Raw genomic sequence first — 113796 nt, 5'->3', positions numbered from 1 at the left:
GAGATCGGCACAAAAATTCGCTGGCAGCCCTACCGCCGCGACACACCGATCGTCGATGCGGTCGCGGATTTCGATATGCGCACAGCAGCCGAATAGGAGGACGCATGGAACGTACTGTTGCACGTCGCAGACCCGGCCGCCCGCAACGCGAGATCGGCGGCATCGAACAGCGGCCGTGGAAGCAGCTGACACGTCCCTACGCACCGATCGAGATCCTGTCGGCGGATCAGGTCCAGACGATCCACGAAATGGGCCTGACCATTCTCGAGGAGATTGGCATGCGCGTGCTGCAGCCGCAGGCGCGGCAGTTTTATCGCGCTGCCGGCTGTGATGTCGACGAAGGCGAGATGCGGGTGCGCTTCGACCGCGCGATGGTGATGGAGCGCGTCGCCATGGCGCCGTCATCCTTCGAACTGCGCGCCCGCAATCCGCAGAAAAACGTCAAGGTTGGCGGACGGCACTGCATCCTGTCATCGGTCGGCGGGCCTGCCTATGTCATGGACAATGATCGCGGCCGCCGTCCCGGCACCTATGCCGAGATGTGCGATTATTTGAAGCTGATCCAGTCGTTCAACGTGCTGCATCAGGAAGGCGGCGGGCCGTTCGAGCCGCTCGACCTGCACCAGAACACGCGCCATCTCGACCTCTACTATGCTGAGATCACCTTGCTAGACAAGAACTGGCAGCCACAGACGCTCGGCCGCGGTCGCGCCACCGACGCGCTGGAAATGGTGGCGATTTCGCTCGGCACGACGCGCGAAAATCTTGCCCAGGAGATGCCTGTCTTCACCGGCATCATCAACACCAACTCACCGCTGCAGCTCGACGAGCCGATGGCCGAGGGGCTGATCACATTGGCCGATCATGGACAGGTCAATGTCATCACGCCATTCACGCTGGCCGGCGCGATGAGCCCGGTGACGCTTGCCGGCGCGCTGTCGCAGCAGCATGCCGAGGCGCTGGCCGGTATCGTGCTGACCCAGATCGTGCGCCCCGGCGTGCCGGTGATGTATGGCGGCTTCACCTCCAATGTCGACATGAAGACCGGCGCACCCGCCTTCGGCACGCCCGAATACACGCAGGCCGCGCAGATCACCGGGCAGCTCTGCCGGCTGATCGGCGTGCCGTTCCGCTCCAGCAATGTCACCGCCGCCAATTCCGTCGATGCACAGGCCGCCTATGAGAGCGCCATGTCGCTGTGGGGCTGCCTGATGGGCGGCGCCAATCTCGTGCTGCATGCCGCCGGCTGGCTCGGCGGCGGGCTGACGGCATCGTTCGAGAAGCTGGTCATCGACGCCGAGATGCTGCAGATGATGTCGGCCTATTTCGACCCACCCGTGGTCGACATCGACACGCTGGCGCTGGAAGCGGTTCGCGAGGTCGGCCCGGCCGGGCATTTCTTCGGTGCGGCACACACGATGCAGCGCTACGAACGCGCCTTCTATTCGCCGATGGTGTCCAACTGGGACAATTACGACACCTGGATGGAGCGCGGCCAGATCACCGCGCGCGAGCGCGCCAACGTCGTGTGGAAGCGCATGGTCGCCGAATACGAACAGCCGCCGATCGACCCCGGCATCGACGAGGCGCTGCGCGACTACATGGAGCGGCGGAAACGTGAGGGCGGTTCGCCGCTGAATTGAGTGGGCGAAGGTTGATGCGAGGCGCCGACCCGCAATCGTTATCCGCCCCGCAGCGGCCCCACCTGCCCCTCAAGCATCTCGAACCCCGCAGCCTCCGCCCCCTGCGGCGTCACCACGCTTTCATCGAGACACCATTCGAGCCACAACCCGTCGACCAAAGCGATGAAATTGCGCGCCAGCGCGGGCGCGTCGACTTGCCTGCCGCGCGGTACGGCAACCGCGGCAATGTCCTCGGCGAGTTCCGCCCGGTAGGCATCATAGAGTTCGCGATGCGCCGCCTTGAGGCGTGGGTTGACGGCGATCTCGCCCCACAGCGACAGCCAGATCAGCAGGTTCTCGCGGCTGAAATACTCCGGCGAAAAATTGGAGTGCACCAGGGCGGCAAGTGCCGCTTGCGGTGACCAGTCGGAAGTCTCCGCGCGGCGGCGCTTGGCTTCGGCGATCTGGTTGTTGACGCTGGCATAGAGCGAGGATTTGTAGACCTCGACCAGCAAGCCGTCGAGGCTTTCGAAATGGTGGTTGATGAGGCCGCGCGAGACGCCGGCCTCCTTGCAGATGCGATCGATGGTGAAGGCGCCGATGCCGCCGACGGACAGGCAGCGCGTCGCCGCCTCGATCAGCATGGAGCGGCGCACATCGGCCTGTTCGCGGCTGAAGCGCGGTGGCGATTTCTTCGCGCCGCGCTTCTTTTTTGCACCGTCAGGCTGGGCTTCCGTCATGCAACCCAGCTAGCCGATTGTGGCTTTCCTGTCCATGAAAGCGTTCACGCCTTCTTCTTGAACAGCACCGGATTGGGATGACCGTCCGGATAAATAACCGGATCGAAAGCTGTCTTGTGGATGGCGACCAGCGGCTGGTGGCAGATGAAGACGAAACCGCCGGACTGCTCCATCAGATCCTCCATGCGGTTCGACAGTGCGATGCGCTTGGCCTCGTCGCTTTCCGCAACCAGCTGCTGGTAGCTGGTTTCGAACTCCGCGCTGTCGAAGCCGGACCAGTTGTAGGCGCCGATCTGGTCGGGTCGGAACCAGACCAGGTTCTCGGACGGATCGATGCCGCCGGCGAAATCCATCAGCGCCAGATCGATGTTCTTGTAGCCATCGCCCTGCGTCTTGTCGCCGACGCCCCAGAAGGCGGCTTCGTCATAGGGCTGGATCTCGACCTTGATGCCGGCCTGCTCGAGGCTGGCCTGGATGATCTGAGCGGTCGCCGTGCGAATGGAATCGTTCATCACCGTCAGGGTAAGCGACAGGTCGCTGACGCCGGCCTCTTTGAGCAGCGCGGCGGACTTCTCATAGTCGACTGCTGCGATCAGATTGCTGGCGCGCGCGAATTTGGTACCCGGCTGGACGACGCCGGTGGAGCGCTTGGTGAGGTCGTCATAGACGCCGGTGAGGACCTGCCCGACATCGACGCCATACTGCACCGCCTGGCGGACCTTCAGATCCTTGAGCCGTGGGCTCAGCATGTTGATCGTCAGCCAGACATAGCGCGTCGACTGCGCCTCGATCAGCGTCGTGTCGGCGGGTGGGCTCGCCTTGACCGCCTTGGTCGCCGAAATGGCGATCTTGGTGTAGTCGAAGGCATCGGCCTCGTAGGCGAGCTGGGCGGCTTGGTCGTCGGACACAACATAGATCTCGACCTTCGAAAAGTCCGGCTTCGGACCCGGCCAGTCAGGGTTGGCGGTCAGCGTCACCTTCTGCTTCTGCTGCCAGTCGGAGAAGAGGTAGGGCCCGCATGTCGCCGGCGGCTGCGTCGTGAACTTGCCGCCCGCCTTCTCGGTGCCGGCGCGGCTGATGATGTGGCCGCCATAGTAGGGCAGGCTGGTGACGAAGATCGGCTGATAAGGTTCCTTCAGATGGATGATGCCTGAGCGGGCATCGACGACCTCGACGCGATCGAGTTTTTCGAACTGGTAGGCCCAGGGCGATGCGAGAGCCTTGTCGGCGATGCGCTCGAACGAGAATTTCACGTCGTCAGCAGTGACCGCGCCAAAACCACCAGACCATTTCAGCCCGTCGATCAGGGTGAAGGCGATGGTCTTCGGATCTTTCTGCTCGAGCTTTTCGGCACCCCACAGCGACCAGGGCGAGCCTTTCCGGATGTCGCCGAAATGGTTCAGCGATACATAGATGCCGCGCATCATGACATCCTCGATGCCGCCATTCATGAAGGCAGGATCGAGGCATTGCAGATCGCCTTCCATGCGGATGCGCAACGTGTCGCCGGCGGCCGACCAGGCAAAGCCTGGCTTCATCGCCAGGCCGGCGCCGAGTGCGCCAGCCGCCTTCAGGAATGCACGTCTGTCCATGGTCCATTGTGTCATGTCAGTTTCCCCTTTGGTTTGCGGAAGCGCGTGAGAAGGCTTCCCGTTCTTGCCCGCCTGTCTCAAGCGGGAAATGGCAGCGCACCATCCGGTCGGCACCCATCGGCCGATAGGCCGGCGCCTCGGTTTTGCAACGCTCGCGTGCGATCGGGCAGCGCGTGTGGAACTCGCACCCCGAGGGCCGCCGGAACACGCTCGGAATCTCGCCGGTGACGGCAGGGGTCTGGCTACGCCGGCGCGGATCGGGGATCGGCTCGGACTGGATCAGCGTCGCGGTGTAGGGATGCATCGGCGCCGAAAACACGTCCTGCGTCGGCCCGGTCTCGACCAGCCGGCCGAGATACATGATGGCCAGCCGGTCGCTGACATGGCGGATCATGGCGAGGTTGTGGGTGACGATCATGGCGGCAAAACTGAGTTCGCGCTTGAGCTCGCCGATCAGGTTGAGAACGTCGCCTTGGACCGACACATCTAGCCCCGCGGTCGGCTCGTCAGCGAGCAGCAGATGCGGCTTCATCGCCAGGGCCCGCGCGACACCGACGCGGCGCGCCTGCCCGCCCGACAGCTCATGCGGGAAGCGGTCGACGAAAGAGGCCGGCAGGCCGACCAGCGCCAGCAGCGCCTTGGCCGCGGCGCGGCGGTCCGGCATCGGCACGCCTTGGATGATCTGCGGTTCGGTGAGTAGCGTGCCGATGCGCAGGCGCGGGCTGAGCGACGCGACCGGATCCTGGAACATCATCGCCGAGCGCCGGCGCATGGCTCGGAAATCGGCCGGCGTTGCCACGTCCCTGCCCTCGAAGACGATGCGGCCCGCAGCGGCTCGTATGAGGCCCAGGATGGTGCGGGCCAGCGTCGTCTTGCCGGAGCCGGATTCGCCGACCAGCCCAAGCGTCTCGCCCGGCATCAGCGACAGCGTCACGCCATCGATGACGTTGAAGCCCGGCAGCGGGAACGGATTGATCAGCCGGTTGAGCAAGCCGCCGCGCACGAAGCTCACAGAGAGGTCTTCGACGGCAAGCAGCGGGATCATGGCGTCACCGCATGGCAGCGCGCGACATGGGCAGCGGCGAGTTTGACCAGCGGCGGCGCGATGGAACCGCATGGCGCGAAGGCGCGGTCGCAGCGCGGTGCGTAGACGCATCCGATCGGCGGCTGGGTCAGGTTGGGCAGTGATCCCGGAATGGTCGGCAGCCGGTCCAGCCGCTCGTGGAAGCGCGCGGGATCGCAGGCGAGCAGCGCTTGCGTGTAGGGATGCCTGGCGTCGTGGAAGATCGCGTCGACTTCGCCGCCCTCGACCACCTCGCCGGCATACATGACATAGACGCGGTCGCAGAGTTCGGCGATGACGCCGAGATGGTGCGAGACGACGATGATGATGCCGTTGTACTCGCGCCTCAATTCGCGCAGCAGATGGATGATCTGCGCCTCCATGGTGACGTCGAGCGCCGTCGTCGGCTCGTCTGCGATGAGCAGGCCGGGATCGGTCAGCAGAGCGGCGGCAATGGCGACGCGCTGGCGCATGCCGCCGGACAGTTCATGCGGATAGCTCTGCATGCGCCGTTCGGCGTCGGCGATGCCGACACGGCCAAGCATGGCGGCGATGCGCGCCCGCTTCTGCGCCCGGCCAAGATCCTTGCGGTGATGCTGGAAGTCGACGAGCTGGTCGCCGATGGTCAGCACCGGGTTGAAGGCCGTCATCGGATCCTGGCTGACCAGCGCGATCTCGTCACCGCGCAGCAGGCGCTGCCGGTGCGCGTCGAGCTTTGCCAGGTCGACACCGTTGTAGTGGATCGACCCGTCGATGCGGGCGTTGGCTGGCAGCAGATTGGCCAAAGCGGTGACCAGCGTGGACTTGCCGCAGCCGCTCTCGCCAACAATGCCGATCACCTCGCCCGGCTGTGCCTCGATGTCGACATGGCGCAGAGCGTGTACGGCGCCATGCGGCGTCTCGTAGCGGACGCTGAGGTCGCTGGCGGCGAGCGAGCCGGTCATGCCGGCCTCCGCAACTGCAGGCGCGGATCGAGATAATCACGCAGCCCTTCACCGAGAAAGGTGAAGCCGAGCGTCGCCAGCACCAATGGCAGGCCGCCGAAGATGACCATGAAGGGTGCGGCGCGGATCGAGGTGTAGCCGTCATAGAGGATCGAGCCCCAGGACGGCGTCGGCGGCCGCACACCCAGGCCAAGGAAGCTCAGGCCGGCCTCGACCATGATGACGACCGGAATGTCCATCGAAAGAAGGATGATCAGCGGGCCGATGACATTGGGCAGCAGATGGATGAAGATGATGCGCGCGGCACTGGCATCGATCAGGCGTTCGGCGAGGATGTAGTCGCTGTTCTTCAGCGCCAGCGTCTGCGCCCGGATCAGCCTGGCATAGCTTGGAAACGAGGTCGCGGCGATGACGATGATCAGCGTGCCGGTGCCGGCGCCGAGCACGGTGATGATGGCGAGCGCGAACATGATCATCGGCAGCGAGTTCAGGCTGTCGAACGTGAGCACCAGGATGGCATCGAGCCAGCGCGGACCGTAGCCGGCGATCAGGCCGAGCATCAGGCCGATGGCGCCGGCGATGGCCACCGACACCATGGCGATGGTCAGCGCCGTGCGTGCGCCGTAGATGACCCGCGACAGCAGATCGCGGCCGAGATGATCGGTGCCGAACCAGTGCTCGACCGATGGCGGCTGCAGCTTGTGCAGCACGTCGATCTTGACCGGCGAATAGGGCGCCAGCCACGGCGCGAAGAGCGCGGTGCCGACGAAGCCGGTGACCAGGATCAGCGCCACGCAGGTGAACGGATCGGCAAGCAGCGCACGCAGCAGCGGAAACCGTTGTCGGTCTGGGACGGACAACGAGGCGTCAGCCACGGAAGACATCGCGCACCCTCGGATCGAGCCGCGCGATCAAAAGATCGGCGGCAATGGTGATGGAGACATAGATGGCGGTCATGATCAGCACCGTGCCCATGACGACCGGATAGTTGCGGGTGTTGACGGCGTCGGTGATCAGCTTGCCGATGCCCGGCCGGGCAAACACCGCCTCGACGAAGACGGCGCTGGACAGGATGCTGCCAAGGCCGACGGCAACCAGCGAAATGGTCGGGATGATGGCGATGCGCAATGCGTATTTGGAGACGATCTTCCACTCCGGCAAACCAAACGAGCGCGCGGTGCGGATGTGCGGCTCGCCCATCACCTCCATCATCGAGGCGCGCACCATGCGGGCGATGTAACCGATCCAGCCGAGCGCGATCGCCGCCGCCGGCATCACCAGCGCCTTGGCCTGGCTGACGAAGTCGCCGGCCTCGCCGGCGCCGATCGCCGGCAGCCAGCGCAGCGTGACGGCAAACAGCAGCAGCGAATAGATAGCGACGACGAAGGACGGCACGGCAATGACGCCGACCGAGAGCACGCCGATGACGGCATCGGCCGCGGTGCCGCGCCGCATCACCGACAGGCAGCCTAGCGGCACGCCGATGAGGAGCGCGACGGTAAGCGCCGTCAGGCCGAGGATCAGCGTGTTCGGCAGCGCTTCCAGCACCAGTGTGGAAACGGGCCGGTTCGACCACACGTCATAACCGAGGTTGCCGGTCAGCGCGTTGCGGAAGAATTCGATGATCTGCCACCAGACCGGCTGGTCGAGCCCCATGCGCTCGATCAGCAGCCGCTTCAGTTCCGGCGTTGCGCGCGGACCAAGCGCGACGGTTGCGGGGTCACCCGGCACCAGGAAGACGGCCGCATACATGGCAATCATGACGAGGACGAGGATCAGGAGGCCGAGACCGATGCGCTTCACTGCATATGCGAGCATGGCCTCCTCCCCTCCTCAGGCGAAATCGCGCCTGATGCGCAGGGTTGCCGAGGCGCTGTGGACGAGCATGCCCCGTTCTCGCGCCTCGAGCCGCCAGCTCAAATTGAAATGGGTTTCATCCGCCGTCAGTTCAGTCACCCCGATCGCTTCGGTGTCGGCCTCGCCGCTGGCAATCGCCCAGCGATATTCGGTGACGAGTTTCGCCGACAGCGGATCGTCCGCGCGGATGCTCATCGTGTCGCTGTTGGCTGAGGAAACGGTGATGGCGCGATCGTCATAGCGCCTGCGTCCATGGTCCGAGGACAGCGCAATGGTCTGCATGCCCGACCCGACATCATCGGTGACGATGCGGCGATCAAAACCCTCGTCCAGCGTTGTGGTCGGAACCGGCGGCGCGGTTTCGGCCGGCTCGAAGCGGACGTCACGGTCACGTGGCGACGGCGGACGCACCGGCAGCATCACCGTGCTGTCGCCGGTCACGACCGACAGCGTCGACGGCTTCGGCTGCGGCCACAGGATCGGCCAATGCTGGTTGGCCAGCGCCAGCCGGATACGATGGCCCTTGGGAATGGTGCGGGCGAAATCGTTAAGCTTCAGCTTGACGCGAAAAGGCGTCCCGACAGGACACGGTGTCGGATGCTCATGGCTGTCGCGGTGGCTGAGATTGAGCACGCCATAGGTCATCAGCGCCGAGGTGCCGTCGGGATAGACATCGCAGAGCCGAGCGGCGAGATTGACATGCGGCTGGTCGACCGTAACGAGCAGATCGAGTTCCGGCGCGCCGAGCAAAGTCAGGTCATCATCCAGCGGCGGTGTGTCGAAGCACAGCGCCATGCCGTCCTCGCGGCGCTGGTCGATGGGCATGTCCGGACACGAGCCGCCATAGCCGCCCCAGCGACCACAATCGCGGCCGGCGGTCGCCGGCGATTGTACCGAAAGCACCGCGCCCGGCGCGGCCTCGCTGCTCAACCCGGCAGCATTCAGATGCAGAGCGCGGCGCTCGATGCGCGGCGACGGCCACTGATCCTCGGCGGCCCAGCTTCCGGCATGGTCGGGGAGATAGAAAGGTTGCGGCCGCTCTTCGCCGGTGACCCAGACGCGGTAAAGCGGCTCGTCCATGATGCCGGTGTCTTCGCCGCAGAGCCAATGCCGCCACCAGCGCAGCGCCTCCTGCAGATAGCCGATCAGCGGTCCCGGCGCACCGCGGCAGGGATAGGCATGCGACCAAGGCCCGACAATGCCGAGCTTCGGCCCCGGCAGATGTTCGAGCAGGCGCGGCACGAAGTTCGAATAGCTGTCCTCCCAGCCGCAGACGGCCATGACGGCGCATTCGATCGCGGCGTGGTCTTCGCAGACGGATCCCTGCCGCCAATAATCGTCACGGCGCTGATGTGCGAGCCACACTTCCGAGAGCGAGCTTGTCGCAGCAAGCCGGCTCATCCACATGGCGTGCCAGGCGTCGCCGACGATCTGCGGATCGGGCGCCATCGCCTTCTTCACCAGCATGAAGTTCGACCACATCTCCTGCTCGGTCAGCAGCGCGCCGCCCATATAGTGGATGTCGTCGGCGTAGCGGTCGTCGGTGGCGCAGTTGGCGATGATGGCCTTCAAGGCGGGCGGCCGGCGCGCCGCGACCTGCAGCGCGTTGAAGCCGCCCCAGGAAATGCCGGTCATGCCGACATTGCCGTTGCACCAGGCCTGGGCCGCGAGATGGGCAATGATCTCGCAGGCGTCTTCCTGTTCGCGCGGCAGATATTCGTCGGCCAGGTCGCCGTCGGAATCGCCGCTGCCGCGAATGTCTATGCGGGCGCAGGCAATGCCGTGACCGGCGAGCCAAGGATGGATGTCGATGTCGCGCGCCACCGTGCCGTCACGGCGGCGATAGGGCACCATCTCGACGACGACAGGCACCTTGTCCACGGTGCGCGGACGCCACAGCGTCGCGGCAATGCGGGTGCCATCGGCCAGCGTGATCCACAGCGGATCGACGGTTTCGACGGCAAAGGGAAACTCGGTTCGTACCACGGCAGGTACCCGCAAATGCTCTTGTTGAACGTTCGTACAACAAGAGCATTTGCGGTGCAATCCCGCTTCGTCTTTTTGACGCTGAATGCGAACCGTACTTCGACGGCCGTGAGGCGCCGTTAGACTTTCTGGTCGGATGGAGGCCTATGTGGAGCTGGAGGCGCCTCGTCAGTGGATGCAGTCCCCCGGCCCGAGGATCATCTCGGTTCGGGCATGGTCGAGGCGGATGCGCCTCTCCAGCGACGTTGCAACGGGTTCAGGCGGTGCGGCAGGCTGCGTCGTAGTCGGCCAGCACCTGGCCGATCGCTGCGTGAAGAATGGCCTCGGGATTGCCGGCCGGTCCAAGCCCGGACGGCAGCGTCGGCAGGAACTGCCGCATCAGCGTTTCGGGAATGGCAACGCCGGCAAGCGCCTCACGCAGGCGGCCGACGGCAACGCTGGCCGTTGGATTGCTCCAATAATAGCGGATGCGGTCGCTGTAGCTGTAGTGGCGCTGCAGATAGCGATCCGCTTCATTGCCGTGATAGTGGCCGTGCCAATGGCCGGGAGCGGCCAGCATCACGCGTTCCATCGTACGCGCAAGCGACCTGTCGCCATAGTCCGCGATCATTTCGGAGGCGATCAGGTCGAGCCCGTAAAGCGCCTCGCGCAGCGCGAAGGTCAGGCCTGGACCCACTTTAAGGATCGGAAAGCCATTGCCGACAAGGGCGGTCAGCGCAGCGCGGCTCTGGTAGTCGGTGGAATGCGCCTCGTAGACGAGGGACGGTTCCTCGTCGAGCAAACCGGTCAGCGGCTTCGATGCCTCCGGCCTGTAGGCGACGACGTTCTGGCTGCCGAACTCGACGCCAGGCTGCACCACCACGGCGATGACGCGGCCAAATGCTTCCGTCAGCCCTTCCCTGGCAAAGATCTCGCGATGAACCTCGATCGTGCGCCGCGCCGCCGCCGCCTCGGTGGGCTTCAGGTCATTGATCGCATGATCGACGCCGCCGGGAGCTGGAACCTCGGTGCCGATAATGTAGACCGGCAAGGCGCCACCGGTGGCGCGGGCCGCCTTTTCGGCCGCCTTCGCCAGCCGCGCGGCCCGTGTCGCGATGGTCTCGTCGTCGAGGGCCGCCGGCTCGCCGGCACATCCCATCGACGCATCGAGATGGATCTTGCTGAAGCCGGCCCAGACGTAAGCCGTGACCATGGCTTCGGCCTTGCTCATCGCTTGTGCTGCCGGTTCCGTGCGCCACGGGTTCGGCCCCAGATGATCGCCGCCGAAGATGATGCGCCGGGGATCGAGCCCTTCCTTGCCGGCGATCTCGAGCACGAAAGCGATGAACAGGTCCGGGGACATCCCGGTGTAACCGCCGAACTGGTTGACCTGATTGCAGGTCGCCTCGATCAGCAGGCTGCTTTCCTTGTCCCTGACGGCGCGCCGGATGGCCGTCTGGATCACCAGCGGATGGGCCGAGCAGATCGAGGTGATGCCGTAGGGCGCCCCGTTTCTGCGCGCGGTGGCGAGGCCTGCGAGCGGGTTGGTGGTCATGTCGCCCTCTGCGTCCCGGCGATGAAGCCGTCCAGCACATCGAAGCCGGCGGTGCCTTCCATGGGCCCGCGCCGCGTGACGTTGCGGGCGCCGGCGGCATTGGCATAAAACAGCGCCTTGGCCGGCTCCATGCCCTTGCGCCGGCAGGTGAGATAGGTCGCGCCGAAACAGTCGCCGGCGCCGGTCGGGTCGACTTCCTCGACCCGGAAACCGGCGCAGTCGATCCTGGCGCCGTCAGCGCCGAACCAGGACGAGCCGGCGGCCCCGCGCTTCAGCACGATCTCGCCGACGCCCCTGGCAAACAACGCCTTCACCGCCTGGCATTCGTCATCGACCCCGGCGGCGGCAAGCAACTCGTCGCCGGAGGGCAACAGCAGATCAGCATCGTCGACCAGGGCTGAAAATTGCGCGCCGTCGGCGCCGTCGATCAGTTCCTTGCGCACATTCGGATCGAAAGAGGTCGAGCCACCACGGACCCGCACCGATTTCAAGGCATAGGCGACGATCTCCTTCAGCCCTGCTACCGACAAGGTCGAGCCCATGACATGCAGATGGCCGGCCCTGTCCGCCAGCGCACGCGCCGCGTCGGTGAGACGGATTTGCCCGGCCGCGGATTCGGCTATGTTGTAGACGAAGTCCCTGCCGCCGTCGGGCCTGTAGCGCACGAACGCGCTTCCCGTGGGGTAGCGGTCGCTGACCGACACAGCCGAGACGTCGACGCCGTCGCGCCTCAGCCTTTCCAGGTTGATCGTTCCAAAATCGTCGCGGCCAACGCAGCCGATGAGCCCGGCGCCGCCGCCGAGCCTTGCCACCTGATCGATGAAGATGGCCGGCGCACCGCTGGGGAATGGACCGACCAGCGTCAACGGTTCGAGGAAACCCAGACCGGGGTCCGTCGCCATGATCTCGACCAGGATTTCTCCGGCGGTAATCGTCGGCCCCGCGGCTTCGGAGGCGATCTGCCTTCGGCGGCTCATTGCTGCAATTCCATTTCTCCCCCAGCCGGACCGGATGCTGTCACAGTAGCACCAGCCCCACGATAGCGCTTGGCTGCAGCCGAGGTAAATCGCGGCAAGCGCGAAGTCAACAGAAACTGCACGCATGTACACTTATTTTGCTGCGCATGCGGTCTTCTTGAATATGCCGAGCAAGGAATATCGACCGGCTTGGCGGCGCTATGGCGCCGAAATCAAGCATGGCCGCCTTGACTCGGCTTTCCCATAGCGCAATAAAATGTATACGCATGTCCACTTACACATGCGCATTCGTAAAGGAGGAGACGAAATGCCTATCGGTAAGCGTATCGGAATTCTTGGCCTGTCGGCCGCCGTTTCGGCACTGGCGGCAAATGCCGCCCTGTCCGAGGAGATCACGGTTGCGACAGTCAACAATGGCGACATGATCATCATGCAGAAGCTGTCGCCCGAATGGGAGAAGGCGACAGGAAACAAGGTGAACTGGGTGGTGCTCGAGGAAAACGTGCTGCGCGAGCGGGTCACCACCGACATCGCCACCAAGGGCGGCCAGTTCGACGTGATGACGATCGGCGGCTATGAGACGCCGATCTGGGGCAAGAGCGGCTGGCTGACATCGCTCAACGATCTCGGCGACGATTATGACTATGACGACCTGATCGCGCCGGTGCGCAGCGGCCTGACGGTCGACGGCAAGCTCTATGCCGTGCCCTTCTACGCCGAAAGCTCGTTCACACTCTACCGCAAGGATCTGTTCGACGCCGCCGGCCTGAAGATGCCGGAGCAGCCGACCTATGACCAGATCACGGAATTCGCCGACAAGCTAACCGACAAGTCGAAGGAGCAATACGGCCTGTGCCTGCGCGGCAAGCCGGGCTGGGGCGAGAACATGGCCTTCGTCGGCACGCTTGTGAACACGTTCGGCGGCCGCTGGTTCGATATGGACTGGAAGCCGCAGCTCAACTCGGACGCGTGGAAGAAGGCGATCGGCTGGTATGTCGACACGATGAAGAAGGATGGACCTCCGGGAATAAGCTCCAACGGCTTCAACGAGAACCAGACCTTGTTCGCCTCCGGCCATTGCGCCATGTGGATCGACGCCACGTCCGCAGCGGGTCGCGTCTATGATCCCAAGCAGAGCAAGGTCGCCGACAAGGTTGGTTTCGCCAAGGCGCCGGTGGCGGTCACACCGAACGGCTCGGCCTGGGGCTGGGCATGGAGCCTCGCCATCCCGACCTCGACCAAGAAGGCGGATGTGGCAAAATCCTTCGTCAAATGGGCGACGTCGAAAGCCTATGTCCAGCGCGTCGGCGAGACCGAAGGCTGGGTCGCGGCACCGCCGGGAACGCGCAAATCGACCTATGCCAGCGCCGACTACCAGAAGGCGGCGCCCTTCGCCGCAACGGTCCTTGCCGCGATCGAATCCGCCGACCCGACCAAGCAGACCAAGGATCCGGTTCCCTATACCGGCATCCAGTTCGTCGCCATCCCCGAATTCCAGGGCATTGGCACCGATGTCGGTCAGGCGATTGCCGCTGCGGTGACCGGTCAGCAGTCGGTCGATGATGCGCTGAATGGCGCCCAGACCGCCGTGGAGAAGACGATGACGGAAGCCGGCTACATCAAGTAGCTGGCTCGAGCGACACGACCAGACCAGGGGGCGGAACGTGCGCCGCCTCCTGGCGATCCCGGCCTGTCATACCTCCCGTTGCAGCGGGCCGGGAGGATGCACGGATCCGCCGAGGCAACTCCAGGAAAATTGCGGTGCGGTTTTCCCTCCGGAATTGCGTGAGCAACCGGCAGGTCCGTGCGTTCCTCGCGGCAATCTGGCGAAAAGCGTGTAACGGTTTTCCCGCAGGAATTGCCTGAGAAGACGCCGCCACGCATCCGCCGGCAGGCGCCAAATATCGTTTCGAACAGTCGGGAAAGGCTGGAACCGGATATGAAACTGAAGAGCAAGACGGCCCTGATTACCGGCGGCGCGCGCGGCATTGGCCTCGGCTTCGCGCAAGCTTTCGTGCGCGAAGGCGCCAGCGTGGTGATTGCCGATATCGACATCGACCGCGCGACGCGGGCCGCCGCCGCAATCGGCTCGGCGGCCAGCGCCGTCAAGCTCGATGTCACCGACCTCGATGCGATCGACAGGGTGGCGGCGGAGGTCGACCGCGCGTCCGGCGGCATCGATATCCTGGTCAACAACGCCGCCATCTTCGACATGGCACCGATCACCGACATCACCGAAGCAAGCTACGACAGGGTTTTCGACATCAATCTCAAGGGGCCGCTGTTCATGATGAAGGCAGTGGCCAATCTGATGATCGCGCGCGGCCGCGGCGGCAAGATCATCAACATGGCAAGCCAGGCCGGCCGCCGCGGCGAGGCGCTGGTGACGCTTTATTGCGCCTCCAAGGCAGCGATCATCTCGGCGACGCAGTCGGCGGCATTGGCTCTGGTCAAGCATGGCATCAACGTCAACGCCATCGCGCCCGGCGTCGTCGACGGCGAACACTGGGAGGTCGTCGACGCCCACTTCGCCCGCTGGGAGGGCCTGAAGCCCGGCGAGAAGAAGGCGGCGGTGGCCAAGTCCGTGCCGATCGGCCGCTTCGCCAACCCTGAGGATATTGCCGGGCTTGCCGTGTTCCTCGCCTCGTCCGACAGCGACTACATCCTGGCGCAAACCTATAATGTCGATGGCGGCAACTGGATGAGCTGACGCGCTCCAAGCCCGCTGCCGAGACAAGGGAGACTGTAATGAAGGCCATCCGATTTACCGCTGCAGGCGTCGCCGGGATGGCGGATCTGGAGCTGCCAAAGGTCAAGCCTGGGCACGCTTTGGTGCGCGTCCGCGCCGCCGGCCTTTGCCATACCGACATCGAGGTGCTGCATGGCCGCTACGGCGAAGGTGCGTTCCCCCTGGTCCCCGGCCACGAATATGCTGGCACGGTCGAGGCGGTCGCCGACGATGTCACCACCGTCAAGCCGGGCGACAGGGTTGCCGTCGATCCCAACATACCGTGCGGGCACTGCGCCGCTTGCCGGAAAGGTCTGACCAATCTGTGCGCCAGCCTGAAGGCCTACGGCGTCACCGAAAATGGCGGCTTCGCGGAATTCAGCGTGGTTGCCGTCGACCATCTGCACGGGATCGGCGATCTCGCCTTCGATACGGCGGCCCTTGCCGAGCCGCTTGCCTGTGTCCTCAACGGCCTGGGTGCCGCAGGCGTCGAGGCCGGCAAAAACGTACCCAGCAATGCGCTGGTCTTCGGCGCCGGGCCGATCGGCCTGCTTTTGGCGCTGTCGCTCAGGGCCAAGGGCGTGGCAAGCGTGGCGGTCGCCGACATCAGCGAACAGCGCCTGGCCTTCGCCGACGCGCTCGGGCTGGAACCGTTGGTGTCCGGATCGCAGGCACTGTCGACCCGGGCGCTCGGCTTCGATTTCGTCGCTGACGCCACCGGCGTCGCCAAGGTGGTCGAAGGCATGATCGGCTTCACCGCCGATGGCGGCACGGCATTGGTCTTCGGCGTCTGCGCACCCGATGCCAGGATCTTGGTCGCGCCGTTCGAAATCTTCCGCCGGCAGATCAGGCTGGCGGGTTCGCATTCGTTGAACCGCAACATCCCGCAGGCGCTCGATATCCTCAAACGCGACGACGGCACGATGGCGCGGCTTGTCAGCCATCAGTTGCCGCTGTCGCAACTGCTGCCGTTCTTTGCCAAGAGCAGCGGCGACCCAACGACGATGAAGGTGCAGTTTTCCGCGCAAGCGTAGACTCAGGGCTATGCGGCTTCCCCTTGCGGGCCGATCGTTTGCGCATCCGCGAGAAAAACCCTCCGGCTTTGCGCAAATGGGTGACTCACGTAGAAGGTCGAGACGGCGGGTTCAAACAGGGGGCCATGGATGGCGAAGACGATAAGAACGATGGAGGATTTTTCTGCCTTTGTCGGTCTGTCCCGCACGACGGTTTCCAAATATTTCAACGATCCCGGTTCGGTGAGGCAAAACACCCGCAGCGCGATCGAGGCCGCGCTGAAGAAGTCCGACTTCCGACCGAGCATGTTCGCCGTCAATCTCAATCGCCGCCGCAGCAACATACTGGGAGTCATCATCCCGAATTCAACGGATCCGTTCTACATGGCGCTGACGCGCCGCATCGAGACGATCGCCAATGAAGCCGGCTTCCTGGCGTTCGTGCTCTCCTCCGACGGGCGCGCTGAAATGGAAGACCAGGCGATCCAGACGTTCCGATCGATGAACATCGCCGGCGCCATCATCGCGCCGCTTGGCGTTCAGTCTCACCACAGGATCCTGGCCGAACTCGGATCGAGCATCCCGTTGATCTATGTCGACTCGCCGCTTGACGACACCTCCTCGTTCGTCGGCACCGACAACAGGCAGAGTTTTCGGCTTATCGTCGACTATCTCTGCAGGTCTGGCGAGCCCCCCTGCTACTTCGCCATGCCGCTCGTCAACAACAACGCCTCGGCACGCCAGGACGCCTATGTCGAGGCCATGCAGCAGTTCAAGATGACGCCAGAAATCGTGCCCGTCGCCGACATCAGATCGTGGGATTTCGAAAAATTCGGCTTTGACGAAGCGCTTCGCATCCTGCAGGCGCAAGGTTTCCCGACGAAAACGGTGCTTTGCGCCAACGACCGTGTTGCCTTCGGCGTGATCGGCGCCGCGTTCCAGCTTGGCCTGAAGGTCGGCCATGGCGCGGATTGCGACCTGCGGGTTGCTGGACACGACGACCATCCCTTGTCGCGCTATGCGTGCCCACCCATCACGACGGTCGCGCAGAACTACAACGAGATCGGCCGCCTGGCCATCGAACTGCTGCTGGCGCGGCTGGATGAAAAGGCAGCGAAACGCGAAAGCGGACGCATTCTGCTCAACGCCGAACTGATGCTGCGAAGCTCAGCCTGAATTTGCGCAGAATGCGCATCGGGCGCCCGGTCCGCTGGATCAACCGCATGGCGAACGCTGTCGAGAATGGTGATCTCGAGAGGGCGCCGGCGCTCCGAGGCGGAGGCTGTCCCAGATGATTTCGGCCAGTTTGCAGCGGCGATGTATAATAATCTGGTGGGCCCGGAGGGTCAGCGTTTTCTACAGGAAATCAATACGTTAGCGGATGGTTCGCCAAACCGTTTCCTTCGTATTCACTCGTATGGTCTGGCGAACCAAAGGACCAAGAAGACGACTAGTTTTCCATGCGAGCAGTGCTCAGTTCTTTCCACAAAGAAGGTCAATCAATGCATTTTGACCATAACACTATCAGCGCAGCCGCATTGGGGCCGGAAGCTGTCCGTCAGCTTTCGGGATAATCGCGTCGATAAGAATGCGCAGAATGGCCTTGGCAGGCCTGATTCTCAACCGCCGCGCGTCGCGGTCGGATCAGCGAAGCAGAATTTCATGGACTGCCAGGGCGACGAGAGCCGCACCAGCGAACCCTTCGATGGTGCGCGTGATCGCATCGAACAGGCGCGGCCGGCTGTCAACGAAATGCATCAGGCTTTCGCGGAGCAGTATGGAGAGGACCGCCACGCTGCAAAGAGTGATCGCCACCCCTACCATCATCGTGCCGGCAAACAGCAGACCGGCCACCGGTACGCCGCGTACGATCGCGAACGTCATGACGAACAAGGTGAGCGGGCACGGAACCAGCCCCGCCATCACGCCGACCACCTCGCCCTCGTGTTTGTGGTGATGGCGGTGGCGCAGAGCGCGCCAAACCATCCAGGCGCCTATCAAGCCAAGGAGACCGCGGCTGATGTCTTCGAGCAACGGCGCCCGGCCAACGCTGCCAAGCGCGATCGAAACCAACGGCAGCGAGAGAACTGCAATCAGCACAGCGATCGTCACATGGGTGAAGGAGAGCGTCAACGAGACCAATAGCCCGCGCGCAACCTTTGCTTCCGATCCAGCGAGATAGGTCGCCAACACCGCTTTGCTATGGCCGGGCGTCAGGGCATGCGCCGCGCCGAAGAGCACGCCCATCGGCAGAAAGGCCATGAAGGCAAGCCAGCCGCCGCCGGCCGAAAGCAGTTTGATCTGCTCGGCCAGCGTCAGGTAGATCGTGCGCTGGAATTCGACGAGGGTCTGGAATAGTGCCATCGAAGCGGCTCACCCGCAGGTCAGTTCGAGGCGTGTCGCGAAAATCTTGCCGAGATCGGTTCCCGTCGGATCACTGAAGAAAGCGTCCGTCAGCTTTCCCTGGTTCTGTGCGATTGCGGTATCAGGGTCGGGACGCACCACCGAGCGCGAACAGTCTTCAGGCAGGCCGGCCACCGCGATCTTGTCGTCGCTTGTGAAATCGATGGCCGTATAGAAGGTCGGATCGTAGACACCGATGCTGACTTTGCCGGAAAGCGGCAACGTCTCCTTAGGTTTCGTGTCGAATTCGATGACGAGTTGATTGTTCTCATAGCTGGTAACAAGGTTGGCCGGCGGCGACATCGCTACGTCTTTGCCATCCACCGTGACCATTTGAAAATAATTGTACTCGGCAAGCGAGGCATGGATGGTGAGAGCGGCGGCGGCGAGTTCCTCCGCGTCGAGCACGAGATCGGAATTCTTGTCGAATTCCATCAACACGGTGCTGGAAAAGAGATCATCGAAACGCCAGAGATGCCGAAGCGATTTGACGGTTCGGTCAGCACCGATGTTCAAATCCATCTTCGCCTCGGCAAACACATGAGGATGGGCGCCCGCCGGCGCAATTGAGGCGAGCAACAATGCCACGCTGGATACTATGCCCGACAGGCGCATCTTTGGCTCGCTCTTCGCTCGTTTTCGATCACGCGGGACACCTGCCATTGCAAGCAGGCCGAAATGGGGGCGGACATAGTCGCAGGATCAAATCACCTTCAGGGTTACAGCCGCAAGAACAAGATAGCGACCGACCTTGGCGATGGTGACGAGCAGCAGGAACATGCGAAATGGTTCACGCAAGGTGCCCGCAACGACCGTCAGAGGATCGCCAACGACAGGTGCCCAGCTTAGCAGAAGCGACCATTTTCCATAGCGGCGATACCATCGTTGTGCACGCTCCAGTCCCGCTTCATTTACTGGAAACCAGGGCCGATCGCGAAAACGCTCCAAGCCGCGCCCGATCAGCCAGTTGACGACCGAGCCGAGCACGTTGCCGACACTGGCTACCGCGATCAGAAGCCAAGGCGAGTAATCCGCGAGCAGCAGCCCCACCAACACCGCTTCCGATTGCATCGGCAGGATGGTCGCGGCGATCAAGGCCGCAAGGAACAGACCCGCGTAAGCCGCCAAATCAGTCATGGACCCGCGTGTCCGCCTATCGACCTAATGATGGTGGCTTTCCGGCTCGACCATCTTGAACGGCAGAACCTGTTCCCGACCTTTTGCCGTCAGGACCAACCTCGCCTCGAACTCATGCGGCTCTGCCGGAGCAACGCTGCTCTCCAAGCGGTGGTGATCGCCGGCGACGGGTCCAAGAGCCACTGTCTCTGGCCCCTCCGGGCGATCGATGATCACAGTCGCCACCAGATCGTCGGCATGGCTGTCGACGGTGAGACGCATGCGTTCTCCGGCCGATGTGTCAACGATCTCTAGCAGTCCCGAGGCCAGATCGCTGGCGACCTTGAAAGGCTCAGGCGCGTGATGGGCATGTGAGGAACCGCTGCCCGTCGGCCCATTCTCGCCCTCCAGGCGGATATTCGCTTCGGCCAACGCCGGCAGGTGATCGAACAATTCCCTGCGTAAGGCCTCGGTGATGCCGATCAGGTCCTTTGCGCTCGCGTTATCAGCCACGCGGATGGCGACATCTGCATGCAGTCGATGGCCGATCCAGCGCGCCTGCACCTGGCTGATCCGCTCGACGCCTCGGACATGTTCGGCCGCGTGGTGGATCTCGTCGACGATACCGGGCTCGACACCGTCGAGCATGCGCGTCAGGACGGCCTTTGACGACTGCCAGACAATCGCGAAGATCGCCACCGTAATCAAGAGCCCGACAATCGGATCGGCGAGCGGAAAACCAAGCCACACACCGACGGCGCCTAGGACCACCGCCAGGCTGGTGAAGCCATCGGTGCGGGCATGATAACCATCCGCGATCAGCGCAGCGCTATTGATTTCGCGGCCGACACGGATACGGAACACGGCAACGGCTTCGTTGCCGAGGAACCCGATGATGCCGGCTGCTGCAACCCAGCCAAGAAACGCAATAGGACGCGGATTGACCAGCCTGTCGATTGCCTCGTAGCCGGCGACGATGGCGCTGAAGAGAATGATTAGAACAATCAGAATTCCGGCAAGGTCTTCAACCCGGCCTAGCCCATAGGTGAATGTCTTGCTCGGTTTGCGGCGGACCAGCATGAAGGCAATCCACAGCGGGATTGCGGTGCCTGCGTCGCCGACATTGTGGATCGTATCGGCCAGTAGCGCCACGCTGCCGGAGACAAACACGACCACGAGCTGGAGCGCTGCGGTTATCGCCAGAACGACGAAAGACCATTTGATCGCCCAGATGCCTCGCGTCGTCGTCGCGATCGTCGGGTCGATGACGCCGTGGGTGTGGCCATGGCCACCACCATCGCCATGATCGTGCCCATGGGCGCCGAAGCCCTGTGTCATCGGGCCGAAGCCGAACCAATCGCGGATTTTGTCCATCATTGCGTCTCTCACAGGTACTTGGTGATGTCCTTGAATTCGTCGATCGAGCGGCGCTGCTCGCGCGCCAGCGGTCCGACGACGTCTTCAAGGCAATGGTTGAGGTGATCCTGGATCAGCGTCTTCTTGGCCTGCGAAATGGCCTTCTCGACAGCATGAAGCTGCTGGGCGATGTCGAGGCAAGGCCGACCCGCTTGGATCATTTCGATGACGCCCTTGAGATGTCCGTCGGCGCGTTTCAGGCGCTTGACGATATCGGGGTGCGTTTCGTGGATGTGTAGCTGTTCGCTCATGGCTTTCTTCCTATCCCCCCGGAGGGGATAAGACAATATCGATTCGAGCATCCGCCGATGGCTGATAATCCTTCCAAGGCCGGGCGTTATGTTGTTTGGCATTGGTAGCCACGGCGGGACGTGACTATGCGGGCTTTGTGCCGGGTCTTAAAGGGACTTCTCCAGGCCCTCGCCGACGCGGCTGCCACGTCTTGCTCGCCGGCGAGCACCGCCCGCGGCTTCTGAGATGTATCGGCCTATACTGCAATCACAGCGAAGAGTTGTTAAAATCCCTTACGGCAAAGGTTTTCGAGATCTGCTTTTGCCATTCCCTCAATGCCGAGTGCAGGAAGAATATCATTGTCTCCCCTGAGATCGCGGCCATAAGCCGCCGACAATATGGAAATTCCAGATTCGTGGAGGGCCGCTGGATTTCCGCTGATCTTCCCCAAAAATACGGTCGGCAGCAGTCCGAACGGAACATCCTCGAGAATATAGCGGCTTTCGATAGTTGTCGGGCCAAAGCCGCCTCGGCCTTGGCGATCCATCTCCTGGTTCATTTTCGAAACGGTGCTCATGGCGACATGGAACGACAATGAAAAATGCTCTTCGACGGTGCGTACCGCTATGCCAAAACGGGCAGCGATCGCCAATCGTTCGGCGTCCAGAGCCTCGATAACGCGGCCAACGGCCGGGGTGACGTTTCCACCCTGGCTCCATCGCTCGGCCTTCTCCATGCGTGTGAGATTGAGAAGGGCAATTCCAAGATGGTTCTGCGGATTGAGGTTGCTGAGCGCGATTGCAAGCAGACCGTCCCGCTTGACGAAACGATCGCCGAACAAGGCCGTGCAAAGCTCGAACCCTTGGTCCAGCGCATTGAAAGGCAGCGTCGCGACATCAAGTTTCTGGCGAACGCTGGCAACATCGATTTCAGTTGGTCCGCGCTGGCGGCCGCTCACGAGCGTTGTGCCCCAGACGACGATCGGCAGGCTGACTTTGCGCTCCGCCAGTTGCTTGGAGAGATACAGCGCTCCGAAGGAACTGTGAGAGCTGATGATGACCGGCAATCCCTCGCTCAGATAAGGAGTGGCAGCATCCATCACCATCTTGTGGCCGTTGGCCGGTAGCGCGATTACGACGACGTCTGCATTGGCAATGGCATCCTTGCAATCCCTGGCGATGCGCACCGGTACCGTTGCCTCGATGGCCCCCGTGGCCTTCAGCAATTCGCCGGCGGCAAGCGCCTTGGTGCGCTCTCCGGACGGCGACCAAAGCATGGGGTCGTGTCCCGCTTCCGCCAAATAGGCGGCAAGGCCATAGGCAATGGCTCCGGCTCCCAGAATACTCACCCGCATGGTAATGCTCCTGTTGCAGCCATTGAGACTCCAAGACTGTCGCGGCCTTCAACCCGTGCCGAACTTGCAGCCGCGTCGTTGACCGCCTGATGCGCCGCCCGATTGCTCTTCGAGATGGCGCCGGCTAGTCGGCGTCGGATAACGGTCGGCAGGCAGCTCATGAGCAACCTCTTCGCCGCTTTTCCCGATGCCGTGGGGGTTATTCCAGGCTCCCTGTGGAGACTGCGATTCAGCTGAACGAATTCCGCTCAAGAGAGCTGCGAGGAGGCTACCCTTAGGTCCTCACCCTCAGCGCCTGCTCCAGCCTGTCGGCAATCTGGGTGACGACATAGGCAATCACCATGTAGATCACGACGGCAATCACGAAGGCTTCGAGGTAGTAGTAATTCAGAGCGGCGGTTAGCTGGGACTGGGCGAAGATATCGACAACCTCGATGGCGAATCCGAGAGAAAGCGCCTTCATGATGACCATCATCGAGGTCGTAAGATCGGGAATTGCCGTGAGGACCACCTGGGGAAATAGAATCCGCCGGAAGAGTTGGCCGTTTGTATAGCCCAGCGAATGGGCGGCGTCTGACTGACCGGTGTCGAAGGCGTTCAGGGCTCCCTTGATAATCTCCGATTGGAATGCAGCGATACAGCCTGTCACCGCGATAACAAGGATGACCCAGTTGGGTGTTTCGTGGGCGTTGAAGTTGATCCCGAGCAACGAGAGCAGGAACTGGAATGCCGGGGGCAGACCGAAATAGGCGAGGAAAATCACGATGACCATCGGAACGCCCTTGAAGACGATCTTGTAAGCCATGATGAGCTCTCGCAGCACTGGGACTCGTCGATATTCGACGAGTGCAAAAATGCTGCCGACTATCGTCGACAAGACGAAAATCGTGAGCGCCATTCCAAGCGTTACAGGTACGGCACCCAGGATTTCCTGCGTGTCCTGCAGCAAAATTTCGGTATCGAACATGGTTGAATACCCTTACGTCAGACGCTGGCGATGGCCGCGTTCTTGATCTGAGCCGTTGTAGTCGCCTCAGGCGCCTGCATCGGCGAGCGAAGCTCGAAGAAGTGCACGATGGCCCACGCGATCAGGCACATCAGCGCATAGATGACTGCCAGGACGAGGTAGGTTTCGAACTGGTACTGGTTATAGTCGCGCTCCATGATCAAATGCGCGGTCGCCATCACGTCCGCCGCCCCGATGTACATGACCAGCGCAACGTTGTGGATCAGGTAGATGATGGAGTTTCCATAACCCGGCAATGCGAAGTGCACCGCCTGAGGACCCACGACGCGAGCGATCTTCTGGCGAAAGGTATATCCTAGACTGTCGGCTGCATCATGCTGGCCGCGATCGACAGCCAGATATGCGGGCCGCATGACTTCCGACAGATACCCGCCATGGTAAAAGCTCAGTCCCACCATCGCTGCGATCGTCGGCGAAAAGAAATCTGCTGAGCCGAAGAGAGCCACCAACAAGGGAAGCCCGTAGAACGCTACAAACAACTGGAGGACGACGGGAACGCTGCGGGCATAGGACACGTAGAGGTCGGTGAGGTGACTGACCACTGGTATCCTGCGAACCCGGAGTGTTGTCGCGATGAGCGCCAAGCAAAAGCCCACGAACATGGCCGTAAACGTGATGGCGAGCGTCAACGGCAACGCCGAGAGCAACTCGGGAATCATAGCAGAAACATCCACTTTGAAACATTCCTTCTTGCAATTCAGCCTTGCCGCTGACTAACAATTATCTACGTTGATGGCCGTGCTATTTCATATACTTGACGATGCCTTCACCGAACCACTTCTGCGAGAGCTTTTCAATCGTACCGTCGTCTTTTAGTTCCTTGAGAACCTTGTTCACATCATCGGCCAAAACCTTGTTTTCATCTGACCTGTGAATGAGCATATAGGTATTGTTGCTGAAGACTGGTTCGGACGCCACGATGTCGAGCTTCTTTTCATCGATGACGGTCTGCTCACCCAGATTTGAAGGCAGGACCAGCGCGTCGAACTTGCCGTTCTGAACTTCGTCCAGGCGGTTCGGGTACGGGATACCAGCACTCGACGCCGTGACATCAAGCTTGTATTGCGGATTTTCTTTTTGCCAATTCATAATAAACTTGTAGGTTCCGCCGCCGGCCGTGGTCGGAACGATCCTCTTGCCGACCAGGTCTTTCATTTCATTGATGCCGCTGCCTTTCTTGCTGTAGATCTTCATCAGGCTGGCCCCCATGGGGTTTTCCGGAATGAAGAACTGCTTGGCTCGCTCGGGCGACTTGTAGTAGCCGCCGACCGCGATGTCGTACTTGCCCGTGGCCAGGCCGGTTTCCTGCGCGATATCAGAGACACCTTCCATTTCGAACTTGTACTGCGGCAACTTCGCGTTGATCGCCCTCAGAAGGTCGGGTTCATAGCCTTGCGGCTCGACGCCGAGCGCGCCCCATGCCAGCGGCTTGGACTCGGCAGACGTCGCGATCTTGATTGTCCGAACGGTCTGACCGTAACTAATCCCCGCGGTTGCAAGCGCAATTGCGATGCCGCCGGCGACGGCCAGGGCATAGCGACGGGAAAAACTGGATGTGATTGCAGACATTTCTTAGGTTCCCTTCTTGTTGAGTTATTGAAAAGCAAGTTCTGACTGCAGGAATTGAGCAAGTCGTGGGCTGGAGGGCGCATCGAAGATCTCAGCCGGACTGCCGTCAGCGGCAACCACGCCACGATCCATGAAGACGATCCGGTTTGATATGTTCCTTGCGAATTGCATCTCGTGGGTCACAAGCAGCGAAGTGATCCCGGATGAGGTGACGTCTTTGATCACCTTCAGAACTTCACCGACCAGTTCGGGATCAAGCGATGATGTCGGTTCGTCGAAGAGGATCACATCCGGCCGAACCGCTAGCGCTCGCGCGATTCCAGTCCGTTGGAGCTGTCCGCCTGACAGCTGGGATGGATAGCTGTCCCGCTTGGCGGAGAGGCCAACTCGTTCAAGCTCCATAAGCGCGATTTCACGCGCCTCGTCCGTGGATTTGCGCTGCACGACGACCAGCGGATCCATGACGTTCTGGAGGACGGTCATGTTCTTGAAGACGTTGAATTGCTGAAAGACCATCGCTGTCCGGAGCCGGATCGCCTGGATAGCTGCCTTGTCGGCGCGCTGGTAATCCATCCGAATCTCATCGAACGCGATGGTCCCGGATGCCGGCTTGACCAGGTAGTTGATGCATTTCAGCAGGGTGGTCTTGCCGGTGCCGCTGGGGCCGATGATTGACACGACGTCACCTCGCTTTACCGAGAGATTGACGCCGTTCAGGACCTGCGTGCTTCCGTAGGACAGCTTTATATCTTTGAGTTCAAGCATTCTGGTTGGTGCCCTTCAGAGTGTGGGACGGAGTGCCTTGACCGCATGCGACGCCATCACCCGCTCTCCGCATGGCCGAGAACGTGCATCAGCCGGTTTGCCCAGCCGAAGATCGATATGGCGTGGATCAGGTCGATGATCTCGCGATCATCCATGCCGACAGATCGAAGCGCGGCGATATCGTCTGCCGTCGCTTCCGACGGTGCCGCCGACAGGCGGCGGGCAAAGCTGTAGATTGCCGCATCGCGTGGGCCTAGCGCTTCGGCCTTGTCGAGATACAGCGCGGTGACCACTTCGTTACTCTTGGTCAGCTCCGCATGCCTGCGGGCGTGAACAACGGCACAGAATTTGCAGCCATTGACGATCGAGGCGCCCAATGCACCGAGTTCGCGGTCGGGACGGGCAAGCCCGCCTTCGACATACATGATTGCGTTGAACAAGATGGTGCGAGCCAGATAGCTCTCTGGGTCATGCGCTAGGGTGCGCACATATTCCGAAACCTTCTTGGCCGATGGCGTGACCTTCATCGCTTCAAGCTGTTCCGGCGTGGCCTCGGATAGCTCGACCGGCGCGATGTACGGATGCCAATTCAATGGCTTCAGACGAACCGAGGAAATCATGTCGACCTCATCAGGCGCAAGCCGGCCGCCACCCGAGTCTGGAAGTTGACAAAGGCAATCAGCTCGGAGAGAGCGACGATTTGAGGATTGTTCAATCCGGCCTTGGCGAGGAGGGCGATATGGTTCGCTTCCGCCTTTTTCGGCGTCAGGGTGATCAGGTCAACATGACGGACGATGGTCGCCAGGGGTTCATTCAAATCCGTTTCACCCTGGGCCAAGGCCAGAAGCTGCTCAGTCGGACCAAGCTGAGCCAGTTGCACATCATATTCGGCCATCAGCACCGGATCGTCATTCAGGGCGGCCATGCGACGGGCCAGGGCAACCCTTAAATTCGGTACCAGCCCCTGATCGTTTGCCGGCTGCAACACGGAGACGCGACATTCTTCCGCCCCGTGCACGAATTCGGGCCTGAACCGCCGTGCGGCGAAAAGGGCATCATCCGGTGAAAGACCGGCGGCCTTGTCCATCGCGTCGATCACAACGCAGCCTCCTTCTGCAGCAAGGGGGTTGAATCGACCCATTCGTCGCCCTGGAGTTCGGGGGTGTCGTAGGCAACCAGATTGGCGAAGTGAGTTTCGACATCTTCGGCAAACAGCGATGCGGCGATGCCGCGGATCAGACGGTCGGCGCCGGCACTTACAGCCGGGATATCGCCGGAGACCTTGCCGTGGGTCAGCATGGCGGCGTCGTTGAAGCAGTGGATATGCGCCAGCATCGGGCAAGAGCCGGGGACACGTTCGCGAAATTCGAAGGTGGGACCAAGATCCGGCGCGTCCGACATACCTGCACGCGCCGGCCCCATATCCGGCGTATATCGACCATCCGACCAGGTGCGGATGTATGGGGCGAGTGCTGCAAATTCCGGGCGGTCGCTGAAGTCGTTCGAAAAGCCGGTTGCCGCGATCATGAAATCGTAGCGCATCGGCCCTTGTGTGGTTTCGACCAGAAGGCCTTCCGCATCCTGCTTCACCGCGACTATGCCACAGTCCAGAAAGAACCGAGCATTCGCATGACGAGACACCCGAAGCGTGGAAGAACGCGGCGGCGGTGTCTGGGTCGAGGCGGTGTAGTCGAAGAACTTCCACTTCCAGTCATCGGGCAAATGAAACATGCCCAGCACAACACCCGGGCTGCCGATGCCGGTCAGCTTGTTGATGCGCGGCATCTCCTTGCGCCGGATCAACATGTCGACAGAGCCGGCGCCAGCCTCGAGCGCCGTCGCGGCATTGTCCATAGAGGAGGCACCGGCGCCGATGACCGCGACGCGCTTACCTTTCAGCGCACCGAAATCGATGTCGTCGGCAGAATGGGCCCAATAGGCGTGGTCGATACCCCTCAGGAAGTCGGGCACGGCAAAGCCGCCGAGACCAGACCGGCCTGTGGCCAGAACCAGATTACGGGTGAGAACCCGACCTGTTTCCGCGCCCTCGATATCGACCGCAATCAGATCACCAATGGACGCAACGCCGGTCATGCGCACGCTGTTGCGCACCGGCAGAGCAAGGACTTTGCGGTACCAGACCAGGTAATCCATCCACTGGCCCCTGGGGATCTTGTCCAGCGACTGCCAAGCCTCGATGCCCCACTGAGCCGTGAACCAGGCGCGGAACGTCAACTGCGGCAGGCCGAGCGACGGACCGTTGAGGGTCTTCGGCGACCGGAGCGTTTGCATGCGGGCAAACGTTACCCATGGCCCCTCGAGCCCGGCCGGAGCCGCATCATAGGCGACGACATTGCTGATCCCGGCCAGCACCAGCTTTGCCGTAGCCGCAAGTCCGCACATGCCGGCGCCGATCACCACAACGTCACGGACCGGCACGCCGTCGTACGAACGCCCGGGAACCCAGGGCTTGGCGGGCAACTCGAGACAGTCGAGATCCTGCGCGAGCCGGGCTTCCAGCGCGGCAAGGCCCGTCGATGCCGCCGGGGTGGGAGTATGCTTCATATTCCGGTTCCGTTATTTGTCCCCGACACGGGATCGGTCACCAATTGGCCAGCCAAAGCCGGATCGAGCTTCTTGAAACCGGAGATCGACCGTTCAGCCACGGCTTCGACTGCATCCATCAACGCCTGCGCGACAGGACGAAGGGGACGTCTTTCGGCAGCCACAACACCCCAATAAAAGAGAACGGTTACGTCGATCGCGCGGATGACGACCCCAGGCAGGGCGACGCCGTAAGCCGTGAGGGGATCGATGACGGCCACGACGCCAGTGTGGCGCACGATCTGCAACGCGCCGTAGGCAGTATTGGTCCGGATCACTGGGCCGGTGTCGATGCCCCGGGCCGCCAGTGCCTTGGCGACATGCAACTGAAAACGCAGCGGATTGAGCAACGTGGCGACTCGGCGACCGGCAAAAGCCGAAAGCGGTATGACATCAAGTTCAGCCAGCGGATCGTCCTCCCGCACGGCAGCGACATCAGGTGCCGAATAGAGCCGCAGGACATCCAAACCAGGCGTATCGAGCGGCAGGCTTGAAAATCCGATCTCGGCACGTCCGCTGCGTACCTCTTGGGCGACGATCGAGGGAAGAAACTGCCCGAGATGCGTCTCGTGCGGAAGCTCGACGCCCTTGAGCTCAGCCATTGCCGTCGGGATCAAGCCAGTACCGATCGCAGACGTCGTGACAATCTGCAGGATCCGCCCCCTGCCGGCGGCAATCATCTTGGCCCGTGCCGCGAGTTCGGTGAAGGACATCAGCAAGCGCCGCGCTTCCTCCTCGAAGGCGACGCCCTCCTCAGACAACTGCACCCGTCGACCGACCCGATGCAGCAATTCGAAACCAAGCTCGGCCTCGAGATCCTGAATGGTGCGTGTCACCGCAGGCTGGGAACGCCCGAGCAGATCGGCCGCCTTAGTAATGCTGCCGCTGGCGGCAACCGCAAGGAAGGTCTGAAGGTCTCGAGTTTCCATGTCCGCCTTCATGCATATTCTGCATGAATAGCATCATCTCATTCAGATTTGATCTATGTCAAGGCGGAAACGATTTTTCAGGAGAACGCGTTTCAGCGCGGCTGTGATGATTGTGGCATTCGTATCCGGCATCGCGATCATGGCCGGTTCCATCGAGGCGGGAGTGGGCGAGCGGCAAATCGTTCGGACTCACCGCACTGCTCGTTCGGGTGATCGCTTAGGACTTCGCTGGCGCTGGACGAACCATCACCGGCAAGGATAGTGTCCACTTGACGGAGCCGAAATTTTGGGAGCGGCACTCCAGAACTCTCAATTGACAAGTCGGCGGAGATCTTGATGTGGAATTTTATCGGCTGGCTTCGGATATCGAACCGCACTTGGGAAATAATTCTCCTGGGAATGACAAGTCCAAGGGCGGATTATCACCGCAGCACCTACAGGTGATCCGAGACAAAGCACCTCACAAGCGATGCGGTTGGTCCGTTGGCTTACAGGCGTCAATTAGCTGAAACCAACCGTTTGCTCTTGGCGCAAGCTCGAACTGAAGTTCGCTGTCGCCACTGTCCGCTTTCAGGCGATGGCTAAGGGGCGCTGGACGACCGAAATTGGGCGCAAAGCTGCCATTCGGTAGAAGATGAGTGCGGTCAGCGAGTGACCGGATCAGTTTCTTGAATCAATTTAGGCGAACCGCTTCGTAACCCATTGACAAATAACGATTATGTTAGTCGCTGAGGGTCAGAATTTTCCACACAAAATCAATACGTTAGCGGATGGTTCGCCAAGCCGTTTCCTTCGTATTCTCTCGTATGGTCTGGCGAACCTAAGGACGATGAACGCGACTAATTACAGGCTTCGAGACATCGCCGATGTAGCCGCAGGTCGTCAGGAACTCCCTGGTAGTGAATGACCGAAATGGGGCCGGAAGCGGACTGACAGCTTATGAACAGCAGAGTCGGGAAGCGGCCATTCTCGCGATTCTTCTCCGAGCAGGTCTTATTCGTATTGCGGATCTCGAATGAGGGCGCGCGTGCTCACGGCATGGCAAGATTAGAACTGGGTTCTGGGTAAGCAACTAAGCGCGTCGTCCGCTTGCGATCTACATCGCTTTGGGATCATGGCCTTCGACCCGAATGCCAAGCTTGCCGCGCCACACGCGTCCCCTGGCGCCACAGCTCATGAAGGAGCGACGCCAAATGCAGGAGCAGACGCCTGAGATGTTGGCCAGCGTAGCCCGCATCGCGATGGTCCGTAATGTAGGTGTTGACACGAGGGGGTGTGGACGCCACTTCCACCTCGTGGCCCTTGCGCTGCAATTTCTTGACGGTGCTCGCTCTGATGTAATGTGAGCCGCCAATGACCACAATCTTCATATCGCGTCTCCTTGCCAGCGTTAAAATTACTGAATGCTCGCACGTCGATAAAATCGTCGAACGGCAAGATCTGACGAGCGCAGGACGTGAGTGTCTCAGTACAGATACAATCTGGCACCGAGGTGCCGAGGCGCTCCAAACCGGCCTCGACAATCGCCGTGGCAGCAGCGCCTGCATTGCGGCAGGCGACCGTCGTTAATCGTGCGCGCCGACGAACGTGTCGGCGGGAGCGCTCCGGCTATCTCGAACTTGAAAGCATCGCAGTCATGGTTTTCGTGTCCTCTTCCTCAACCAGTCTAGCCGGCGCCGGCTGATCGTCCGGCAAATTCAGGTTCAGCACATCCTCGATTTGTCTCTGCAGAAATTCGGGGCGCAGTCCGTCGCCGCGCTTGGCTGTGATTGGGTGAAGTGCCCGCAACAATGCCAACATGGCATACTCTCCTCGTTGAATTCCGGCTCGCTCGGCGATGTTAAACGAGACCCTCGTCTGTCATGGCGATCCGTACCGCCGACCGAGCATCCATTCGGTTGCGCAAAGCCTCCAAAGAGGCGGGAACAGGAACTTGGAAGCGCGCTGCCCAAAGCAGCATTACGAACAGATAGCAGTCGGCGACGCTGAGCCGATCGCCAAACAGATAGTCTGTCTCCAGTCCGTCAGCGACGATTTCAAACTGCCCTGCTAACGTCACTCTGGCTTTGGATTTCTCGGCATCCCGGCCGGGGTGCCACATAGGCTTGAAGCTTCGGTGAATCTCGGTCGAAATGTAGCTCAGCACTTCCAGGACGCGTGTGCGGCCCAATGGCGCTGCTAAACCCAACGCCGGATACTGCGATGCGATCCAATCGAGAACGGCGATGTTCTCGGTGACCGTTTCGCCGCTATCCAACACAAGAGCCGGAACATAGCCCTTGGCCGTGACCGCGAAGAAATCGCTGCCGGAAGCCGTTCGTTTGGTCTCGAGATCGACCGCTTCGCGCTCAAAGGAGGCGCCGGCCTCCCGGAGCGCGATGTGGTCAGCCAGGCTGCAGGCGAAAGGGCTGTAGTAGAGTTTCACGATTTTCTCTCTTTCTAAGCGCGGATGGCGTTCCGCAAAGGGCGGAGCGGGAGCCCATTGGCAACCCGGCGCCAGTCATCCTCGACAGCGCACTCCGGAGCTTCGCACTTGGCATGGAGGACGCCCACGACGCCGACCGGTAGGCATGCCTATGCAGAGGTATGATCGGACTGAAGGAATCGTGGTTTGACTGCCGCGCGCACTACATCCGACATCAAGGATGGTAACTGAAAGAATCCAGAACCCTGTCAACACGCACGGCGTCCAAGGTTGTCGGGCCAGCCCTTCGCTCAGGAAATCATAAACGAAAGTATTGGACGGAGGCGCCCTCGGCACGATGGCTTGCATCCCGCCGCGGCCTGCATTGTTCAATCTGACACCAAGAACCGCGCAGGCGACCGCCGAAGCTGAGATTGCTCGATTGCCGCCGGCGCGATGAACCAGCTGTTCCAGCAACAGGAGCCGGTCATCATGACAGATCCTTCCGGACTCGAAAGCCGTTCCGCCGAACTCGCATCGGCTGTCGAGGCGCTTCCCTCGGTCGAGGTCGACGTCTCCTCCCTGACGCCAGGGATGTCGCTCGTCGTGCAATGGCGCGGCAAGCCGGTGGTCGTGCGCCACCGCACCAGGCAGGAAATTGAAGACAGCGAGGCGGTCAGTCTTTCTATCCTCAAGGATATGATTGCCCGCAACGCCAATCTCCCCGCGGACGCCCCAGCCACGGATGCCAACCGAGCCACGCCCGGCAAGGCAGCGTGGCTCGTGATGGTTCAGGTCTGTACTCACCTTGGATGTGTCCCGCTCGGCCAAGACGGCGATCTCGGCGGCTGGCTCTGTCCCTGTCATGGCTCGCAATACGACGCCGCAGGACGCATTCGCAAAGGCCCGGCGCCGGAGAACATGGCGATCCCGGTGTTCCATTTCATTTCCGATACCAAGATTCGTATCGACTGAGGAAAGGACAGTTCAATGAGCGAGGGACATTCCACCTACAAGCCCCAGACCGGTATCGGCCGCTGGTTCGACACACGCCTGCCACTGCCACGGCTGGTGCATACTTCGTTCATTGTCTATCCCGTCCCACGCAACCTGAACTACGCGTATACGTTCGGCGGCATTCTCACGATTATGCTGGCGTCGCAGATCATAAGCGGTGTCGTGCTGGCGATGCACTACGCTCCCGATACGGCGCTGGCTTTCAATTCGGTCGAGACCATCACGCGCGATGTGAATTCGGGCTGGCTGCTTCGCTCCCTGCACGCGAACGGTGCGTCATTCTTCTTCATCGCCGTCTACATCCACATCTGCCGTGGGCTCTATTACGGTTCCTACAAATCGCCGCGCGAGTTTCTCTGGGTGCTCGGCTGCACCAACTTGCTAGTGATGATGGCGACAGCCTTCATCGGCTATGTGCTGCCGTGGGGTCAGATGAGTTTTTGGGGCGCCACTGTCATCACCAGCTTCTTCAGTGCAATTCCGGTGGTCGGCGACTGGTTCCAGCACCTGCTGCTCGGGGGTTTCGGTGTCAGCAACCCGACGCTGAACCGCTTCTTTGCGCTTCACTACCTCTTGCCATTCTTGCTTGTCGGAGTGGTAACCCTGCACATCTGGGCGCTTCACGTCGTCGGCCAGAACAATCCAACCGGCATCGAAGTAAAGTCGAAAACTGATGTCGTCGACTTTACGCCCTACGCCACCGTCAAGGACGCAGTCGGCATTATCGTGTTCTTGTTCTTCTTTGCTTATTTCGTGTTCTTTCTGCCGAATTTTCTTGGCCATCCAGACAACTACACGGTCGCCAACCCACTGAAGACGCCTGCGCATATCGTGCCGGAATGGTATTTCCTGCCGTTCTACGCAATCCTGCGCGCCATCACCTTCAATGTGGGACCGATAGATTCCAAACTCGGCGGCGTGCTGGCGATGTTCAGCTCAATCGCCGTGCTGTTCCTGGTGCCGTGGCTCGACAGCTCCAAGGTGCGCTCGGCGGTTTATAGGCCCTGGTACCGGGTATTCTTCTGGATGTTCGTGGCCAATGCGCTCTTTCTCGGCTGGCTCGGCTCACAGCCGGCGGAAGGCCCCTATGTCACGATGTCCCAGTTGGCGACGTTCTACTATTTCGCTTTCTTCCTGATCGTGATGCCGTTGCTTGGGCTGATCGAAACGCCGAAGCCCTTACCACATTCGATCACCGAAGCCGTCCTGGAAAAGAATGCGGCCCGCTCAAAGGCAGATAGCCATGACTAACCAGCAAAGCAGCATCGCTGGCATTGACACCGTCATCCTCCCAATGGCCCTTCGCCAGTCAGATGGATTCAAGATGCGGCGTGTATTGCCATTCCTGAATCGGCGCACGGTCGGACCCTTCATTCAATTCTACCATTTTGGTCCCGAAGAGTTCGATGCGGGCCAAGGCTTCGACATACGGCCACCCACCCATGCCGGCCTTGCTGTCTTGACCTATCTGGTAGACGGAAAAATTGTTCTCCGGGACAGTCTCGGCACAATGCAGACCATCCTTCCCGGCGATGTTAGCTGGATGACGACCGGGTCTGGAATCGTCCAGCGACCGTCGACAGAATTCAAAGCGTCGGGGAGTAATCTCCTCGGCTTTCAAGCTTGGATCGCACTGCCCTTACAACACGAGGACGTCGCCGCCAACCTCGCGCACTTTGCCTCACCTGAAATACCCAGGATCTGCGCCGACGGCGTTGAATTCAACTTGATCGCTGGAGCTTCTGATGGGCTGATCTCGCCGGTCAAGGTCTTTTCAGAGACGATCTTTGCCGAAATTGTGCTCACGGGCAGCGCGCGATATCAGTTGAAATCTGAACATCGTGATCGTGCGATCTATGTGGTCGCCGGCGAGGTTAGGGTTGTCGGTCAGTCGGGTACATTCGGAGAGGGCGCATTGATCGTGCTGACGCCCGGCGTCGAAGTTGTACTTCAGGCGCCTGCCTTTCACGCAGCGCGACTGATGCTTTTTGGTGGCGGGTCGCTCGCCGACCCACGCCATGTTTGACTTCGCCCCTATCAGCCCAATGGGTCCAGCGACTGAACTTGGATTGCTCGGCGCCGCATCCCGGGATAAGGGGTCGCGAGCGAGCGGGGGGTATGGGGCCCGATTGGGTTCATTCATCGTGCCTTGGCTGGGCAGACCGTCGAACCAGACGTCAAACATGGTCTAAAGCAGGCGCCCGTCGTTACTGGCCTTGTGGAACAGTTTCAGAGATGCATGCAGTTTCTGAATTCTCATCACCGAAGACCGCACGGACACTCGAAGCTGACAGGCCTTGCGGGCCCCCAGTGCACTCTCGATACTGGACCACCGTACGGAATCCGAGAGGTGAGCGCGCGCTTCGTAGACCGATCCTGAGCAGTGATGAACCTCTACAAATTATGCTCGTCATTCATTTTGGCACTGGCCCTTGTTCGAGCATCGACGATCGTGCCCGCAATTATTTGTCGACGACATCGCCATAATCTGGATGCTTGTCGAAAAACCAGTTCATGAATGGACACCTCAAGATTGCCTTGCGGCCAGTTTTGCGGAGTAGAGCAAATGTCCCTTGCGCCAATCGCGATGCGACGCCCTGCCCGGAAAACTCAGACGGAACTTCGGTGTGGACCAGAACCACCTTCCCGCTCTCGACCTGGTAATAGGCGGCGGCCATTATTTCGCCGGTTATCGGCAGCTCGAAACGACGCAGTCGAGTGTTTTCAACGACCTCCGCATGGACGTTTGGCGCTGGCGACATTGCATCGGGCCCGTCAGAGTATGGGATATTCATCTGAGATGTCGTTTGCCTATCGTATTGCCGACAATCGCAAAGTCACGGTTGTGCCAGCCCCCAGCGTACTCTGCACAGTGACGCTTCCGCCCGCCTCCTCGGCAAAGCTCTTCACCATCGGCAAGCCGACGCCGCCGAGGCCTTCGCCTTTCGTGGTGAAGAAGGGGTCAAATGCGCGGACCATGGTTTCGCGGCTCATCCCAATTCCATTGTCCTCGACACGAATATCGACCTGACCGTCTATAGACCGTTCTGGGACAAGGGCGACGTCAACCGAGATCAGACCGCCGTCAGGCATTGCGTCCCGCGCATTGAACAGAAGGTTCAGAACCGCATTTTGCAACCCGATCCGATCGCATCTTATCAAAGGCAGGTCGGGTCCGACCGTGACCTCAAGACGGATACTGGTGTCCCAAGCGCTTCGAATGAGGCTCTCGATCTCCGCGAGACAGTCGCCCACGTTCGTCTGGTGGATGTCCGAGCAGATCCCTCCGGCTGCGCCGATCGTCTGCCTGACCAAGCCGCCGGCTCGTTCCAATGCCGTTTTGGCGCCAGCAATTACGGGTCCAAGAGCGGGAGCCGCCGAGACGTTGGGGTCACGGGCCAGATGGTTCAAAGCGGATGATGCGACTTGGATAAGATTGCCAAGGTCATGAACGATGCCGGCGGCAGACAACTGGCTGGGACGGCCATCTGGTGGACGGGCTACCGGACTGTCGAAGACATCCTCTTTCAGTTCCAGGCGTGACATTCCATTCCCCCGCTCTCTGTCGGCATTGCGGGAGAGAGTGCGCCGAACCGACCCGCCAAGCCTATTGTGCGAAGGGGTCTGCCATATGATGCCAAAGTGCAGGATCGGTTGCTTGACAGTCAAGATCGCAAGCGACGGGGCTGGGCTATCGCATTTCGGTCGGGCTGCTGGATGCAGCCCTGGCGGTGGCCTTCGGTTCCCAGGCATGGAGCCGATGCACAGGCACCCAAAACCTCTTGAATCGCCAGCATCCCCTGGCTTTCGACCTGCGCCGCACCATGCCCTTGTATGGGTCATCCCGGCTACTGGTCTGATCGTATCGCAGCTGCTGCGCCCGTATCTCTACTGGGTGAATGCCATCAAAGATCAACACGGAGTCACCCAGATGAAAATGATTCTTGTTACCGCCGCTCTCCTCGCTTCAGTGGGAGGCGCCATTGCCGGAAGCGACCACTACGGATCGGGCGCCGATCCGCGTTTGCCCGCGACCGCCACCGATACCGTTAATACCGGATCGACCAGCAAGGCAGACAAGCATGACGGCGTGCCGCAGACCGTGCGCAGGCCAATTGTTCCCAACTGGGAATCCGGCCAGGGCATCTGGGGTCATTAACCCGACGGCCGAAATTTTGAGGGCCGGGGCGAGAGGCCCCGGTCCTTCCGACGTCTCAACCGGCGAAGCTCGTTCCCAATCCTGTCGGCGTGATAACCGCGACGTATCGCCGATCGAGACAGGTTCGCATGCCGAGCCCGCTATGCGGTGCCGGCGTTTATATGACCGCCTCGCAAGCATGGATTTCACGCATGGCTGACCGGGCGGATGATAGGTCAGGTGCCGAGAAGGCCGAACCGGTCGAGGCTAGCCGCCTGCGCGACCAACTGGAGACGATCAAACTAGGTTTGACGGCGTCGCCGGTTCGCAACTGGCTCACCTGGACGTCGGTTGGCATCGTCGCGGTCATTGTCGCGACCTCGGTCGGACAGGTGCTGCTCAACCGCTGGAACCAGCCTTTCTACGACGCGCTGGCGCGGCGTGACACGAACGACTTCTTGCACCAGCTCCTCGTCTTCGCGGCCATCGCCAGCGGTCTGCTGGTGCTCAATATCGGCCAGACCTGGCTCAACCAGATGATCCGGCTGAAGCTGCGCGAGGCGCTGACCCTCGACCTGATCGATCAATGGATGCGCCCGGCTCGCGCTCTCCGGCTGGCCAATGCCGGCGCCATCGGCGTCAATCCCGACCAACGCATGCAGCAGGACGCCGGGCATCTTTCCGACCTGTCGACGGATCTCGGCATCGGCCTGCTGCAATCGTTCATCCTGCTCGTGTCTTTCGTCGGTGTGCTGTGGGAACTGTCTTCGGGCTTCGTCTTCCACATCAACGGCTGGTCGCTGGCCATACCGGGCTACATGGTCAGGGCTGCGTTCCTCTATGCCGGCATCGGATCGTGGCTGAGCTGGCTGGTCGGGCGACCGCTTATTGACCTTGACGGCGATCGATACGCCCGCGAAGCAGAACTGCGTTCTTCGATCGTGCGCGTCAACGAGAACGTCAATGCCATTGCGCTCGGCCACGGCGAAGCCGATGCCAGGCGGCGCCTAGAGCTCGACCTCGACACGATGCTGGCCGCAATGCGGCGCATCTATACAGCTCAGATAAACCTGTCCTGGATCACCGAAACCTATGGCTGGATCACCGTCGTGGCGCCGATCCTGGTCGCGTCGCCGGTTTATTTTTCAGGCGATATCAGCTTTGGCGGAATGATGATGGCGGTCGGCGCCTTCAATCAAGTGCATTCGTCGCTGCGCTGGTTCATCAACAATATCGGCAACATCGCCGACTGGCGCGCCACCCTGATGCGCGTCGCCGATTTTCGCATCGCGCTGAGCGAAACCGATGTGCGGCATGACAAGGAAATGCGCATCGAGTCCGGCGGCGATGCCTATGAAGGCCTGACCTTCGAGAAACTCGAGGCCGGCTATCACGAATAGAAAGGGCAACGGCGTCTTCGGCTGCCTGGAAGCCGTGGATCGAAGATTGTTGCTCGTAAGTCCGCAATCACGCCGTGACCCAAGCGCTTCGGTATGTTCTACCACCACCGTGCCCGAACTGTCCTAGACGTTAGCATCGAGGGATCGGTGCCTGTGTAGAATTGGCCGATATGCCGGACAGGCCCACTCTCCTTGCACCGGCCACCCCCCGTGGCGCGGCTGACATAGGAGATGAAGATGATAAATGAAGTACCGAGCAAGGGGTTGGAATGGACCAACCTGATACTCGGCGCAGGCTTGGCCTTCGCCGCTATCACATTCGCCGGGCTGCCTGCAGCGGCTTGGAACGCCGGGGTCGTCGGCGCGCTGATCGTGTGCGGTTCCGCCGTGGCCCTCTATCGCTACGGAGATTGGGCGGAATGGTCCAACCTCATTTTAGGATGCTGGGCGGTGGCGGCTCCGTTTGCCCTCGGCTTCGGATCGGCGCAGGGGCCGATGTGGACGCATGTCTTGATCGGACTTTGCGTAGCGGTATTCGCCACCCTGCAGCTGGTGGCAAGTCGCCGGGCGCAGACTCATTCGAGCACCAACTAACGCCGACTACCGGAGGTCGTCGCGGCGCAGCATGTTATCGGCTTGCTTCCGCCGCGACGCCTCCAACGGTGACGACGCGGCTCGGCTTCAGTCCTTCAGCAAAGCGTACGGGTTCGAACCGAAACGGGAGCAGCCTATACTCAAGTCTAGAGTGCCTAATCAAATCATCAGGCCCTAGTCACCCATTGTCGTGTTGCGCCGCCCTCAATCCTTCCGTTACGTCAGATATCGAGGGAAGGTGCATATCGGGCTCTATCTCAGACCATCGGGGTGCCCAAGTCGAGTTTTCTCAAGGCAGTGCAAGTGCAGTTCAGTTGACGTGCGACGGACGTGCGGCTGATAATAGTCAACCGAACACGGTCAATTCGTGTCCAGATCGCCCCGAGAGAGGATTATGGGCGTGGCAAATTCAGAAACTGCAGACAGCCCCATTGCAATTCTGGTCGACGATGATGCGGAGGTCCGCGACTCCTTGCAGGAGTTGCTCAGATCAGTTGGGATCGAGTCTATGTCGTTTTCCTCAGCCCAAGACGTGCTCAGTGCGAAGCTTCCAAGCCGTCCGGGCTGTATCGTTCTCGATGTGCGAATGCCAGGTCTGAGCGGGATCGATCTCCAGCAGCTCCTTTCAGCCAAAGACATAAGGACGCCCATCATCTTCCTGACGGGTCATGGCGACATTGCCATGAGCGTCGAAGCCATGAAGGCGGGCGCGCTGGATTTCCTCACCAAACCGGTGCGCGACCAAACATTCCTGGACGCCGTGTCGACGGCTATTGCGACCGACATCGCTCGAAGAGTGGCCTCAGCCGTAGCCCAAAAGAACTCGGCCCTTTACGAGACGCTTACGCCACGCGAGCGGGAGGTTCTGAGTTTTGTGGTCTCCGGCGCGATGAACAAGGAGATCGCTTTCGGTCTTGGTATCAGCGAAATCACCGTGAAGCTCCATCGGAGCAACATGATGAAGAAGATGAACGCGCGATCCGTCTCTCATCTGTTCAACGTCTGCCAGTCACTTCCAGCCGATATCCAGTGCCGGTTGAGGATAGCTTCCGCCGCGGGGAAGCCAGTCGCGAAATCGGGGGCAAGAGGGCACTTTGCTAACTGAGTAAACGGGGCCGCTACGACAGGTTGGACAGCGGAAGCGGCATCCAGAGGGTCTCAGATGGAACTAACCTCATCGCAGCAACGTCGCACCGTGGCTGCGAGTATAAGTGTCGCGTGCCTTTTGGTTACGCTGTTGACCCGCGACCCATCTGGCCTGCTGGTCGTGGTTGCAATCGTGTGCATCTGCCTGGGCTGGGGGGCCGGATTGGTGGCCGTGGCAGCCACAAGCTTGATGTCGGCGGCCATGTTGCTGTCGCCGCATTACGTGACGGAGAGGAGTTCCGCCCGGTTCGCCGCGTTTGTATTCGGGGCTTTTGCAGTATGGCTGGTGGTGAAGATCTTCAGGACCACCAGCTTTTACGACCGGGTTTACCAGGGCGCCGGGGCGGGTATCGCTCACACCCCTGGCCTCGGCTGGTCCGCCTATCCGGACGGACGCCTTCGGTTCCTCAATCCGGCAGCCCTCAAGTACATTGGGGTTACAGCCGAAGAAATGCGCGAGGTCATGGATGCCGACGACTTTTCCTGGTGGCGGAGATTTGTCCATCCCGACGATGCAGAGACGAGCATGGCGCAGTGGCGCCACAGCCTGAGTACGGGCGAGCCAATGATCGCGGAAAAGCGTTTGCGGCGCCTCGATGGCACCTACCGGTGGTTTCGCGATACGGGTGTTGCCTCGCACGATGAGCGGGGGCGAATCGTTGGCTGGTACGGCCATACCGAGGACATAGACGATGGGCGCAAAGCGGAAGCCGCGCTGCGCAAGAGCGAGAGGGAACTCAGGCTGTTGGTCGATACGGTTCCCACCATGATATGGCTGATGACGCCGGCGGGATTGCCGTACTATTTCAACAAACGGTTCGTCGACTGGTCGGGCATCGACCCCGTCCAGGAAGAACCGCGAGGCACACGGCAATTCGCCTCTCACGTGGAGTTGTTCCATCCCGACGACAAGGCGGGCGTCAAGGCCGTCTTCCAGAAGTCGTTTGCCTGCGGAGAGCCGCTCCAGCACAAAGGTCGGCTGTGCCGGAAGGACGGCGAATATCGCTGGATCGATTCGCGCTTCGAACCGCTTCGCGACGAAGACGGTACGATCCTGCGCTGGTATGGCGTCAACTTCGACATTGACGACGAGGTCCGCGCTCAGGAATCCCTGCGTCTGGCAGACGAGCGGCTCGCGCGCGCCCTGCGCGCCGCCAGCCTGTCCGAGCTGTCGGTGTCCATTGCGCACGAACTCAACCAGCCGCTCCAGGCGGTCGTGGCCAACGCCGGCGCATTCCAGAGGTGGCTGAGTGCCGACCCGCCCAACTTCAATCACGCCAGCCGCGTCGCCCAGAAGATCATCAGAAACGCCGACGCGGCTGCGCAGGTGATCAGCCGCATCCGGTCGCTGTTCACCAAGGCCGAAAGCGAACCGCACGCGATCGATCTGAACGCGGTGATCGGCGAAGTGTGTGATCTTCTGAGTGATAGGCTGGCATCGGCCAACGTCGAACTTGACCTCCGCCTCGATCCTGGTCTTCCAGCGACAGTAGCCGATCACGTGCAGATGGAGCAGGTCGTCCTGAACCTAGTCCGCAACGGTATCGAAGCAATGCAAGACGTCGGCATCGACGTGCGAAGCTTGCGGATCGTGTCGCGACATCAGAATGACGGTACAGTCGAAGTCGAAGTGCGAGATCGCGGTCATGGGCTTAGCAATCCGGAACGGATCTTCGACGCGTTTTACACGACCAAGCCAGATGGAATGGGAATGGGCTTGGCGATCTGCCGCTCGATTGTCGAGGCTCACCGCGGACGAATTTGGGCGGAAAATAACGAGACAGGAGGGGCTTCCATAGCCTTCAGCCTCCCTGTCCGCACCGCCGACACGAGCAAGACACTGCTGCGACAGTAAGCGCCTGCGTGAGCTCTTCAGAGGTTGATCCGCGGGTCGGCCATCGATTGCCCAATCTCGATGAGCGTGTTGACCAGGATGTACAGTATTCCGAAGACGATGGCGACGCCTAGCACCGCCGGAAGATCGGCGCTGGCCAAAGCCTGGACCGTGTAAAGACCAAGACCCGGCCACCCGAAAACGCGCTCGACGATAAGCAAATTGCCGAAGAGAAGGCGGACTTGGAGGCCGAGCATGGACAGTGGGGCCGTGGCGGCATTGCGCAAACCGTGGCGCAAGAGCACCTTTGTCTCGCTGAGACCCTTGCCACGTGCCGTCCGAACATAAGGCTCACTCATAACTTCGTGCAGTGCGCCGTTCAGGCTTCGACCAACCGCGATGCCGATAGGCAGCGCCAAAGCAAGCGCTGGCAAGAGCAGGTGTCGTAGCGCGTCCAAGCTGACCTCGGGGCGGCCGAGCAGTATTCCGTCAATGACATTCAATCCCGTCGGACCCGCGAAGTCGCGGTACCCAAGCCTACCCGCGCCGGGAAGCCAATCGAATCGGAACCAGAAAAAGTAGCTGAGAAGCAAGGCCGACAGGAAGATCGGCGTGGAGCCCACGCCCACCATAACGAGCCTTATGCCGCCCGATCCCGGTATCAGAAACTGAAGCACTGCCATGAGGAGCGCAAGCGCCACACCCAAAGCGATCGACGCCAGTCCGAGTTCCAGTGTGGCGGGAAGATATTGCCGTATGTCGTCGGATACCGGCCGACGTGTCCTTACCGACGTCCCAAGATCCGCATGGGCGACGCGCGATAGAAAGCGCCCATACTGAATGACAGCCGGGTCATCCAGGCCGAGCTCCTTGCGCACTGCCTCGACCGTTTCCGGCGGAGCGTTCGGTCCGGCAATGGCTCGCGCTGGGTCGGCCGGGATCACGCTTTGCAGGCCGAACACGATGAAGCTCATCATGAGGAGAACGACGATGGCACCGACGATGCTTTTGGCGAGATATGTCAGCATCTACACCCCCCTTAGCGCCGCGCGAATTCCGTCACCTGCGAGGTTGGCGAGAAGGCACAGAAGAAAGATGATCGCAGCCGGGAGGATCGGCAGCCACCAATGGACAGTGAGACTGTCGAGCGTGCGCGACGTCATCGCTCCGAGTTCAGGCGCTGGTGCAGGCAGTCCAAGGCCAAGGAACGACATCAGCGACAGCGTCATGATGACGTTGGCGACGTCCAGTGACGCTCCGATGAGCAAGGCCGGCACCACTCCCGGCAACAAGTAACGCACCAGCAGACGCGGACCGCGTACCCCGGCCATGCGCGCTGCCTCGACGTGAGGACGGGCCTTGAGACGACGAATCTCATCGCGAGATATGCGCGCGTACCAAGGCCACCAGAAAATGGCGAGCGCGATCACCGTGTTGACGAGCCCGGGGCCAACTGCAGCCACGAAAGCGAGCGCGATCAGCGTTGATGGAAGGACGATGAACAAGTCGACGATCCGCCCTATGACCAGATCGACCTTGTCGCCCATCAGGCCCGAAATCAGTCCGACCAGGGAGCCCACAGTGAGAGTAAAAGCGATAATGGCGAGCGCCGACAACCACGTGTACTGAACGCCGAGGATGACCCGCGAGAACAGGTCGCGGCCGATCTCGTCGGTGCCGAACCAATGTCCGGCCGAGGGCGGCAGGTAGGCTGCGGCGATACGCAGCTGTGGGTCGAACGGCGTGATCCACGGCGCTAGCGCGGCCACGAGGGTGACGGCAGGCACGCCGATAATGCCGGCGCTTCCAAGCCAGCCGGCACGTCGGAAGAAATCGCGCCAGTTGAACCGAGGCCGTGCGGGCGGCGCGTCCCAGCTTGACCTGCCGGTCATCGTCCGCCTCCCGCTTGTGGGCTAGGCATTGCTGCAATGAGGGACCGCGTGTAGGCGGACTGCGGTGCGGCAACGATGGCATCTGGATCGGCAACCTCGACCAACTCGCCGCCCTTCAGCACCGCGATACGGTCGGCGATGATCCTGGCGGCCGCCAGATCGTGGGTCACGAACAGCATCGCCATGTCGAGCCGCCGGCGAAGATCACCCAGGAGGTTCAAGGTGGTGGCCGCCAGCGACACGTCCATGGCGCTGATTGGCTCATCGCAGAGCAGAAGCCTCGGGGGGACGATTACCGCGCGAGCCAAGACGGCGCGCTGGCATTGCCCGACCGACATCTCGGCCGGCAGGGCGTCCATCAGGATCGGATCGAGGCCGACCAGCTTGATTGCCTCTCCCACGCGACGGCGTCCGTAGTCACTGTCCAGCGAAACGCCCCGCAGGCGCTCGCCGATCTGCTCGCCGATCGTGAGCCAGGGCGTCAACGCCGCCACGGGATCTTGGAACACGACTTGAGGGGGAGGCTTGTCGAAGCGGGTAACCGTGCCGCTCTCGGGCACCACGAGTCCGGCGGCAATCCTTAGAAGGGTAGACTTGCCGGCGCCACTCTCGCCCACCAGGGCCACGCACTCGCCAAGCTTGATTGTGAGGCTGACAGACCTGAGAACGGGCTGCGATTGACGCCCCCAAAACGAGCGGTTGCCTGTCGGATATAACTTACTGACGTTGTGTAGTCTCAAGGCGGCGGTTTCCTGGATCGCCGGAGCCGGCCATGGCTTCGCGTCGACGCGCTGCGCTGAGACAAAAGGTGTTTGTTCCTGGTGAAGGCAAGCAACTGCGCCGCCGTGGACGGAAGCAGCCGACAATGGGGGACGGACTGCCGTGCAATCAGGCTGGGCGATCGGGCAACGTGGCGCGTAGGCGCAGGCGCTCGCCACATTTGTGGAGGGCATGTGCTCGGACGGAAGTGTGAGAAGCGGCCGCCGCCGATCGGAGTCCAGATCGTATCGGGCGGCGAGCAGGCCGATTGAATAAGGATGCGCGGCATTGCGGGCCACGTCCTGCATGCGACCCATTTCAACGATGCGTCCGGCGTAGAGAATCAGGATGCGGTCGGCCAGTGAGGCTGCTACGGTTAGATCATGCGTCACGAACAGAATTGCGGTCTGCTGGTCGCGGGTGAGATTGCGCAACAGGTCGAGGATCTGCGCCTGCACGGTGACGTCGAGCGCAGTGGTGGGTTCATCGGCGATGAGCAGTTTCGGGCTCGCCATCATCGCCATGGCAATAAGCACTCGCTGACGCTGCCCACCCGACAGGCGATGTGGAAGCGCATCGGCGATGCGGCCCGGGTCAGGCAGGCCGGTTCGGCTGAGCCAGTCCTCGATTGATCCCCCGTTGGATTCCTGCATCTGGTGACGGATCGTCATCGTGGGATTAAGCGCGCCCATCGGATCTTGCGGGATGGCGCGGACGAGGCGGCGGCGGGCCGACCGCCACGTGCGGCTTCCCGCGCCGACGAGTTCGATTCCGGAAAGCCGGATCGAGCCTTCAACCCGCGGCTGGTATTCCCTCGGCAGCAGCCCCTGAAGGGTCAGCCCGATGCTCGTCTTGCCAGAACCGCTTTCCCCGACCAGCGCGACGACCTCGCCAGGAAACATGTCGAAAGTGATGCCATCAATGACACGGGAAGGCCGGCCTTCACGGTTGAGAATGACTGAAAGGTCTTTGACGGCGAGGACAGGCTCGGTCACGGAACTGGACATTCGGTGCGAGTGCTTGACCATCTGCGGTGCGAGCCTGACCTTTGAGAACTAACCGGATGGCCGACGTTCAGGGCCCCCAACGAACGGTAGCGAAGTCGATGTTGCCGGGCGGGTTTACGGGACGGAGTCCAAGGTCCTTCAGACCCTTGGCGTGGACAACCACATCGTTGACATTGACCAGCGGGATGACGATGCCGGCATCGAAATACATCTGCCCCGCTCTCTCGTAGAGAGCGTTGCGCTCTTTGACATCCGTCAACTGCCCAGCCTGGTTTACGATGGCATCGGCTTCCCGCAGCACCCGGCCAAAAAAGTTCAGGGGCGCGTCTTTTGTAAAAAAGACCTTGGCCTGGTTCTCCGGATGAGCGGCGTCCGGGCCTGCGATCGTGAGCAGCAAGTCGGGAGGGCTGGGATCGTCCTTCAAGGCATAAGCAGCACCGGAGGGCAGCACGTAAGCCGTTGCCTTTACGCCGATCAATGCCAGTTGCGCGATCATCAGGTCGGCGATGCGGGCGTAACTCGGGGCCGCGCTATGGAGGCCAATGACCAAATGGACCGCGCCATGTTTGGCGATTGCGGCTTTCGCCGCCTCGAAGTCGGTCGGGAACCGGATCGGATTCACCGGATCGAGCATCACGTTCGGATATACCGACCTCGACAGGCTTGCGAACTCGCCAAACGCATCCTTGACCCAAAGCGCCGGGTTCATCGCCGTCAGAACGGCCTTGCGGATCTCCGCATCATCAAGCGGCGAGTTCGGCTTAACGAACAGATCGTACGGTATCATGCTCGGGGCGGTGGTGATCTCCAGAGTCCCCGGCAGGCTGGCTAGTTGCGCGAACGGATAATTGATCGGCACGGCATCGATCGTACCCGCCTGCAATTGAAGTATCTGCTGGCTGATATCGGGAACGACCGAAATCTGGATCTGCTGGAAGAACGGTCTGTTCCCCCAATAGGCGTCGTTGCGTTCGAGCACATAGCGCTGTCCGCGTTTGAATTCAGCCAGTTTGAATGGACCTGTGCCGACCGCATGCTCATTGAGCCAAGTCGTCGCGGAATCGCCGTTATCATGGTCGGCGAGCGCTGACGGACTGATGACCTTGGGCCCCCATGGGCTGGAAAGGGCATCGAGGAACGAAGGCTGGGGATGGCCCAGGGTGAGAACGACGGTCGAATCGTCGGGCGCCTTCATGTCCTTCACGTTGGCCAGGAAGTAGCTCAGGATCATTCGATGATCGCGGCGGCGCTCGAACGACTTTATGACCGCCGCCGCATTGAATGGTGTGCCATCGTGGAACTTGACACCTTCGACCAAATGGAAGGTGTAGGTCAGGCCATCGTCCGAAATGTCCCAACTCCTGGCCAGCGAGCCAACGATCTTGGTCGAGCCGGGCTCGTATTGGACTAGACCTTGGTAGACGTTGTCGATTGCGCTCATCGCTCCGGTCTCAAAGCCGTTGTCCGGGTCGAACGAGCCTATATCGGCAGCGTATGGTATGCGGAGCGCTCCATCGGCGTAGGCCGGCGCTACCCAAATCAGCAAACCTATCAAGATCGGCAGGATCCACAGACAGGAGCTGCGCTTGCCGGATCGTTCTGTTGGGTAAGCGCATCCCTGCATGTGTATTCCGGTCAGGCCTGATCCTCTCAGCGGCTGCAGCAAGGCCGCCCACAATCGATGCAGTGGCCAGAAAGGCCATCTCTGGTTCAGGTGAACTCGGTGTTCGCCCATTCCAATGAAGTTTTTCGATCGTTGATCGCCATCCTCTTGGAGTAACCAGACGGTGTATCGTTCGAACGGTACTACTGCCGGTCTGTCCGGGTCTATAGAGTCCTCGGCACTGGTTACCCTATGCCTAAGCATAGGGTGGTGCACGCCACCTGGCTGCCCACCGCCCATCAATAGGGCCTGCGCGAGTGCACTGACAGCCCAATCGGCGTGGTACTTCATGCATAAGCGATCATGTCTTTCACGGATCGCCGCCGTCAAACGGCCCTAGCCGTCCCGGCGCTTGACCCAGCAAGCGAGTTCGATGGCGCAGTGGTCCGGTTCCACAATCAAGGACATAAGCCGACAGAACAAGCAGTCAGGCCGTCGTTCAGCAATGCGAGCGCACAACGTCTGCCCTCGTGGACCGCCCGAGATGCGATTCAACATACGCGAAAGGTTGCCAAGGACGGTTATCGTATGGCCCCAGAAATTGGGAGAGCCAACGGAGAAGAGTCCATCCCTATTCATCGTATCCATCCGTGACGTGGCCATTGAAAATCCAGCTAGCCATTACGACCTCGGCCCACGCGATCGGATTCGCGAAATGGAAGGTGAAGAAGCGATCGAAGCTCGACGCTCGTGATGGCTTAAGGAGGATGCACTGATCCGGGCTGCGAACCTATTCTACGCAAGGATCTCTCATGCAATGCCAAGGTTCAGGATGGACAAGCCTGTCTGCAGGTCTTCACGGTGAGTAGATCATGCCGATAGGGCTCGGTATCAGGCCACCGCCATGTTCGTTGACCAAGGCCGACAGCGATGAAAATTGTGCAGGCAAATTGAGCGAGACCTATGGCTCCAGGCGCCGGTTCCGATGGTCGGCATCGGCACTCACACCTGCCGCGAAGCCTCCACCAGGATCGGCTGGAATACACAAGATCACTGGCAGTGGCGTGACGGTGCCGGCAAGGCTGCAGCACGTTCCGGCCGATCAACCATTCATCCGAAGACATGGCAATCGTTTTGTGTCGAGGATTGAATAGGCTCGGACCAAGTATCTAGGTCGCGCCATCTTCTCGCATCGGCAAGGGTAGCGTTTCCCATGCACGGATCAACTCGCCGATGGAGTTGGCCTCCATCTTGCGCATGACATTGCCGCGATGCAGTTTGACCGTCACTTCACTAATGCCAAGGTCGAAGGCGATCTGCTTATTGACCCGCCCGCGCGCAACTTCACGCAAAACCTCGCGCTCGCGCGGCGTCAGGGTCTCGCGGCGTTCGATATTGCGCTTGACGATTACGGCTTCTGCCCGACGCGCTGCATCCGCCGCAACGCCTGCGATCACGGCATCAAGCAGTGTTTGGTCCCGCACCGGCTTGGTCAGAAAGTCTACGGCGCCGGCCTTCATCGCCTGGACGCTCATCGGAATATCTCCATGGCCAGTCAGGAAGATCAATGGCTTGGGATTTCCAGTTTGGGCCAGGTGATGTTGAAGATCGAGTCCGCTCGCTCCTGGCATCCGCACGTCGACGATCAGGCAGCCTGGGCTGTCCAACACATCGGCATCAAGCAATTCGTAGGTCGAAGCGAAGGAAATCGGCCGGAAACCCGCCGACAGGATCAATTCCGATAGTGCCTCCCGGACCGATGCATCATCATCGACAATAATGACGAGCGGTTGCTCCGCCTCATCTTTCCGCTGCACAAACGGCGCCGATCTCCGCAAGAGCGGCTGGTCAACTCTCATGTCCATCCTCCTTGTCATGGTTGCGCAAAGTCTCGCCGACGGCCGCAAGCAGGGCGTGGGCATCGAAGGGCTTCCGGAAAAACCCACTGATCCCCTTCGCGCGGTCTTGATCGGCTATCTCGTGGCGTCCTGTGATCAGGAAAACAGGCAGCTCCGGACGCGCCCTGTTCACCAGGTCGCGAAGTTCAAAGCCGTCCATGCCAGGCATCCCAATGTCGGTAATCAGAACGTCCAGCCCCGATAGTCCACTGATCAACAATTGTCGCGCCGACGAGAAACTGCGGGCCGCATAGCCTGCGGACTCGAGGAGTTCCTCCATTGATTCGAGCAGTCTTGGATCGTCGTCGACAACCGCCACTATAGGTTTATGCTTACTCACGCTCACTCCCCTCTTGCCCGGCGCGAGTGAGTTATCGGTATTTCCAGCCGCTCCGCGATACGCACGAGATCGGCAAGAGACGCCGCCATCATCTTTTGCATGACGTTCCTTCTATGGATTTGCAAAGTGACCTCGCTTATCCCCAGCTCGGCAGCGGCTTGCTTGTTAAGCAGGCCACTCACCACCAGCGGCAGCACGTCACGTTCGCGCGGCGTGAGCGCCAGATAGCGCTGCCTCAACGCACCAAGCTCGGCACGTTCCGATCTGATGTCCCGATCCCGGGCGATCGCCACCCGGATTGCAGCCATGAGATCGGAGTCACTGAAAGGCTTGGTGAGGAAATCCACCGCACCATCCTTGATTGCCCGGACGGATGACGGAATGTCGCCATGTCCTGTTATGAACACGATCGGCGGATGCTCTCCTTCCGCAATCTGCTTCTGCAGATCGAGGCCGTTGATATCCGGCAACTCGACATCAAGGATGAGGCAGGCCGGCACGTCTGGCTTGTCCGCGCTGACATAGTCGCCAGCCGATCCGAAGGCGACGGCATGCATACCATATGAGGCAAGCAGTTCGCTGAGAGCCTCCCGAATGCGTGCATCGTCGTCCACCACGAAGACAATATGATCACCTGTCGTCATAGCGCAGACCTCCCATCTGGGGATTGTTGGCGCTTCGTACAGCATTTGCTCTCAGCAGTTGAATCGGGACTGATGCACTCACCCCACTAGCTTAGTCCCAACGCGCCGCGACCGCACCTCATGGAAATCCATGCATTCTATTGCGACCTGGCGGCGGGTGCGTTGCGCAAATTCCTCTGTGCGCATGACGGCTTCGCACCTGAGCGCAGAGAGATGTCCCCCAAGAGTACGGCCCAGTACGCAACTGACCGCCCCACTCCAAGGCTGAGCCGCTCCCGGATACGTGTGTGACGCGAGACCGCGAGGTCCGTTGGCGTCACGATGCCGCTTTCGTTTCAATTGGCAATGTGAAGACGAATTTCGCCCCTCGCGGTTCGTTGGCTTCTGCCCACAACCGCCCGCCGTGGGACTCGACGATCGACCGGCAGATCGCGAGGCCCATTCCCATCCCCTGCTCTTTCGTCGTGAAGAACGGCTGGAATATCTTATCGGGAAACTCGATACCTAATCCACGGTCGCTGATTTCGGTCTGGACCACATCTGTCATCCGGCGCACACGCATCCGGAGAACTCTATCTGTGGCAACCGAGTCCATTGCCTCCATGCCATTACGCATGAGATTGACCAGGACCTGCTGGATCTGGACGCGCCCAAGCGCGACAGGCGGAAGATTGTTTTCAACATCAATGCTCAAGCTAACGCGCCGCCGCGTCGCCTCCTCGGCCATGAGGTCATGCGCTTCGGCAATGACGTCAGAGAGCGCCGTGGATGCGTTTGACCCCATGGATTGCTTGAACAAGGCTCGGATGTGACCGACGACATCTGCCGCGGCGTTGGCGTCGCGGATGACGCGTTCCACGGTCTTCTGTGCTCGTTCAAGATTTGGCGGTTCAGCGTTAAGCCAGCGCTGGCAGGCGTGTGAGTTCGCCACCACGGCAGCCAGTGGCTGGTTAACCTCATGGGCGATGGACGCGCAGAGCTCGGCCAGGCTGGCGGCCTGACTCTGACGTGCGAGATTCTCCTGGGCCAGACGCAGTTGTTCCTGCATGAGAACCTCACCATCGATGTCCAGGCAGATCACATTCCACTGCACAATGGCGCCTTCGGCGTCGCGCATCGGTGCGGCGCGTGTCTCGACCCAGCGATATTCGCCGTCGAAACGCCGTAGACGATGCCTTCGCGCATAAGGTTCCCCGGTAGCGAGCGAATGGGCGTATTTTTGCTTCACTCCCTCGACGTCGTCGGGATGAACACCGGCGTCGAGCGTGCCGACCAAACGCGACTTTCCTGTCCCGTCCAGTGTTTCAAGCTCATATCCGAGGAATTCGCGCAGTTGCTGGCTCCGATAAACCGGCTCGCCGTCCGGTGCGGCGCAATCGATCATCGCCGGCAACGTTTCCACGAGTTGCCAAAGGAAGCGCTCTCTCTCAAGCAGGGCCTCCTGCGCGTGCATCTGATCGTCGATATCGATGGAAACCTGGTACCACTGCACGATGGTTCCATCTTGATCACGCAGAGGCTCGCAACGCCCCTCCATCCAGCGATAGCTGCCGTCTTTCCAGCGCCGGCGATATCGCATCATGAAGGAATCGCCGGTTTTGAGGCAACTGAGGGACGTACGCAGCACCTCAGGCGCATCTTCGGGATGAATCAGCTGTTGCGCCACCCTGGCGCATTCCTCGAAGTTCGCGCCGGAGAGACCGAGTTCCTCCAAAGATCGTTTGTTGAGGTAGGCCAGCCTGCCGTCGGGCGTCCAGCTCCAGACATGGACCGGCAGGGCGTCGACAAGCTGTTGCAGCTCGCGCTCGCGGACCCGCAACGCCGCTTCCGTACGCTTGAGCTCGGTCAAATCGAGAATGTAGGCGACTCCTTGCTTGGTCTGACCCTCAAAAAATGCGCCACCAATGAGGACAGGCACCCGACCGCCATCCTTCCTGAAGTACTCCTTCTCGCGGGCCTGCATCTTGCCCGTCGCCATAAGCTCTTCAGCTTCCTCCCGGCCGTGCACCTCTCGCCATTCCGGAGGCGTCATCGCGAGCCAATCAAGCCCGGCTTTCAGTTCATCGCGATCGTACTGGACCATGCGGAGAAACGCGTCATTGGCTTCGATAAGCGTTCCGTTCAAATCCCAGATGACGATCCCAATGATATCTGAATCGACAAGCCGCCTTATCTTGGCTTCTCGCTCCTCGATCTCGCGATGAAGGCGCATCTGATCGTCGATGTCGTGAGAGAGGCCGAACCATTTGACGATACGGCCGCTGTCGTCTCGCATCGGCTCGGCGCGGCCCGACATCCAACGGTAAATGCCGCCGGCACCGCGCAGCCGATATTGCATGGCAAAGCTTTCGCCTGTGGCAAGGCTATGATGAATGGTCTCTTTGAACCGTGGCGCATCGTCCGCATGAACGGTCTCGATAAGGGCCTGTAGCCGGCTCACGCCCGGCCTGTCCGTGTCCGCAACTTTCAGCCCGAGGAAATCAACCATCTGTTTGTTGAAAAATACCGGCTCGCCGTCGGGGCTCAGCCGCCAAACGTGGCTCGGAACCATGTCCACAAGCTGCGAAAGCTCACGCTCGTTATCGCGCAATGCCTCCTGCGCACGCATCTCATCATCGATGTCGAGGGAAACTACGTACCATTGCACAATCGCTCCGCTTTGATCTCGCAGCGGTTCCCCGCGGCCATCAACCCACCGATATGCACCGTCCGCACGGCGCATACGATATTTCACGGCGAAGGGCTCACCGGTGGCGAAGGAGTGGCGGGCGGTCTCCAGCAGGCTGGCTGAATCATCGGGGTGGACGAGGGTCTGTATGATTGCGGACAGCCGGCTAATGCCCGGCTTGTCCAAAACCGCTATGTCGTCCAGACCGAAAAAGTCTAGCAAGCGCTTGTTGAAGAAGGTCGGCTCGCCGTCGGGTTTCATACGCCTTATTTGAACCGGGACCATGTCCACGAGCTGCGAGAGCTCGCGCTCCCGATCGCGTAGCGCCGCTTGCGCGCGCACCTCATCATCGATGTCGAGAGATACTCCGTACCATTGCACAACGGCTCCGGCTTCATCACGCCGAGGCTCCACCTTGCACTCCGCCCAGCGATAGGCGCCATCCTTTTCGCGCCAACGAAACCGCATCGCGGAACCGCCGCCAGTGTTGAAGCAATTCCGCAACGTTTGCTGCACCTCGGGAGCATCTTCTGGATGAACCAGTTCCTGCAGCAATTTCTCGATACGCGGGTTGTTGAGAGTTTCAAAGTTCGGGATTACGGAGCGGAAATGGTCCTGGTATCGCTTGTTGAAGTAAACCATCCCGCCAGCCGGCGTTGCGCTCCAGATGCGGACCGGTACTGCGTCGACCATCTCCTGGAGCTGCCGCTCGCTTCGCCGCAGCGCCTCTTCGGCGTGCATTTGATCGTCTATGTCATGGCATAGACCGTACCACTGGACGATGCGCCCGGCCTGATCCCGCATCGGGTCGGCCCGGCTCGACATCCAGTGGTAGGCGCCGTCGACGCGGCGCAGGCGATATCGCATCGCGAAGCTCTCGCCGGTGTCGAGTGAGCTATGCAGCGAATTCCTGAAGCCCGCGGCATCGTCTGGATGGACTGTTCCTATGACCGCTTCGAGCTTGCTCATTCCGGGCTTGCCCAAATCCGCGATATTCAGGCCGAGGAAATCAACCATCCGCTTGTTGAAGAAGGTCGGCTCGCCGTCTGGCATCAATCGCCAAACGTGGGTCGGAACCATGTCCACCAGCTGCGAAAGCTCGCGCTCACGGTCGCGCAACGCCTCCACGCTTTGATGCAATGTGAGCAGCGCCACCTGGTGCTGTCGGGATATGGCGGCGACGATGAGCGCTGAAAATGCCGAGATCCCCAGGAAAAGCTGCAACATGATCTGTTTGTGCTTCAGGGCGTCCGGACCCCCGGCAAATTCGCCGGCGCCGAATACCGTGAAGAATGCTGTGATCAGGGCAAGGAGGGTCAAGGCAACGGCAGCGCCCTTGAACTCGAAGCGCACCGCAGCCCAGAGAAGAGGCGGCATGATGATGTAGGCGAATGGGAGGTAACCGCTCAAGGAAAGGGCGGCGATACCCAGAAAGATCAATCCTAGGACGCAAACCTCCGCCCATCGCGCGGCCGAGAGGTGGGCCCCGCGTCTCCAGTTCTGAAACACAACCAGCGCCAGCGGCGCTACGATCAACACCCCGGTCGCGTCCCCGATCCACCATAGAGGCCAAGCCCCCGTGAAGGTTTGCAACTGCATTCCAAACCAGGCTAGTGTGGCGCTTCCTACCGTCGCGCTAACGAGTGGCGCAATTCCTGCGGCAAGCAGGACGAATGCGAGCACTTCCTCCAGGGTTTCTAGTTCGCCTGGCCGCTTGCTGCTCCGGTTCACGAGCCAGGCCCCACAAGTCGCTTCAAGAGCGTTGCCGACATAAATCAGCAAGGCAGCAGGCCACGGGCTGTGGAACCAAACGAGATTGCTGAACATTTCGGCCAGACAGCCTGCCATCACCCACCATGGCCAGCTGCGTCTGGAGGAAAGGACAAGCGTGGCAATATAGAGTCCACTCGGAGGCCAGACTGAAATGCCCGTTCCAGGTACGATTGCGAGCACCTGCGCAAATCCGCAGCCCAACACGTATGCCGCGAAAAATAGTCCTAGATGTAAGTATCCAGGACGGTGCGACCAGACGCGCATCATCGGCTCCTCCTGCCTGACAAGGGCGGCGTGAGAATCGTCAGCGCTTGGCTCAGCACCTATCTGGGCTCGCGAATTCACACTGCATCCTAGTGCGGCCATGCCAAAGCCGCATCCTATGGAAATCCATGCGTTGCGCCTACTGGCCCTCGAGCTCGAACCAGCGAATTTATGTCCGGTGGCGTTCCCGGCTGCTCCTCACTGTAGGTTAGTGGGCGCCGCCGGCTGCTACATGACCAGGCTTCTTCAGCAACAGGACGGCCGCCAACGCGATCGTCAAGCTGACGCCAAGCAGGAAGAAGGTGTCGTTGAAGGCCATGACAAAGGCCTGCTGGCGGACCCTTAGGGCGATCGCAACTATCGCCTTTTGTGCGGCAAATGCCTGGTCGTTGATGCCGTGCGAGAGGAAGTAGGCAGTGAGCCGCGTGACGCGGACGCGGGTTGCCTCCTCAAACACCGACACCGACTGAACCAGCACGTTCGAATGGTACTGCTCGCGCTTGGTAAGGAAGGTCTGGAGCAGCGCGATGCCGACAGCGCCGCCGAGGTTGCGGGTCATGTTGAATAGCGCCGAGGCCGAGCCGGCATTCTCATTCTCGATGCCTGATGTGGCGATCGCCGAAAGCGGCGCCAGTATAAGGGCCTGCCCGATGGCGCGTACGATGTTCGGCAAGAACAGCTGGTCGCTGGCATATGCTGCGCTCATATGGATGTTCATGAAATTAGAGGCGGCAAACAAGGCAAAGCCGACCGCAATGATGAGACGGATGTCGAAGCGCTGCATAAGGCCAGGCACCAGCGGGATCAGGAGGAGTTGCGGCAGGCCGGTCCAGGCAAGCACCATGCCGATCTGCTCGGCATTGTAGCCCTGAATGCGGGCAAGATAGACAGGCACTATGAAGACCGAGCCGTAGAGCGCGGTACCGAGCAGGAAGTTCGCGAGGACACCGAAGCCGAAGTTGCGGCGAACCAGCAGCCTGAGGTTCAGCAGCGGATGACCCGAAGCCAACTCGATCCAGACGAACAGGGTCAGCGACGCGGCCGCGACGATCGTCAGCCGCGCGATGAAGGGCGAGCCGAACCAGTCGTCCTTGTTGCCTTCCTCGAGCACGGTCTGCAGGGCGGCAAGCCCTATGGCCATGGTGACGATGCCCGGCCAGTCGCCTTTGGTGAGCAGGTCAAGCCGCATCGGCTCGCGGTCGAGTGAAAACCACAGCATGCCGACCATGAGCGCGCCGGGTACCAGGTTGACGTAGAAGATATACTGCCAGCCCCAATTCTCGGTGAGATAGCCGCCGATGGTCGGGCCTATCGCTGGCGCGAACGTCGCCGATAGTGCGAACATCGCCAGGCCGATCGGCTGCTTGGCTTTCGGCAACAGCGTGATGACAATGGTGAAGGCGAGCGGGATGAGCACGCCTCCGGTGAAACCCTGGATCGCTCTTAGGATGATCATCTGACCTAGGTTGGCGGCGAAGGCGCAGGCGACCGAGAAGGCGAGGAACAGCACCGCGTTGGTGATCAGATAGATGCGCAGCGAGAAGACCTGGGACAGCCAGCCGGTCAGCGGGATCACCACAATCTCCGCTATGAGATAGGACGTCGAGATCCAGCCGCCGTCGTCGATGCCAGCGCCAATCGCCCCCTGGATGTCCGCCAGCGACGCATTGACGATCTGGATGTTTAGCACGGCCATGAATGCACCGAGAGCAGAGCCGACCACCGCCACCCATACGCGCGGCGAATTGGCGGCACCGGCGGCCCCTGCCGCGTTCTGGGTGGTGCCGGCGGAAGTGGGAAGCGAGGAGACGGCGGTTGTCATTGCTGCAACTCCTCGAGCGCTGGGAAGAATGGCGCCAGTGTCAATCATCGCGAAACTGTGGAACGACCATCCGCCAGCACGGTCGCTTTGGTGTTGACGGTCGGTTCGACGGACATGCCGGACCTGAGCAGCCCGCCGAGCTTGTGATCGTCGATGGCGATCCTCACCGGGATACGCTGCACGATCTTGGTGAAGTTGCCGGTCGCGTTGTCGGGCGGCAGCAACGCGAATTCCAGGCCGCTCGCCGGCGACAGGCTGTCGACGTGACCGGTCAATTCGACGCCAGGGAAGCCGTCGACGGTGACGCGCACCGGCTGCCCGGGGCGCACATGAGCGAGCTGCGTCTCCTTGAAGTTGGCGACGACATAGACGGCATCCAGCGGCACCACAGCCATCAGCTGCGTGCCTGATGCCACATACTGTCCAACCCTGAGCGTGCGTGCGCCGACCGTGCCGTCGACCGGTGCCGCGATTGTGGCATAGGAAAGGTTCAGTCGGGCCTGCTCGGAAGCTGCCTCGGCGCGATCCGTTTGGGCAACGGCACTGTCGCGCTCGGTGGCGAGTACGTCGATCTTAGCCTGTGCGGCGGCTAGGGAAGCCTGGTCGCGCTGCAACCCGGCGATGAGTTGTTCGGCCTGGGCGCGGCTTGCTTCGGCTTTCTGGGCAGTGCCGGTTCCGCTCCTTGCCAGCGTCGCATAGCGGTCGGCGTCAGCGCTGGCGAATGTCAGCGAGGCCTGCGTTGCGGCGACCGTCGCCCTTGCCTGCAAGATCAGTGACTGCTGGAGCGCGATCTGCGCGTCGAGATTGTGGACGGCCGACACGGAAGCCTGGACCGAGGCATCCGCCTGGGCGAGCGCGGCACGGAAGTCGCGGTCGTCGATGCGGGCGAGAACCTGCCCGGTCTCGACAGTCTGGTTATCATGCACCAGCACAGCGGCAATGTAGCCCGAGACCTTCGGCGCGACCGTCGTGTAGTCTGCCTTCAAATAGGCGTCGTCGGTAGACTCCAGATACTGGCCTGCGGTCCAGTAACCGTAGCCCCAATAACCTCCCGCAGTTGCGCTGGCCAGAAGGGCTGTCGCAAATGCGATGCGCTTGAAGCGACGGCGCCTGGACACCGGCGCGATGCTGCCATCGGGAGTAGCCTCCGTGGAAACCGGCAAGGGACCTGGCTGTTCAGCCGTAGGCCGAGCGGCTTGCTCGACGAAGGCCGCCGGCTGCTGAGGCACGGCCGCCTCGGGTGCGTTGGAGAAACTGGTGGTCGCGGGCATCTCGGACATCTCATTCATCCTGGCGTTCATGGTGCTTCGCGCGAGAGCGGAATGCCCCTACGCTCAAAAATCGGAAGCCGGACAGGTAAGACGCTCGCCTGCCTCTTCGTTGGCTGCAGAGAGAAACCGGAAAAACCCCTGCATTCGTCATCCCTGTCTCGTCCGGTTGACACGGCTCGAAGTGCATTTTGAAGTTCGCCGACAAAAAAACATCTGCCTCAAGGTACAGTATACGTAAACAAACCGCTATCGATCCTACTTTATTTATCTAGATTTACGAGAGCGGAAGAAATTCAGGCGGCATTCTTCTCCTTCGCATGAATCGCTGCAATGAACAGCTTTGCGTCTGAGCAATTAATTTCAAGAGAATAGGCAGGCGCCACGGCCACAGCAGGACAGGCACGGCCCGTCAAAGCGTCGGTTCGCCCCGCCGACGTGCGGCTGACGGCCAATCTCGCCGAGGCTAAGTGGTGAATAAAGCGCGGCGATCCAGCTAGCGATATCCGACACCGGTGACATAGTTGAAGAGCATTTGCTCCTGGATCTCTTCCGCACGGAAAAGAGCTCTCATTGCATCGCGTATGTCCAATATGCCAAGAGGCTTTGCGGCCACGTCAAGCACTGGGAGGTTTTGCAGGCTTCGCGAAGCCATGGTCTGGTAAACAGTGTGGAGATCATCCAGCGGACTGCATGACACGATTGGGCTGGTCATGAGGGCGGAGGCCGGCTGCGCCGGCGATGTCGGGCTGGTAAGGTGGCGGATAAGGTCGGATTTGCTGAGCACGCCAGCGGCCGCTCCGTTGTCGTCGCATACGACGACAAGGCCAATACCGGGCCTCGAAAGCGAAAGCGCGGCGGCTTGCACCGCCGCGTTGGCGTCGATCACCATCAGGCGAGCCTTCGTCATCGCGTTGAGTTGTTCGATTTGCATCAAAGTCCTCCGAGAGATCGCCTGTCCTTCTGTCGAGCTCACTTTTCGGGTGTCGTCAGGTTGGTGTCGTTCGTGTCGACAATGAATACGGCGAGCATGCGCGCGCGTTCCGTCTTGCTGGCATTCTCCTCGAACGTGTGATGATCACCCGGAAACTCGGAAAAGTTTTCGCCGGCCCGATAGGTCTTTATCGGACCGTGATTGACCTGCGTGTTGATTGCTCCTTCGAGGACCGTGGCATAGATGAATGCCGATTTTGCGTGAGTGTGCGCCTGGGAACTGCCGCCGGGCTCGTATTCGACAAGCACGCCCTTGATGCTCTTGCCTGGAACGTTGGGTAGCGGCTGATCGTAGACCAGCGTGGCCTTAGGACCGTGCGAATCGTCGGCCAGAGCGCCGGTTGCGGAGATGGCTGCAACAGCAGCGATGAAGAGTGTAGTCCTGATCATTGTCTTGGCTCCTGGTTGTGATGGGGGATCGCCGGCCGATGGGAGGGGCGGCCGGCGATCGGGCTCTTGCCGGGGGGGGCGGCGCGAGCCTATGACCTGATGAAGGCGAGCAGGTCAGGGTTCACTGTGTCGGCCTGGGTCGTGCACATGCCGTGCGGGAATTTCTCGTAGACCTTGAGTGTCCCGCGCTTCAGGATCTTTGCGGACAACAGCGCCGAGTCATGGATCGGAACGATCTGGTCGTCGTCGCCGTGCATCACAAGTGTGGGCACGTCGATGGCCTTGAGGTCTTCAGTGAAGTCGGTCTCCGAAAAGGCCTTGACGCCGTCATACTGCGCCTTGGCACCGCCCATCATCGCTTGCCGCCACCAGTTCTCGATGACACCTGGAATTGGCGCTGCGCCCGGCCGATTGAATCCGTAAAAGGGACCGCTTGCGAAATCGAGATAGAACTGCGGCCGATTGCCGGCGAGCGCCATGCGCAAGCCGTCAAAAACTTCGATTGGCAATCCACCCGGATTGGTAGCCGTCTTCACCATGATCGGCGGCACGGCGCTGATAAGCACGAGCTTCGCCACGCGACCCTGACGCTGGCCATGCCGCGCGACATAGTGGGTAGCTTCGCCGCCGCCAGTGGAGTGACCGATGTGAATCGCCTCTCCCAAGTCGAGATGCTCGACCACTGCGGCAGCATCGGCTGCATAGTGGTCCATGTCATGACCTTCGCTAATCTGCGCCGAGCGCCCATGACCGCGCCGGTCATGGGCGATGACGCGGTAGCCCTCGCCGAGAAAATAGAGCATCTGCGCGTCCCAATCGTCGCCGCTTAGAGGCCACCCGTGGTGGAAGACGATCGGCTGGGCATCCTTTGGACCCCAATCCTTGTAGAAGATTCCCGTGCCGTCGGCGGCGGTAACCATGCTCATGTCTTTTGCTCCTTTGCTTGCCTCGGAAGATGGAAGGCTTTGGCTTTCCTCCGCCCGTGCAGGCGCGCCTTGTACAAGGCCGGCCGCAACTGTGACGGTGAAGGCGCCCAACAAAACGTCGCGGCGCGATGCGAAGCCGGCCGGATCTATTTGGATGTCCCCGGCATCGCGGGGTTGCTGCCCGGAATCGTCGCGTAGTACCAGTGCGCCGTCACTTCTGCGACCGCGCATGACGGTCGTCCTGTCGGCCTTGGCCATGTAGCGACCTTGAGTCAACGTTTCGATGTAATGTGTCGCCTCCCAGCTTTCTATCCACGGGCCTGCAATGTATTTCTCGTCATTGTAGACATAGAATCCGACGTAACCGTTGCCGTCTGCTTGCTCTTTTATATGATATACCATCATGACCTCCCTGGGCTTATTGCCCGCCAGCCGCTTTGATCCAGCGGAAAGGAATTTCACTTGCTCCACTTACTCTCTTTTCAATTATGGCCCACGTGGAGCCGTGCGAGCGCAAGCCGTACAATCAGTGGTGCTGGAGCGGGGCGTGGCTGAACCAGTCTTCGAAGCGCGTCTTGCCGATGCGCGGATGATCGGTCGGAACGAGCGAGCGGTCGTCGAGCTCCGTGCCGAAATATCGCGCGCGGGGATCCGCGTTGACGTTGCGCGGATCGTTCGTGGCCTTCAGGAATCGCGCGACCAGCTCGCTCATGCGGATCGGCTCCGGACCTGCGATCTCAACAACGCCGTTGGCCGGCGGCGAGAGCGCGACATCGGTCATGATATCCGCGACGTCATCTGACGCGATTGGTTGAAAATAGGCACTCGAAACTGTGGTGATGTCCCCGACGGTTCCCGATTGAGCGATACCGCCTAGAAACTCGAAAAACTGGGTGGAGTGGACGATCGTGTAGGGGATGCCGGAGCCTCGGATAAGCCTTTCCTGGGCCATCTTGGCGCGCATGTAGCCACTGTCAGGCAGGCGCTCGGCCCCCACGATCGAAAGCGCGACATGGTGCTTCACGCCCGCCGCCTTCTCTGCAGCGAGCAAGTTCTGGCCGGAGGTCTCGAAGAACTCCAGAACGGCCTTGTCCTCGAAGGACGGCGAATTCGCGAGGTCGATGACGACCTGCGCACCCGCGAGTGCTCCGGTGAGGCCCTCGCCGGTGATCGTATTGACACCGCCATTCGGCGATGCAGCGAGCACGTCATGGCCCTTCTTACGGAGCCGCTCGACTGTCTTCGAGCCGATCAGCCCGGTGCCACCAATCACCACAATCTTCATGACGAAACTCCTCGTTCGCGTTTCAGGGTTGATGTATCTGACCGAGCCCCAGGGGCGGCGCATCGGCTGTTTCGCCCAGACAATGCATCGGAGGTGCCGGCGCAAACTATCGAACAGAAGCATCTGTCACGCGATGCGAAGGTGTAGGGTGGATGCACCCTTGGACTGGGGGCTCTAGTCAGCAGGCAGACGGCGTCCGATCTACCAGCTACGCCGTCACGCCTCTCGGGTGGTCAGGAGACCGCATTCACCAACGTCGGAGGATGGCCGCTTTTGGCCAACAGCAAAATTGAACCATTCGGCCGATATGGGGCCGAAAGCAGCCCGGCAGCTTCGGGCTGCGAATCTTCACGAGCAGACATTGAGGTTGACGTGGGCGCGTCGCGACCTGACCTTTCCTGCCGTCAACGTGCGCCGTCGAAGAAGCCCGGGGCAAACCTGAATCTCTCTTATGATTTGACGATCTCCGTCACACAATGGACGTAGTCCATGCGATGCCCTTCGGGCGCGCGCGCGACGTCAGCTTCGTAAGCGCCGTAAAGATCATCGATGATTGCGGAACGGTCCTTCGCGGGACGCGACGAATCCAGTGCGTTTGCAAAAACAGTTTCCGACCAGGAACGGAGCGTCGGGACATACCCCCTGGCAAATTCCTCCGCGTTGCGATGGGCCCGGAAGGCCTCAGCGTAGGGACACGGCGTCACCATGGTGAACATCGTCTCCAGCTCCAGTCCTGCTTGCGACACCGGCGAAGCGGGGTCGCGGAATGGCGCGGCGAACTCAGTCGGCGTCTTGTAGAACTGCTGGAATGTCGCGCTGACGTATTCGGTCTCGCTGATCCGCCCGACCCGAAGCAGGTCGCGCCAATGCCGTGCGAAAGAATCAAACATGTCGACCCCTGTCGTATGTCCGAGATAACGCCCCGCTTCATCGACGCAGAAATTGGCTAGCGCCAGCCTGCCGCCGGAGCGTAGCTCGCGCGCCCTGGCAAGCAGGATCGTCTCCCAGTCGTCCAAGGCTTGCGCGCGAAACAGCTGGCGCTCGGCATCGGTGGCGCCAACCGCCTGGACATGATCGGCAATCATGCAGGGCCGCTTGCTGATCCAGTGCATGGCCGTGGCGGAGAAGCCGAACGACAGGGAATTGTCCGGCACGATCTGGCGATAGAAGCTGGTGCCGCTGCCGAAGATGTAGAGTGAAGGCGTCTCCGCCAGCGGAACCTGCGCGGGAGCTCCAAGCAGTCCCTGGCTCAGCCGGAACAGAGTCGAGAAATCGTTGTGAGGCAGGTCCGTGTACGTGATCGAAATGGCGCGATCCGGTTCCGTTGCCCGGATGGCGCCGACCAGCCGCCGCATCATATCCATCGAGGTGCCGCCGTCGGCGGCGCCGAAATCGGCGATCGCAAATGGCTGGCCATCGGCCAGCCTGGGCATACTGGCGACAGAGGCGACGACGAGGTCGCCGACCTTGTCGATCACGTTCTTGGCCCCGACTGTGTTGGCCGAATAGTAGCCCGCGCCGCGCATGGCGATCTTCTGGACGTCGGCTGTGGTCATTGCTCTCCCCTATTCATCGTCGACACGGCCGCCGCCGGCGCCGCGCACGCGCGATCTCTCGCTTTCCGGCACATAGGTTTTGGCGGCGAAGGAATTCAGCGCAACAAGCGTCTGCTGCTCGACCGCCCTGCGTGACCCCGCGCGTGGCTGTCCAATGCCTGAACGGTGTTCGATGACGACATCAGCCCTGGACACCGAAAGTGCCGGCACATGCGCCAAGCGCATGGCCGACCGGCGCAGCATGGCGTCGAGCCAGACCGGCAGGCCGACATCGAGGATCGTGAGCGGCATCGCGTCAGCTGGAGGCGGGTGGTCGAGCAGAAGGGCAGCCGTTTTGGCCGGGCAGAGCGGCTTGCCGGCCGCTATATCGGCCCCGCCCTCGCCCTTGCCCTCGTACCAGCGCGCTGCGCGGATCGGATCAGGCGCCTCGAAGGATCGCGCATTTTCGACCAGGCTCAGCATGGCCGAGCCCCAATCCTGGCCGTCAGCCGCGAGCGCGCGCGCCGCGCGTCCGATATCCTCGGCAAGGCCCCATGAAAATCCCGCACCCCGCGCCGCTTTTGCGCTCAGCGTTTCCACCTCGTTGAACGACAGTTCGATCAACGGGCTTCTCCCACTGTGGCGACGTCCTCGATCAGATCCTCGCCGCTGAACAGGGCGATGCGCAGCCAGCGGTCCGAGCGTGGGTCGAAACTGCGAGCGCCGAAGAATGCGAGTTTGGCGCGCAAGATGTCGACCGGCCGCAGATCCGCGCCGATCAGATTGTCGTGGATCTCGGCATAAGGGAAGCGGGCGACGATCTGGGCGCGTCGCACGGCATGGCGCCATTGCGGGTGGCGTAGCAAGAACGCAGCGACATTGGCCGAAGCGGGCTCCTGCGCAAGGGCCGCGGCCAGGCTGAGCGCGTCGCGCGCCGTGGCCAAAGGCTGCTCGAGCTCGGCTCCGTCTTCCTCGAAGCGTTCGCCGAGACGGGGCTCAAGCTTTTCTGCCGAGACATACCAGAAACGGGCATTGGCGGCAGGATCATCGAAGTCGATCCTTGCCGCCCAAGAATAGCAGTCGAGAAGCGCCTGGCGAAGCGCGCCGCAAGACATGCTGCCGTCGATCACATGGCCGGGCGTCTCGTCGGCCTTCATTGTCTCGCCAAGGTCGTCGATCAGCGCGCCGTGCGGCTCGAGGATCAGCGAAACACAGGCCTCCTGCCCCTCCATGGAGAGCCGTTCCTCGGCGAAGCGATAGAGCGCATCCCAGGGCTGAAGCCCGGCCAGAAGATGATCGAAATTTTCTGCCAAAGTGTCGAGATCGTTGATCAGTAGTCGGGTCGCGGCGGCCTGACGATTGTCGCTGCTGTGCCATCGGGCAACACGCTGGCGCAGATCGGCGAGCGCCTGCGAAAAGATCTTCCGTTCCACCACGCCGGCATGCGGCTGTGCGCGAACCCTTGCCAGCGCGGTCTCACGCGCCAGGAACCAGCTATGCGTCAGCAGTGGATGTCGGACGAGGAAAGGGGCCATGCCCAGTCCCGTCGCATTGCCCACGCCCAGCGCCCGACGCAGATCCGGCGCCAGCCTCGCCGCGCCGGCCGGATTGCGGCAATGGGCGATGTGATCGACCAGATCGAGCGTGAAGGACCGGATCAGCCAGACCGTGAGCATCTCCGCCTGGAAGGAGCCGGCAAGCTCCGGCCGCGACTCGATCTCGTCGCGGTCGGCAATGCCGAACTTGCCGTTGCCATAGACCGCCGTGGTGCGCAGCAAATAGCCTACACCAAGCAAATTCTCCTCGTCCGGCTGCCGTCCCTGCGCCAGCTGCGTGACGACCTCCTCGAACAGCCGCACGCTCTTGTTGGCGCGTGCCAGCACGAGTTCGCGGCTTGTAAAGCGACCCGCTTCCTGCAGAGGCGCATTCCCTTCCAGCCTTACGATCTCGGCATGATCGGGCAATCCGTCATAAAGCACGTAGCTCGTGTCCCAGGCCTGCGCGATCACCCGGTCGGAACGGTTTTCATCATCGAGCGGCGTCGAGAACGCGACAAGGCTGTAGACCCTTGCCGGCGTCTCGACCGCATAGACCGCGCGTCCGAAGCCACGGTTGTCCAGTTCGAACCGATCCTTGCGCACACGCCATTGTTCCTTGGTGGCGCGGCGGATCAGCTGGCGCAGGAAACTCAACCGCGTCGGATGTGCCGCGCCAAGCCGCTGCAGGCGCATGACGATCTCGGGCGGGCGCAATGCAATCATGCGGCTGTCCCGGCGAGCTTTTCGAGCGTGGCAAGCGTTTCGGCCGCCACCTCGATACCTTCGCGTGTGTTGTGCTCGCGCGCGGCAAAGCGCCGTGTCCCCGGAAGCCTGGCCTCGCCGGCGAAGGCGCCAGCGACGATCTCCAGCACTCCGGCGAACGCTCCACCCGAGGTAGCGTCGGGGGCGACCGCCAGGAAGAATTGACCAGTCCCAGGGGGACCTCCGGCTGTGCCGGAGAACGGACTGGCGACAAGCCCTGGGTTGGCGCCGGTTAGGCATGCGGCGAAAATCTCCACCAGTAGGGCGGAGCCAACGCCCTTATAGCCGCCGGCCGGCGCCATCGTGCCCTTCAGCGCTTCGCCGGCATCGGTGGTGGTCTCGCCGCTTGCGTCGAAGGCCCAGCCGGGAGGGATAGGTTCGCCGGCACGAGCCCGCTTGATGACTTCGCTCTTGGCGACGACACTCGCGCTCTGATCGATGACGAAGCGCGCGCCGCCTTGCCCGTCGGGAACCGCCAGCGACCAGGGATTTGTGCCGACAACCGCCTTGCGGCCGCCCCAGGGCGCGATCGAGGCCGGCGCGTTGGTGAAGCCTAGCCCGACCAGGCCGTCCCGGGCGATCCGTTCCGTGTGATAACCAAGCGCGCCGCAGTTGTAGGAGTTGCGGATGGCGAGCGCCGCGAGGCCTTGCGAACGCGCCGCTTCGATCAATTGCGGCAGGCCGGCGGAAATGGCGGCGTGCGCGAAGCCGTTGCCGGCATCGACAACGACGACCGCCGGTGCCGGACGCGTCAGGCTCGGCTCTGCCTGTCCCAGGACCTTGCCGCAGTCAAGATGCTCGCAATAGGTCGGCAGATACATCAGGCCGTGCGACTTCAGGCCGTCGCGTTCGGCCGCTGCGACGCCGGCGGCCAGCGCCCGGGCCTGCGTTTCGCTGGCGCCGTGACGCATCAGGGCGGTGCAGGCCAGCGTCTCGATCCGGGCTTGCGTCATGCGCGTCATCTGGTCACCCGCCATTCACGCCGCCGCATAACCGAATTCTCCCTCGCTCGCCCGCGTCTGCAGGCGAATGCATTGGATGAACCTGAGCGATGCCGGCTGCAGGTTACGGCCTTCCTTGGCGATCCAGCCGACCGTTCGGCTCGAACTAGGGTCGGCAAGCGGCACAAAGCGAACGGCGTGGCTGGATTTCCAGCGGCAAAGCCGAGGCAGGATGGTCACGCCGAGCCCGGCCTCCACCATCGCCAGATTGGAGCTCACATTGCTCGCGGTTAATTTCGAGCCGGCGGCAAGCGCGTCGATCTCGGCAATGCCAAGGGCTGCGGCCGCGCCATTCTGGATGAAGCTCTCGCCTTCCAGTTGCTCCCACGTCAATGGACGTTTCGATTTGGCCAGGGGATGATCGACCGGGCAGACGAAATCGAGCGGCTCCTGGAACAGCGGCTCGAAGCTGAGCTGCGGCCGCTTGGTTGCAAGCACGCACAAGCCGACCTCCACCATGCCGTTTTCGACCGCCTCGACGATGGCGTTGGAATCGCTGTCGCGAACATGGATATCGAAGCGGTTGCCTTCGGCGCGCAGCTGGGCGATCGCCCGTGGGAGCAAGGTCACGGCAACGGAAGGCACGCTTGCGACGTCACAGCGGCCCTCCCGGTCGGCCGCGTAGCTGACGATGGCCAGGCAGGCGCGATCATAGTGGGCGATCATTGCCCGCGCCTCGTCGAGCACGATGCGCCCCACGGCTGAAAGCGCGCCCTTGCGCTCGCTCTCAAACAGTGGCGCGCCAATGTCGTCCTCGAGCTGTTTGAGGGTCATCGACACGGCGGACGGCGTGCGGCCGATCTGATTCGCCGCGGCGCGCACGCCACCGCTCTCGCAAACCGCGACGAAGCTGCGCATGCCGATCAGGCTGATGGTTTTGGTCACTGTTAAGCTTGCCTGAACATTTGTACCAAAAATTGAGCTTGATTGAAGTTCACAGCATTGGTTAGGTCGTTGTCAACCGAATTGATGCAGGACGAACACGATGCTGAACGGACAGAACTTCGTTGCCGGCGAGTGGCGCGATGGCGCCGACTGGATCGAGGACAGCAATCCGTCGGACCTCACCGATAGTGTCGGGCGTTTTGCCCAAGCTGCATCGTCCGATGTTCACGACGCCGTAGCGGCGGCCCATGGTGCGCAGCGAGAATGGGCGGCGGCCGGGCTGGAAGCGAGAGCCGCGGTTCTGGATGCCATCGGCCGCGAATTGATGGCGCGCTCGAAGGAGCTTGGCGAACTGCTGTCCCGTGAGGAAGGCAAGATCCTGGCCGAGGGCGTCGGCGAGGTCTATCGCGCCGGGCAGTTCTTCACCTATTTCGCCGCCGAGGCGCTGCGCAATCTCGGCTCTTCGGCGGACTCTGTCAGGGCCGGTGTGGACGTCCTGACAGAGCGCGAGCCGCTCGGCGTCGTCGCGATCATATCGCCGTGGAATTTTCCCATCGCCACCGCGTCCTGGAAGATCGCGCCGGCACTGGCTTTCGGCAATGCTGTGGTCTGGAAGCCGGCCAGCATCACGCCAGCCAGCGCCTGGGCCTTGACCGAGATCATCAGCCGGCAGGCCATTCCAAAAGGGCTTTTCAATCTCGTCATGGGATCGGGATCGACAATCGGTCGCGAGCTTGCCGCGAGCGCCGACATCCAAGGCCTGAGCTTCACCGGCTCCGGCGCCGTCGGCTCCGGCATCGCGGCATTGGCCGCGGCGCGGTTCGTGAAACTTCAGCTCGAAATGGGGTCGAAGAACCCATTCGTGGTCATGGACGACGCCGACCTCGACCGCGCCGTCGACCTTGCCGTGAACGGCGCTTTTGGCGGCTCGGGACAGAAATGCACGGCGTCCTCGCGTCTCATCGTCCACAAGCCGGTGCATGATGCCTTTGTCGAGAAGTTCCTTGCAAAAACCAAGGCGCTGAGGGTCGGCCATGCCCTGGAAGCCGGTGTCCAGATGGGACCGGTCGTCAGCGCCGGGCAACTCGGTGCCAACCTCGACTATGTAGCGCTCGGCAAAAGCGAAGGCGCCGAGCTTGCAACAGGTGGCGAGGCGCTCGACCGGGCGCATCGGGGACACTACATGGCGCCCACCGTTTTCCTCAACGGGCGCTCGCGCATGCGCATCAACCAGGAGGAAATGTTTGCGCCGATCACCTGCGTCATCACCGCCAATGATCTTGACGAGGCAATCTTCCTCGCCAACGACACGCCTTATGGGCTGACGGCGGGGATCGCCACGCGCTCATTGGCGCGCGCCACGAAGTTCCGCCATGCGTCGCGCTCGGGCTGCGTCATGGTCAACCTTGCGACCGCAGGCACGGACTATCATGTGCCGTTCGGCGGCGTTCGTGCCTCCAGCTACGGCCCGCGCGAGCAGGGCCGTGCCGCGGTCGAGTTCTACACGCAGGTCAAGACGTCCTATATCCATGCGGGCGTACCCGAATGACTACCGATCAGCCCCAGGTGCTCATTGACGGGCTTCAATACTGCAACTGGTCGCGCGAGATCTTTCAACAGATGCGCCAGGGCGGCCTGACCGCGGTTCACGCCACTGTCGGCTACCATGAAGGTTTCCGCGAGACGGTGCGCCACCTCGTCGATTGGCGCACACGCTTCCGCGACAACGAGGACCTCATCCTTTTGGCGCGCGACAGCGCCGACATCGAGCGCGCCCGCGCCACGAACCGGACGGCGATTTTCCTCGGCCTGCAGAACCCGATGCCGATCGAGGACGACATCGGCCTGATCGAAATGCTCTTCGATCTCGGCATCCGCTTCATGCAGCTCACCTACAACAACCAGTCGCTTTTGGGCTGCGGCTGGATGGAGAAGGAAGACAGCGGCATCACCCGCATGGGGCGCGAGGCGATTGCCGAAATGAACCGGCTCGGCATGATCATCGATCTGTCGCACGCGGGCGAGCGAACGGCGCTGGAAGCGATCGCGCTGTCGCAAAGGCCGGTGGTCATCAGCCACGCCAATCCGCGTTGGCTCTGCGACAGCAACCGCAATGTTTCAAGGACCGTCATGCAAGCGCTGCGCGACAAGCAGGGACTGCTCGGCCTTTCGCTGTACCCGTTGCATCTTCAGCAGGGCTCGGAGACGACGCTTCGGCAATTCGGCGAAATGGCCTCAGCAGCCGCCGAGATCATGGGCGCGGAGCAACTCGGCATTGGCTCGGATCTTTGCCAGGGACAGCCCGACAGCATCGTGCGCTGGATGCGCGAGGGCCGCTGGACCCGCCAGGCGATCGGAGCCGCGAGCTTTCCGCCTCAACCTTCCTGGTTCAGATCGAACCTCGACTTTCCCAAGCTTTCGGAAGGCCTTCTGGCGGCGGGCTTCGGCAAGGTCGAAACCTCGCTCGTGCTTGGCGATGCCTGGCATCGGTTCATCGTCACTAGCCTCCCTAACGTTGCATGATAGGAGACAGATCAACTCGCTGGCCTAGGTGGACCACCTACCCCTCGCGGGCGCCAGCGCGACCTCGGTCTTATCGTGGACAACGTCTGCTCTAAGGAAGTGCCGGAACTTACTCCCTTTGACCAAGCTAGACGCATCCGGCAGCTTTCAGCCGCAACCGGACTATCCGTTCTGGCACCGGACTTCGAAAAGCAGGCGATGCGAACCGGCGGGTTGAACTAGGTCAGCCCCTTCATCGCCTAACGTCGCACCTAGCCTTCTTTTTGCAGCTGGCCTTTCGAACTATGCCAACGAAGTCGTCCAGTCATATGTCCGCAACGCGTTGGCATTCAGGATTGGGCATTTTCTGCAGTTAAAGCGCATAGTTCTGGAAGACCATGGCGACGTCACGCTCCTTGGGCGCAACGTTGTTGACGACACGTTCGCCAATTGCGATCTGGCCGCGCGAAATCTTTTCCAGGCCCGCGATCATTCTAAGAAGGGTCGATTTTCCGCAGCCAGACGGCCCGACCAGCGTGACGAACTCACCGTCTTCGATGTCCACGCTCACGCCGTGGAGAATCTCGACGGTCCCGAATGATTTATAGACTTCGCCGATCGCGACAGACGCCATCGATTTCCTCACGAATGCTTGCTGCGACGTCGTAGATGGAAACCGCTTCGTGTCTGATCCGCGACAGCCCTGGACCCCCTCCCTTGGCTCACGCGACGCGGTAGCGCTACCAACCCGGGCTGTAAAGCATTTACTCGAACCGCAGGTTCTGCCGGCCGGGACGCGGTGCCAAGCCCGTCAAAGGTGCTTGTGTGGTTGTGGGCGCCGAATCTCCAGCTTCAGGTAGACATGTTCAACGCCGCGCATCCGGGCATCCAGCTGGATTGGGCAGCAATCTCCACCCTAGGCATCTTTGTGCCGCCAGATGCGACGACTTTCGGTGCGACCGCCACGAACACGCTTTTGTAAGTCCCTCGATCCTTTCGATGAGAAGCCGTGCCGCGTTTGCGCCAACGCCAGATGATTGAATCTCGTGCTGATAGCAGTCGTGCTGCAGCATTACAAAGTTTCAACCTTAGCCGGCCGAGGTGGCCCTCAACCTTTCCGCTCCTGCTTGGCTCTGGCAAAGCCCCGATCCGTCGCGATGAATCGCTCAAGCATGGGCACAATCAGGCGAAGGGGATCGGCGGATGACTGACCCGCGTCGCGGCCAAGGATCTCAGCATATCTGGACAGATCGCGGTGCAGCGGCGCCGGCAGTTCCACTGTGACCTTGACCGGCTTGTCGTCTGCAATCGGACCGAGTTTCAGCTTGGCCATTTTCAGCCTCCGTAGGGTTCGAGCACGAGATCGCGCGTAACGACGACACGCACATTGAAGCCTGGCCGTATCGTCAGCGTCGGTGCGATGTTGAGTTGGCGCTGGACGATTTGCTGGCCCACCTGGCTGAGGCTGTCGGAGGCGCCGCCTCGCAACGCGCGCACGATGTCACTTTCCTGGCCGGACGAGCCGGCCTCCGCGCCAACGCTGAGGATGGTGGTGAGTGCGGCCGCCTTGAACAGCTCGGCCCAATGGTAGTCGACGCTGTCCTCAAGGCCGGCATAGCCTTGGGCGTCAGTGCCGGGCTGGCGTTCAAGAACAATGGAGCGTCCGTTGGGAAAGACCAGCCTGCTCCAGACAAGCAGCACGCGCCGCTGGCCGAAGCCGACCCCATTGTCGTACTGGCCAATGACACGCGTGCCTTGCGGGATCAGCAGCGAGCGACCCGTCGGACTGTCATAGACATTTTCGGTGACCTGGGCGGTTATCTGACCGGGCAGATCGGAACGGATGCCGGTGATGAGTGCCGCCGGGATGACGGCCCCTGCCTGCAGCACATAGGGCGACGCTGGCGGCGTGACGCGATCCGGCGCCACGGTGCGCCGATCAGCGGCCGCATTCAGAAAGCCGAGCTGGCGCTCTTGCGTAGTCGACTGGCCGACCTGACCGGCAAGCTCGGGGCCGCCAAAGTTCGGCGGGGAAGTTCCTGCGGGCTGGGTTTCGGCCATCGCCACGGTTGACTGCCCTGTCTGGAAGAAGACATGCGAGGTTCGGGCCGCCTCCTCTTCGGCCCGCCGGCGCTGTTCCGCCTCATCGACCATGGGTGTCGCAATCGTTGGCGGCACGACGGGCTGTCCCTTGTTCTGGGCATCAAGCATCGGCCGGCCAAGATCGCCAGGCAGCGGCGGTCCAAGAACAGGGCCGGTATAGTCGCGCGGTAGGCTGGCCAGTCCGTCGGCGGGCTGCCGGTTGGATGTCGAATAGAGCTCGTCGCCATGCCTGCCGGTTTCACTCGTCTGAAGCGCGTAGATCAGCGCGCCGCCGACACCAAGCGATGCACATAAGCCGATGCCGGCGAGCACTTTGCGCGACAGGCGGGTGACGCGCGGCGGATCGGCGCGAAGCTGCATCGGGGCAGCCGGGATTTCGTTCTCGTTCACGAGTGCTCCCCTCCCCTTTGACGAAATACGTTCTTTGCATTCGGTGGCGCGTTGGTGCCTGACATCCACAGACCTCTCCTCGTGGCATCGGCGCGAACGATCCTGACGGTCTGTTGCCGCTTGCCACTGCCAAGCCGCAATTCCGCCGCGCCAAAGAGACGGTCGACGATCAGAGTGTTCTGGTAGACGCGGCTGTTGGCGATCTCGGCCTCGCCGTCCGGGCCGATGACGAAGATGGGCGGCATCTCGCCTTGCACGATCCCGCGTGGAAACTCGACCTTGATGCGCCGGACGTTGGTCTGGGCGAGCACCAGCTTGTTGAAGGGAATGTCGCGCGAGGACGGCAAGGTGATCTTTTGAACGGCAGTAGCCATGGTGTTTTCTCCGCGACGGGCGCCGAGAGCCTCTCTCTCGACCCAAACCCGTCATGAAATCCCGGCACTCCTCTCACTCTCCGGCCACCGAACCGGGAAACCGGCGAACCGCGTTCCCGACTCCGGTTAGGCGTGGCCCCATCACGCCGCCTCCCTTTTGTCGGTCGCTGCTGCCGAGGTCGTTTGCCGATCGACACCGGGCTGGAAACCGAGGATGAATTCGGCGGCCTTCGACGCCGCGCTTGCCGCGCGGACAATGGCGCGATTGTCTTCGCGCAGGACCTCCAGCCATGAACCGATATAGCCTGCATGGCGCACCGTCGGCACGATGGAGAGCGAGGCACAGATGAAGGCGCCGGCCAATTCGGCGACCAGTTCCTCGCGCGCGTAGGATTTGGAGCCGGAGGAACCGGTCATGTCACGGTCGAGCCGGGAGGAATGACCCGACCAATGCCCCAATTCGTGGAAGGCGGTCCGGTGCCAGTTGATCGGTTCGAAATAGGCGGCTGGCGGCGGGACCTGCACGAAGTCATTCGCCGGGCTGTAGAAGGCGCGGCTGCCGCCGATCCGAAAGTCCGCGCCGGTGGCCCGGATCAGTGTCTCTGCTTGCGGTTCGACCATCCCCGGCGGAGGTGGTGGTGCCAGGGCGGCGATGTCCTGCGGCAGGTTCTCACATTGATCTGCGTTGAAGATTGTGAAGCGTTTTAGGAATGGAATAGCCTGCGCTTCATCACCGCTCTCGCGGGCTCGCTTCTTCTCGTCGCTGGGAATGAAGCGGTCGGCGAATACGACGGTCGTACCGTGCTCGCCCTTCCTGACGTTACCACCGAGTGCGAGGGCCTGGCTGAAAGTAAGCCAGCTCTGCCCCGAGAAGCCATGCTCGATGACCGCGCCCCACAAGATCAGGACGTTGATGCCGGAGTAGCGGCGATGCGCTGACGCATTCCACGGCACGGCGAGCGGCGCCTTTGCCGCGGCGGTTCCCCAAGGCTGCACCCAGGGGACACGTCCGGCTTCCAGTTCGGTGATGATCTTGTCGGTGATTTCCTGATAGAGGCCCGTGCGGTCATTGCCGGAACGGGCGCGAGCGGTGTTTCTGGACATCGCGGTTCTCCGCGACGGGCGCTAGGAGCCTCTCTCCCGCCTTCAACCCGTCACGGCAACCCGGTCCGCACTCTGCCTCTCATCGGATCCGTCTCGATACCCATCGGCGGTAGGAAGAGACGCCGGCATGACAGGGCTCGCGTCAGGATGGAAGCCCGCATGGGGAAGGCCCGTCGCAGACGGGACTTCAGCCTCGCAGACGGCCCGGCCTCTTCAGGGGGGACGCCCAGTAGGCCTCACTCCAACGCCTACTTCCGCAGGGAACGAAAAACAGAGGTAACAATTATCGATGCAAACCAAGCGTGGGTGTTTGCATGCCGAAGGTCCATGAGACATGGCAAGTTGAGCCGCACGGCCGGTTGAAAGCGGTCGCTGACGGTCTCTTGACGGTCAGCGGCGAGATCCAGATGCCGCTTGGTCATTTTCCGCGGCGAATGACGGTGGTCGGCCTGAGCGGAAACCGCACCGCGATCTGGAGCTGCATTCCCCTTGCAGAGCCGGAAATGCATGAGATCGAAGCGCTCGGTGAGCCGGCCTTTCTCATCGTGCCGGGTGCCGGCCATCGGCTGGACATCAAGCCTTGGAAGCTCCGCTATCCCCAAGCGAAAATTGTCTGCCCGCCGGGCGCGCGGGAGGCCGTGGAGAAGGTGGTCTACGTCGATTCGACTGCGGATATCTTTGACGATCCTTCCGTTCGGATGGAAACGGTGCCGGGAGTTGCGGAAAAAGAGGCGGCGCTGTTCGTGCGCCGAGACGGGGGTACAACCCTCGTCGTCAACGACATCCTCGCCAATGTGCGCCACCCCCATGGGATTGGCGCGCATATCATAGCGCGCCTGCTGGGCTTCGGCGTCAACCGGCCGAGCACGCCGCGCGCTGCAAGATGGTTCTTTGTGAAGGACGGAAAGGCGTTGGGCGCGGCGTTTCGCAAATGGTCTGAAGACCCGGACCTTGTGCGCATTATTGTCAGCCACGGCGATGTCATTGCCAACAAACCGCGCAAGGTGCTGGAGCGGGTTGCGCAAGATTTCGGGGCGTGAGCAAAGGCCCTCCCCGCCTGGTCGTTGGCGGCAGAAACGGTACGAGAAGGGAGCGACGGGCCGATGTTGCGAACTACAGGCGCACCGAGAGCGCCGCACCTTTTCGTCATCCCAGGGCGGAGCAAGGAGCGGAGCGACGCGGCGCAGACCCCTGGAGTTGCTCCGCAGCGCCAGGAATCCCTGCCGCGACCTCTGAGCGACGCCGACGATGCAGAATTCCGAAGTGCCGCAATCCTCGGCAACCGTCGCGGAATGGATCCCCGGGTCAAGCCCGAGGATGACGAACCGGTAGGCGTTCCGTTTCTTGAAGGCGGTTTAGAGGCCGTGACCAGTCTAGGCCTTTGGCTTCGCCTTCCTGACTTCCTCGATGGCCATGTTCAGCGCCGTTTCAAAGGCGTGCCTTAAGCCTGAAATCTTGTCTTTCCTCAGCGCGGCAGTCTGTTTTGAAATAGGCCCGAGTTCCCAAATGAGCGCGTTGCCTGTCTCCAGCAGGTGCGCCAGAGCTGCATCCGTTGCCTGGCTCGTTTCCAAAAGATCGCGCGACTTCCCAATGTTCAGCTGCAAATGACGCGTGATCCCTTTCACGTTGCCCGCTTCCGCATGGACCGCCTCTCTGCGCAACTTGTGCAGGTACTCCACCGCTTCTCCGATTGGCATTTGTTCCTCCCTTGCTTTCGAATCCCAACGGACCATCGTACGCCTCATTCTGAAAGAGGCCGCGCGATATCGTGGGTTTGGCGACTTGGGCGAAACCAGACAGGTTCGGAACTCAAGAATGTTGGTAATTCACCGGTCGAGCCGGCAGCGGCATGGATTCTCAGGTCAAGCCCGCGATGACGGCGTGACGCGTTTGGTGCCAGTATACCGGGCAAATCGAGAAGGAACGGCGTTGAAAAGCTATTTCCTTGAAGAGCTGCCAGATGAGCAACAGGCGCGGCGCGCGTTGAGCGCACTACTGCCCGGACAAACCGAGCCGTGGTTGCTCATGGCGGCCGAAGACGACCCTCTTGCCCATTTCAACATCACAATTTTGGAAGACGACGGCGGCTTGGCGATTCAGGCCGACATCAGCGGCCGCCATTACGAAGAGGACGAGGTGGTGCTGACCACTCTGCGGGCTTTGCGACAGAAACTTGGCGGTACCGTTCGAGACGATTTCGACAACGATTTGCCCTAAGTGGACCGCTGGCATCGACGCGCCTGCCCAAGAGCTATTTCGTGAACTGCAAGACAGTGACCGTACCGTCGTCTATACCAATCGACACCAGATAACCGCTGAACGTGTGCAGGCATTTGCATTGCGATGCGACCGGTCTCCGCCTTGAGGTGCTTCCGCAAAGCCCATGGCAGGCGCGCGCAGCTCGCGTTCGATGCCCTTGGCGCGAACTGCGGATCCGAGCGCCGCTGAAGGGGGTAGCGGGCACTCTGCAATCAACGCAGGCGCGGTGCTCCTCCCTTGGTCGGTCGTCGCCCGGTTTAGCGTGCGTTGCCGGACGATGTTGATTAGGTTGGCGCCGGCTCGCGCCAGTGCTTCCGCCGCAGAAGACTTAACCTTCCCTTGAGTTTTTGGCCGGGGCTGTTTCATGCGACCTGTCCTGTTTTCGTCTCTAGCAGGTGCACGGCGTTAGAAAGTTTCGAAACGGACGATGCCCTGCACCCATGACGCTTGAGAAGCGCAATAGTTGCACCGAGGTGGCCGCGGAACATGAGCGCGAATCTCGCGCCGAACTCGTCTCCTTCTGTAGCGCAAGGGCGACTCGGGAACTTCGTCCCGACGTTCCCGTTGTGGCCTCGGAAACGAGGTCGTTCGCTTGCTTAAATTAGCCCCAACCAACGAGCGCAAACCCTTCGAAAGTCGCGGCCCGCTTTCGCTGTCCAGGACGGCTTGGCCTGGCGCGACTGGGTCGGTTGCGGCGGGGCTGGTTGTTGCAGTCCTCATTCTCGCTTTCGGCGCGCTTGCTGAAGAGGTCCTCGACGGCGATACCACCGCGTTCGATCTTGCCATTCTGTCAGCCTTGCGCAGCACAGCCGATCCGGCCAATCCAGTTGGACCACCGTGGCTTCACGAAGCAGCCCGAGATGTGACATCCATCGGCAGCGTGGTGTTTCTTGGATTCGTGCTGCTGGCAGGGGTGGGCTATCTCCTTCTGGTCCATAAGCGGGCTCTCGCGATCTTAATGGCTGTGTCGGTAGTCGGTGGTGAACTGCTCAGCACGATCCTCAAGAAGAGCTTTGATCGGCCCAGGCCGGACATACCTCACGTCACGCAGGTGTTCACGGCGAGCTTTCCGAGCGGGCATGCCATGCTTTCGGCAATTACCTTCCTCACCGTTGGCACCCTGCTTGCTCGTGCGAATGCGGACCCGCGCCTCAAGGTCTATTTCATGGGGCTCGCCGTCTTCCTGACGGTCGCCGTTGGCGTTAGCCGCGTCTATCTCGCGGTCCACTATCCCACTGATGTCCTCGCCGGATGGTGCATCGGGTCTGGCTGGGCAATCTTGTGTTGGACTGCCGCGTCGTGGTTTCAGCCGACCAGGGTCAATCAGGAGCCCGAACCTTGAGGGCTTTGGCGCTCATCAACCAAAGTGCCGGCGCTGCCGCGCGCAGCGGCAATATCGAAAAGCTCATTCGTGATGGGTTTGCGAAACGCGGAATCGACGCCGAAGTGAAGTTGGTTACCGGGCACCAGATTGGCGAAATGGCGCAGAGGTTCGTGGCCGAACGCCCAAGATCGGGTGATCGAAGAGTGTTGGTGGTGGGTGGTGGCGATGGTTCGCTTGGGAGCGCGGCGTCAGCGCTCGCCGGGACCAACGTAGCGCTTGGCGTCCTGCCGCTTGGCACACTCAACCATTTCGCCAAGGATCTCGGTCTGCCGATCGAACTCGATGCGGCAATGGACGCGATCGCGGCCAACAAGCCCGTGGCAGTCGATGTCGCCGAAGTGAACGGTCGCGTTTTTCTCAACAACTCGTCGATCGGCATCTATCCCTTCTTTGTTGCAAAACGCTCCGCCGAGCAAGAGAGGCGCGGGTTGGGCAAGCTTGCAGCCATCGGTCCGGCTCTCGCAAGAACAGTAAGAGCCGCGTCCTGGCAGGCTGTCCATATTGCCGCTCAAGGCAACCGCGAACGGCTGCTGACGCCATGCGTGTTTGTCGGAAACAATTTCTACGACATCGCCGATCTTGGCCGTCGCGAGAGCCTTTCTTCACATGAGCTCTGCGTCCATGTCGTCAAACAGCAGTCATGGTTCGGACTGGCGTTGCTCCCATTCAAAATCGCGTTTGGTCTCATCGACGCAACTCGAGATGTGGAGACGTATCGAACAAAAGCCCTTGAGATCACCTCGCATCGAGCCACCATGCTGGTCTCGCTGGACGGTGAGGCGATCAGTATGGGCATGCCCCTGAACTTTCGGATTCGACCAGCGGCCTTGCAGGTTCTGTCATCTGCCAAAATGGAACCGGATTCATGACCAGCCCTGTAGCCGGAGCAATTTCGTGAAGACCCTCGTCCATCTTTCGGATTTGCATTTTGGAAGAACAGATAGCCAGGTCGTGGAAGCCATCGCGGCCGAAGTTCGCGCAGTCGTTCCCGATTTGCTCGTCGTTTCCGGGGACTTAACGCAACGTGCTCGCAAAGTTGAGTTCCTGCAGGCGCGAGCGTTCCTCGATTCCTTTCCCGGCCCCCGCATCGTCGTGCCCGGCAACCATGATGTGCCGCTGTGGAATGTCTTCGCCCGTGCCTTAACGCCTCTTTCTCGCTACAAGCGTTACATCGAGGCGGACACGGATCCATTCTACGCGGATGCCGAAATCGCCGTTGTCGGTATCAACACTGCGCGATCCCTGACAATCAAGGACGGCCGGATCAATGTCCGTCAGCTCGAGGCGGCAAAGGACAAATTCGCGCGCCTATCCGATAAAGTCATCCGGGTAGTGGTCACGCATCACCCGTTCGAAGGACTGGATTTCGAAAGCGACGATGGCGTCGTTGGACGGGCCAGTCTTGCAATGGATGCCTTCTCGCGCACTGGCGTAGACATGATATTATCTGGCCATCAGCATCTTCATCGGGCCGGTTCCAGTGCCAGGCGCTACCTTATTGACGGCTATGCCGCGTTGCTGATCCAGGCGGGAACGGCGATTTCGTCGCGCCTTCGTGAGGCTGCCAATTCATTCAATATCATTCGGATCGATCGTCCAGAAATCTCGATGGAATGTAGAGCTTGGCAGCCTTCCCAGACCGGCTTCGAAACCACACCCAGATATTCCTTTCGGCACGGGCCTGATGGATGGGAACCCGCCTGACCCCGAATCGTTCATCGGCGCATCAACAAACCAACTGCGATATAAACCAGTCGATCTAACTTACTACCGATTGCAAGACGCAATCGGAACTGCTCGCATGGGCCGTGTAAGGCAAGGCGGTGCTGGGCATTGCAAGGTCGTGTTCGGAATGAACCAGTCCCTGGACGGCTACGTCGACCAATGGCGTTTGCGCCAAGCCGCTTGCTCTTCCGCCCCTTCATCGAGGAGGCTCAGGGGCAGTTGGGCAGTGTGCATGGTCGCCAAATGTATGATGTCATGCGTTGCTGGGACGACGATCATCCTGAATGGGATGCAGAGCAACACGCCTTCGCGGCGGCGTGGCGGAATGTTTGGCGCGATCCGCTGCCTGGTGACACCGATAGAGTCGTTTGCCAACAGGACGATACGGTCGAAGTCCACCTGTCCGTTGGACGCCCGCGCCGGCGACTGCCGGCGCCCTAAGGAAAAAACGGCGCATAAACCGCAGTCCTGCGCGCGTCCGCAACAGCGGACATTGTCGCGCGCGGGACGGAGGAAATTCGCCCCCGCCGCGGGCGGTTAACAGGACAGCCGTAGGAGCGTCAGCATAGCGCCGGCCGCAGGACGGGACGCGGGACCGACTGTCCCCGTCCGCGGTGGTCCGCATGCTGGATAGATCGCCACCGGTGCGGCCGGTCAAGGTTCCGCGATCGCACCATTTCGCATATTTTAGTCCACTCTAACTTGTTGTTTGGCGGCGATCCCAATGCCGTCACGGCCAGTGCGGGCTTTCAGGCAATTGTCTTCACCGGCAAACCGCGCTGGCCACAGTTCATCCCTGAGGGGCATCCAACCGTCCGAAAGTCGAAGTGCCTTCTGCTAAACTGCCCTGCGTGCCAACGCCTGACGCTTGGCACGTACAGCGACTTTCAAGACAGTCTCGTCTGTCGTCCCGGCCTGGAAATGCCTCACCAACTCGGCGGCTATGTCACGAGCGTCCTCGGATCCGGGAAGATAGCCTCCCTCGTGGCAAAGCGCATCAAAGACGCCTTTGAGGACGGTCAGATCGGACGGATAGATCGCCTGGTCGCAATTGTGGGTGGGTCGGTCAAGCATCAGGCGCCTCCAAGGACGTCAAGGTTGATCGGACGAAGGCACACCCTGCCATCAGCCTGCCTAGCCGTCATTTAAAAATGTTGCGACAATTTGATCTGTCGCTCCTGTGCCTAGCGCTTCTTGGAACGCAACGCCTCCACGGACATTGCTAGGCAACAGGAGATGTCAATGCCGATGTTCCGCTTTGAGACCACCGGGTTCGACCAGACCACCACCTCCGAGGAGGAGTTGGCGAGCCCCGACCTCGCAAGCCCGCGGGCAATTGAAAGGGCTCACGCGGCGCTGCTTGCAGGTGCCGCCACCGGTCTCGATCAATCTGGGTCCGTCACAAAGGTCTATGATGAAGCGGGTTACCTGGTCGCCACTGTCAATTTCTCAGACGTGATGCTCGACGATTCCCAGCAGCCGGCGATGAGCGATCCCCCCACCGAAGAGCCGGGCCTCGTGCGGTCAGGCTGACGGCACGCGGCGCCTTTCTATTCAGGATGACCTTCAAAACGAAGTTCGACTTTCTGAGAGTGTCCAATGCCGATTGTCACCGGAATCGTCTCTGCCTTGCTGATTCTCTTTGTGGTCCTGTTTTTGACTCACGCCGAGCGTGATCTCAAAAGCTCCCCGACGTTCTATCGCATAAGACGCCTGCTCTCCATTCAGTCTGGAAGGCCAGTCATTTTGGCCAATCGCGGAGGTCCCTATGATGGGGATCAGCGGCGGCTCCACGTTCGCTGAACGCTGGGATTTGAGTTCCTTGATTTCGTCGTCGCGCCGCGCGATGCGGCTCTCCAGGTTGGCGATACGCTCGGCTAAAAAATAGCGACCCACCATAAAACCGCTGCTGCCAAAAAGCATGGCGAACGAAGCAAAGGCGATGGGATTGGCCAGCACCAGCACAGAGTTGGCCTGGAGGAAATCGATGAGGTCTTGCATCGCTTCAGCCCCTCAATGCGCAACAACTCGCCCATTCCAGCCCGACCAGCCCTATGGATGCTCTCGCAAAGCGTTCGTTCGATCGACTGGACGAAATACCTGCGCCCAATGACCCTTCCCCTTGGGATAGCGCGACGCGCCAACACATTGGCATCACACCTACCTGGGTCGGTTGGCAACCGGCTCACGGCACAGCGCGATCTACGTCAAGCTAGGTCTGTTCGTGCCCTACATCGTCCCAGTATAAGGAATATATTCCTATGCCGTCAAGGCCCCATTGACTTCAATGTTCTTGTTTTGCGCACTTCTTGGCGGATTGGTACGGGGAGGCGGACCATGGAACTTCGCTTGAACTGAAGGCGCGGCGCATGAAGAACTGGCACGCGGTGTCGCGGCCGCTGAGGTCGCTCTCCTCGACCAGATGGCGGGCGAGCTCGGCGGGATCGAGCATGGCTGGGATCACCCCTTCACCGCCGAATGGCGACATGACATGGATGTTCGAGCGCGTGGTGGAACCCGCCACGCATGCCGCTAAAGCGGCTGCGACCGAGCTGTCGCATATCGGGCTCGAGCTGACGCTGGACCATGTCGGGCAGCATGCTGAGATGCGGGCGGAGGTCGCCGCGGCTCAGTCAGCGTAGTTCGCGAGCGAGGCGTGAAGTTTCAATACGCTGCGCGCCTCGCGTCATTGATGCGATCAATAATTGCCGTTGTAATAGCGGTCGTCGCAGGGCGCGGTGTAGATGCGGCCGTAGCGGTCCTGGTAGCGGCACATCTGTTCGCCGCGGGGCTGCTGCGGGGTGGTGGCCGAGCCGACGACGGCGCCGAGCAGCGCGCCACCGGCCGCGCCGATGACCGTGCTCTTGGTGTTGCCGCCGATGGCCTGGCCGACAAGGGCGCCGCCGGCGCCGCCGAGCAGAGCGCCCGTCGTGGCCCGCTGTTGTCCTTCGGTCTGAGACTGGCAGCCGGCAAGTGCCGCGGTCATGAGCATGGCGGCTATGGCTTTGTGAAAGGTCATGGAGGTCTCCCTTAAAGGTCTGAAATCCCTATCGATCGTCCCGTGCGGTCGCATTGCGGCGGAACGGGGGCACCGGCGCTCACGATATGAGACATGGTTTCTCGGGCGTTGATGGCGGCGCGCTTCCTGGCAAACGTCGATTTCCCAAGCTTTGACCGTCGGTCGAAGAAGGCTCCATTCGATACAAAGTGTCGACGAGTCTGTAACCCAATGGCAGCATCGGCTCGCTAGCATGGACGCTCGAGGGCTGAGCGCCCTGCCCTGTCTGGCGCACACTATGGAAGAGGCTTGCACGGCCAATCCAGCCACCGCGGATCCTCGAAGAGCCCGCGCCGCGCAGTATGTGCGCATGTCGACCGAGCATCAAAGCTATTCCCTCGACAATCAAAAGGATGCCATCCGCGAGTTCGCCGACGCTATGGGCTATGAAATCGTGGCCACCTACGCGGACGCCGGCCGCAGTGGCCTCAACATCGAGGGCCGTGCCGGCTTGCAGCGGCTTCTCAGCGATATTGAGACGAAACAAGCCGAGTTCGGAACTGTTATCGTCTACGATGTCAGCCGCTGGGGGCGGTTCCAGAACGTCGATGAAAGCGCCTCCTACGAATACCGATGCCATGTTGCCGGGGTTCGCATCGAGTACTGCGCGGAGCAGTTTGCGAACGATGGCAGCATCGGATCCGACATCATCAAAGCCATAAAGCGCAGCATGGCTGCCGAGCAGAGCCGCGTGTTATCGGTCAAGGTGTTCGCCGGCCAGTCCCGCCTGATCAAAATGGGCTATCGGCAAGGAGGTGCTGCGGGGCTAGGCCTCAGACGACTTCTCGTTGATCAGCATGGGCGGCAGAAATCCACGCTTGCCAGGAAGGAATACAAGAACCTCCAGACCGATCGCGTCATCCTTGTGGCTGGGCCACCGGATGAAATTGCAACGGTGCGCTGGATCTACAGGGAGTTTGTGAAAGCGGGGCGAACCGAGCTTCAGATCGCCCGGTCGTTAAACATGAGAGGCGTGTTGAGCGATCTCGATCGACCTTGGAAACGAGAATCTGTCCGCCAGGTTCTCAGCAATGAGAAATACCTCGGCAACAATGTGTGGAATCACCAATCATTCAAACTCAAACGAAAGCGGGTAAAGAATGATGCCGCCGATTGGGTCCGCGCAGACGGCGTGTTCGAACCTATTGTTGACCAGGCACTTTTCGAGCAAGCCAAGGCGATAATCTCTGCTCGCAACGCGAACTTGAGCGATGACCAGATGTTGGGCGCTCTTGCCAGCCTTCTGAAGCGCCACGGATCACTATCGGGTCCCATTGTTAACGCGGCGACCGAGTGCCCATCCGTTTATCGCTATAGGGCAAGATTCGGCACCTTGAGGCGAGCCTACGGACTGATTGGATATGATCGTACCCAGAGCTACCGGTTCCTTGATGTTAGACGGCGCCTTGTCGCAATTCTGGAAGAGATCCTTCAGACCATCGTAGCAACAATTGACGCTGCGGGTGGGTCGGCAGCGCACCAGGACGAGCCGGGGTTGCTGCGGATCAATGACGAGTTCACGGTATCCGTTGCTGTCGCGCGCTGCCGCCCGACACCGTACGGCTACCCACGTTGGTTGATACCGAAAGGGCGTGGTGCCATTGCGGATATGACGGTCGCGGCCCGCATGAATCCCGATAATCAAACGATCCGCGACTATCTTATTGCGCCTGCAACCGAAATCCGCGGCAAGCCCCTTAAGTTCGCGTTGAACAAGGCCCTGGCGTTCAACGCCTTCTTTTTCAAATCGCTCGATCCGCTGTTTGACTTGGCCGCACGCCACGTCATCAAGGCCGGCCCATGATGGAAATCGGGACCAACGAGATTTCGCTGCTGCGCCTCGACGCAATCAAGGTCACCAATCCGCGCACACGGGGCAAGAAGTCATTCCAGGATATCGTCACCAGCATCGAGAGTGTCGGCCTGAAGCGGCCGATCACCGTGACGAAACGGGATGCGCCCGAAGGATCCTTCACGCACGACCTGGTCTGCGGTCAGGGACGCCTCGAAGCCTTTCGGCAGCTTGGCCAGATAGAAATACCGGCCTTTGTGATCGAGGCGACAAAATCCGAGTCTCTGATCAAGGGCTTGGTTGAAAATTGCGCTCGCCGCTATCACACCGCCTACGATCTCCTTCGCGATATCGGTCGGCTGAAGGAGACTGGTTATACAGATGCAGAGATTGCCGCAAAGATTGGTCTCTCGACCGAATATGTGAGAGGCATCGCGCGCCTGCTGGCTCAAGGCGAACAGCGTCTGTTGCGCGCGGTCGATTCCGGCCAGATCCCACTGGCGGTGGCGGTCGATATTTCCAGTGCCGACGACCCCGGTATCCAAACGGTCCTTCAGCTCGCCTATGAGCGCAATGCGTTGCGCGGCCACAAACTTGCTATCGTCCGTCGATTGATCGAGAACCGGCGCCGGCGCGGGAAAGGCCTGGGGACCTCACTCCCCGAGCGAGCTGCGAAACCGTCCGCGGCAGCCCTGGTCAAAGCCTATCAGCAAGACATGGACCGCAAGCGTGCGCTTGTTCGCAAAGCCAATGCGGCGGGCAACCGGCTTCTGTTCGTTACCCACGCACTGCGCCAGCTCATAGCGGAAGAGACTTTCCAAGAGCTTCTGACAGCCGAGGGTTTGAACTCGATTCCGAAAAACCTGGCCATGCGGATCAGCAGGATCGAACCCGCATGACCTCAGAACACTTCGTCGTGCCTGTCATAAGATCGGCTTTCGAGCACGACACGATCCGGATTCGGCTCGCGGACATTCAACCGCTTCATCTCATTTCCAAGGATGCGAAGGCCTCTCCCAAGTACCAGCAGGTCAGTTCGTCCGTTCGCGAGATTGGCCTTGTGGAACCACCCGTCGTCGCACGAGACAAGGACACACCGGGCAAATACCTTCTGGTCGACGGGCACATGCGGCTCGAGATTTTACGTGAACTGAAGGCGATGGACGTCGAATGCCTGGTCGCGCATGACGATGAGGCTTTCACCTACAACAAGCGCGTGAGCCGTCTTGCCACCATCCAGGAACACTTCATGATCTTGAAGGCGATCGACAGTGGGGTGCCTGAAGAAACCATCGCCCGCACACTCAATGTCAACGTAGCCCAAATCAGGATGAAAAAGAACCTCCTGAAAGGAATCTGCCCGGAAGTGGCCGAGATGCTCAAAGATCGCTTCGTGCCGACAAACAGCTTCATCGAACTGCGAAAGTTGGCGGCCGTACGTCAGATCGAGGCAGCGCAGCTGATGATCGCGATGAACAAGTTTTCCGTCAACTACGCAAAGTCCCTGGTCGGTGCCACGCCACCGTCGCAACTTGCGGATACGATGCAACCGAAAAAAATCGTTGGTCTGAGCGACGCGCAGATCGCGCTGATGGAAAACGAGTCCGCCAATCTGGACAAGGAATACCGGATGGTCGAGGAGAGCTACGGAGCCGATCACCTGGATCTGGTTATTGCCATCGGCTTTCTTACCCGATTGTTGGAAAACGCACGTATCGTCAGATATCTCGCGAAGCGATTTCCCGAGATTCTTTCCGAGTTCCAAAAACTGTCCGAGCCGGACCGGTCATGAGCATGATCTGTCCGAGCGTGGCCGACGCTATTCGCAAGCTTGAAACAGCCCTATTTTCCATCGATAATATATAGCCGCTCGGGATGAGACTATCTCCTTGATCGTCGCCAGCCGGCCGCAACGGCCTCGGCTTCCGAGCAGAACCACCTTTCGCCCTTGGCTTCGGTGATTTTGGTGACGCTGTAAAATTTCTGTCCAGGCAGGTGGTAGATGCGCTCGCCGTCCGCTGAAATGTTGCCTTTGATGATGCAACCGGAGTTACCGCCGGTTGTTAAAAGCGGTGCCGGCGTGGTTTGTGCGCCGTCACTATGCTGCGCCCGCCAATCCCATGGGACTTGAAAAGATCCTACCCACAAACCGACCTTTGATGCCTTGGCCTTCGCCTGTTGCGAGGCATACGCACCGTTGCTGTATTTCGGCCAATCTAGCGCTTGACCGTGCTCGACCATCCATGTTGCCACGCTGGCGCCGTCAGCTCGCGTGCAGTCGCCAACGAAGCGCCCGTAACGGTCCCACGTGATGAATGCGCACTGGACCGGCTTGGATGCTGCCAGGAAGTCGTCCAGCGCTTCGGCGGAACGTCGGCCGCAAGGATATTCGAAACCCTTGGCGTCGTCGCAATATTGGCGGCTTTCCGGTGCGTCGATTCCGTTGAAGCGCACCCGCTGCCCGTGCACCTCAATTGTGTCGCCGTCGATGACGGAGGCCACGCCGGCAATCGCTACTGGTTTTGGCTTTGTCAGGTTTTGCAGATTGATTTCCGGCAACGATCCACTGTTGTGCATGATGAATTGCGTTGCCAAGGCAGCAGCCGCAGCTACCGTCACCAGCACGAGACGAAGCGGCACGCTTGCCCATCGTCTGGCGCGTGAGCGCTTCGCGCCAGTGCGCCGCCGCCATTGGTCAGAGCGATTGTCGTAGCGCGATCTGTCGATGCCGCTCACATCGCACCGCCCGGACGGCTCTCAGCGGACCGCTTTCCGCAATGTGAGCCGTCTGCCGCAACGCTACTGTCGATCGGGCAGTTGCCTGAGTGGCCGCCACCTGCGGAAGCCGGCGATTTGTACCGCTGGATCACGGCGACGCTGCGTTGGCCATCGCCTTCGATATGCGTGTTGTTGCTGTTGGGGTTGAAAAGGTCGACGGTTTGTAGAAGCGAATTGGTGTCGTTTGCATCACCTGCCGCAAGTGTCACCGTGTCGTAATTGTTCAAATAGTCGGCAGCACAGCCGGGCGCGACAGCCACGATTATCGCGACAAAATACAAACGCCACTTCATGAAGGCGCCCCCCAGCACCGAAGCTACAATGCGCTTTCTTTACTTTGTTGTCGAATCCGCTGGCGAATTGGCTTGCGTCAGATTGAATGCCGTTGCGACCGTGTTATAGAATTGGTCCGGGTTTATTGGGCGGGAAACATGCGAGCGCTGTTGATCTGTCTGTGCTTCTCTATGGCCAGCGCGCCTGCTTTTGCGCAAACATGCAATACGATTGGTAATTCGACGTTCTGCTCTAATGGGCTAAGTGCAAATCGCGTTGGCAATTCGACATTTTACAGCGACGGAACGACGTCCCAGCGCATAGGCGACTCTACGTTCTTCAGCAATGACGCGAATTGTCAGAAAATTGGAAACTCTAACTTCTGCAATTAAGCCGCCTTCTGCAATTAAGCCGCCTGCTTGTGGCTTATAGCAATCTGATCGGCTCGATAGGCCCCGCGTAGTCGTTGGGCTGCCGCATTTACCTCCCCGCCGACGCCATGGAACTGCCTGCCTAGACGTGGCGCTTGGCGATCTGCGCGAATGGTACAAGCGCGCGTGGTGCACCCCGTAAAATCCAACTGCTTCCGTGGGGTTACGGTAAGGTCAGTCCGCGAGTGGCCGCGCTACTTCCCTCGCTTTTCAATCTTTAGGTTTGGGAGTTCGGGTCGCTTGGACACCACACCAGCCTCCTTCAAGGCCGTGTATCCCACCTTCTTGAGGAGCTTCTCTGTTTTGGAGCGCGCCTTGTTAAGAGCGCTCTCACCTTTGACCTTGGCCTTGGGCATTCGTCCTCCATTTAGTTCGTTGTCGGTTGCCAGCAAATAGGATCGCCAGCGCTATGGCCCGTGATGTCAGATCTGAGGCTGCAGCAGTGATTGCGTCAATGACCGAAATGAGACGCATTGCAGACTGGCGCCTATGCGCCGAAAGGCGACCGTAAGCTTGCGGGACGAAAGGCGCGAATTGAGCAATTGCGCGCGGCACGCCGCATCTATGCCAAATAGAGATTTCTGTATCCGTGGATATCCCGAAGGCGATTTGCAATCATCTTACCCACGGCTTGTGGACTGTGCATTGCGGCCATATAGGAGCGGGCGCGCTCTCCGATGGCGCTGATCAAATCACTTTGCTCAGCCAGCAACGTCATGATCCGCGCGGCTTCGATGACATCGGGGTCCGCCCATTTCTGCCCTGGGATAAAATAAGGATACTGTTCAGGTTCCACGCCGATCAGCCGGTAGGGAATCGGAAATGCTGTCTGTGGGCTGACAAAGTCCTTACTTCCCGAGTAGTCCGTCGCGATGACTGCCTTGCCCATGGCCATGGCTTCGGCAATTCCCAATCCAAAGCCTTCCGAGCGATGCAACGACACAAAGACATCGCACGATGCCGTCAGGCTGTACGTTTCGGATCGAGTCAGAACCTCGTCGATCAGGATGATCCTCCTGTCAGTTCGTGCCAGGCTGCGAATTGTATTCAGGATCGCCTTTTTTTGCGGGCTGCTTCCCATTGTCTTGATGACAAGGGACACCCGACGATCGCTGTCTTGCCCGAACGCGTGCAGGTATGCCTGCAGGACGGCATCCGGGTTCTTTCTGTCCGGGTAGGAAGAAAAATCGAACGCAAAGAGAAATGCGGTCGAGGTGGCGGGAATATGAAATCGCTCCCGGTTCGGCGCGACGTCGGGCGGGATGGATATGGCGACCGGAATATGCGTAACGGGGCGATCCGTCCCTGCCAGGAACGCGTCGCGGACAAAGGTCGTGGGAGCCCAGATTTCGTCCACTTGTTGCAAGGCGTCCACCCACTGCCGATTGATGTTGGGCAACTCCCAGAACGGACGCACGACATTGTATCTGTTGGGAAGTATGTTGTTGCCTATTCCCTCGATGGTCGATCCCAGCATGTCGGCGTTCACACAGAAGACGTTCACCGTTTTCGATGGTCGCTCGACAACCCGAGACGCCAGGGCCCGATCGCCACGTGACGAGATCACCTGCTTATCAAAGTTTGTGACATCGTAGTCGATGCTGGCACTTTCGATCGAGCATGCCAAGAGACGCATGCTTTCGCCAACGCCCGTCTCCGAAAAGGGATAACCGATCAGAGACAGACCGGGCACGAGAGTGGCCTGCGTCGTGGCATCAAAATTGGTGGGCCATCCGCGCCGCATGAGCGCATCGAGAACCTGCCTTCGCCTTGCCTTCGGTACCTTTCTGTAGAGCCATCTGATATGGGGCTCGGCCCTCAGCAGGGCTCGATAGACACCACGCGCTACACGCCGCGTGGCGATCGATACCGCTTTGCCTGCAGCGCTTGTCACGCCTTCGGCGGTCGTGATGGATGAGCCGAGCCGATCAATTCTCTTGGCGACAGTGTCAATGAACCGCGCTGGAATTCCAGCCGACGTGGCACCGCCGGCGACATACCAGTCGGCGAAGTTGACCTGCGCCTGGGCTTCCCTGAGCGGGAAGTGGAACTGCAAATCCGGCCGCGCCGCCCAAAGTGTGCGCGCGAGTTCCGTGACCACGCCACCGGGATTTGGATCGACATCGGCTGGACGGTCGAGATAGTCGGTCATGACGGCGAAGGGGTCACCTTCGATCGGCTCAAGCTTCTCGCGAAACAGTACGCGCGCCAGGATCGGAATTGCGGTTCCGTCGGCGAATGTCCCGAAGCCGTAGGGTATCGAAGAAAATCTGCTGGCGCCGTGATCTTCCAGTTGCTGGTGATAGTCCGCCAGCAAGGTCGCCAATTCCCGGGTGGAATTCGGCTTCCAGCGCTGTTGATGCTTGGAGAGGACACTTCGATCGCTGGGCATGATGCCGCTGAAGTGGAAAAAGGCCAGGGGCGAACCATTGACGTCGTATTGGTCGCCCTTCTTCGTGATGGTGCGCGAATCCAGGTTCCAGTACGCCACGTTGTAGGCCGGATCGCGCAGGATGTGCGTGCCAGGGCAATAGGCCGGCCAAAGGTCCATGAATTTCTGATCGACGAAAATCCCGTCGGATATCCGGGTCCAGACACATTCCTTCTGCAGGCGCGTCTCCCACCATTCCAGCAGGGCCAGCGTCTCCTTCGTCTTGGCCAGGGCCAGAAATCCCAGATTGTAGACGCCGGCGCGCAGGAAGGTCAGGTCGTTCGGACTCTCTGCATGAAGGTTGGGGTCGAGCGCGTGCGGCGTCAGTATCGAGGACGCTCCGGCGTCAAACGCCGCCAACAACTCGTCGAAGCGACGATAGGCGAAGATGTCGGGATCGAGGTAAATGACGCGATCAAAACCTTCGGCGAACAGTCGACGAAACATCGTCGGCTTGATGGCCGTGTTCAGCTCCATGACATCGTAGCGAAAACTCAGAGCACGACGATCCGGAAGATCGAGATCGTCGAAAAAAACATGATCGTCGAACTCGGGGAACGCGTCCTTTCCCAGGTCGCCGCGAGGCGTGTCGCATATTGCGATCACACATGAAAAATCGGGATGATGACGGGCGAAGGAGGATGCCACGGTCCGGGAATAGTGGAGGTAGTTCCACGACGAAATCGTAAAAAACACATTCCTCATACTTGGCTCGAATCTTCCCTCGCCTGTACATTAGAAACTTCGCCATAGCGCATGCGTTGAGCCGCCACAATTCAAACGCGGGAGGACAGGCGTGGCAAATGAGCCGGCATCGACAACAGGCATCACGGCCCACGACTGTGGGCATCAAACAAGGCTGGTCAAGTACCCGGTGAAAGGAGGAAGTCTCGCGGCGAATCGACGGTCTCGATGCGGATCGGAACTGGGGTCATGGTAGGGTCCAAGTTGAAGCTATTTGGGAACGCTTCGACACGGCGCGCTTCAGTAGCCCCACATCTGGTTCAGATCACGTCCGATCAGGTCGCTGGTTATGGCGACCTCTGCCGCGAACAACTCTTTCAGGTCGCTCGTTACTTCATCCGAAACAGCGATTTTTGTGCCCTTCGCGCGATTGTCCCAAAATCTCTGGCTGACTTTGATGCCCAGGAACCTCTGCAGATCCTGTTCCCATATCCCCTTCTCCCAGAAGCGGCGCGGCCTTATCAGATCCTCATAGATGAGGACCATTATCTGATCTCTGGGAAAGAGATCATAGTAGCGGCGCAGGTTGCTGCCATAGAACGAGTGAGCGATATTCAGAGACGCCGAGTACCAGGAATTTTCCTGATGTTGCGCGCTTTTTATCTCGGCGAGCCCGGCTCTCAGATAAGCATCGATATCAAGCGCGAGTTCCGGGCCGAGGGACGCGTCTATTTTTGCCTTCATGTGTCTGTATTGCGAAATCACACGGCTGACGGGCTCCCGCAGCGTTGCGATGATTTTTGCTTCGGGGTTGTAGGACTGTATCCGTTCGGCCGCCCGCCGGCTTGAAAGGTAAACCGGCGAGATGTCCGCCAGATGGCGGCAGTCGCTGCGTGCGTCGGCGAAGCGCGTTTCATAGCGGGCTTCGGTCACATCGGCGTCGATACCGAAGCCGTTAACTTCCTTTTTCCGGGGGTATGAAAACTTTCCGCGTGGCGCCAAGCATTCTGGCCAGACTGCTGGTGGCTGTTCGCGGCGCACCGATACCGATGAGATTTGCCCGCCTTGGGGGCTGCTCGTTCAATGCCAGCAATTATACCTCTCGGGACGGCCGGTAAACCAGGCGCGACTGCAGCACTCTAAACGATCCTGTTGAAGCGCCAAGACGATCGTTGTCGAACGCGGTGCGCGCCCCTATGACCTTTGGCAGAAAATCACAACGGGGAAGATTGTTGGCGATTGGGGCGATCACGACCCGTGTCCCGGACCAGGCGGCTTCAAAGCCGGCGTTTCGGCGCAGCCGCGCCCGCGATGCGGCCGTGGCGCTGCTGCTCGGGCTTCTTTCCCTTCTTGTCTACAATGCAAACCTGCGCTCGATAACCGCGGCTGACAGCTATGCAGCGCGCTACCTGCCCTTTTCAATCTGGCAGAACCACAGCCTGACCCTGAACCCAATTCTGACCACCGTCGCTCAGGGACGAAAGCCCCCGGCGACGCTGGAGAAAGGCGACACGGCTCACTGGATTCTGAAGGTTCGTGGAGACAACTATGTCTCAAAATTTCCCATTGTTGTTCCCGTCATCCTCTCCCCGTTTTACCTGCCGGCCGTCATCTATCTGAACCATCATGGTTCCGATCCGCTGGTTTTCGACAAAGTCGCACGCATCATGGAAAAGCTCTGTGCTTCTTCCTTGGCGGCGCTGTCGGTCGCTCTGATCTATCTGCTTTTGCGACGGCGCACCGATGAAGGCATGGCTGCCATTCTCACGCTGCTTTATGCATTTGGCACGACGACGTGGGTCATCAGCAGTCAGGCTCTGTGGATGCACGGGCTCGCCCAAGTCCTGATCGTGGCCACGATGCTGTTGCTCACGGGACCTGCGACAGCGTGGCGGATTTTCCTGGCAGGTCTGCTTTGCGGACTTATCGCGGCAAACCGCCAGCCCGATGCCATACTGGCGGCCGGGTTGGGTCTCTACGGCCTGTGGTGGGCCGGCCGCCTGCGCCCTTTGTTCGTCCTGTCGGGCCTGATCCCTGTCGTTCTGGTCCTGGCCTACAACATCATGCTCGTCGGCAATGTTGCCGGAGCTTACGCGGTCCATGTCCGACCCGACAATTTCAACGACAGCATCTTGGGCGGCCTTGCTGGCCTGCTTTTCAGCCCGACCCGAGGGCTATTCGTATTTTCGCCCTTCCTGCTGTTCGTCCTGATCTTTTGCCGAAAAATAGCAAGCGAGCGCCTGGGGCGGGGACTCACCGCGGCCGTTGCCTGCGCCATGGTCATCCAGTTGCTTCTCTACGCGATGATCGATTGGAGGCAGGGCCTTTCCTGGGGCCCGCGGTGGCTGACAGACATGCTGCCCATGCTCATCTGGATGCTTCCGCCCGTGGTCCAGGCGCTTTCCCGCAGCTGGCGGGTGGCATTCGCACTTGCATCCCTTGTGGCGATTTCGATCCAGACGGTTGGCGCGTTCTGGTACACGGGCGTTGCCGATATACCTATCATCTCCACCCAGGGACCAGACCGGATGCGGCCCGCATGGGACATTCGCAATGCCGCCTTTGTCGCGGAACTCAGGCATCCACATGTCCAACCCGACCTGATCGTTGATCTGCGTGGCAATATCGATGCCGTAAATATCCTGCCCGGCGAGCCGAGCACTGGCGCAGAAGCACGCCGACAGGTCGAGATCTTGGGATGGGCACTCATCAACAACCATTCCCCAAGTGACGTCGCGGTGTTGATTGATGGCCGGCCTGGCGTCGGAACCAGGGACTTCTTCTCGCGGCCCGATGTCGAAAAGACGCTTGGGCAATCGAGCCCAGCCGGATGGCGGCTTACCATGCCAATCGATCAACTGGCTCCGGGGGAGCATCTTCTGGCGGTATTGGTGCGCGCTACCGAAGGCGGCGAGCCGCGTCTGCTGAAGCAGACGTCACTGTTCGTCACGCAGGGCAACGAGGCTTTCGAGCATGTCACGGATCTGCCGAGCGCAGCACGGCGCGCCCGGCAGATGCTGTCCAGCCGTCAGCAGGCCAGCGGTTATTGGCTGACGGCATATTCGGCCGCAACGCGCTTCGAGCAGCCGCGCCAGGAGATGAATACCTATCTCAATGCCGTCATCCTCGATGTGCTCAATCCGGTGGCCGAAGCGGCGGGTGCAAACGACATGCTGGCAAGAGTGCGCCAGTTCCTGACCACCCAGATCGAGCAAAGCGGGCTTGTGCGCTATCATGGACGCCCGGACGCGCCAACGATTGGAACTCTTGGCTGCGCCATCACGCCGGATTCGGATGATACCGCGCTCACCTGGCGTGTCGCGCCCAGCGACAGGATGGAATTGCTGCAATCCGCGCTTGCCACGATGACAGAATTCAAGCGGGCGGACGGCCTCTATCGGACCTGGCTCACGTCGCGTGACAAATATCAATGCCTTGATCCTGGACATGACCCCAACCCGGCCGATGTAGGGATCCAGATGCATATCTTCCTGTTTCTCGAACAGGTGGACAAGCCAGCCGCGCTCTCGCTCTGCGAAGCGCTCTCGCGAGAGGCGGCCGACGACGATATCTGGGTCTACTATGCCGGTGCGCCGCTGATGATCATGCTGCGGTTGGCGGACCTGGAAAAGGCAGGGTGCGTGCCGCAATTCCCGCAAGCGCGATTGCGCACTGAAACGCCCGGCCAGGAGATCTGGGTTCGGGCCGCGGAGCAGCTTCGGCGAATGGAGACCAGTGGCGGCTCGTATGAATTCTATCAGCAAACCAGCGAATTGCTGCGTGGGATTGCGGCGGACGACTTCGACGTGCTTAGCCGCGCGCCTCCGCTCCTCTACCACAATGATCTCACGGCGACCGTAAAACGCTTCTATTGGTCACAGGATTTCGGATATGCGCTCTGGTTGCGCCTCTATTTCGAGAATGAGATCATGCTGGCGAAGCTTCCCTGTGCCTCTGGCGGCCCAAAACAGAAGTGCGGGTGACAATTGACGAAAATCACGGCGGACACAGCTGTTCAAAGTCGCCCCGCAGCCTATCGGCTGGCGGCACGCTGGTTGTCTTGCATCCGGTTCGACGAAGTCGCCGCGCTCCAGGCGACACCGCTGATCGGCGCGGTTTTTTCAGTTGGGTCACTCTCGGTGACTCATGTCCTGGCCCTGGCTATCATGATGGCCGCAAACATCTGCCTGGTGGCTCATGTCTTTGTCCTCAACGACTGGTCGGGAATCGACGGTGATCTCAAGGACCCGGACCGAGCCAACAGAACATTTGCCGCAAAAGGACTGACGCGAACCGAAGTCGGCTACCTTGCAGGGTTGTTGCTCGCGGTCAGTCTTGTCCTGTTTGGACTGCTCAACACGAGAGTCGTCCTGCTCGCCGCGATGATCGCTGGGCTAAGCGTCCTCTATTCAGCCCCCGCCTTTCTTTGGAAAGGGTCTCCGCTCCTCAACTCGGTCCTCCATTTCGTAGGCGGGTCCGTACATTTCCTCCTAGGCTATTCGGCTTTCGGCGCCATTGATGTGCGGGCGCTTGTTGTCAGTGGTTTCTTCGGACTTGTATTCACCGCCGGCCATTTCACGCATGAGGCAAGTGACCATGAGGTCGATCGCATCAACGGGATCAGGACGAACGCCGTGGCTTTCGGCAAGGCAAGGAGCTTCGGCGCCGGCCTCGTTCTCTTCATCCTGGCATATGCGTTTGTGGCTACCTTGGGTGCGCTCCGATTGGTGCCACCGGCACTCGTCTTTGCCGCCGGGCTCATTCCGGTGCATCTTTTTGCTTCCTTCCAGGCCGTGCGGGCCGGTCTCACGCGTGAAAGTCTCCGCCGGTTGCAACGATGCTACCGGGTGCTGTTCGCCACTATTGGCATAGTCATGACCGTGGCGGTCGTCCTGTCTTGACAGGGATCGTCGGCTCCGGCGGAAGCCGACATCAGAGACCCGAGGTTTCATGCTTTCTGTAATCATACCGGTCTACGACGAAGTCGCGACGTTGCCACTCGTGCTGGCGATGGCAAGTGCGGCGCTCCCCATGGTGGAGAAAGAGATCATCATCGTCGACGATGGATCCCGAGATGGTACGCGAGAGTGGCTTCGGGCCAATTTCCCAGCCGGCGTCCGCAATGGCACCTGTATAACCGTCGGGGTCGACGGAGACCTCGTCGTCGCGGATGAATCGGCGTCTGCCCGCGTCACGATGGTGCCGCTCTACCATGATTCAAACAGCGGAAAGGGCGCTTGCCTGCAGACCGGGCTGGCGACAGCCAGCGGCGATGTCATTGTGGTTCAGGACGCGGACCTCGAATACGATCCCGCGGATTGGGCCGTCATGTACGACCTCATCAATCGACGCAAAGTGGCGGACGTTGTCTACGGCTCACGGTTCTACGGCCGGCCTCATCGCTCGCTCTATTTCCATCACTATGTCGCAAATCGCTTCATCTCATTGGTGTTTAATCTTCTCTACAACCAGACGCTCACCGACATCGAATGCTGTTACAAGATGTTCACACGGGAGGTCTTGAAGCACTTGCGTCTGACCTGCAACGATTTTGGTTGCGAGATCCAGCTCAGTGCCCAGATCGCCTTGGCCAACCGCTGGCGTATTTATGAAGTCGGCATCAGCTATTTCGGCCGCACCTACGAGGAGGGCAAGAAAATCGGCTGGCGCGATGGCCTCAAGGCGATCTGGTACCTCGTCCGCTTCCGGCTCTTTTCCTAAACCGCCGCCGTATTGTTATAGGAATGCCGGGCTGTCAGCGCCTGTTAGCCGAGTTGATTTTCTTCAGTTCGGCCTCGAGCGTCTTGGCGTAGATTTCCATCTCGGCCCGCGACTTTTCGAGACCCTTCGCGTATTCAGTCGCGGTTTCATTCGCGGCCCGCATCTCGGCTAACGTGCTTTCAAGGGAGTTCGCGTAGCGAGCGGCCTCCGAAGCGCTCTTCGAGCGCTCTTCCAAGGCAGCCTGCAAGCTGCCTACATATCGGCCGACCTCACCTGTCAAGCCGGTGGCTATGATCGCTTGAGTGGTCTGTCGCTCAAGAATTGCTCGACCGCCAAGCCGTTCCAGATCTCGGTTGAGCCTGCTTTGCTCCAACTCCGTGCCGATAAGGTAGTCGCTAAGGGGAGCCAGAGCCGAAGACGGTAGCGAGTCGATCACGGACGCTATCACGCGTGCATTGGTGTAGGGCCGCGTCGAGCGCAGCATGCTGGCCTTGCGTATCCGGTACCAAAGCAGAGGCTCAGGCAGGCTCAGGATGCGAAATCCAGCGACGGCAATTCTCAGATGCATCTGCCAGTCTTCGTAGGTGACGCCGTAAATTTCGTGGAAGCCGCCGACCTGGTCAAATATGTCGGTTCGATAGATACCCGAGCAGTCGCCGAAGCAGTTGTGGATAGAGCCGAGGAGAATTGGGCCTGCCGAAAAATAATGCTCCGTTCCGTTCCCATGCGTCGCAGCGTTCGGCGGCTGGGTTTCATCATGGAAATGTTTGATCCCGCAGGTCACCACATCGGCTTTGGACGTTCGGGCGGCGTTGCAAAGGGTCCGGACCATGTCTGGAAACGCCACATTGTCGTCGTCAAGCAGGATGACGAACTCGGTCGTCGCCGCCCGTATGCCGGTATTGCGAGCGGCGCCCAGGTACCCGTTCTCCTGCCTTACCAATTTCAGGTTCAGCGCGCGATACCGATCCTCGACCGTCTCCAGATATCGCCGGGCCTCAGCGCCTCTGCTTCCATCATCGACCACGACAACGGAAAAGCCTTTCTCCGTCTGCCGCATCAAGCCCCGCAGGTTCTGTTCCAAGAGGCGCGGCTGCTCGTACGATGTGATGAGGATCGTGGTGTCGCCTGCATCCCTTCGCGGCGTTGGCTTGACCGACGTTCCGGTCTCCGGCAGCATCCGCTGAAAGGCCCGACACCAATCGTCTTCGGACGCCACATTGCCGATTGAGAGCGTTGTGATCGTCCGCCATCCTTGCTCGGTCATCCATTGGGCGATCTCAGGGCGCGGCAGGATGACGAAATCGGCAAACTCGACTGCCATTTTCTCCAGATACTCGATGCCGATCGTCATGAGGTTCGACGGAAACTCGCCGTGCTGCTGCCGGCTGCAGCCGGAGCTTCCCATGGCCACCACGGCGAGCGGCACTCCGCCAAAGGCCAGATCTGTCTCTTTGGCGACGGCACTGGCGTAGCCCAGGCCATCCCGATCCTGAAAAAGAACCGCATCGAATGCCTGGCCGCGGGCGTATCTGAGCAACAGGATTGTCGATGCCAGGAACGAGGGCTGGATCGGAGGGTCATCGATGTCGAGATATTCAACGCCGAAGCCATGGCTTGCGGCGAACTCGGCAAAGGTGTCGACATCCGCCAGCTGGAACGTGCCGATTTCGACGATGGAGACATCGATATCGCTGGCAATGGCAGCGTCGATCGCGGTCCTCTCATCCTTGGCGCCGGGAGCAGGCTTCCAAAACAGGTCGCCGACAAGACATAGTCTTCGACGGCCCTGCCCACGACGCATGACCCTTATACAACGCTGGCTGCCGCCGATTATGGGCTGTTGCGAGATGGGATGCCGGATGCCGTCATGGATCTCATCGAACGACTGCCTTACCGCGCTGAAAACGGCAGGATCGGGCTGGTGGCCCTGACCGGCGCCGCGCAGCTCGGCGAAGACCGGAGCGATCCATGCCGACCAGATGCCTGGACGCGAGCCAAGGTCATCGGGTTCGCGATGGTGCCGCAGCTCCTGCGAAAGAAAACTGTCGATTTCGGAGGTAGCGTCAGCGATGGAGATTGGCCACGGGATATCGAGGTCATCACTCAGGCGGGCCGCGACGGATCTCCAGTCGTCAAGCAGTTGCGCATAATCGCAGAACGCCCGGTCGATCGTCCGCGTATGCTCCTCCGCCGCCAGATTGTAGCGCAACCATACCAGACCGCCGCGCTCCAAAGGCCAGGACTGCCTGTCTCCCGCCTGGCCCTGCCGCTTGGCCAGCGACAATGCGACTTCCGCCGGATTGCGCGAGATGATCGCGGCAACGCAACGTATATTCAGCTTGGCCAACGCGGCCTGCCATAGCGGGAACAGCAGTGCGATGCGTGGGTCTTTCAACACGAAGAGCGGAGCGTCTCCGTATTCAGCGACGATCATGTCTTTCAGCGTGTCGACGAAGGCTGTTGCCGCAGGCGTTTCCAGCCAGGCAGGAGACGGCCCGTGGACATCGTTCACCGGTGATCCAGCCAGGTCCAGGATCTGGTCGTTGAGACGAATTGCGGCTTCGGGCTCCCAATGGCCGGTCTCATTGCCCAATTCCTCAACGTAGAGGTTTCGCGGCAGGGACGCGCCCAGAAGGCTGAGCATTCGCGTCAAGGCGGACGTACCGCTGCGATGCATTCCAACGACGACTATGGCGGTTCTGCTGGTCACGATATTTCCACCGATACATGCTTGCTGGGCGGGCGGATGTGATCGACCGTCACGGGAGCATGACGCCTGCGCCGCCCAAGCGCTTTCGGTTCAACATCGCTGAGATCCCGCAGGAATTCGGCTGGTCTGTTGGCAACCACAGGATGCACAGGCATAGTCGCCTGGCAGTGTTGTGGCCGACATGGCACTTTTGGATCAAACCTTCATCTCCTGATTGACGCAGGACTTTGGCTGGAGATTAGAGAGATGCACTACCAAGCACCAGCGTCGAGTTCGGCTGAAAGGGAGCGTGCTCAGGCGATCGTCGCAAAGGTGCCGCACTGGCATCACAAATTCGAAGTGTTCCCTGGCGTGGTGACTCCAGGCAGCTACGATCCTCAATTTCTCCTCGAAAAACTGCAGTTGCCGACCGATATGACCGGCATGCGGGCGTTGGACATCGGCCCTTCGGATGGGTTCTTTTCCATGAACATGGCGCGTCGTGGAGCCCAGGTCACGGCAATCGACTACCGGGCCAAGGATGGTCACGGATTTGGGGCCATGGAGCGCCTTACCGGCCTGGAGTTCGATTACAGGCAGATGAACCTGTACGACATACCCGCTTCGGATCTTGGCGAATTCGATCTCGTACTGTTTCTAGGTGTCCTTTATCACCTACCCGACATGATACGCGCGCTCGATATCGTAGCGCGACTGTGCCGTAGCCGGCTGCTTGTCGAAACGCAGTTTGAGCCGGAACTGATGCCGGGTGTGGCGGTGGCGCGATACTACGAAGCGGGCACTCTGGCCAACGACATCACCAACTTCTGGGTGCCCAACAGGGAATGTCTCTTTGCGATATTGCGGGATACGGGCTTCCATGTGAGAAGAGAGGATAGCTGGGGCAAGCGCCTGCTGATTGATAGCTCGCGCTTCAAGATAAACACCAAGAAGATGGACCTCGCTTACGGCTTGGTTCCGGGTTAACCGCCAACCACGTTGGCTGGCAAAAATTGGATAGCCGCAGGACAAGGTCCAGCCTGCGAATCAACGCTACTGGACGAAAAACGCGCATGCGAGTTGCCGGAAAGGCGTAAAAGGGGCCGAGAGCGGACTGTCTGCTCTTGGCGCGGTGGGGCGGAATATCAGCCACTGTCAATCGCGAGATAGCCGTCGACGATGCCTGTGCTCCTGCCCTGCCGGTAGGCCAGCCCGCCTGCGAGATCCGCAAAAAGGTGGCCAACGACGGGCTGACCGCCGAGACTTTTGCGTTGTCGGACGACGGCGCCATGCGATTGATTGTTTGCCACAGCGGCCGTCCTCCGCCTCTCTACGGGAACAGCTCGCGAACCGAGATCATCGATCGCCGCTCTTCGGTGCCGCGCCTGAACTTCGCCGCGATCACCTCCTCGAGCGAGATGCGCCGGCGTAGCGCCTCGAAGACGTCCATGCCGTCCATAAGGATGACGCGCTTCGCGTTGAAGGCGACTAGCCCTTGGTCCGTGAAGCCTGAATAGGAGACGAACAGGCCCCGCGTTCCCTCGAAGCCATCACCTGCTTTCTCCTGGAAGGAGCGCAACGCGGCGGCATCCGTCTTGGCATTCGTCCACTTCGCCTCGATCAGATAGATAGAGCCTCGGTGCTCGAAGCTACCGTCGATCTGCTCGCCGATCTGCTTGAACGAGGCCCGCGCATCGAGTCCCCATGCATCGAACCATTTCTTCAAGAAGCGCTCGAACGCATAGCCACGCGCTTGGGCGGCCTCGTCCATCGCCGTCATCGCCATGAATTCTGCTTCGAGCGCCACCAGCTCGCCGGCGCTGGGCCCCTTGGGCACGGGTGATGTCGGCGCCGCCGGTGCTCGCTCGTCGAACCCCGCCGGCAACGGCTTGTAGCCGAGCTTGACCACCAGCGCGCTTAAGCGCGCCCGAGAGTTCAGGACCGTGTCCGTCTCATTATGATCGAGTCGATATGTCTCTCGGTATTCCCACAGCGCGTGGAGCGCCCGAGCGACGTCGGCATTCGATGCTACTTCGAGGAATCCCCGAAACATCTTGCCCTTCGACCCACCGTGAATGGCGTAGCGGTCGTGGAAGATGTCGATGCCCAGGTCGCGTTGGAAGAACGAGCCAAACCGAGCGACACTGAAGTCTAGCACATTGCCGCTGTACATGCCGAAGATACTGTCTATCAGCTTCATGTCGGTCGTCGAGAGCTGCGCCATTATTGACCTCCTGATTCATGGAGCCCACTGTACAGGAGCGATGGTTGTCGTGGAAAATTCCCCTAGGAAGTATTCCCGGCCGAGATCGATCAGGCGGTCATAGCCAACTTGATGCTATTCGCGACGCTAGTGTCGACCCACCGCTGCGACCTGGGCCATCGCCGGTGATGACGACAATGACGTAAGGATGTAGCTCGTTAACCCACGTTACGCTTCATCCACTCATCGAAATTTGCTAGGCATCTGCCGGGGGATTTGACTAATGTTCCGTCAAGGCAGAGCCCGCTAGGCGCTACCCACAAGTAGGAGAATGGCTATCGCCTCGCCTTCCGCCAGCCTGCGGAGCGCGCTTCCTCTTCGGAGCAAAACCACCGCTCGCCATATTCCGGCCGGATGATCGTCTGTGAATAATACTTCTGGCCCGGGACGTGATAGATATGCTCCCCGGTGTCGATGCTGACATTTCCCTTGATGTTGCATCCAGTGGAAAAGAGCGACGTGCTCGGAGCCGCGTCAGCTGCTTCGGGTAGTTGCATCAGGCTAGGAGCCGCGCCGATGATGCCCGGGTTCTGCGAGAGAACCACCGCCACGGGCGCCAAGATCAGCGCGAACAGATACTCTATCCGCCACAAACCGCGCCGCCGCTTGGTGGCACGTTTGCGCCAGCGGTTAGCCTGGTCTGCTCCTTCATGACGCTGGACTTTGCCCACGCCCCTCACTCCCCGATAGGAGAATGCGACGTTTGCGGCTTTGAGTCTATAAGCTGGGTCTGATTGACGGGACCTGTGGTGTTCCACCGGATGAACGGGACTTCCGCCCCGGTGACTTCGCGCACGGCTTTCAATAGCACCTCATGCAAGACACGCGTAGCCCGGTAGTGGTCACAATGCGGCGATATGAACGGTTTGACGATGCTTAGGTGAAGCGCTTCTGCTGCCACCAGAAAGCGATCGATTTCAGCCTGCGATAACTGCTTTGAGGGTTTTGATCTAGCCATTGCGACACCTTTTGAGAGTCGCCCCACCCGAGGACAATATTCCTATTACCGAGGCGGTATGTAAAGGATCAACGTGCTGTCCGCCAATTTTGTCAACCGCCATCCTTGCGACGACGCATCGCCTCGCGGATCACTTCGAAGACGCTTTCGACCTCGCCGTTGATTTCATCGGCGCTGATGCCTTCCTTCTCAGCCGCAGTCATCAACTGGTCTGCCAGGTCGCTGGCGGCGATCGGATCTCCCCGCGCTACAATGGGCAGTTGCTGGGCCACCCAACCGTCGAGAAACTTCAGGCCGCGAGCGCTCATTCTGTCAATCCTGGCTCGTAGTGAACAATGGCATCCAGGATCGTCTGACTACTTGGCCTGGACGGAGCCCGCGCCGCTACGTTCGAGTCCGACTTGCGGAAGATCTGCCAGAAGTGAGTTAAAATTCGCCGATCTGCTTTAACTGCAAAGACAGAAGATTGTGCGATCTGCATAGCACTTACTGTGAGGTGTCGACTATGCGAACTGCTCCAGCTTTGATCTTGGCACCGCTCCCAGCCATGGTGTTGTCGGCGGTTACGCTGAGCCACAATAGGCCTCGGTACGGTCTTTTGGAAGCTTTGATCATGCTGATGATAATTGCATACGCGTGGGAGATGATTGTATTTCTGCCAGGCCACCTGCTTCTCAGGCGGGCCAAGAAAGTTTCAATAATCGACTATCTGCTGCTCGGATTCCTTGGTTTCGCTTTGCCGATGCTGGCGTACATGATCTATCGCTCGCCATGGCGGCTGGGGCCTGAAGTCGTCCTGTCCAGCTACTGGGGAGTCTTAGGGTTGATTTCCTGTTGGCTGTTTTGGTGTCTGAGAAAGCCGGGAGAAGGCGCCAACAATACGGCTACAACGCCACAATAAAAAGCCCGCCGCTCTGAGGGGAGAGCAGCGGGCCAGGGTCTGGGTGCTGGGATCAACCAGCATAGGTCAACGAGCGGCGGTGGGGTTGGTTGCGAATGCGCGGTTCGTTAAGGCCAAGCGGGAGACTATCGCCGGTCTTGCATGTTCATCGCAATAACCAATCCGATAGTGCCACCTACAATAGCGCCGAAGATGCCGCCAAAGAGAAGTTGACCCAGCGCTCTACCCAAATCGAAGGTTTCGAATTTATCTGCCAATTTGGCAGTGATGACCAAGCCGGTCGGAAATCCGATCACTATTCCAAGAAGCAAACTGACTGCTTTCATCGAACTTCCCTTTATCAGGGGTCGATCTTAATGGCATGGCTTGAATTCAAAATACGTTAAAGTCATATGGCAGATGTCGGAATTTCAGGTCGGTGGGTGTCCCATAGACCGAACCGAGGTCTTGCCGCAGATTGTCAAGCCGTCGGCAGAACTCAGTGGCCTGCTGATTGATTGTAGACGCGGTTGCGTTCCATCCACTCGTTTCGGTCGACCGTGCCAGTCAGAGAGGGTCCGCCGTATCATCCCAGTCAAACCTTGCGAGGAAGCTTAACGTGGCCCTTGTCCGCGACCTCCACCCCGAGGTTTGCGAAAGCCTTTCCTTTGAAGACGACGGGAGCAATAACGCCAGTCCGATAGGTCCAAACCTGTGTCCTTCTGATTTGACCCTTCGGCCTGCTGACGCAACGTCGATCGAGCGGAAGGCGAGATTTCGCCTCCAGGACCGGTTTCGCAACGATGAACCTAGGTGATTGGTCTTGGTACGCCCAAGGAGAATCAAACCCCTGTTCCTGCCGTGAGAGGGCAATTTCATATTATAAGGCGAGCACCGCGAGGCTCGTTTTCGAGCTTTCCTTCCGCGTGTAACGCGCAACGTCGCGAAATCCTGTGGCTGACGCGCCGATATCGTGCGGTGCGGCCTTTCTTCCGCCATCCGAGGAGCGTCCATAACCCACTTTCACGTTTCTATTGAGTAGCGCAAAGGAGTTCACATGGCTGCTACCGCAGTTCTGGTCTGGTATCTGGTAATCGCCGGCCCGCAGGGCGGCATGGTGGTGCTGCCCAGCACCTTCGACAAGCGCGAGCAGTGCACCGCCGCCATCGCCGAATATCAGAAGCAGCCGACACCCACCGGCTGGTCGGTACAGTGTGTACCGAGCGCCTCCCCCTTCACCGACAATGGATCAGCCGAATAGCTGCGTTGTCGCTTACCGGCTTAGTGTGGCGGCAAGTAAAACCCGCTGCCTGCTGTTGAGCGGGCTGCGGGCCTTTAGTTTCGGCGGGTGGAGGCCCGCCGGGCTGCAAATGTGCCGTTCGCTGCCGACCCCGATGGTTAGCCGCCTTAGCTCGGATTGGCGACTTACGGATTCGTAAGGAAGGTTTCTTCGAGGAAGGTGGTAGTGATACTGCGGCTCATCAAAGGGCCAAGGAAATAACCAGGGAAGAGATAATCTCCATGAACATAAAAAACGTGTGCTTGGGAGCACTCGCTGCAACCGTATTGGCTGGCGCTGCTCTGGCCGGTGCCCTTGATGAGCCCAAGATGATGTCGCCGTTCTTCACTGACGCGAGCATGAAGACTATGAAGTCCGACGCCGACATGAAGAAGGTCTGGGCGGCGATGGCCAAGGGCGATCAGGACAAGATGATGAAGGAATGCAACGATGCGGCGATGAGCAAGCCGCATGCCAAGTTCTGCGAAAAGCTGAAGGCACTCGGCGGCTCCAAGTAGCAGCCGAACGTCGACTATTTGGGAGCGGAGTAATGTCCCGCTCCCCCTTTGGTTTGGTTAAACGCCCAATCGAATCCTATTGAACCCGACAGCGAACGGGATATGAATTCGATCTTTGATTGGTTCTGTGAGGGCTACCATCATTGACCAAAGTGATAAAGGCGAACACGTCTCGGTCTTCGACTTCGATATCGTGCGCGAAGCTTTCAGGAAGTCGGTTGGCTCGCTAGGCGTGTTCTGACCCAGCGCTATTGCGATGGATCTTTGCGCTCTCGGCGCAGCGCTTCGCATGGTCCGCGAAATGTCAGCTGTCGGGATGCAGCGGGAGACCGTTGAACGTCCGATTCCAGGCGCGAAGCTGCCGTTCGCATTTCGCGAAGTTGTACGTCGACTTCGGGTCGGACGAGGCCTTTCGCTTGAGCCATTGTCGACCCGTTCTGACCGACATTTGCCATGTAAGCCGCCACGCTCACAGCCCCAGCCCCGCTTTCTGCCGAAAGTCCATTCGATACCGCCGCCGTCACGTGCGATGCCGGCGATGTGCTGGCCGATATATTTTTCGAGTGTTGGTTGCCAAGGCACCAGCTGGAAGCCTGTTGCGTCGTCGATCATAGCAAAACGGCCGGAGGCGAGATTAGCCGCTCCGACCAGCCGGCCGCTGACATATTCGCCAGCCTGAGCCTTCTTAAAGTTCAGCCCGCGCTCGGCCGCCATCATACGGCCGACGCGGGCGACCTCGGCCTGTACGAGTCGCTGCAGCAGATCCCTAGGCGCCCGAATTCGACCGTCGTCCAGGCGAGCGGCAAGACCCATGTCGGCGAGACTTTGGCGACGCCGATCCGTTGCGTCCGTGACTTCCCGGCCGAACCCGATTTGCGCCAGCGGCGTCCGGTTTGCCGACGCCAGTTCCCGGTCGAGCCAGGTCGCGCCATCGCTTGTCACCTGGTTGTCGAGGTCGAGGAAGGAAAACGTGCGGACAGTAAAATCCCTGCCCCGGTTGCGAGCGTCGTAGGCCGCGCCTTGCTCGGTGATGTCGTTGGGGATCTTCCAGCGGTCGGCATCGGTCCGCTCGACCACGCCCGCCCGCCGCAGTGCTTCGAGCCGGCGCACGTGGGAGCGAATGAAGGCATCGGGATCGCCCTTCACGCGCTCGATCCGCGGCCTTGCCACTTTAAGATGCTCACTTGGCCGGTAGACGCCGCCGTGCTCGGCTGCCAGGTCGCGGACGTTGAGATCGGCCGCTCGTGGCTCTGCCTTTGTAAGAACCGGCTCGAGGGCGACGATGTGGCCGCGCCTGGCTTTCCTATGATGCTCGTCGGACGCAAGTATGAGCATATCGCGTCGCCGCTTGCCGAGCAGACAAAGCCGCTTGCCGAGCAGACAAAGAAGACGAATGAGGGTTGGTAAAAGTGGGTTTGGCTACAACGGCGGCGCCGGGGTCAGCCCGCTGCCGGGGGGGACGTTTTGGAAGCAGCGGGCTGATAGGCTTATGCCCCAGCAGCGAAAGGGCCATTTCGCTGCTCGTAGAACCCTATGAGAATAAGCTAATGCGCGCGAATTACGGATTTGTAAGGATCGCGCGAGGCGAAGCCCTTCATACAGACGGCCCGCTGCCTGGAGTTCGTCCGGTGCAGCGGGCCTTTTAGTTCGGCGGGTGGAGGCCCACCGGGCGGCAAATGTGCCGTTCGCTGCCGGTGGCGATGGTTAGCTGGCGCGGCCAGAAACAGCCACTTACGAATCCGTAAGGAACTCAAGCTCGGCCCTTTGTTTCAGGGTGTGCTAAAATAGGCTGATGAGGTTCCTGCTTATCGCTTTTGGCGTTCTGTTTTTTATGGCGCTCGCCTTTTGGCTGACAGTCAGTTTGATCCACGGGACGTGAACCCAAACGGCAGCAGGGCTTCCGCGATCACGCCATAACCCTATCCCGACAAATCGGCCATGAGTGAGGTGCGGCGGACCTGACGGTTCGTCTGGCCGGCGTCATCCCCCAAAGCCACCCAGCTCCCAACTGGCGCCGGCCATTTCTAAAATTCCTACCGCTTCTTCCGCTTTGGCGTGATCTCCTCGACCTGAAGCCTTCACGCCGTCCCGGGCCATCGCCTGTTCGAGCGCTCGGCCTCCGCCTGGTCCTTGGTGGTCAGGATAGTACGCCAGTGCGGCTTGTCGAAGACGCTGACGACTTAGGTGGTTTCGAGCTCGTTCGACCTGCGCTCATTTTGCACGGATTACGGTCCTCTCGTTTCTGCAGAGACCACAGATCCCCTTTTCACGGTCGAAATCGGACGTAGTTCCAAGCGCCCCGGTGATCAGAACGACTTGGGCAGAAGTTACATTCACAGCGGCCACAATGCACTTATCGCATATCGCGATAGGCTTCTGCGTCGTGATCCACGAATTGATGCGGTGAGCGGCGATCACCAATCCCTCCATTTTCCGCACGAGCCAATGGTCGTGTTGCCGACCGAGTTAACTATTAGTTGGCCCTAATGTTCCGCGCTTCGCCTGCTAAGGTGGATTGATGCCCGTTGAAATCATGCTAGCCCAAAGTCGGCTTCCGGTCGCGATTCCGCTCCCGATTTTGGCCGTCATAGTAGAACACCGGGCGCCGATTGCGGCCGGCGGCCTTGCAGTGCGAGCAGACGAACAGCCCGACGAGATCCTGATGCATTGAGCCATGATCCGCCCCAAGGCGATCAGTGAGCGCTTGGATATAGAGCTTGGTCGATTTGCGGCACATCGGATGCCCGCAATTGACATAGATGCGTTCGCGGGCGGCCAGGGTGTCGGCGAGGCTCTTGAGAGGCATTGCGATCTCCGTCGAAGGGGTCGCTGCAACGGAGGATTATATTCCTACTTCAGTCTCGACTGCCACCAGCTTCAGGTTGCGTTCTGAGGCGGCGCTACCCTACCTTAGACAAGGGCCTCCGCTCCATCTCTGGAGCGCCTTCGCCGTACATCCCCTCCAGAACCGACAGGATTTCTCGTGCTGCTTCGGATTTGCAGGAATAGTAGATGAACTGGCTATCTCGCCGTGTCTCTACCAGACCGAGCGTGCGCAGCTTGCATAAATGCTGTGAAAGGGATGATTGGCTTATCATCAGCTTTTCGCCGAGGGCGCCGACCGACATTTCGCCGACATTGGCCAAGTGGCATATGATCAATAGCCGCCACGGGCTGGCTAGCACTGCCAGAAAATCAGCCACATGCTCGGCGTTGGCTACCAGCTTTTTTGAGACCATAAGCCCCCGCGAAGTGTCATTTTGAGACCCGGTTTTTACCAGACCGCAATTTAATCAGCGAGCGCTAAAATGGCTCCGAACGTACCGGAGGCTGGAGCTATCTCCTCACAAGTCCGTGAGAATTCGGTCGTTGAGAGCAGGAAATCGAGTGGTAAATTCCATCCCATACCGATCCTCCCAATGGTCGGTTCAGGTCCGGCTGGGAATCCTTCGTCAAATTGAAGACTGGTCGGGCCTCCCCCAATTTCCTATCGAAAGATAACCCACCAGGCCCGCCGCCCCAGCGCGGCGGCTGCTGCCTCGCCAGCAAGCGTTTTCCTTTGCCGCTCCCCCTATATACACCGCCGAAGCGTCCCGCGCGGCCTAGCGCCCGCCCGTGGCTGTTCGAGCTGCGAAGGTGACGCCTGCCTTTGACTGGGGTCAACGGCGATTGACTTGCCCGGCCAAGCGCCCATTTAATTATGGTTGTCCAACAAGAGAGCAAGCTTTTCTGGTTGCGGCGCTTTCTATGATCAGTTCCTCCAAACGGCCGTCGCCGACGCGCGCAATGTTGACGCGACGCCTGATTACACGGAGCGCCTCAGACATCGAAACTGCGGTGGTCTTCGCGTGATCATCCAGATATCGGCCGACTTCAATCACGGAATCTGCATCAATGTCGAATGGCAATTGTCGCATGGCACCCTCCCGCGGCACCCGAACCTTTGCGAGCATACAACTGCCAGGCGAAACACAGCATCATCAATAAGGAGGAAGCCCGCGCCTCAATGTTTCACAGTTTTCAAGAAGGCCATGCGGTGAAAGCACTGGCTATCAGACCGGTCTCCACGGCTGGCCCTATCGATTTGGGCGGGTCTGTCGCCATAACGTTAAAAAGCAAACGCGGAGCCGTGTCCAGTGGTACACCCGAGCGGTCGCGCACCGCTCTGGTCCGTCAATGGTACTAGCGGCGTGCTTGCTCAGGATTGCCACGGTGCCATCTTCATCAAACCCAATAGCGGCGATCCTTTGAAAGAGTGCATCGTCATCCACGCGGACATCAAATAAGACCAATCCGTCAGTTTTCTCCGCGACGTCATTCACTCGATCGGAAAACGGACGATTCATACCGCTCCCATTGGCCAGCGACTGCTCCAATAAGACCAGTTCGACCTCTTGCGGCTTCATGTCGGGAGTATGAGCGAGCGCTCATAGTCAGCAATCCTGCCAGAGCCTTTCACACAGGAAATATCAAGTTCACACAACGCGCCAAGGCGCGAAGGGCAAGGACGGACAACTTAGGTCCGCGCCGATAGCCAGCAGCGAGCAGCAGATTGCCGAATTAACGGCATGGGCCTTCCTGCCGATGGCAAAGCAGGTCCGCGTCAGCTATCGCGAATTGGCAGCGAGTTTGCTCGCGGAGATTCGTAAGTCCGGCCTCCTAAAACGAAAAGGGCCCCACGGCTTTACTTCATGGCTGTGCGGTCGCGCGGTGGCGAGTTGGATAGTCATTGTTGTGAATCCAATAAAAACGGAGAAGCAGCGCTTATAAAAAGCAGGCATAGTCTGCAGTCGGCGAGAAGAAGCTATCGCAGCCGCTTGGTTGAGGATGATAATGGTTGATATTCCGGTCTACTGTCGAAATTGCGGAAATATTTTCGCGTCACAGGGAATAAAGATTGGCGGCGACGCGGGGCATCACTCTTCAGGGAAACAGAGAAAGTTGCCCTCGTTGCGGGCATATGGCTGACATCGCCAGCGGGGTATTTGACGTTGTAGACGGCGTATTAAACGAGCTTAAAGCCTCGCAATTGCCAAAGGTTGTCCTCGAGCAATTCGCCGCGCTTATGGCTCGGGCACAAGTGAGGGAAATCTCAGAAGACGCATTAGAAAAACAGGCCGCCGAGATAGATCCAAAACTAGGCTTGCTTGTCAAAACAAGGGAAAGGCCTCGGCTTTTTCGGCGCGGTTCTACTGGTTCTTATGCTCGCCTTAAACCACTGCCAATTTAACGTGGACGTATCTGTTGATGTCAACAAACTTGTTGATCAAGCAGTCGCACATCTTGAGGTAACCGAGGCGCCGGATCTACGCAACAAGGTGCAGGATACCAAGGGCGATCATACGCCCGCACGCGCCGATACCTCCGGCGATAGCGCCGACAGTAAAAGTCCAGAGATAGAGCATAGCACGGCACCTTCTAAGCGGCGGGGCAATGTCAACAAAGAACGTCGGGTAGCGTTAAGACGAAGACGTGAGCAGTTCCCAAGGCGCAAGTCACGGTCGTAGAAGGGCGAGCGGGTGTAAAGGATTGACCTAGTCGCCAATAAGTGAGTAATCCATCTCGCTTATGACAGGCCGCTCCTGCTTTCCGTAATCAACGGCGCAACACCTAGTCGCGCCCTCTCGCTTTGCGCGAAGGCTGCGGCCTCAGACTGCGCGCTGAATGCCTTGATGTGTATGACGCCGTTTTCGATCACACGAACGAACGGGCTGCCGCCTGCTGCGTCGAGTTCAACCGCCGTTTTCCAAGATTGATTGTCCATTTGCCCATACCCTATCCCCCTGCAATCTGGGCGGGCAAGGCGGGCCTGTCAACTACAGGGTTACCGCAAGGCTAAGGGCCGGGTTTGTCAAAGGCATAATCGCCGGTCGCGGCCGCCCCACCAGCGCGCGTTTCCGCTGGCCGCTCTCCAACGCCGCCGAAATCGTCAAGCGCGCCCTTGCGGGGACGAAGCTTGCGCGCATCCTTCAGCGCCGCTGCACTTCCGGCGTGACCGTCTGGACCCTGACCTTGTCGCCGATCTCCTTTGCCTTCGCCAGAGCCTTAGCCTTATCCTCGGTCGTCAGCACGGTGCGCCAGCGCGGCGCCTCGAACACGCTGAAAATATAGGTTGTGGCCAGCTTGCCGTCATCATCCACCTTTGGCCTTGCCGTAGCCGGTCGGGCTGGTATCGGGCTCATAAAGTGGGATGTCTTTTCTCTTCCAACATGGCTGAGCAATCGATCTCATCATGAAATGGAGCATGAGGATCGAATACTAACCAAGACGCTTGAGATCGTAGATCCCTCAGACGGGCGTTCTTTTCGAGACGGGCGTAGCGTTCCGTTTCTGTGTGGAGCGCTAGAGTAGGCTTTTCACGAAGAGAGCTCATCCATAGCCCCCACTTCGATTAGCATCTTCTTAAACGCCTAACGCCTGCGTTGCGTTCCCTTGGGCTGCACTCCGGCGCGGCATTGCATGCGTTGGCCGGCTAGCAGCCCCACCAGCGCGCGTTCTCGTCGACCGCTGTCCTACACCGCCGAAGCCTCTCCCTCGCTCCTCGTGATTGAACGATAGCGTCGAGGATCGCCACGTAGACGCTGCCGGTGGCGCGGCTACTCTACGTTCGGAGGGTACGCGCAGTCCGTAAGACTTACTTGCATCGTTGCTAAGAGCACGAGACTATTCGAGTGCCAGCAATGGTCCCCGGCCCGACTGCCCAGATGCGCCTTCAAACGCTAGACTTGGTAGTCGGGCCACAGTCCAATGCAACGGAGCCGCAAACGATGTCCGCTCAGCGCTTCAACCGCCCTGTTCACGTGTTCGTGGGACTTGGCTTTCCCCATGCTGTGTCGTCTGTGCAGGAAGCCCGTCAAGTCCTTGATGAATGGACGGGTCGGCACAGCCCGAAGTACACGGCGACAGTTGCGCTTTGCCAATCCGCACTTGCCCGCAAGGAGGACGTTGAGGCGGCTCGCGTTGCCTTTGAAGCCTTTGCCCTGGCCCACGGAATTCTTGCGCCGGACGCAATCGAACTCGCGGTTGCACGCGCGGCAGAAGAGTGGATGACAGCCGATGCTGTGCGGTCCGAGGTTTTCGCTGACAGTTAGGTCTACCGTGAAGGTCGATCATCGGCATGATGAGAGCTATGCGGCACCAGCGAAATTTCTTGACGCTATGGCCAGTGAGAAGCGGCTTCTCTGCCTCATGATTATGGCAAGGGGCGAAATATCGCTTGGCGCTCTGGCGGGCAGGGTTGGATTGAGCAGGTCCGCCCTGTCTCAGCATCTTGCCATAATGCGCAGCTTTGACTTGGTCACCACGAGGCATGATGGGCAAAAAATTTATTACGCGTGCACCGACCCTGTCCTCAAAGTCATGCAGCTTCTCGTAGAGCAGCAGGTACTGCCTCCATTCGGTGCCGCCTTGAAATATCCAGGCAATTCAAAAACCCGTTAGCACGCCTCCTAGTGTTCGACGATCTTTCTGTCAGGGAAGCCCGCCAGCGCGCGTTTCCGCCTGCCGCTCTCCTAGCCGCGGAAGCCTGCCGCGCGTCCTGGCGCCCGCCTGTGGCCAGCGCCATGCATTGCGAAGCCATGCTGCGCGAAAGGCCTTCCTGCTTCTCCAACCATGGCCCGAAATGACCATGCGGCAGTGACGCCTTGTTGTGCAGCAGCCATCGGCCAATGGCGTGCTTCTGCTCGAGCGAAAGGTGCCCGCGCCGGATCACTCGAGTTTCGGCCGGCGCCGGATCTACCAGCGGCACGACATTGGAAGGCGACATCAGCGCCAGATAGGCTTTGTGCACCTCGTGCTGCCTGTCGACTGGCAGCTTGTTGAACTGGCGGACCGTCATCCCGCATCCGATCGCCAACACAGCGGTATGTCGGGTCTCACCACGAAGGCGCCCCAGCCGCTGGCCTTGCCATTGATTAGGCAGCCGATAGGTGCCGACGCCCTCGATCTCGATTTCGGTGAAGGGTATCCTTGCCAGCATGCCGCGCCTCGCTGTGAACTTGGCGAATTTGCATAAGTCACGGCTTATACGCAAGGCGCGCGTTAGGTGGTCGTAGAAGGTCAGGGGAGCATTTTAGCCATATTGAATGTTCGTGTTGCTATGGACAGCCGAAACCCACTCTCAGCAGTGTCGCTCACCGTCACCAAAACGGAGCAAGGCGGCGGATGAGGGCTAACGATCTACGAGCTTATTTGCGAAGTTAGCTCCCATTAGAAGCCAATGGGCGAGAACGCGCCTAAGCATGGGTCGGCAATTGCCGCCGCTCATTCCTCGGGGACGAGGTGCGGTAGCAGCCGCCTGCGCGGGGTATGCGGCGCGCTTCTGTCCGCCGCGCCGCCAGAATGGCCTATTCCATAGACGTCGGCCGACAAGACTGAATATGAGGCCACGAATGACAATGACCGTAGAGCATTTATTCCCAGGTAACGATGAACAACGACAGCTTATGGGGGATTTTGCGTCGACAGTGCGCGATATGACAGTCCGCTTCTTGAAGCTCTCGGCACACGGCGGACAAGAAGATGCGGACCCGGCCGGAACTGGAACGCTGGTGCAGGTGGGACCCGCTTAGGGTATTATGACGAAACTGGTTGCGGGGACACGATTAAGGCTGCAAACCGCCCTATACTTGCAGAGGAGTCGAGTTAGCAAACGAATTCGGTGGCCGCACTGTATTGGCGGTATCCCTCTAGCTGTGGAGCCTCAACAGGTTGTCCTCGGTTAGGCCGAGGCGGCTGATTGGTGTTTTGGACTTTAGGCTGCCGTGAGGTCGATGCCAATTGTATCGGTGCAGCCAGACGGGAAGTTCTCCGGCACGATGATCGGAGTTCGGGTAGGCAATGGCGTAGGCCCATTCCCTGAGCGCGGTCTGAATGAAGCGCTCTGCCTTGCCATTGGTCTTAGGCGTGTAGGGCTTTGTGGGGATATGTTTGAGGCCAAGCT

109 protein-coding genes and 4 pseudogenes (1 of these 113 only partly in view) are annotated in these 113796 nt (G+C 60.4%); 38 read left to right on the top strand and 75 right to left on the bottom strand.

The window, feature by feature from the left end; all coding sequences use genetic code 11:
• Both AC1D05_RS29485 and AC1D05_RS29480 read left to right on the top strand, forming a co-directional pair.
• Positions 1–96: the end of an oxidoreductase gene (locus AC1D05_RS29485; RefSeq protein ID WP_477445552.1), read on the top strand. The gene continues 2007 nt to the left of window position 1, outside the view; the window shows 96 of its 2103 coding nt (coding positions 2008–2103); the start codon falls outside the window, past its left edge; its stop codon occupies positions 94–96.
• 8 nt (positions 97–104) lie between these two features.
• A complete protein-coding gene (locus tag AC1D05_RS29480; protein ID WP_477445550.1) occupies positions 105–1643 on the top strand; it encodes a trimethylamine methyltransferase family protein in 1539 nt (512 codons plus the stop codon).
• Between the two features lie 38 nt (positions 1644–1681).
• Here the strand turns inward: AC1D05_RS29480 and AC1D05_RS29475 are convergent, their stop codons facing one another.
• From AC1D05_RS29475 to AC1D05_RS29435, 9 genes are all read right to left on the bottom strand, one after another.
• The gene (locus tag AC1D05_RS29475) at positions 1682–2362 is read right to left on the bottom strand and encodes a TetR/AcrR family transcriptional regulator (protein ID WP_477445548.1); all 681 of its coding nucleotides are present in this window, start codon (positions 2360–2362) and stop codon (positions 1682–1684) included.
• Between the two features lie 44 nt (positions 2363–2406).
• On the bottom strand, positions 2407–3969 hold the full coding sequence (locus tag AC1D05_RS29470; protein ID WP_477445546.1) for an ABC transporter substrate-binding protein: 1563 nt from the start codon (positions 3967–3969) through the stop codon (positions 2407–2409).
• Position 3970: 1 nt separating this feature from the next.
• Positions 3971–4999, bottom strand: coding sequence for an oligopeptide/dipeptide ABC transporter ATP-binding protein (locus tag AC1D05_RS29465; RefSeq protein WP_477445544.1), 1029 nt, complete (start codon positions 4997–4999; stop codon positions 3971–3973).
• Positions 4996–5961 carry an ABC transporter ATP-binding protein gene (locus tag AC1D05_RS29460; RefSeq protein ID WP_477445542.1) on the bottom strand — a complete coding sequence of 322 codons (966 nt, stop codon included), beginning with the start codon at positions 5959–5961 and terminating at the stop codon, positions 4996–4998. The genes AC1D05_RS29465 and AC1D05_RS29460 overlap by 4 nt, the downstream gene beginning before the upstream one ends.
• Positions 5958–6845, bottom strand: coding sequence for an ABC transporter permease (locus AC1D05_RS29455; RefSeq protein ID WP_477445540.1), 888 nt, complete (start codon positions 6843–6845; stop codon positions 5958–5960). Before AC1D05_RS29455 ends, AC1D05_RS29460 begins: the two co-directional genes overlap by 4 nt.
• On the bottom strand, positions 6829–7779 hold the full coding sequence (locus AC1D05_RS29450) for an ABC transporter permease (protein ID WP_027062138.1): 951 nt from the start codon (positions 7777–7779) through the stop codon (positions 6829–6831). Before AC1D05_RS29450 ends, AC1D05_RS29455 begins: the two co-directional genes overlap by 17 nt.
• A gap of 15 nt (positions 7780–7794) precedes the next feature.
• On the bottom strand, positions 7795–9804 hold the full coding sequence (locus AC1D05_RS29445) for a CocE/NonD family hydrolase (RefSeq protein ID WP_477445538.1): 2010 nt from the start codon (positions 9802–9804) through the stop codon (positions 7795–7797).
• Between the two features lie 256 nt (positions 9805–10060).
• Positions 10061–11338: a D-tagatose-bisphosphate aldolase, class II, non-catalytic subunit gene (locus AC1D05_RS29440; protein WP_477445536.1), complete on the bottom strand. Its 1278-nt coding sequence runs from the start codon at positions 11336–11338 to the stop codon at positions 10061–10063.
• Positions 11335–12315, bottom strand: a complete 981-nt coding sequence (locus AC1D05_RS29435; protein WP_477445534.1) for a tagatose kinase — start codon at positions 12313–12315, stop codon at positions 11335–11337. Before AC1D05_RS29435 ends, AC1D05_RS29440 begins: the two co-directional genes overlap by 4 nt.
• A 307-nt stretch (positions 12316–12622) precedes the next feature.
• On the opposite strand from AC1D05_RS29435, the gene AC1D05_RS29430 reads away from it, so the two are divergent.
• From AC1D05_RS29430 to AC1D05_RS29415, 4 genes are all read left to right on the top strand, one after another.
• The gene (locus AC1D05_RS29430; RefSeq protein ID WP_477445532.1) at positions 12623–13942 is read left to right on the top strand and encodes an ABC transporter substrate-binding protein; all 1320 of its coding nucleotides are present in this window, start codon (positions 12623–12625) and stop codon (positions 13940–13942) included.
• Between the two features lie 312 nt (positions 13943–14254).
• On the top strand, positions 14255–15025 hold the full coding sequence (locus tag AC1D05_RS29425) for an L-iditol 2-dehydrogenase (RefSeq protein WP_477445530.1): 771 nt from the start codon (positions 14255–14257) through the stop codon (positions 15023–15025).
• Between the two features lie 38 nt (positions 15026–15063).
• Positions 15064–16077: a zinc-dependent alcohol dehydrogenase family protein gene (locus tag AC1D05_RS29420; RefSeq protein WP_477445528.1), complete on the top strand. Its 1014-nt coding sequence runs from the start codon at positions 15064–15066 to the stop codon at positions 16075–16077.
• Between the two features lie 150 nt (positions 16078–16227).
• On the top strand, positions 16228–17232 hold the full coding sequence (locus tag AC1D05_RS29415; protein ID WP_477445632.1) for a LacI family DNA-binding transcriptional regulator: 1005 nt from the start codon (positions 16228–16230) through the stop codon (positions 17230–17232).
• A 468-nt stretch (positions 17233–17700) separates the two neighbouring features.
• Here AC1D05_RS29415 and AC1D05_RS29410 read toward each other — a convergent pair whose 3' ends face one another.
• The 16 genes from AC1D05_RS29410 to AC1D05_RS29335 all read right to left on the bottom strand — a co-directional run bounded on the left by AC1D05_RS29410 (position 17701) and on the right by AC1D05_RS29335 (position 31895).
• Complete coding sequence (locus tag AC1D05_RS29410; protein ID WP_477445526.1) at positions 17701–18420, bottom strand: HoxN/HupN/NixA family nickel/cobalt transporter; 720 nt, start codon at positions 18418–18420, stop codon at positions 17701–17703.
• Positions 18421–18429: 9 nt separating this feature from the next.
• A complete protein-coding gene (locus tag AC1D05_RS29405; protein ID WP_477445524.1) occupies positions 18430–19074 on the bottom strand; it encodes a DUF1007 family protein in 645 nt (214 codons plus the stop codon).
• A gap of 87 nt (positions 19075–19161) precedes the next feature.
• A complete protein-coding gene (locus tag AC1D05_RS29400) occupies positions 19162–19596 on the bottom strand; it encodes a YqaA family protein (RefSeq protein ID WP_477445522.1) in 435 nt (144 codons plus the stop codon).
• Positions 19597–19620: 24 nt separating this feature from the next.
• Entirely contained in the window at positions 19621–20952 is a 1332-nt protein-coding gene (locus AC1D05_RS29395) for a cation diffusion facilitator family transporter (RefSeq protein ID WP_477445520.1), read from the bottom strand.
• 8 nt (positions 20953–20960) lie between these two features.
• On the bottom strand, positions 20961–21242 hold the full coding sequence (locus AC1D05_RS29390; RefSeq protein WP_477445518.1) for a metal-sensing transcriptional repressor: 282 nt from the start codon (positions 21240–21242) through the stop codon (positions 20961–20963).
• A 263-nt stretch (positions 21243–21505) separates the two neighbouring features.
• Entirely contained in the window at positions 21506–22576 is a 1071-nt protein-coding gene (locus AC1D05_RS29385) for an NAD/NADP octopine/nopaline dehydrogenase family protein (protein WP_477445516.1), read from the bottom strand.
• A 274-nt stretch (positions 22577–22850) separates the two neighbouring features.
• On the bottom strand, positions 22851–23543 hold the full coding sequence (locus AC1D05_RS29380) for an amino acid ABC transporter permease (RefSeq protein ID WP_477445514.1): 693 nt from the start codon (positions 23541–23543) through the stop codon (positions 22851–22853).
• A 17-nt stretch (positions 23544–23560) separates the two neighbouring features.
• On the bottom strand, positions 23561–24277 hold the full coding sequence (locus tag AC1D05_RS29375; protein WP_477445512.1) for an amino acid ABC transporter permease: 717 nt from the start codon (positions 24275–24277) through the stop codon (positions 23561–23563).
• A 67-nt stretch (positions 24278–24344) separates the two neighbouring features.
• Positions 24345–25172 carry a transporter substrate-binding domain-containing protein gene (locus AC1D05_RS29370; RefSeq protein ID WP_477445510.1) on the bottom strand — a complete coding sequence of 276 codons (828 nt, stop codon included), beginning with the start codon at positions 25170–25172 and terminating at the stop codon, positions 24345–24347.
• A gap of 24 nt (positions 25173–25196) precedes the next feature.
• Positions 25197–25937, bottom strand: a complete 741-nt coding sequence (locus tag AC1D05_RS29365; RefSeq protein ID WP_477445508.1) for an amino acid ABC transporter ATP-binding protein — start codon at positions 25935–25937, stop codon at positions 25197–25199.
• A gap of 56 nt (positions 25938–25993) precedes the next feature.
• A complete protein-coding gene (locus tag AC1D05_RS29360; protein WP_477445506.1) occupies positions 25994–26557 on the bottom strand; it encodes a peroxidase-related enzyme in 564 nt (187 codons plus the stop codon).
• Entirely contained in the window at positions 26554–27036 is a 483-nt protein-coding gene (locus tag AC1D05_RS29355) for a CMD domain-containing protein (protein WP_477445504.1), read from the bottom strand. Before AC1D05_RS29355 ends, AC1D05_RS29360 begins: the two co-directional genes overlap by 4 nt.
• Positions 27033–28502, bottom strand: a complete 1470-nt coding sequence (locus AC1D05_RS29350) for an NAD(P)-binding domain-containing protein (RefSeq protein WP_477445502.1) — start codon at positions 28500–28502, stop codon at positions 27033–27035. Before AC1D05_RS29350 ends, AC1D05_RS29355 begins: the two co-directional genes overlap by 4 nt.
• On the bottom strand, positions 28499–29482 hold the full coding sequence (locus AC1D05_RS29345) for a LysR family transcriptional regulator (protein ID WP_477445500.1): 984 nt from the start codon (positions 29480–29482) through the stop codon (positions 28499–28501). Before AC1D05_RS29345 ends, AC1D05_RS29350 begins: the two co-directional genes overlap by 4 nt.
• Before the next feature lie 1596 nt (positions 29483–31078).
• Positions 31079–31270, bottom strand: a complete 192-nt coding sequence (locus AC1D05_RS29340; RefSeq protein WP_477445498.1) for a hypothetical protein — start codon at positions 31268–31270, stop codon at positions 31079–31081.
• Between the two features lie 40 nt (positions 31271–31310).
• On the bottom strand, positions 31311–31895 hold the full coding sequence (locus tag AC1D05_RS29335; RefSeq protein WP_477445496.1) for a glutathione binding-like protein: 585 nt from the start codon (positions 31893–31895) through the stop codon (positions 31311–31313).
• Between the two features lie 471 nt (positions 31896–32366).
• On the opposite strand from AC1D05_RS29335, the gene petA reads away from it, so the two are divergent.
• Genes petA through AC1D05_RS29320 form a run of 3 tightly spaced genes read left to right on the top strand, consistent with a single transcriptional unit; the run spans position 32367 to position 34917 of the window.
• Positions 32367–32849, top strand: a complete 483-nt coding sequence (gene petA / locus AC1D05_RS29330) for a ubiquinol-cytochrome c reductase iron-sulfur subunit (protein ID WP_477445630.1) — start codon at positions 32367–32369, stop codon at positions 32847–32849.
• 15 nt (positions 32850–32864) lie between these two features.
• Positions 32865–34142 carry a cytochrome b gene (locus AC1D05_RS29325; protein ID WP_477445494.1) on the top strand — a complete coding sequence of 426 codons (1278 nt, stop codon included), beginning with the start codon at positions 32865–32867 and terminating at the stop codon, positions 34140–34142.
• Entirely contained in the window at positions 34135–34917 is a 783-nt protein-coding gene (locus AC1D05_RS29320) for a pirin family protein (protein WP_477445492.1), read from the top strand. The genes AC1D05_RS29325 and AC1D05_RS29320 overlap by 8 nt, the downstream gene beginning before the upstream one ends.
• A gap of 436 nt (positions 34918–35353) precedes the next feature.
• On the opposite strand, the gene AC1D05_RS29315 is transcribed toward AC1D05_RS29320, so the two are convergent.
• Both AC1D05_RS29315 and AC1D05_RS29310 read right to left on the bottom strand, forming a co-directional pair.
• Positions 35354–35686: a GNAT family N-acetyltransferase gene (locus AC1D05_RS29315; protein WP_477445490.1), complete on the bottom strand. Its 333-nt coding sequence runs from the start codon at positions 35684–35686 to the stop codon at positions 35354–35356.
• 16 nt (positions 35687–35702) lie between these two features.
• Positions 35703–36437, bottom strand: a complete 735-nt coding sequence (locus AC1D05_RS29310; RefSeq protein ID WP_477445488.1) for a sensor histidine kinase — start codon at positions 36435–36437, stop codon at positions 35703–35705.
• Positions 36438–36822: 385 nt separating this feature from the next.
• Here AC1D05_RS29310 and AC1D05_RS29305 point away from each other — a divergent pair, with 385 nt between their 5' ends.
• The 5 genes and pseudogenes from AC1D05_RS29305 to AC1D05_RS29285 all read left to right on the top strand — a co-directional run bounded on the left by AC1D05_RS29305 (position 36823) and on the right by AC1D05_RS29285 (position 42024).
• Positions 36823–37050 carry a DUF680 domain-containing protein gene (locus AC1D05_RS29305; protein ID WP_477445486.1) on the top strand — a complete coding sequence of 76 codons (228 nt, stop codon included), beginning with the start codon at positions 36823–36825 and terminating at the stop codon, positions 37048–37050.
• A gap of 191 nt (positions 37051–37241) precedes the next feature.
• Positions 37242–38411 (top strand): annotated as a pseudogene (locus AC1D05_RS29300) (ABC transporter ATP-binding protein/permease); the annotation flags it as partial.
• A 255-nt stretch (positions 38412–38666) separates the two neighbouring features.
• On the top strand, positions 38667–39023 hold the full coding sequence (locus AC1D05_RS29295) for an SPW repeat protein (protein ID WP_477445484.1): 357 nt from the start codon (positions 38667–38669) through the stop codon (positions 39021–39023).
• 394 nt (positions 39024–39417) lie between these two features.
• Positions 39418–40128, top strand: coding sequence for a response regulator transcription factor (locus AC1D05_RS29290; RefSeq protein ID WP_477445482.1), 711 nt, complete (start codon positions 39418–39420; stop codon positions 40126–40128).
• Positions 40129–40260: 132 nt separating this feature from the next.
• A complete protein-coding gene (locus tag AC1D05_RS29285; RefSeq protein WP_477445480.1) occupies positions 40261–42024 on the top strand; it encodes a PAS domain-containing sensor histidine kinase in 1764 nt (587 codons plus the stop codon).
• Between the two features lie 17 nt (positions 42025–42041).
• Here the strand turns inward: AC1D05_RS29285 and AC1D05_RS29280 are convergent, their stop codons facing one another.
• From AC1D05_RS29280 to AC1D05_RS29265, 4 genes are all read right to left on the bottom strand, one after another.
• Positions 42042–43031, bottom strand: coding sequence for an ABC transporter permease (locus AC1D05_RS29280; RefSeq protein WP_477445478.1), 990 nt, complete (start codon positions 43029–43031; stop codon positions 42042–42044).
• A complete protein-coding gene (locus tag AC1D05_RS29275; protein ID WP_477445476.1) occupies positions 43032–43895 on the bottom strand; it encodes an ABC transporter permease in 864 nt (287 codons plus the stop codon).
• Positions 43892–45661 carry an oligopeptide/dipeptide ABC transporter ATP-binding protein gene (locus AC1D05_RS29270; RefSeq protein ID WP_477445474.1) on the bottom strand — a complete coding sequence of 590 codons (1770 nt, stop codon included), beginning with the start codon at positions 45659–45661 and terminating at the stop codon, positions 43892–43894. The genes AC1D05_RS29275 and AC1D05_RS29270 overlap by 4 nt, the downstream gene beginning before the upstream one ends.
• A 67-nt stretch (positions 45662–45728) precedes the next feature.
• A complete protein-coding gene (locus AC1D05_RS29265; protein WP_477445472.1) occupies positions 45729–47102 on the bottom strand; it encodes an ABC transporter substrate-binding protein in 1374 nt (457 codons plus the stop codon).
• A gap of 1147 nt (positions 47103–48249) precedes the next feature.
• Between AC1D05_RS29265 and AC1D05_RS29260 the strand changes: the two genes are divergently transcribed.
• Entirely contained in the window at positions 48250–48414 is a 165-nt protein-coding gene (locus tag AC1D05_RS29260; protein WP_477445470.1) for a hypothetical protein, read from the top strand.
• A gap of 19 nt (positions 48415–48433) precedes the next feature.
• On the opposite strand, the gene AC1D05_RS29255 is transcribed toward AC1D05_RS29260, so the two are convergent.
• The 15 genes from AC1D05_RS29255 to AC1D05_RS29185 all read right to left on the bottom strand — a co-directional run bounded on the left by AC1D05_RS29255 (position 48434) and on the right by AC1D05_RS29185 (position 67256).
• Positions 48434–49123 (bottom strand): response regulator transcription factor, encoded by a 690-nt coding sequence (locus AC1D05_RS29255; protein WP_477445468.1) that lies wholly within the window; start codon positions 49121–49123, stop codon positions 48434–48436.
• On the bottom strand, positions 49113–49502 hold the full coding sequence (locus AC1D05_RS29250; protein ID WP_477445466.1) for a response regulator: 390 nt from the start codon (positions 49500–49502) through the stop codon (positions 49113–49115). Before AC1D05_RS29250 ends, AC1D05_RS29255 begins: the two co-directional genes overlap by 11 nt.
• Positions 49503–49504: 2 nt before the next feature.
• On the bottom strand, positions 49505–50146 hold the full coding sequence (locus tag AC1D05_RS29245) for a response regulator transcription factor (RefSeq protein WP_477445464.1): 642 nt from the start codon (positions 50144–50146) through the stop codon (positions 49505–49507).
• Positions 50147–50462: 316 nt separating this feature from the next.
• Positions 50463–54854, bottom strand: a complete 4392-nt coding sequence (locus AC1D05_RS29240; protein ID WP_477445463.1) for a PAS domain-containing protein — start codon at positions 54852–54854, stop codon at positions 50463–50465.
• 205 nt (positions 54855–55059) lie between these two features.
• Entirely contained in the window at positions 55060–56673 is a 1614-nt protein-coding gene (locus tag AC1D05_RS29235; RefSeq protein ID WP_477445462.1) for an MDR family MFS transporter, read from the bottom strand.
• A 44-nt stretch (positions 56674–56717) separates the two neighbouring features.
• Positions 56718–57953 carry an HlyD family secretion protein gene (locus AC1D05_RS29230; RefSeq protein WP_477445460.1) on the bottom strand — a complete coding sequence of 412 codons (1236 nt, stop codon included), beginning with the start codon at positions 57951–57953 and terminating at the stop codon, positions 56718–56720.
• Between the two features lie 484 nt (positions 57954–58437).
• The gene (locus tag AC1D05_RS29225) at positions 58438–58875 is read right to left on the bottom strand and encodes a CBS domain-containing protein (RefSeq protein WP_477445458.1); all 438 of its coding nucleotides are present in this window, start codon (positions 58873–58875) and stop codon (positions 58438–58440) included.
• A 38-nt stretch (positions 58876–58913) separates the two neighbouring features.
• The gene (locus tag AC1D05_RS29220) at positions 58914–59324 is read right to left on the bottom strand and encodes a cupin domain-containing protein (RefSeq protein WP_477445456.1); all 411 of its coding nucleotides are present in this window, start codon (positions 59322–59324) and stop codon (positions 58914–58916) included.
• Between the two features lie 89 nt (positions 59325–59413).
• Positions 59414–60250 (bottom strand): alpha/beta fold hydrolase, encoded by an 837-nt coding sequence (locus AC1D05_RS29215; protein ID WP_477445628.1) that lies wholly within the window; start codon positions 60248–60250, stop codon positions 59414–59416.
• 526 nt (positions 60251–60776) lie between these two features.
• Positions 60777–61535, bottom strand: a complete 759-nt coding sequence (locus tag AC1D05_RS29210; protein WP_477445454.1) for an SDR family oxidoreductase — start codon at positions 61533–61535, stop codon at positions 60777–60779.
• A 449-nt stretch (positions 61536–61984) separates the two neighbouring features.
• Positions 61985–63091 (bottom strand): class I SAM-dependent methyltransferase, encoded by a 1107-nt coding sequence (locus AC1D05_RS29205; RefSeq protein WP_477445452.1) that lies wholly within the window; start codon positions 63089–63091, stop codon positions 61985–61987.
• 9 nt (positions 63092–63100) lie between these two features.
• A complete protein-coding gene (locus AC1D05_RS29200) occupies positions 63101–63694 on the bottom strand; it encodes a DUF3726 domain-containing protein (protein WP_477445450.1) in 594 nt (197 codons plus the stop codon).
• Entirely contained in the window at positions 63691–65331 is a 1641-nt protein-coding gene (locus AC1D05_RS29195) for a hypothetical protein (RefSeq protein WP_477445449.1), read from the bottom strand. The genes AC1D05_RS29200 and AC1D05_RS29195 overlap by 4 nt, the downstream gene beginning before the upstream one ends.
• Positions 65328–66347, bottom strand: a complete 1020-nt coding sequence (locus AC1D05_RS29190) for an Ldh family oxidoreductase (protein WP_477445447.1) — start codon at positions 66345–66347, stop codon at positions 65328–65330. Before AC1D05_RS29190 ends, AC1D05_RS29195 begins: the two co-directional genes overlap by 4 nt.
• Positions 66348–67256: a LysR family transcriptional regulator gene (locus AC1D05_RS29185; RefSeq protein ID WP_477445445.1), complete on the bottom strand. Its 909-nt coding sequence runs from the start codon at positions 67254–67256 to the stop codon at positions 66348–66350.
• A 100-nt stretch (positions 67257–67356) separates the two neighbouring features.
• Between AC1D05_RS29185 and AC1D05_RS29180 the strand changes: the two genes are divergently transcribed.
• Positions 67357–68805: an aldehyde dehydrogenase family protein gene (locus AC1D05_RS29180; RefSeq protein ID WP_477445443.1), complete on the top strand. Its 1449-nt coding sequence runs from the start codon at positions 67357–67359 to the stop codon at positions 68803–68805.
• Complete coding sequence (locus tag AC1D05_RS29175) at positions 68802–69779, top strand: membrane dipeptidase (protein WP_477445441.1); 978 nt, start codon at positions 68802–68804, stop codon at positions 69777–69779. The genes AC1D05_RS29180 and AC1D05_RS29175 overlap by 4 nt, the downstream gene beginning before the upstream one ends.
• Positions 69780–70134: 355 nt before the next feature.
• On the opposite strand, the pseudogene AC1D05_RS29170 reads toward AC1D05_RS29175, so the two are convergent.
• The 5 genes and pseudogenes from AC1D05_RS29170 to AC1D05_RS29150 form a co-directional block, all read right to left on the bottom strand.
• Positions 70135–70392 (bottom strand): annotated as a pseudogene (locus AC1D05_RS29170) (ATP-binding cassette domain-containing protein); the annotation flags it as partial.
• A 474-nt stretch (positions 70393–70866) separates the two neighbouring features.
• Positions 70867–71091 (bottom strand): DUF2274 domain-containing protein, encoded by a 225-nt coding sequence (locus AC1D05_RS29165; protein WP_477445439.1) that lies wholly within the window; start codon positions 71089–71091, stop codon positions 70867–70869.
• Between the two features lie 2 nt (positions 71092–71093).
• Positions 71094–72251, bottom strand: coding sequence for a TraB/TrbI/VirB10 family type IV secretion system protein (locus AC1D05_RS29160; RefSeq protein ID WP_477445437.1), 1158 nt, complete (start codon positions 72249–72251; stop codon positions 71094–71096).
• Positions 72248–72541: pseudogene (locus tag AC1D05_RS29155) on the bottom strand (TrbG/VirB9 family P-type conjugative transfer protein); the annotation flags it as partial. The pseudogene AC1D05_RS29155 and the gene AC1D05_RS29160, both read right to left, overlap by 4 nt.
• Positions 72542–72766: 225 nt before the next feature.
• Positions 72767–73729, bottom strand: a complete 963-nt coding sequence (locus tag AC1D05_RS29150; protein ID WP_477445435.1) for an ArdC family protein — start codon at positions 73727–73729, stop codon at positions 72767–72769.
• A 314-nt stretch (positions 73730–74043) separates the two neighbouring features.
• Between AC1D05_RS29150 and AC1D05_RS29145 the strand changes: the two genes are divergently transcribed.
• Complete coding sequence (locus AC1D05_RS29145) at positions 74044–74769, top strand: hypothetical protein (protein WP_477445433.1); 726 nt, start codon at positions 74044–74046, stop codon at positions 74767–74769.
• 333 nt (positions 74770–75102) lie between these two features.
• Here the strand turns inward: AC1D05_RS29145 and AC1D05_RS29140 are convergent, their stop codons facing one another.
• Complete coding sequence (locus AC1D05_RS29140) at positions 75103–75426, bottom strand: hypothetical protein (RefSeq protein WP_477445431.1); 324 nt, start codon at positions 75424–75426, stop codon at positions 75103–75105.
• Positions 75427–75658: 232 nt separating this feature from the next.
• Here AC1D05_RS29140 and AC1D05_RS29135 point away from each other — a divergent pair, with 232 nt between their 5' ends.
• From AC1D05_RS29135 to AC1D05_RS29115, 5 genes and pseudogenes are all read left to right on the top strand, one after another.
• Positions 75659–75946, top strand: a complete 288-nt coding sequence (locus AC1D05_RS29135; protein WP_477445429.1) for a hypothetical protein — start codon at positions 75659–75661, stop codon at positions 75944–75946.
• A 634-nt stretch (positions 75947–76580) separates the two neighbouring features.
• The gene (locus AC1D05_RS29130; RefSeq protein ID WP_477445428.1) at positions 76581–77330 is read left to right on the top strand and encodes a phosphatase PAP2 family protein; all 750 of its coding nucleotides are present in this window, start codon (positions 76581–76583) and stop codon (positions 77328–77330) included.
• Positions 77327–78241, top strand: coding sequence for a diacylglycerol/lipid kinase family protein (locus tag AC1D05_RS29125; RefSeq protein ID WP_477445426.1), 915 nt, complete (start codon positions 77327–77329; stop codon positions 78239–78241). The genes AC1D05_RS29130 and AC1D05_RS29125 overlap by 4 nt, the downstream gene beginning before the upstream one ends.
• Before the next feature lie 25 nt (positions 78242–78266).
• Entirely contained in the window at positions 78267–79076 is an 810-nt protein-coding gene (locus AC1D05_RS29120; RefSeq protein WP_477445424.1) for a metallophosphoesterase family protein, read from the top strand.
• A gap of 97 nt (positions 79077–79173) precedes the next feature.
• Positions 79174–79424, top strand: a pseudogene (locus AC1D05_RS29115) (hypothetical protein); the annotation flags it as partial.
• 510 nt (positions 79425–79934) lie between these two features.
• Here AC1D05_RS29115 and AC1D05_RS29110 read toward each other — a convergent pair.
• Positions 79935–80171 (bottom strand): hypothetical protein, encoded by a 237-nt coding sequence (locus AC1D05_RS29110; protein ID WP_477445422.1) that lies wholly within the window; start codon positions 80169–80171, stop codon positions 79935–79937.
• A gap of 168 nt (positions 80172–80339) precedes the next feature.
• Here AC1D05_RS29110 and AC1D05_RS29105 point away from each other — a divergent pair, with 168 nt between their 5' ends.
• Complete coding sequence (locus AC1D05_RS29105; RefSeq protein ID WP_477445420.1) at positions 80340–80630, top strand: hypothetical protein; 291 nt, start codon at positions 80340–80342, stop codon at positions 80628–80630.
• Between the two features lie 33 nt (positions 80631–80663).
• Here the strand turns inward: AC1D05_RS29105 and AC1D05_RS29100 are convergent, their stop codons facing one another.
• Both AC1D05_RS29100 and AC1D05_RS29095 read right to left on the bottom strand, forming a co-directional pair.
• The gene (locus AC1D05_RS29100) at positions 80664–81098 is read right to left on the bottom strand and encodes a hypothetical protein (protein WP_477445418.1); all 435 of its coding nucleotides are present in this window, start codon (positions 81096–81098) and stop codon (positions 80664–80666) included.
• A gap of 283 nt (positions 81099–81381) precedes the next feature.
• Positions 81382–81549 (bottom strand): hypothetical protein, encoded by a 168-nt coding sequence (locus AC1D05_RS29095; protein ID WP_477445416.1) that lies wholly within the window; start codon positions 81547–81549, stop codon positions 81382–81384.
• Here AC1D05_RS29095 and AC1D05_RS29090 point away from each other — a divergent pair.
• The gene (locus AC1D05_RS29090) at positions 81548–81739 is read left to right on the top strand and encodes a hypothetical protein (RefSeq protein ID WP_477445414.1); all 192 of its coding nucleotides are present in this window, start codon (positions 81548–81550) and stop codon (positions 81737–81739) included. The genes AC1D05_RS29095 and AC1D05_RS29090 overlap by 2 nt on opposite strands.
• A gap of 56 nt (positions 81740–81795) precedes the next feature.
• Here the strand turns inward: AC1D05_RS29090 and AC1D05_RS29085 are convergent, their stop codons facing one another.
• Positions 81796–82116, bottom strand: a complete 321-nt coding sequence (locus AC1D05_RS29085) for a YMGG-like glycine zipper-containing protein (RefSeq protein WP_477445412.1) — start codon at positions 82114–82116, stop codon at positions 81796–81798.
• Positions 82117–82348: 232 nt separating this feature from the next.
• On the opposite strand from AC1D05_RS29085, the gene AC1D05_RS29080 reads away from it, so the two are divergent.
• From AC1D05_RS29080 to AC1D05_RS29070, 3 genes are read left to right on the top strand one after another with little or no spacing between them, the layout of a single operon-like run.
• Positions 82349–83959 (top strand): recombinase family protein, encoded by a 1611-nt coding sequence (locus AC1D05_RS29080; protein WP_477445410.1) that lies wholly within the window; start codon positions 82349–82351, stop codon positions 83957–83959.
• Complete coding sequence (locus AC1D05_RS29075) at positions 83956–84846, top strand: plasmid partitioning protein RepB C-terminal domain-containing protein (protein ID WP_477445408.1); 891 nt, start codon at positions 83956–83958, stop codon at positions 84844–84846. The genes AC1D05_RS29080 and AC1D05_RS29075 overlap by 4 nt, the downstream gene beginning before the upstream one ends.
• Positions 84843–85739: a plasmid partitioning protein RepB C-terminal domain-containing protein gene (locus AC1D05_RS29070; protein ID WP_477445406.1), complete on the top strand. Its 897-nt coding sequence runs from the start codon at positions 84843–84845 to the stop codon at positions 85737–85739. Before AC1D05_RS29075 ends, AC1D05_RS29070 begins: the two co-directional genes overlap by 4 nt.
• Positions 85740–85828: 89 nt before the next feature.
• Here the strand turns inward: AC1D05_RS29070 and AC1D05_RS29065 are convergent, their stop codons facing one another.
• The 5 genes from AC1D05_RS29065 to AC1D05_RS29045 form a co-directional block, all read right to left on the bottom strand.
• Complete coding sequence (locus AC1D05_RS29065; RefSeq protein ID WP_477445404.1) at positions 85829–86683, bottom strand: thermonuclease family protein; 855 nt, start codon at positions 86681–86683, stop codon at positions 85829–85831.
• Entirely contained in the window at positions 86680–87018 is a 339-nt protein-coding gene (locus AC1D05_RS29060; RefSeq protein WP_477445402.1) for a hypothetical protein, read from the bottom strand. Before AC1D05_RS29060 ends, AC1D05_RS29065 begins: the two co-directional genes overlap by 4 nt.
• 605 nt (positions 87019–87623) lie before the next feature.
• On the bottom strand, positions 87624–87785 hold the full coding sequence (locus AC1D05_RS29055; RefSeq protein ID WP_477445401.1) for a hypothetical protein: 162 nt from the start codon (positions 87783–87785) through the stop codon (positions 87624–87626).
• A 206-nt stretch (positions 87786–87991) separates the two neighbouring features.
• A complete protein-coding gene (locus AC1D05_RS29050; RefSeq protein ID WP_477445399.1) occupies positions 87992–90565 on the bottom strand; it encodes a glycosyltransferase in 2574 nt (857 codons plus the stop codon).
• A 279-nt stretch (positions 90566–90844) separates the two neighbouring features.
• Positions 90845–91546, bottom strand: coding sequence for a sulfotransferase (locus AC1D05_RS29045; RefSeq protein ID WP_477445397.1), 702 nt, complete (start codon positions 91544–91546; stop codon positions 90845–90847).
• A gap of 194 nt (positions 91547–91740) precedes the next feature.
• Here AC1D05_RS29045 and AC1D05_RS29040 point away from each other — a divergent pair, with 194 nt between their 5' ends.
• Genes AC1D05_RS29040 through AC1D05_RS29030 form a run of 3 tightly spaced genes read left to right on the top strand, consistent with a single transcriptional unit; the run spans position 91741 to position 96265 of the window.
• Entirely contained in the window at positions 91741–94527 is a 2787-nt protein-coding gene (locus AC1D05_RS29040) for a hypothetical protein (RefSeq protein WP_477445395.1), read from the top strand.
• A 3-nt stretch (positions 94528–94530) separates the two neighbouring features.
• Positions 94531–95445: a UbiA family prenyltransferase gene (locus AC1D05_RS29035; RefSeq protein ID WP_477445393.1), complete on the top strand. Its 915-nt coding sequence runs from the start codon at positions 94531–94533 to the stop codon at positions 95443–95445.
• A gap of 49 nt (positions 95446–95494) precedes the next feature.
• Positions 95495–96265: a glycosyltransferase family 2 protein gene (locus AC1D05_RS29030; RefSeq protein WP_477445391.1), complete on the top strand. Its 771-nt coding sequence runs from the start codon at positions 95495–95497 to the stop codon at positions 96263–96265.
• Between the two features lie 34 nt (positions 96266–96299).
• On the opposite strand, the gene AC1D05_RS29025 is transcribed toward AC1D05_RS29030, so the two are convergent.
• The gene (locus AC1D05_RS29025; protein ID WP_477445389.1) at positions 96300–98978 is read right to left on the bottom strand and encodes a glycosyltransferase; all 2679 of its coding nucleotides are present in this window, start codon (positions 98976–98978) and stop codon (positions 96300–96302) included.
• A 246-nt stretch (positions 98979–99224) separates the two neighbouring features.
• On the opposite strand from AC1D05_RS29025, the gene AC1D05_RS29020 reads away from it, so the two are divergent.
• Complete coding sequence (locus tag AC1D05_RS29020; RefSeq protein WP_477445387.1) at positions 99225–99944, top strand: class I SAM-dependent methyltransferase; 720 nt, start codon at positions 99225–99227, stop codon at positions 99942–99944.
• A 343-nt stretch (positions 99945–100287) separates the two neighbouring features.
• Here the strand turns inward: AC1D05_RS29020 and AC1D05_RS29015 are convergent, their stop codons facing one another.
• From AC1D05_RS29015 to AC1D05_RS29000, 4 genes are all read right to left on the bottom strand, one after another.
• The gene (locus AC1D05_RS29015; protein WP_477445385.1) at positions 100288–101181 is read right to left on the bottom strand and encodes a restriction endonuclease; all 894 of its coding nucleotides are present in this window, start codon (positions 101179–101181) and stop codon (positions 100288–100290) included.
• Positions 101182–101495: 314 nt separating this feature from the next.
• Entirely contained in the window at positions 101496–101891 is a 396-nt protein-coding gene (locus AC1D05_RS29010; protein ID WP_477445383.1) for a sunset domain-containing protein, read from the bottom strand.
• Between the two features lie 5 nt (positions 101892–101896).
• A complete protein-coding gene (locus tag AC1D05_RS29005; protein ID WP_477445381.1) occupies positions 101897–102178 on the bottom strand; it encodes a hypothetical protein in 282 nt (93 codons plus the stop codon).
• A 92-nt stretch (positions 102179–102270) separates the two neighbouring features.
• Entirely contained in the window at positions 102271–102486 is a 216-nt protein-coding gene (locus AC1D05_RS29000; RefSeq protein ID WP_477445379.1) for a hypothetical protein, read from the bottom strand.
• Between the two features lie 305 nt (positions 102487–102791).
• On the opposite strand from AC1D05_RS29000, the gene AC1D05_RS28995 reads away from it, so the two are divergent.
• Entirely contained in the window at positions 102792–103079 is a 288-nt protein-coding gene (locus AC1D05_RS28995) for a hypothetical protein (protein WP_477445377.1), read from the top strand.
• Between the two features lie 125 nt (positions 103080–103204).
• Here the strand turns inward: AC1D05_RS28995 and AC1D05_RS28990 are convergent, their stop codons facing one another.
• On the bottom strand, positions 103205–103405 hold the full coding sequence (locus AC1D05_RS28990; RefSeq protein WP_477445375.1) for a hypothetical protein: 201 nt from the start codon (positions 103403–103405) through the stop codon (positions 103205–103207).
• Positions 103406–104115: 710 nt separating this feature from the next.
• Here AC1D05_RS28990 and AC1D05_RS28985 point away from each other — a divergent pair.
• Together AC1D05_RS28985 and AC1D05_RS28980 are read left to right on the top strand one after the other, a co-directional pair.
• A complete protein-coding gene (locus AC1D05_RS28985; RefSeq protein WP_477445373.1) occupies positions 104116–104319 on the top strand; it encodes a hypothetical protein in 204 nt (67 codons plus the stop codon).
• A gap of 260 nt (positions 104320–104579) precedes the next feature.
• Positions 104580–104855 (top strand): hypothetical protein, encoded by a 276-nt coding sequence (locus AC1D05_RS28980; protein WP_477445371.1) that lies wholly within the window; start codon positions 104580–104582, stop codon positions 104853–104855.
• 57 nt (positions 104856–104912) lie between these two features.
• Here the strand turns inward: AC1D05_RS28980 and AC1D05_RS28975 are convergent, their stop codons facing one another.
• From AC1D05_RS28975 to AC1D05_RS28960, 4 genes are all read right to left on the bottom strand, one after another.
• Entirely contained in the window at positions 104913–106190 is a 1278-nt protein-coding gene (locus AC1D05_RS28975; protein ID WP_477445369.1) for a DUF3363 domain-containing protein, read from the bottom strand.
• 1201 nt (positions 106191–107391) lie between these two features.
• Entirely contained in the window at positions 107392–107661 is a 270-nt protein-coding gene (locus tag AC1D05_RS28970; RefSeq protein WP_477445367.1) for a hypothetical protein, read from the bottom strand.
• A gap of 94 nt (positions 107662–107755) precedes the next feature.
• Positions 107756–108094, bottom strand: coding sequence for an ArsR/SmtB family transcription factor (locus tag AC1D05_RS28965; protein WP_477445365.1), 339 nt, complete (start codon positions 108092–108094; stop codon positions 107756–107758).
• A gap of 459 nt (positions 108095–108553) precedes the next feature.
• A complete protein-coding gene (locus tag AC1D05_RS28960; protein ID WP_477445363.1) occupies positions 108554–108772 on the bottom strand; it encodes a hypothetical protein in 219 nt (72 codons plus the stop codon).
• 1043 nt (positions 108773–109815) lie between these two features.
• Between AC1D05_RS28960 and AC1D05_RS28955 the strand changes: the two genes are divergently transcribed.
• Positions 109816–110085 (top strand): hypothetical protein, encoded by a 270-nt coding sequence (locus tag AC1D05_RS28955; protein WP_477445361.1) that lies wholly within the window; start codon positions 109816–109818, stop codon positions 110083–110085.
• Positions 110086–110421: 336 nt separating this feature from the next.
• Here the strand turns inward: AC1D05_RS28955 and AC1D05_RS28950 are convergent, their stop codons facing one another.
• Positions 110422–110619: a hypothetical protein gene (locus AC1D05_RS28950; protein ID WP_477445359.1), complete on the bottom strand. Its 198-nt coding sequence runs from the start codon at positions 110617–110619 to the stop codon at positions 110422–110424.
• Between the two features lie 205 nt (positions 110620–110824).
• A complete protein-coding gene (locus AC1D05_RS28945; protein WP_477445357.1) occupies positions 110825–111037 on the bottom strand; it encodes a hypothetical protein in 213 nt (70 codons plus the stop codon).
• Positions 111038–111622: 585 nt separating this feature from the next.
• Here AC1D05_RS28945 and AC1D05_RS28940 point away from each other — a divergent pair.
• Together AC1D05_RS28940 and AC1D05_RS28935 are read left to right on the top strand one after the other, a co-directional pair.
• Entirely contained in the window at positions 111623–111946 is a 324-nt protein-coding gene (locus AC1D05_RS28940) for a DUF982 domain-containing protein (protein WP_477445355.1), read from the top strand.
• Positions 111912–112295, top strand: coding sequence for an ArsR/SmtB family transcription factor (locus tag AC1D05_RS28935; protein WP_477445353.1), 384 nt, complete (start codon positions 111912–111914; stop codon positions 112293–112295). Before AC1D05_RS28940 ends, AC1D05_RS28935 begins: the two co-directional genes overlap by 35 nt.
• Here AC1D05_RS28935 and AC1D05_RS28930 read toward each other — a convergent pair.
• Positions 112213–112833, bottom strand: coding sequence for a DUF3102 domain-containing protein (locus AC1D05_RS28930; RefSeq protein ID WP_477445638.1), 621 nt, complete (start codon positions 112831–112833; stop codon positions 112213–112215). The two genes, AC1D05_RS28935 and AC1D05_RS28930, sit on opposite strands and share 83 nt — an antisense overlap.
• 709 nt (positions 112834–113542) lie before the next feature.
• On the bottom strand, positions 113543–113796 hold a 254-nt coding region (locus AC1D05_RS28925; RefSeq protein WP_477445351.1), incomplete at its 5' end, for an integrase core domain-containing protein.

It is taken from the genome of Mesorhizobium sp. P2_E9 (genome assembly GCF_056403815.1).
Note: the sequence above shows the minus strand (reverse complement) of the source record. Positions and strands in the feature narration are given on the sequence as shown.

What these genes read in the sequence shown, in the direction of transcription:
- AC1D05_RS29470 (WP_477445546.1), bottom strand. Translation starts at nt 3,969, where the DNA reads ATGACACAATGGACCATGGACAGACGTGCATTCCTGAAGGCGGCTGGC.
- AC1D05_RS29145 (WP_477445433.1), top strand. Translation starts at nt 74,044, where the DNA reads ATGCCGAAGGTCCATGAGACATGGCAAGTTGAGCCGCACGGCCGGTTG.
- AC1D05_RS29295 (WP_477445484.1), top strand. Translation starts at nt 38,667, where the DNA reads ATGATAAATGAAGTACCGAGCAAGGGGTTGGAATGGACCAACCTGATA.
- AC1D05_RS29240 (WP_477445463.1), bottom strand. Translation starts at nt 54,854, where the DNA reads ATGATGCGCGTCTGGTCGCACCGTCCTGGATACTTACATCTAGGACTA.
- AC1D05_RS29425 (WP_477445530.1), top strand. Translation starts at nt 14,255, where the DNA reads ATGAAACTGAAGAGCAAGACGGCCCTGATTACCGGCGGCGCGCGCGGC.
- AC1D05_RS29460 (WP_477445542.1), bottom strand. Translation starts at nt 5,961, where the DNA reads ATGACCGGCTCGCTCGCCGCCAGCGACCTCAGCGTCCGCTACGAGACG.
- AC1D05_RS29210 (WP_477445454.1), bottom strand. Translation starts at nt 61,535, where the DNA reads ATGAAGATTGTGGTGATTGGTGGCACCGGGCTGATCGGCTCGAAGACA.
- AC1D05_RS29265 (WP_477445472.1), bottom strand. Translation starts at nt 47,102, where the DNA reads ATGAGCGCAATCGACAACGTCTACCAAGGTCTAGTCCAATACGAGCCC.
- AC1D05_RS29070 (WP_477445406.1), top strand. Translation starts at nt 84,843, where the DNA reads ATGACCTCAGAACACTTCGTCGTGCCTGTCATAAGATCGGCTTTCGAG.
- AC1D05_RS28995 (WP_477445377.1), top strand. Translation starts at nt 102,792, where the DNA reads ATGCTGATGATAATTGCATACGCGTGGGAGATGATTGTATTTCTGCCA.
- AC1D05_RS29435 (WP_477445534.1), bottom strand. Translation starts at nt 12,315, where the DNA reads ATGAGCCGCCGAAGGCAGATCGCCTCCGAAGCCGCGGGGCCGACGATT.
- AC1D05_RS29315 (WP_477445490.1), bottom strand. Translation starts at nt 35,686, where the DNA reads ATGAATATCCCATACTCTGACGGGCCCGATGCAATGTCGCCAGCGCCA.
- AC1D05_RS29465 (WP_477445544.1), bottom strand. Translation starts at nt 4,999, where the DNA reads ATGATCCCGCTGCTTGCCGTCGAAGACCTCTCTGTGAGCTTCGTGCGC.
- AC1D05_RS28990 (WP_477445375.1), bottom strand. Translation starts at nt 103,405, where the DNA reads ATGAAAGCAGTCAGTTTGCTTCTTGGAATAGTGATCGGATTTCCGACC.
- AC1D05_RS28985 (WP_477445373.1), top strand. Translation starts at nt 104,116, where the DNA reads ATGGCTGCTACCGCAGTTCTGGTCTGGTATCTGGTAATCGCCGGCCCG.
- AC1D05_RS29195 (WP_477445449.1), bottom strand. Translation starts at nt 65,331, where the DNA reads ATGATTGCATTGCGCCCGCCCGAGATCGTCATGCGCCTGCAGCGGCTT.
- AC1D05_RS29245 (WP_477445464.1), bottom strand. Translation starts at nt 50,146, where the DNA reads ATGACGACAGGTGATCATATTGTCTTCGTGGTGGACGACGATGCACGC.
- AC1D05_RS29340 (WP_477445498.1), bottom strand. Translation starts at nt 31,270, where the DNA reads ATGTTGGCATTGTTGCGGGCACTTCACCCAATCACAGCCAAGCGCGGC.
- AC1D05_RS29030 (WP_477445391.1), top strand. Translation starts at nt 95,495, where the DNA reads ATGCTTTCTGTAATCATACCGGTCTACGACGAAGTCGCGACGTTGCCA.
- AC1D05_RS29110 (WP_477445422.1), bottom strand. Translation starts at nt 80,171, where the DNA reads ATGCTTGACCGACCCACCCACAATTGCGACCAGGCGATCTATCCGTCC.
- AC1D05_RS29275 (WP_477445476.1), bottom strand. Translation starts at nt 43,895, where the DNA reads ATGACCGGCAGGTCAAGCTGGGACGCGCCGCCCGCACGGCCTCGGTTC.
- AC1D05_RS29180 (WP_477445443.1), top strand. Translation starts at nt 67,357, where the DNA reads ATGCTGAACGGACAGAACTTCGTTGCCGGCGAGTGGCGCGATGGCGCC.
- AC1D05_RS29090 (WP_477445414.1), top strand. Translation starts at nt 81,548, where the DNA reads ATGGCTGGGATCACCCCTTCACCGCCGAATGGCGACATGACATGGATG.
- AC1D05_RS29440 (WP_477445536.1), bottom strand. Translation starts at nt 11,338, where the DNA reads ATGACCACCAACCCGCTCGCAGGCCTCGCCACCGCGCGCAGAAACGGG.
- AC1D05_RS28980 (WP_477445371.1), top strand. Translation starts at nt 104,580, where the DNA reads ATGAACATAAAAAACGTGTGCTTGGGAGCACTCGCTGCAACCGTATTG.
- AC1D05_RS29480 (WP_477445550.1), top strand. Translation starts at nt 105, where the DNA reads ATGGAACGTACTGTTGCACGTCGCAGACCCGGCCGCCCGCAACGCGAG.
- AC1D05_RS29225 (WP_477445458.1), bottom strand. Translation starts at nt 58,875, where the DNA reads ATGCAAATCGAACAACTCAACGCGATGACGAAGGCTCGCCTGATGGTG.
- AC1D05_RS29060 (WP_477445402.1), bottom strand. Translation starts at nt 87,018, where the DNA reads ATGAAGTGGCGTTTGTATTTTGTCGCGATAATCGTGGCTGTCGCGCCC.
- AC1D05_RS29270 (WP_477445474.1), bottom strand. Translation starts at nt 45,661, where the DNA reads ATGTCCAGTTCCGTGACCGAGCCTGTCCTCGCCGTCAAAGACCTTTCA.
- AC1D05_RS29055 (WP_477445401.1), bottom strand. Translation starts at nt 87,785, where the DNA reads ATGCCCAAGGCCAAGGTCAAAGGTGAGAGCGCTCTTAACAAGGCGCGC.
- AC1D05_RS29280 (WP_477445478.1), bottom strand. Translation starts at nt 43,031, where the DNA reads ATGCTGACATATCTCGCCAAAAGCATCGTCGGTGCCATCGTCGTTCTC.
- AC1D05_RS29165 (WP_477445439.1), bottom strand. Translation starts at nt 71,091, where the DNA reads ATGGCCAAGCTGAAACTCGGTCCGATTGCAGACGACAAGCCGGTCAAG.
- AC1D05_RS29450 (WP_027062138.1), bottom strand. Translation starts at nt 7,779, where the DNA reads ATGCTCGCATATGCAGTGAAGCGCATCGGTCTCGGCCTCCTGATCCTC.
- AC1D05_RS29085 (WP_477445412.1), bottom strand. Translation starts at nt 82,116, where the DNA reads ATGACCTTTCACAAAGCCATAGCCGCCATGCTCATGACCGCGGCACTT.
- AC1D05_RS29320 (WP_477445492.1), top strand. Translation starts at nt 34,135, where the DNA reads ATGACTAACCAGCAAAGCAGCATCGCTGGCATTGACACCGTCATCCTC.
- AC1D05_RS28975 (WP_477445369.1), bottom strand. Translation starts at nt 106,190, where the DNA reads ATGCTCATACTTGCGTCCGACGAGCATCATAGGAAAGCCAGGCGCGGC.
- AC1D05_RS29395 (WP_477445520.1), bottom strand. Translation starts at nt 20,952, where the DNA reads ATGATGGACAAAATCCGCGATTGGTTCGGCTTCGGCCCGATGACACAG.
- AC1D05_RS29430 (WP_477445532.1), top strand. Translation starts at nt 12,623, where the DNA reads ATGCCTATCGGTAAGCGTATCGGAATTCTTGGCCTGTCGGCCGCCGTT.
- AC1D05_RS29365 (WP_477445508.1), bottom strand. Translation starts at nt 25,937, where the DNA reads ATGCTTGAACTCAAAGATATAAAGCTGTCCTACGGAAGCACGCAGGTC.
- AC1D05_RS29305 (WP_477445486.1), top strand. Translation starts at nt 36,823, where the DNA reads ATGAAAATGATTCTTGTTACCGCCGCTCTCCTCGCTTCAGTGGGAGGC.
- AC1D05_RS29475 (WP_477445548.1), bottom strand. Translation starts at nt 2,362, where the DNA reads ATGACGGAAGCCCAGCCTGACGGTGCAAAAAAGAAGCGCGGCGCGAAG.
- AC1D05_RS29015 (WP_477445385.1), bottom strand. Translation starts at nt 101,181, where the DNA reads ATGGCGCAGCTCTCGACGACCGACATGAAGCTGATAGACAGTATCTTC.
- AC1D05_RS29040 (WP_477445395.1), top strand. Translation starts at nt 91,741, where the DNA reads ATGACCTTTGGCAGAAAATCACAACGGGGAAGATTGTTGGCGATTGGG.
- AC1D05_RS29140 (WP_477445431.1), bottom strand. Translation starts at nt 75,426, where the DNA reads ATGCCAATCGGAGAAGCGGTGGAGTACCTGCACAAGTTGCGCAGAGAG.
- AC1D05_RS29370 (WP_477445510.1), bottom strand. Translation starts at nt 25,172, where the DNA reads ATGTCTGCAATCACATCCAGTTTTTCCCGTCGCTATGCCCTGGCCGTC.
- AC1D05_RS28955 (WP_477445361.1), top strand. Translation starts at nt 109,816, where the DNA reads ATGGCTGACATCGCCAGCGGGGTATTTGACGTTGTAGACGGCGTATTA.
- AC1D05_RS29255 (WP_477445468.1), bottom strand. Translation starts at nt 49,123, where the DNA reads ATGAGAGTTGACCAGCCGCTCTTGCGGAGATCGGCGCCGTTTGTGCAG.
- AC1D05_RS29405 (WP_477445524.1), bottom strand. Translation starts at nt 19,074, where the DNA reads ATGCGCCTGTCGGGCATAGTATCCAGCGTGGCATTGTTGCTCGCCTCA.
- AC1D05_RS29415 (WP_477445632.1), top strand. Translation starts at nt 16,228, where the DNA reads ATGGAGGATTTTTCTGCCTTTGTCGGTCTGTCCCGCACGACGGTTTCC.
- AC1D05_RS29050 (WP_477445399.1), bottom strand. Translation starts at nt 90,565, where the DNA reads ATGAGGAATGTGTTTTTTACGATTTCGTCGTGGAACTACCTCCACTAT.
- AC1D05_RS29410 (WP_477445526.1), bottom strand. Translation starts at nt 18,420, where the DNA reads ATGGCACTATTCCAGACCCTCGTCGAATTCCAGCGCACGATCTACCTG.
- AC1D05_RS29360 (WP_477445506.1), bottom strand. Translation starts at nt 26,557, where the DNA reads ATGATTTCCTCGGTTCGTCTGAAGCCATTGAATTGGCATCCGTACATC.
- AC1D05_RS28935 (WP_477445353.1), top strand. Translation starts at nt 111,912, where the DNA reads ATGCTGTGCGGTCCGAGGTTTTCGCTGACAGTTAGGTCTACCGTGAAG.
- AC1D05_RS28945 (WP_477445357.1), bottom strand. Translation starts at nt 111,037, where the DNA reads ATGAGCCCGATACCAGCCCGACCGGCTACGGCAAGGCCAAAGGTGGAT.
- AC1D05_RS29260 (WP_477445470.1), top strand. Translation starts at nt 48,250, where the DNA reads ATGGTCGGCATCGGCACTCACACCTGCCGCGAAGCCTCCACCAGGATC.
- AC1D05_RS29080 (WP_477445410.1), top strand. Translation starts at nt 82,349, where the DNA reads ATGGACGCTCGAGGGCTGAGCGCCCTGCCCTGTCTGGCGCACACTATG.
- AC1D05_RS29150 (WP_477445435.1), bottom strand. Translation starts at nt 73,729, where the DNA reads ATGTCCAGAAACACCGCTCGCGCCCGTTCCGGCAATGACCGCACGGGC.
- AC1D05_RS29345 (WP_477445500.1), bottom strand. Translation starts at nt 29,482, where the DNA reads ATGAAGGCGGACATGGAAACTCGAGACCTTCAGACCTTCCTTGCGGTT.
- AC1D05_RS29075 (WP_477445408.1), top strand. Translation starts at nt 83,956, where the DNA reads ATGATGGAAATCGGGACCAACGAGATTTCGCTGCTGCGCCTCGACGCA.
- AC1D05_RS29230 (WP_477445460.1), bottom strand. Translation starts at nt 57,953, where the DNA reads ATGTCCGAGATGCCCGCGACCACCAGTTTCTCCAACGCACCCGAGGCG.
- AC1D05_RS28965 (WP_477445365.1), bottom strand. Translation starts at nt 108,094, where the DNA reads ATGGTCTCAAAAAAGCTGGTAGCCAACGCCGAGCATGTGGCTGATTTT.
- AC1D05_RS29205 (WP_477445452.1), bottom strand. Translation starts at nt 63,091, where the DNA reads ATGACCACAGCCGACGTCCAGAAGATCGCCATGCGCGGCGCGGGCTAC.
- AC1D05_RS28970 (WP_477445367.1), bottom strand. Translation starts at nt 107,661, where the DNA reads ATGCCTCTCAAGAGCCTCGCCGACACCCTGGCCGCCCGCGAACGCATC.
- AC1D05_RS29215 (WP_477445628.1), bottom strand. Translation starts at nt 60,250, where the DNA reads ATGAGCATGGTTACCGCCGCCGACGGCACGGGAATCTTCTACAAGGAT.
- AC1D05_RS28930 (WP_477445638.1), bottom strand. Translation starts at nt 112,833, where the DNA reads ATGCTGGCAAGGATACCCTTCACCGAAATCGAGATCGAGGGCGTCGGC.
- AC1D05_RS29390 (WP_477445518.1), bottom strand. Translation starts at nt 21,242, where the DNA reads ATGAGCGAACAGCTACACATCCACGAAACGCACCCCGATATCGTCAAG.
- AC1D05_RS29325 (WP_477445494.1), top strand. Translation starts at nt 32,865, where the DNA reads ATGAGCGAGGGACATTCCACCTACAAGCCCCAGACCGGTATCGGCCGC.
- AC1D05_RS28950 (WP_477445359.1), bottom strand. Translation starts at nt 110,619, where the DNA reads ATGGACAATCAATCTTGGAAAACGGCGGTTGAACTCGACGCAGCAGGC.
- AC1D05_RS29400 (WP_477445522.1), bottom strand. Translation starts at nt 19,596, where the DNA reads ATGACTGATTTGGCGGCTTACGCGGGTCTGTTCCTTGCGGCCTTGATC.
- AC1D05_RS29310 (WP_477445488.1), bottom strand. Translation starts at nt 36,437, where the DNA reads ATGTCACGCCTGGAACTGAAAGAGGATGTCTTCGACAGTCCGGTAGCC.
- AC1D05_RS29105 (WP_477445420.1), top strand. Translation starts at nt 80,340, where the DNA reads ATGCCGATGTTCCGCTTTGAGACCACCGGGTTCGACCAGACCACCACC.
- AC1D05_RS29385 (WP_477445516.1), bottom strand. Translation starts at nt 22,576, where the DNA reads ATGCGGGTGAGTATTCTGGGAGCCGGAGCCATTGCCTATGGCCTTGCC.
- AC1D05_RS29095 (WP_477445416.1), bottom strand. Translation starts at nt 81,549, where the DNA reads ATGCTCGATCCCGCCGAGCTCGCCCGCCATCTGGTCGAGGAGAGCGAC.
- AC1D05_RS28960 (WP_477445363.1), bottom strand. Translation starts at nt 108,772, where the DNA reads ATGCGACAATTGCCATTCGACATTGATGCAGATTCCGTGATTGAAGTC.
- AC1D05_RS29350 (WP_477445502.1), bottom strand. Translation starts at nt 28,502, where the DNA reads ATGAAGCATACTCCCACCCCGGCGGCATCGACGGGCCTTGCCGCGCTG.
- AC1D05_RS29100 (WP_477445418.1), bottom strand. Translation starts at nt 81,098, where the DNA reads ATGCAAGACCTCATCGATTTCCTCCAGGCCAACTCTGTGCTGGTGCTG.
- AC1D05_RS29020 (WP_477445387.1), top strand. Translation starts at nt 99,225, where the DNA reads ATGCACTACCAAGCACCAGCGTCGAGTTCGGCTGAAAGGGAGCGTGCT.
- AC1D05_RS29455 (WP_477445540.1), bottom strand. Translation starts at nt 6,845, where the DNA reads ATGTCTTCCGTGGCTGACGCCTCGTTGTCCGTCCCAGACCGACAACGG.
- AC1D05_RS29290 (WP_477445482.1), top strand. Translation starts at nt 39,418, where the DNA reads ATGGGCGTGGCAAATTCAGAAACTGCAGACAGCCCCATTGCAATTCTG.
- AC1D05_RS29420 (WP_477445528.1), top strand. Translation starts at nt 15,064, where the DNA reads ATGAAGGCCATCCGATTTACCGCTGCAGGCGTCGCCGGGATGGCGGAT.
- petA (WP_477445630.1), top strand. Translation starts at nt 32,367, where the DNA reads ATGACAGATCCTTCCGGACTCGAAAGCCGTTCCGCCGAACTCGCATCG.
- AC1D05_RS29380 (WP_477445514.1), bottom strand. Translation starts at nt 23,543, where the DNA reads ATGTTCGATACCGAAATTTTGCTGCAGGACACGCAGGAAATCCTGGGT.
- AC1D05_RS29190 (WP_477445447.1), bottom strand. Translation starts at nt 66,347, where the DNA reads ATGGCGGGTGACCAGATGACGCGCATGACGCAAGCCCGGATCGAGACG.
- AC1D05_RS29235 (WP_477445462.1), bottom strand. Translation starts at nt 56,673, where the DNA reads ATGACAACCGCCGTCTCCTCGCTTCCCACTTCCGCCGGCACCACCCAG.
- AC1D05_RS29005 (WP_477445381.1), bottom strand. Translation starts at nt 102,178, where the DNA reads ATGGCTAGATCAAAACCCTCAAAGCAGTTATCGCAGGCTGAAATCGAT.
- AC1D05_RS29220 (WP_477445456.1), bottom strand. Translation starts at nt 59,324, where the DNA reads ATGATCAGGACTACACTCTTCATCGCTGCTGTTGCAGCCATCTCCGCA.
- AC1D05_RS29000 (WP_477445379.1), bottom strand. Translation starts at nt 102,486, where the DNA reads ATGAGCGCTCGCGGCCTGAAGTTTCTCGACGGTTGGGTGGCCCAGCAA.
- AC1D05_RS28940 (WP_477445355.1), top strand. Translation starts at nt 111,623, where the DNA reads ATGTCCGCTCAGCGCTTCAACCGCCCTGTTCACGTGTTCGTGGGACTT.
- AC1D05_RS29175 (WP_477445441.1), top strand. Translation starts at nt 68,802, where the DNA reads ATGACTACCGATCAGCCCCAGGTGCTCATTGACGGGCTTCAATACTGC.